The following is a 115,343-nucleotide window of genomic DNA, read 5'->3' as shown; positions in this document are numbered from 1 at the left end:
CAAATCGCTGCTGAAAGTGTTAGGCAATTGCTCGGTCGCCAGCCCCGGTTTGGTATCCAGCCACCAGCTGATCATGGTTTGCAGCAAGCGGGCATTGGTGTGCCAGTGCGTCAGGGTATCTTCCAGCAGCGTGAGTCCGCCATCTGGCAACTGCTGCAATAATTCGAACTGTTCCTGCGGACCTTCCAGCTCGATGATTTTCGTCCCCTGCTTTTTGGCGGTCTGCAACAGCTGATAATCAATGCCGTAATTTCCGCGCAACCCGAGGCGCTGCGCCTGCGTGGCCTGCAACATCAGTGCCACCTGCCACGAGGGCAGCGGATTGAGCGTCCACATGGATACGCCCAGTTCTTCGCATAAACGTTCGACGTGCAGATACTGGGATTCGGGCAGACGTTCGGCCAGTGGCGGAAATTCGCCGGTCATGCTGAAGGGAGATTCCGTGCCGCTGATATCGGCTTCGACAATCAGTGCATCGGTTTTTTGCAGGCGGCGCAACAGGGGGGCGGGCAGGGGGTGCATGTCCTGCGTGCCCATATGAATGCTGCCGACCAGATGCAGGGAGCGGTTGCCGGGAAGCTGAATATCAATGGCGGGATAAGAATACTCGACGGGAAACAACTTGCGGAACCCGCTTAATACCCGGTTGAAAAAATGCGCCATAGTGCATGGTCTCCCGAAAAATGAGAGACCATGCTAACGCGTCATCGTTTTAGCGAACAGGGGAAACGTCTTGTTTTTTCGGCTTAAAGTGCAACAGGCGATTTGCGTTAGCGACGACGGTAATGGATGACAGTGCCATCGCTGCACCTGCCACGACCGGGCTGAGCAAGGTACCGGTCAGCGGATAAAGCACACCAGCCGCAACGGGAATGCCAATCACGTTATAGATAAAAGCGCCCAGCAGGTTCTGCTTCATGTTACGCAGCGTCGCCTGAGACATCGCCAGCGCATCGGCGACACCGTGCAGACTCGGACGCATCAGGGTAATGGCCGCTGTTTCGATCGCCACATCGCTGCCTCCGCCCATCGCAATCCCGACATCGGCCTGCGCCAGTGCCGGGGCATCATTAATGCCGTCGCCGATCATGGCGACCTGCTGGCCTTTGTCCTGCAACGCTTTAATGGCATCGGCTTTGCCTTCGGGACGCACACCGGCAATCACTTTATCGATTCCTGCTTGTGCGGCAATTGCCTGAGCGGTACGCGGATTGTCGCCGGTCAGCATCACCAGCTGATACCCAAGCTGATGCAGACGTTGTAAGGCGCTGACGCTGTCTTCACGTAATGGGTCACGCAGTGCGAACAGCGCCGCCAGTTGTCCGTTTGCCGCCAGCAATACCGGCGTCGCGCCTTCGCCTGCCATGCTTTCCAGCAGAGTGTTGGCATCCACGGTATCCACGCCATTTTCCTGCATCAGCGCCTGATTACCCAGTAATAACGCCGTACCGTCAACATCGCCGCGTAAACCCAGACCGCCAAGGGTACGGAAATTCAGCACGTCAGGAATGTCCAGCCCGCCAGCTTTTTCAACAATCGCCTGCGCCAGCGGGTGGTGCGAGCCTTTTTCCAGCGCGGCGGCAAAGCGCAGCGCCTGCTGTTCACGGATACCGCCAAAGGTGTATGTATCCGTCACTTTCGGCTGGCCTTCCGTCAGCGTCCCGGTTTTATCAAATACCAGCGTGGTGAGGGTACTGGCTTTTTGCAGCGCATCGGCATCACGCACCAGTACGCCGAATTCCGCCGCACGGCCGACGCCCGCGGTAACCGACATCGGCGTCGCTAATCCCAGCGCACAAGGACAGGCGATAATCAGCACGGTAGTGACGATCACCAGCGTATACATCAGTTGTGGCTGCGGACCAAAGAAGTACCAGATTGCGCCACTGAACAAAGCAATCAGCACTACGGCGGGCACGAAGACAGAAGATATTTTATCTGCCAGCTTACCGATTTCAGGCTTGCTGCTCTGGGCTTCGCGCACCAGTTTGATGATCCGCGAAAGGGTCGTCTGGCTGCCGATAGCGTCAGCGCGGAACAGCACGCTGCCGTCTTTGACCAGCGTCCCCGCATGCACTTTTTCACCCTGGGATTTCTGCTGTGGGATGGGTTCGCCGGTCAGCATAGCTTCATCCATCCAGGCTTCGCCGCTTTGAATTTCACCGTCAACCGGCACACGATCACCGGTGGTGAGCCGCAGCGTCATGCCTTGCTGTATTTCAGCCAGCGGCAGGGTTTTTTCGCCTTCTGCGGTGACAACGCGTGCGGTCGGTGGGGTCAGGTCCAGCAAGCGTTCGAGTGCTTTTGATGAACGCTGACGTCCGCGTTGTTCCAGCGCGTGACCCAGATTAATCAGGCCAATAATCATCACGCTGGCTTCATAGTAAAGATGGCGCGCCTGCATCGGGAACGCGTCCGGCCACAGGCTGACAGCGAAGGAGAAAATCCACGCTGCGCCGGTACCGAGTGACACCAGCGTGTCCATATTCGCGCTGCCGTGCATCAGGTTTTTCCATGCACTGCGGTAAAAATGCCCGCCAGCGACAATCATAATCAGCAATGTCAGCAGGCCGATAATCAGCCAGCCGGTCTGATTACCGGCGGTGACCATCATTTCGCCGCCGAGCAATCCCCATAACATCATCGGGATACCGGCAGCCAGGCCGAGCGCTGCCTGCCAGCTAAAGCGGATCATGCTTTTGCGTGAGGTTTGTTGCTGGCGCTCACGGCGTTCGGTTTCGTCGATAATAATTTCAGCGCCATAACCGGCACGTTCAACGGCGGCAATCAGTGCGTTTTGATCAGCTTTGCCGCTGACCAGCGCACTGCGTTCCGCCAGATTGACCCGTGCCTGCTCGACACCATTCACGCCTTCCAGCGCCCGTTGCACTTTACTGACACAACTGGCGCAGCTCATGCCGCTGAGCAATAATTGCACGCTGTCATCAGCGGCTTGCGGGGCGTGAGTCTCAGCCGGAACAGGTGACGCAGCCGCTGACAGGGGTTCCGGCAAAACACTCGCCTTATCGGTCAGCGGCTCAGATTTTGGGGATGTATCTCCTGCAACCTGCGCGTCGTAGCCGGCGTTCACTACGGCGTCGATCAGGCTCTGGCTGCTGGCATCGCCTTTGACGATGGCTTTATCCAGAGAGACTTCTACAGAGGTGGTGCCTTCAACCGCTTCCAGCGCTTTCCGCGTTGAAGCGACACAGTGCCCGCAGGACAAGCCTTGCAGGGATAATACGGTAGTCGTCATGATGAATTTCCTTTTTGCCTTGACCTGATTGTCAAATTTCACTAGTTATAGAGCATAAACCTTCCAGCAAGGGTAAGGTCAAGGAGGCAAAATGAACATCAGTGATGTGGCGAAAAAAACCGGGCTGACCAGCAAAGCGATTCGTTTTTATGAAGAGAAAGGGCTGGTCACCGCACCGGCTCGCAGTGAAAACGGCTACCGCAGCTATGCACAAAAACATATCGAAGAACTGACGTTGTTGCGCCAGGCGCGGCAGGTTGGTTTTACGCTGGAAGAGTGTCAGGAGCTGGTGGCATTATTCCACAATCCTGACAGGCACAGTGCTGACGTAAAAGCGCGGACATTAGAAAAGGCCGCCGAAATTGCGCGGCACATTGAAGAACTGAAAGTGATGCGTGAGCGCTTACTGACGCTGGCGGAATCCTGCCCCGGCGACGAGGGTGCGGATTGCCCGATCATCGATAATCTCAGCGGCTGCTGTCATAACAAACATTAACGCGCATCGGGTTCTACGCGCAGCGTCGCCCCTTCCACGCCGGTGATAACGACTTTGTCCCCGACGTTCAGAGGGGAGCTGCAGATCGCGCGCCAGCTGCTGTCACCGATTTGTACCCGTGTGAACTGGTTAGTTACCGGTTCCAGCACCGTAGCGTAAGTGCCCACTAATTGCTGGCCTCGCTGATTGAGTGCGGCATTGCCGGAAGATTTATCCACCCGCTGGTTCAGCCACTTCCACCACAACCACGCCGCCAGAATGGTCAGCAGCGCGAACGCCGTGCCCTGCCATTCCCACGGCAACGGCAGGATCCAGGTGACAGCACCCACCAGGGCCGCTGCCACGCCGCTCCACAGCAAGTAACCACTCGCACCGACCAGCTCAGCCGCCAGCAACAGGCCACCCAGAGACAGCCAGAATACGTGCGGATTTGCCATGAAATCATGCAGCATTATTTGCCGCCTTTGGTTTCTTTCAGCAACTCAGCAATCCCGCCAATGGAGCCCATCAGGCTGGTGGCATCCAGCGGCATCATGATGATTTTGCTGTTATTGGCAGAACCGATTTTCGTCAGGGCATCGGTATATTTTTGTGCCACGAAGTAGTTAATCGCCCGCACATCACCGGCCGCAATCGCCTCGGACACCATTTTGGTTGCCTGCGCTTCCGCTTCCGCCGCACGTTCACGCGCTTCTGCCTGCAGGAATGCTGACTGACGCTCACCTTCGGCTTTCAGGATTTGTGACTGTTTTTCACCTTCAGCACGCAAAATTGCGGACTGACGCACGCCTTCAGCTTCCAGAATATCGGCACGCTTTGTACGTTCGGCTTTCATCTGCGCGTTCATGGCGGAAATCAGTTCAGCCGGTGGGCGCACATCGCGGATCTCGATACGGGTGATTTTCACGCCCCACGGATTGGTGGCTTCATCGACGATATGCAGCAAACGTGCGTTGATGTTGTCGCGTTGTGACAACATTTCGTCCAGTTCCATCGAGCCGAGAACGGTACGGAAGTTGGTCATCGTCAGGTTAACGATCGCCTGCTCCAGATTGCTGACTTCATAGGCGGCGCGCGCCGGATCAATCACCTGAATAAAACACACGGCATCGATGGCAACATTGGCGTTATCGCGGGAAATCACTTCCTGAGAAGGAATGTCCAGCACCTGTTCCATCATATTGATTTTGCGGCCGATGCGGTCAACAAACGGCACCACCAGGTTCAGCCCCGGCATCAGGGTTTTGGTATAGCGGCCAAAACGTTCGACGGTCCACTGGTAGCCCTGGGGCACGATCTTGATCCCGGCGTACACCATCAGCAGCGCCAGTACGATCAGAATAAGGATAGGGATGGGAATAAGGTCAAACATAGTATGAAACTCCTGTAAAACTGTGTTCTGACTATCCACGGGGGAATAATCGAATAAAAACATGTCCCTGGCGCACTCACCGACCGGTCAGGCGCGTGTTCAATTGTCGCACAAATCGTTAAGTCATCGTATTAATAAAAGGATAGTTCAGAGGATAAAAGACGGGGGAAATGCTAAAAAAAACGCACGTCCGGAGAAGTGACGTGCGCAGGGCGTTTACGGTGAAACCGGATGAATCAATAGAGCAGGGAATATAACTGGCGGCGGTATTTGGCGGCCAGCGCATCGCCGGTGCCGAGTGCTGCCATAATATCCATCAGCGTTTTACGTGCCGCACCGTTCGCCGCCCCTAAGTCTTTCTTCAGCGGTGCCATCAGCAGTTCCAGCGCTTCTTCGTTACGCCCGACCTGATGCAGTTGCAGGCTGAGTTTCACCACCAGCTCGGCGTTTTCAGGATCCTGCTGGAGTTCCTGTTGCAGCAGCTGAATTTCCGGCGTGTCAGCGGCCTGTTTCAGCAACTCGATCTGCGCGATCAATCCCTGATAACGGGAGTCTTTATCCTGTAACGGGATGGTCGCCAGTACGGCTTCAGCGTCGTCGGAGCGGTTCAGATGAATTTGCGTTTCCGCCAGCAGCAGGCCGATATCACTGCGGTAATTGCTCAGCTGCCAGGCATCTTTCAGCAACGGCAGGGCTTCCGCCACGTTGCCCGCCTGCAACAGTTCCTGCGCCTGAGCCAGTTTCAGCTCTTCTTCTTTCGGCAACACTTTTTGCAGCAGTTCACGGATGACTTCTTCCGGCTGCGGCCCCTGGAAACCATCGACAGGCTGACCGTCTTTAAACAGGTACACCGCCGGGATTGAACGCAGACCAAACTGCTGAGCAATCATCTGCTCGGTGTCGCAGTCCACTTTCGCCAGGATCAGCTGACCGGCGTATTCCGCAGCCAGTTTGTCGAGGATCGGCCCCAGTTGCAGACAATGCTGGCTGCGTTCAGACCAGAAATAGAACATCACCGGCACAGACATGGATTGTTCCAGCGTCTGGTGCAGGTTGGTTTCGTTGATATCGATTACTGTAGGTTGTGCAAGCATGAATTCTGTCTCTCCGCTACCCGTCATACTTCGAGCTGCTGATGCGTTGGCTGCGCTCATTCAGCCCGGTCACTTAGTTATCTAAGCTCCCGGGTCTTCGTGAGCTTGCCGCCTTCCCGCAACTCGAATTATTTAGGGTATAGAAAATTAAAGTATTTAAGAACAAATGGGGGCGACTCTTGCCGCTTCAACCCCGTATCGCTTTTACTTAGCTGTTTCCGCGTAATATTTTGTCCAGCACGCGCGCGGGCAACAGGCGTTTCAGCACCGTCAGTGCATGGGCGACCAGTGTGACCGGATAACGCAGGCGCGCGCGCGGATGTTCTAAAGCATGGTGCAGTTTGGGCAAAACCGCCTCCGGCTTGAGTGTAAAACGACGGGCAATACCCGGATTTTCGACCGGCTGGTCGGTCTGCGACTGACTCACATTGGCGGTGAAATTACTGCTCAGCGGGCCGGGTTCAATCAGGCTGACCTGAATACCGGTGCCGTGCAGCTCCATGCGCAGTGTGTCGGACCAGGCCTCCAGTGCAAATTTACTGGCAGCATACACGCCCCGGCGCGGCGTAGTGATCAGCCCCATCACCGAGCTGGTCTGGATAATACGGCCTTCGCCGTGTGGCAACATGGCGGGTAACAGAAGCTGCGTCAGCTGATGTGTACCAAATAAATTGGTGGAAAATTGTTGTTCGAACTGCTCACGGCTGATGCTGCTGAGCGGGCCATAAACGCCGTAACCCGCATTATTAAACAAGCCATACAGACGGTTGCCTGTCAGCGCAATGACCTCGGCGGCCGCAAGTTCGACGCTCTGTTTATCATCAAGATCGCACTGAATAGTTTCAAACCCCATCTGCTGCAGCGTGTCGATATCCTGCGTTTTCCGACATGCCGCCAGTACCCGATAACCGCGTGCGCGCAAATCCTGTGCGGCAACCAGCCCGATACCGCTGGAACAACCGGTGATTAATACTGCTTTTTGCATAACTTTACCTGTGAGGTGTCCCTATTTTTTATGACTGTGATTTACTAGGGAGTCGGGTGAAAAAGGTAACGTCTTGGTTTTACTCACGTCCCGGTATTATTTTTATTCGTCGTATTTTAACCCTAATGCGTCAGCAGCGGCGTGAGTTTTTCTGACATCCATCCGGCAATAAAGGATTGTGCTGCCAGCGCAGGATGTAAACCGTCGTCCTGCATCCATTCAGGTTTCACGGCGACCTGCTCCATAAAGAACGGCACCAGCGGGATGTTTTCCTGCTTTGCCAGCGCCGGATAAATGGCATAGAACGCGTCGCCGTAGCGGCGGCCATAATTGGGTGGCAGACGGATTTGCATCAGCAACGGTTGGGCATTGCTCTGTTTTACCTGTTCAATCACCTGTTGCAGCGTCCGGGAAAGGGTTTGTGGCGGGAAACCCCGCAATCCGTCGTTGGCGCCCAGTTCAATCAGCACCCAGCGGGGGTGATGTTGTTGCAGCAAGGATGGCAGGCGTGCCAGCCCTTGTTCAGCGGTATCGCCGCTGATACTGGCGTTAATTATGGTGGGCTTGCCACCTTCTTTTTGCCATGTGTTATTCAGTAATGTCGGCCAGGATTCGGCTACCGGAAGGCGATAGACTGCACTCAAACTGTCGCCAATAATCAGCAAGTTATCAGCAGCAACGGCGCGAAAACTCAATAATCCTAACAACATAAGGAAGGGGAGATGCCAGCGGAAAATGTTCTTGAAGTTCATCATCTAAGTAAGCACGTCGGTCAGGGTGAAGGTCAGCTCACCATCCTGTCCGGTGTGGAGCTGGTTGTCAAACCTGCCCAGACAATTGCCCTGATTGGCGAATCCGGTTCCGGTAAATCCACCTTGCTGGGCATTCTTGCCGGGCTGGATGATGGCACCCGGGGTGATGTGAAATTACTGGGCAAATCCCTCAGCGAACTCAATGAGGAAGGGCGCGCGGCGCTGCGGGCAAAAAATGTCGGTTTCGTGTTCCAGTCTTTCATGCTGGTGCCGACACTCAACGCACTGGAAAACGTCCAGCTTCCTGCGTTGTTGCGCGGTGAAAGCGACAGCAGCAGTCGTCAGCAGGCCGTGCAGTTACTGGAAAGTCTCGGGCTGGGCGGGCGTCTGCATCATCTTCCGGCGCAGCTTTCCGGCGGCGAACAACAGCGTGTGGCGCTGGCGCGGGCATTCATCGGCAAGCCGAAATTATTGTTTGCCGATGAGCCGACCGGCAATCTGGATCGCGTGACCGGCGAGCGTATTGTCGATTTGCTGTTTTCACTGAACCGCGATGCGGCAACGACGCTGATTCTGGTCACGCATGACGAACAGCTGGCGGCGCGCTGTCAGCGGCGGTTGCGTCTGCGCGACGGGAAATTATGGGAGGAAGCATGATCTGGCGCTGGTTCTGGCGGGAATGGCGTTCGCCTTCGCTGCTGATCGTCTGGCTGGCGCTGACCCTGGCAGTGGCCTGTGTGCTGGCGCTTGGCAGTATCAGCGACCGCATGGACAAAGGGCTGAGTCAGCAAAGCCGTGAGTTTATCGCCGGGGATCGCGTCCTGCGTTCCGCGCATCCGATTACGGAAGCCTGGTTGCAGGATGCACAGTCGCAGGGGCTGAAAGTCAGCCGTCAGCTCTCTTTTATGACCATGACGTTTGCCGGCGAAACGCCGCAACTGGCGGCGGTGAAAGCCACCGATCTGGCATATCCGCTGTATGGCGCGTTACAAACCGAACCGGCAGGACTGAAACCTGAACCGGGAACGGTGCTGGTCGCGCCGCGCCTGCTGGCACTGCTGAACGTAAAAGTCGGCGACAATCTGGATGTCGGAGATACCACGCTGAAAATTGCCGGTGTGATTGTTCAGGAGCCGGATTCGGGCTTTAACCCGTTCCAGACTGCGCCCCGGGTGATCATGAATCTGGAAGACGTGCCGAAAACCGGGGCTGTTCAGCCGGGCAGTCGTCTGACCTATCGCTATATGTTTGCCGGTTCGCCGCAAGCGATTCAAAGTTACGGCGAAGCGATAAAAGGTCTGCTTAAGCCTGATCAGCGCTGGAGCGGGATGGAGGATTCCGACGGGGCGCTGGGCAAATCATTACAGCGCTCTCAGCAATTCCTCACGCTGTCGGCACTGCTGACCCTGATGCTGTCAATCGCCGCGATTGCCGTGTCGATGGGGCATTACTGCCGCAGCCGTTATGATCTGGTTGCGGTACTGAAAACGCTGGGTGCCGGGAAAAAGGCGCTGCAAAAACTGATTATCGGTCAGTGGCTGGCGGTGCTGGCGCTGGCGGGGTTGTGCGGCAGTGTGGTTGGTCTGGCATTTGAAGCCATCCTGATGAAAGTGCTGGCGCCGGTTTTGCCGGCAGAATTACCGCCTGCCGGTGGCTGGCCGTGGGTGTGGTCGATGGGCGCGATGGTGGTGATCTCGCTGTTGATCGGCATTCGTCCGTATCGCCAGTTGCTTGCGACCCAGCCACTGCGGGTGCTGCGCCATGATGTGGTGGCAAATGTATGGCCGCTGCGTTATTTCCTGCCGGTGATGGTTGTGGTAGTGGTGGGTTTGCTGGCGGCGCTGATGGGCGGCAGTTCGCTGCTCTGGTCATTGCTGGCGGGCGTACTGGTACTTTCGCTGCTGCTTGGTCTGATTGGCTGGGGGGCGCTGCTGCTGTTACGCAAGCTGACATTCCGTCAGTTACCGCTGCGTCTGGCGGTCAACCGTCTGCTGCGTCAGCCGTGGGTGACGCTCAGCCAACTGGCGGCATTCTCGATGTCATTTATGTTGCTGGCGTTGCTGCTGGTGATGCGCGGGGATTTACTGGATCGCTGGGAGCAACAACTGCCGCCGGACAGCCCGAATTACTTCCTGCTTAATATCACCAAAGACCAAATCCCGCAGGTGACGGATTTCCTGCATCAGCATAACGCGCAACCGGAAACCTTCTACCCGATTGTGCGGGTACGTCTGACGAAGATTAACGACAAAGTTGCCACTGATATCATCAAACCGGATGACGCAGGGGGAGAGGCGGTCAACCGTGAACTGAATCTGACCTGGATGCAGGGACTGCCGGATCACAATCCGCTGGTTGCAGGCAACGGACCGCCGAAAGCCGGTGAAGTGTCGGTAGATGAAGGGCTGGCGGGGCGTCTGGGACTGAAGCTGGGCGATACCGTCACGTTCAGCGGTGATACGCAGGAATTCAGCGCCAAAATCACCAGCCTGCGTAAAGTGGACTGGGACAGCCTGAAGCCGAATTTCTACTTCATCTTCCCGCCGGGTGCGCTGGATGCACAACCGCAAAGCTGGCTGACCAGCTTCCGTTATCACGGTGATGTCAGCACCATCACGCAGCTTAACCGTCAGTTCCCGACGCTGAGTTTGCTGGATATCGGCTCGATCCTGCGTCAGGTCGGCCAGGTATTACAGCAGGTGAGTCGGGCGCTGGAAGTGATGGTGATCCTGGTGATGCTGTGCGGCGGATTGCTGCTGCTGGCGCAGATTCAGGTCGGCATGCGTCAGCGCCGTCAGGAGCTGATTGTTTACCGCACGCTGGGTGCCAGCAAAAAAATGCTGCACCGGACATTGTGGTGTGAATTTGCCGTGCTCGGGCTGGTGGCGGGGATCGCCGCCGCCATCGGCGCGGAAGCTGCATTGTGGCTACTGCAACGCCAGGTTTTCGATTTCCCATGGGAACCGAATTATCTGATGTGGATTGCGGTACCGGTGGTCAGCGCGGTGCTGCTGTCGGTTTGCGGCGGTTGGCTGGGTGTGCGGTTGCTGCGGGGGCGGGCGTTGTTCCGGCAATACGACTCGTAGTTTCTAAACTCCTCCCCCTGCGAAGGGGGAGGCAGGGAGGGGGTTTTAATGGCTAACTGTTTGTCAAAGCACACTTTAACTATGAGATTTTGACCTTAATACCCCACCCCAACCCTCCCCTTCGCAGGGGAGGGAGCCGATCAAATCAAAGCTTTTCAACTGCCCATTCAATCCCGCTGGCGTATTCTTCCGGCAGCATCGGGACCAGTGCGTTGAGATTGTCTTTCAGCAGGCGGACGCTGGCGTCGTTGAGATTCAGGTGTCCGACTTTACGACCCGGACGCACGTCTTTCTCGTACCAGTGCAGATTGACCAGCGGCAGGCTCAGCCATTTTTCTGACACATCCGTGCCAATCAGATTCACCATCACTGACGGTGTGCTCACCACCGGTTTCGGCAGCGGCAGACCAAGGATGGCGCGCAGATGCATTTCAAACTGACTGTAAGAGGCGCCGTTCTGTGTCCAGTGCCCGCTGTTATGCACACGCGGTGCCAGCTCATTGATCAGCAAACCTTCGCTGACCACGAAACACTCCATTGCCATCACGCCGACATAATTCAGTTCGTTCATGATCGCCGACAGCATGTTTTCTGCCTGCTGTTGCAGGGCGGCATCCGGCTGCGGCAGCACAACACTGGTGCGCAGAATGCCGTCCTGATGCAGGTTATGGGTCAGCGGATAAAACACGGTTTTACCATCGTGACCGCGCGCGCCCACCAGCGAAACTTCACCGGAGAAGTTGATACCCTGCTCAACGATGCATTCGCCATAGCAATCCTGCGGCAGCGTATTTTCTTCACCAGAACGCAGACGCCACTGACCCCGGCCGTCGTACCCGCCGACGCGACGTTTCACAATCGCCAGTTGGCCAAGCCGGGAGAATACCTGCGGCCATTCGGCGGCATCGGCCAGCAATTGCCACGGCGCAGTCGCCAGACCGAGCTGGTCGAGCAACTGTTTTTGCGTCAGGCGATCGGCCAGACGCGGGAAAATGTCGCGGTTAACGAACGCATTGTGCGTCGCCAGTTCGCGGGTCAGTGCCGTTTCCGGCCAGCGTTCGATTTCAGCGGTGATCACGCTTTGCTGATACGGCACGGCTTCCGGTTCAGCATCAAGGCCGACAGGATAGACGGCGATGCCCAGCGGTTCACCGGCCTGACGCAGCATTCGGCCTAACTGGCCGTTTCCGAGTACGCAAACCGGTTTCATGCTTCCTCCCGCGGGTCGGGATTATTCAGCACTTCGTCAGTTTGTGCGGTGCGCCACGCGGCCAGGTTTTTGGCAATCTCAGCATCGTGCAACGCCAGAATCTGTGCCGCCAGCAATGCGGCGTTTGCGGCACCGGCTTTACCGATCGCCAGCGTACCGACCGGAATACCACGCGGCATTTGCACGATGGAATAGAGACTGTCGATGCCACTGAGTGCAGCACTTTGTACCGGCACGCCCAGCACCGGCACCAGCGTTTTCGCCGCCAGCATGCCCGGTAAATGCGCTGCGCCACCGGCACCCGCGATGATCACATCAAAACCGTTAGCGGAAGCCTGCTCAGCGAAAGTAAACAATTTGTCCGGCGTACGGTGAGCGGAGACGATATCGACATGGAAAGGAATATTCAGCGTTGTGAGGACGTCGGCGGCGAACTGCATGGTCGCCCAGTCACTTTTAGACCCCATAACGATGGCGATTTTTGCCGGGGTAACGTTGGATGACATGTCTGTAAAGCTCCTGTGATTCGGAAATAGAAACTGCGAGGGCGCAAATGATAGCACGCTCCGTGAGGGAGGAAAACGGTTGCGTCGCCGGAAAACGGCGCATTTTTGATGAGAAGTTGACGGCAGATTTGTATAATCCAAACCAATATATTAATGATAAACTTCATTGGAAACTGATTTATGACGCAGGCTTTACTGGCACCGATTTATGATTTTCTTCACTGTGAAACACCCGCTCTGTGGGTGGATGTGGCGCTGGAAAATCAGACGGTGATGCTGATCGACCACGCTAACTGTGAAAAGAAGGCGGCGGCCACGGCGATGAGCCTGATGACCAAATATCTGGATCGCACCGAGCTGCTGTTTTGTGCGGCGCGTCTGGCGCGTGAAGAGCTTCATCACTTCGAACAAGTGGTGGAAATCATGCAAAAGCGCAATATTACTTATACCCAGCTTTCCCCCTCGCGCTACGCCAGCGGTATGATCAAACATACCCGTCATCACGATGATCTGAATATTCTGGTCGACCGGCTGATTATCGGGGCGTACATAGAAGCGCGATCCTGTGAGCGTTTTGCCAAAATTGCGCCGCATCTCGACGAAACCTTGTCGCGTTTTTACAACTCATTGCTGCGTTCAGAATCACGGCATTTTGCCGATTATCTGGCGCTGGCGGAGCAATATGCCGGAACGGATATCAGTGAGCGGGTAGAGGAGTTTGGCAGAATTGAAGCGGAACTGATCCTCACGCCGGACGAACAATTCCGCTTCCATTCAGGCGTACCCGTTACCCTTCATACTTCGGGCTGCTGATGCGTTGACTGCACTCATTCACCCCGGTCACTTAGTCAGCTAAGCTCCCAGGGATTCATGAGCTTGTCGCCTTCCAGCAACTCAAATTATTTTGGGTAACTTTGAGGTGACTCAAAACGGGAAGCTGATCAGCTCGACGTTATCGGCGGTGACTTTCACCATCGAGCCTTCTTCGTGCCATGCGCCGAGTACCACGCGGTGGCCGGTTTTATTTTCCAGCGGCACATCGTGAATTGCCGGACGATGGGTGTGACCGTGAATCATCCACTCCACGCCTGCCATCTGCATTTCGCTGACCACCGCCTGCGGGTTCACATCCATAATTTCCAGTGATTTGCCCTGATTCGACGCCTTGCTGTTGGCGCGCATTCTGGCAGCAATGCCCAGTCGCCATTTCAGCGGCAGCATCAGGAACAGTTTCTGGATCAGCGGATTGTGGACTTTTTTGCGGAAGTTCTGATACGCGACATCGTCGGTGCACAGCGTGTCACCGTGCAGGATCAGGACGCGGCGGCCATACAGTTCCAGCACTTTTTTCTCCGGCAGCAACGTCATCAGGCTGTCGCGGGCGAAACGTCTGCCGAGCAGAAAATCGCGGTTGCCGTGAATGAAGAAGCAGGGCACACCTTGCTGGTGTAACTGATTTAGGGCCGCCGAGATTTCAGCGTGAAGCGGCTGCGGATCATCATCGCCAATCCAGGCTTCGAACAGGTCACCGAGAATGTACAGGGCGTCGGCCTGCGGCGCATCTTCACGTAGAAAACGCAGAAAACCGGCAGTGATTGCCGGTTCCTGTGCGCAAAGATGGATATCTGCGATAAAAAACGTGGTCATCCCGACGTTGATTATTCGCTGACTGTGACGCTTTTGATCACAACATCTTCTTTTGGAACGTCCTGGTGCATACCGCTGCGGCCGGTTTTGACGGCTTTGATCGCGTCAACCACGTCCTGACCTTCAACCACTTCTGCGAATACGCAGTAGCCCCAACCCTGTGCGTTTTTGCCACTGTGGTTCAGGAAGTCGTTGTCAGTTACGTTGATGAAGAACTGTGCCGTGGCGGAATGCGGATCGTTGGTACGCGCCATCGCCAGCGTGCCTTTGGTGTTTTTCAGGCCGTTGTCTGCTTCGTTATTGATAGGCGCATCGGTGTTTTTCTGGTTCATGCCTGGCTCAAAACCGCCGCCCTGGATCATGAAACCGTTAATCACACGGTGGAAAATTGTGTTGTCGTAGAAGCCTTTACGGCAATAGTTCAGGAAGTTTTCAACCGTGGCTGGCGCTTTGTCAGCGAAAGTTTTAATGACGATGTCGCCGTGGTTGGTGTGGAAAGTGACCATAATTATCATCCTGCTAATGTTGATGTGTGCTCTTAGTAAGAGCGGCTACTATAGCCTTTTCTTATACCATAACTCAAAAGTTGCCGTCAGCAGCGGCTTTGTGACGACTAAAGCCCGTCCGGCGGCCTTATGCCGTTTCGGTGAAATCATTTTCGTTATATTATACGCGTTAGTGTCGCTTAAACGCGCCAACGTCATTTTCTACGCCCAACACACGGAATAGCCTGATGCTGAAGATTTTTAATACCCTGAGTCGCCAAAAAGAGGAATTCAAGCCAATTCATGCCGGTAAAGTCGGGATGTACGTGTGTGGGATCACTGTTTACGACCTGTGTCATATCGGCCACGGTCGCACCTTTGTGTCTTTCGACGTGGTGTCGCGTTACCTGCGTTACCTCGGTTATGACCTGAAATACGTGCGCAATATCACCGATATCGACGATAAAATCATTAAACGTGCCGCTGAAAATGGCGAAACGTTTATGGCGCTGACCGACCGTATGATCGCCGAGATGCATGCTGATTTTGCTTCACTGAACATTCTGCCGCCGGACTCCGAACCGCGCGCCACGCAGCACATTCACGAAATTATCGATATCGTGCAGAAGCTGATTGACCGTGACCACGCCTATGTCGCGTCGAACGGTGATGTGATGTTCTGGGTGGAAAGTGATCCGGATTACGGACTGTTGTCCCGTCAGGATCTGGATCAGTTACAGGCGGGTGCGCGCGTCGAAGTCGAAGCCAACGTGAAACGCAATCCGATGGATTTCGTACTGTGGAAAATGTCCAAGCCGGGCGAACCGAGCTGGACATCTCCGTGGGGCGAAGGTCGCCCGGGCTGGCATATCGAATGTTCCGCGATGAACTGCAAACAGCTCGGTGCGCATTTCGATATTCACGGCGGCGGTTCTGACCTGATGTTCCCGCACCACGAGAACGAAATTGCGCAGTCAAGCTGTGCCCATGACGGCCCGTATGTGAATACCTGGATGCACTCCGGCATGGTGATGATCGACCGCGAAAAGATGTCCAAATCACTGGATAACTTCTTCACCGTGCGCGATGTGCTGAAATATTATGACGCTGAAAGCGTGCGTTACTTCCTGATGTCGGGTCACTATCGCAGCCAGCTAAACTACAGCGAAGAGAACCTGAAACTGGCGCGTACCTCGATGGAGCGTTTGTACACCGCACTGCGCGGCACTGATGCCGCTGCAACGCCAGCCGGTGGTGAGGCTTTCGTTACGCGCTTCCGTGCGGCTATGGACGATGATTTCAACACACCGGAAGCTTATTCCGTGTTGTTCGATATGGCACGTGACATCAACCGTCTGAAAACGGAAGATCTGTCTGCGGCCAACGGTCTGGCAGCGGAACTGCGGCAACTTGCAGGCGTACTTGGCCTGCTGGAGCAGGATCCGGAGCAGTTCCTGAAATCCGGTGCTCAGGCGGATAACGATGACGAAGTGGCTGAAATCGAAGCGTTGATTAAACAGCGTAACGATGCCCGCGCCAGCAAAGACTGGGGCATGGCGGATAAAGCGCGCGATCGTCTCAATGAAATGGGTATCGTGTTAGAAGACGGCGCGGCAGGGACCACCTGGCGTAGAAAATAGTCTATTCTTTTGTTCTTAATACTGAATTATGGCTCCCAACCGGGGGCCATTTTTATAAGGATCATGCTGTGACAACCCTGTTTCTGACCTATCAGCCTCCGTATGACTGGCAATGGATGACGGCATTTCTCGGCGCGCGTGCATTGCAGGGTGTTGAACAGCAGGATGGCGAATATTACCAGCGTACGCTGGCGGTGATGCACCACGGCGAACGGCTGACCGGCTGGTTGCGGTTGCGTCCGTTGCCTGAGCGAAATGGCGTTGAGCTGGAAGTGTCGGCGTCGCTTTCGCCGGTCACGGAGAACATAGTTGCCCGGGTGCGGCGGTTGCTGGATCTGGACGCGCAACCCACGCTTATCGCCGAGGGGCTGGGGGGACTGGCTGACAATGCGCCGGGATTACGCCTGCCGGGCTGCGTCAACCGTTTTGAACTGATGGTGCGCGCGATCCTCGGGCAACTGGTGAGCGTGAAAATGGCGGCGACACTGGCGACGCGGCTGACTGAAAAATGGGGCGAACCGGTGCGTACGCCGTTTGCCGCGCTGACGCATTTGTTTCCGTCTGCAGCGGCCATCGGGCAGTTAACGGTAGACGATTTACGGGGTATTGGTGTGCAGGCCAAACGTGCAGCGTGTCTGATTAATATTGCGCAGGCAGTGGATGAGGGGCGCTTGCCGCTGGATGACATCACCGATGTGCAGGACGGAATAAAACAGCTGCAGGCGATGCCGGGGATTGGCAACTGGACTGCCAGTTATGTGGCAATGCGCGCCTGGTCTGCGCCTGATATTTTTCTCGGCGGTGACTATCTGATTAAACAGCGTTTTCCGGGCATGACGCCCGCGAAGATAGCCCGCTATGCCGAAGTCTGGAAACCTTGGCGCACCTACGCCACGCTGCATTTGTGGTTCAATAATGAGTGGCAGCCGGGCACGCCGTAGGCGGGGATTAACGTGACACTTCTGTGCCAGACTGATGGTCTTCAGGGGGGATGGCACCGCTGGTATGTGCAGTGGCCGTTTTTTGCGCCGGTTCATATTTATAAACCCGCCCGCGTCCGTTGTGTTTGGCGATGTAGCAGGCCATATCCGCTTGCGCCATGTATTCGCTGCCGGTGATGTTCGCATCGTTTATTTGCGTCATTCCTGCGCTGGCTCCGATCCGGTAGGCATTTCCTTCCCAGATAAATTTGAAATCGTTGATTTTGTCCACCAGATGCTGCAGCGTTGCCAGCCCTTCTTCCTGAGGACAATCAAATAAGATCAGCGCAAATTCATCGCCGCCCAGCCTTGCCAGCCGGTCGCTGTTGCGGATGTTCTCCTGCATCAGTGCGCTGATCTGGCGCAGCAGTTCATCCCCTGCAGCATGTCCTGCGGTGTCGTTAATCGCTTTAAAATGATCCAGATCGATAAACGCCAGACCGTGAGGCTGACGTTGCGTTGCAGTCAGATTCAGCGCTTTTTTCAGGCTCGATTCGAAACTGCCACGATTCGACAACCCGGTGAGTAAATCGTGAGAGGCGCTGTAACTGAGTTTTCGCATCAGTTCGCGGGATTTACTGACGTCCTGTAGCACCAGCACAATGCCAATCGGTTCGTCTTTCAGGGTGCGCAGCGGTGACACTGCCAGCTGAACATCAAACAAAGCCGTGTGATGGCCGTGCAGAACCAGCGAACGCTCAACGGAAGAGTGCAGATTTTCATTGATATCAAACTGCAAAAGATCGTCGATAAGCGGCCCTCCCGCTCCTTTGCTGATGCGCACGATGCGGCCTACCGGTTGCCCCTGCGCCTGCTGTTCTTTCCAGCCAGTCATTTTCTCTGCGACCGGATTCATGAAAGTGATATTCATATTCCGGTCGGTGGAGATCACCGCTTCATTGATCGAATTCAGCGTGATATGCAGCAGCTCTTTTTCTTCATGCAGCGCTTCCGAAAGGCGCTTGTTAGTCATTTCGGTGTGTTTAAGCTCGTTGATATCTTCAATCTGAGAAATGAAATACATCGGATTATGGTGTTCATCACGTACCAGAGATACGGCGAGGAATGCCCAGATAACTTCTCCGCTGCGGCGCAGATAACGTTTCTCCAGGGTGTAACTCTGGATGTCATCGTTCAGCAATTGCTGCAACAGCGCCAGGTCTTTGCCCAGATCTTCATGATAGGTAATTTCCTGGAACGTCAGGGTGGTCAGATATTCCGCCTCATAACCCAGCAGATGACACAGGGCTTTGTTCACCTGCAGCAGCTTGCCTTCCGGTGATACCAGCGTCATGCCAATTGCGGAATATTCCATGGCGTTTCGGAAGCGATTTTCACTTTGCGTGATGTGAGATTTTTCAGTACGCAACGCATGCATTGCCATCGCCATGGCATTCGCAGGCATCAGAATCAATAGCAGCGGCAGGAAAATCAATCCCTGAGGGAGCTGATCCGCCAGGTGCGGCTGAACGGAAATAATGCCGCTGGTATGCAGTAACGCAATCATCAGTGTCATCGAGAGGAAAATGATGAACGATTCCATACGGGGTAAACGGATGGCGGCCGATAACAGCGGAATGGTGATAAAGGCGAAAGTGTAAGGCAGCCATTTCAGGGCCAGAAAACCGGCCGCCAGCGTCAGGATCAACGTCAGAAGCAGTCCGAAAAGACGCGGCGAGGTGATCAGTTTAACCAGGTAGCCGCGATGGTAGATAAGCCCCAGCGGCGTGAGCGCGAGGATCGCCACGGCTTCTGACATAAACCAGGTGGTAAAGCGACTTTGTAATTCTGCCGGAGAATGAACATGCAGAATAAACAACAGCATGATTAACGCGCTGACCAGCGGGCAGAAGATCACCGCGACGAAAAGGAATTTCATCCAGGAACTCAGCCCCGAAAGCGGATCCTGCGCCGGCAATATTCTGCGCAATAAATCCGCACACAGAGAAGCCTCAATAAGGTTGTTGAGCAGATAAGGCAGATAGCGAAAGAAGGGCGTACCGAGGATCGTATGTGATGCCGCGATGCCCAGTGCGGCGGCGCACAGCAGCGGGATCCAGTCGCGATAGCGATGGTGGAATAAAACAGGGATCAGCAATGCTGTCGGTAGCCACAATCCGGCGAGGCTGGACGACTTCTGAATGATACTCAAACAGGCAAAGGCCAGCAGGCAGGTTGAGATGCCTAAAAGTAAGCAGGATGTCCAGTTTGCCCGATTAGCCCCAGTTGAGGGCGGCTTGCTATTTTCCACGGTGAAAACCTTTTTCTGGCTGACGGAGCGTTGCAGGCAGTCGCAGTGATACTTATTGATTAATGTTATCAATGCACTACCGCAGGGCGAACTGCGGCAGGGGTTAATGAGTACCGGAAAATCAGCGCTAATGATTAATATAAATTCTACATTACGCTGTAATAGATAACGAATTTTCCGGCCAGAAAGCCGGAATTCATTTTGTTAAAGCAGGAAAATGGTGGCAAGGCCGAGGAAAATGAAGAATCCGCCAGTGTCTGTCAGCGCGGTAATCATCACACTGGATCCGACCGCAGGGTCGCGGCCCAGGCGTACCATGGTGAGGGGGATGACGACACCCATCAGCGCGGCCAGCAGTAAATTTAGCACCATCGCCAGCGTCATCACCGCGCCCATCTCCCAGTTGCCATAGAGCAGCCAGGTGACAATCCCCATTAATCCGCCCCAGACGAGGCCGTTGATCAGCGCCACGCCCAGCTCCCTGAACATCAGGAATTTCAGATTGCCGAGCTGAACATGGTGCAGCGCCAGCCCGCGGACAATCATGGTGATGGTCTGATTGCCGGTATTTCCGCCGATACCGGCGACAATGGGCATCAGCGCGGCCAGCGCAACGAGCTGCGAAATCGTGTGTTCAAACAGGCCGATCACACGGGAAGCCACAAACGCCGTACACAGATTGATGGCCAGCCACGCCCAGCGGTTACGCACGGCTTTGGTTACCGGCGAGAAAACATCTTCTTCAGGGCTTAAGCCACCCATGCGGCGTAAGTTACTGTCGGTGTCGTTATTGACGAAATCGACGATTTCTTCCACCGTCAGGCGGCCCATCAGTTTACCTTTTTTATCCACGACGGCTGCGGTGATCAGGTCATAACGTTCGAACGCGCTGGCGGCGTCTTCGGCTTTGTCCTCCGGTTCAAAACTGGTGAGATCGGTGATCATCACGTCGGAAACCAGCGTATGCGGCGCGTTCAATAAAATCGTGGTCAGCGGCAATTCGCCAAGCAGCGTATTTTTCCGGTCAGTAATAAAGACTTTATCGGTTGCCTGCGGAATTGACTTACGTGAGCGGAGAAAGCGCTGAACGGTGCCCAGTGAGACATCCGGGCGAACGGTCAGCAACTCGAAATCCATGATACGGCCAACGCATTCTTTGCTGAATTTCATCACTTCGCGGACTTTCTCTCGCTGGCGGGGATCCAGTGAGGTCAGTACGCGGCCAATCAGGTCGCGGGGCAGATACTCCGCCAGATAAACCTGATCGTCCACATCCAGCAGTGACATGGTTTTGAGCAAATCCTTATCGCTCATTTCTTCGATCAGACTGTCCCAGACGGTTTCTGAGACTTCCACCAGCGCTTTACCGCGTGCAGCGGGTTCGACCAGCCGCCATAACGCCAGACGCTCACGGATCGGCAGTGCTTCCAGTACGTCCGCAACGTCCGCCGCGTGAAGACTTTGTACCCGCGAGGTCAGCTCGGCGGTGTTGTCCATCAGTTGTGCGCGGGTGACGTCATCAACATCAGGTTCCTCGCCCAGAATACTGTCGGCGAGGTCATCGGTGTTCAGAAGGAGATCGAGGATCCTGCTGCGGCTTTCAGCCAGTTTCTGGCCGTAATTCTTTGGTTTTCCACCAGACATTTGTGATCCTTAGTCCTTTGAGTAACGACAGGTTTTCAGCGTGCCGGTACAGGTTTTTGCCGGAGTCTGTTCCTGTAACTCCACAGTTTGCGTATCGGTCCGGGTTTGTTTTTGATTCTGATGATGTGAATACGCACCGATAGCGGAGTAGACCAGACGCCCGAACAAAATAATGAAGCTTATCGCTAAAACGATTTTCGTCATTCTGATGTTGGTTTTTCGAGACATAATTTAATCGCTTAAGTAAATCGTTGCTCCGGTGAAGGAATGAAGGTGTGCAAATGATAACGTTTACAATATATAACACATCTAAACAGGCAGCCAGATAATCGGATTAAGGGCAAACGCGCGGTTTAAAGGGGTATAAATCCATCAAACCTAAGACTTTTCGTTCTCCTTAAGAAGGATCGCATGAAATTGCCAAAAAAATTTTATTTCATGCATCACGCGATGAATTTGTCTGAGATGAATTTTTGTCAAATCACAAAGATTGTGTTTATTGATATGCATCAAGGGATTTAAGATAAGTCACATTAGAATCCAGCCATATTTTAAAATTTATATCCCGGCCTCCGCTGTATTCTTTTTTCTTCTGCGTTTTTTCTGTGAGATGACGTTTTTACAACGATAATTGAGGACGGAACCTGTGGCCATCGTCATCGGACTGTCTGTCTGATGTCTATTACACCCTGAACCCTTCACTGCAGCATGAAGTTCATGCGCAAAACTTAGATGGACTTGATGCGTAAAAAATTTTCCTGGCAAGACATGCGCCATAAATGGTGGGGCCTTCCTGCGATTTTTGCTCTGGTGCTGATCCCGGTGACCTCGTGGCTTTCTCCGATGATTTCCCTGCCGGATGGCCGTACTTATCTCATTTATATGCCGATGGCGACCTGCGTCGCGTTGCTGATGGTATTTGACTGGGCCGCATTGCCGGGCATCGTCCTGACGCTTTTCCTGCGCTATTACCTGCGGATTGGCTTCGAGATGGGGATGCTGATGACGGTGATTTATTTCGCCGCGCTGTCTCTGGCCTGGCTGGGCTATCGCTGGCAGGCGGGAAGTCGCTGGTCCGCACCGCTCGGTCTGATGAATCTGGCGAAAGCCCGGGTAGGCTGGTTGCTGATTTTCCTGACATTATTCTTAGTCATCGTGCTGCAAATTGTGATTGAAAGCGGATTGCTGCCCGATTATCTCGGCATGGCGACGCGGGACTTTTTCACGCTCAGGACCCTGGTCAATTTACAGGGGATGGTCCTTGGTATTCTGCTTAACTCGCATGTGATTTATCTGGTGATACGCATTATCCGCAAGCCGCATTATTTACGTGTGGTCTGCACGAGGTTGCGTCAGGAAATGGCACCAGGCGTGAAGTTTGCTGAGATTATGCTGTGGTTTGCGGTTCTGGGGGTCATGGTCACGTTGTTGTGCCTGCCGGGGCTGAGTGAACCGTTCATGAAGATTTTACTCAGCGATTACACGCTGACGCTACTGTTTCCGGTATTGCTGTTTGGAGCCTGGCGCTACGGTTATTACTTTATCAGTATCGTCTGGACCGTCACCCTGACTGTGTTATTTGAATTTTATCAGGGGTTTATCTCCGAACACGGCTTTGTTCATAATCTGGTGTTCGTGTCCGCCCTGATGTTGGTCTATACGATGACGTTGTTGCTGATGGCGGCCATCGCCTCACGTCAGCGTCTGCTGATGAAAAAATCCAGCGCCGCCGCATTGCAGGATCCGGTGTTTGGTCTGCCAAACCTGCGTGCCTTCAACCGCGATCTGGCGAGCTATCCGCGTTCCATGCTGTGTTTTATCCGTGTTTCCGACATGGACGTGCTGAGCCGTAACTACGGCATGCAGTTGCGTATCCAGTTTAAACAACAACTGGCCCACGGGCTGAAGCCTTATCTGCAACCGGGTGAGCGGGTTTATCATTTACCGGGTTATGATCTGGTCTTGCGGCTTAACTGCGAATATTCGGATAAAAAATTGCAGAATTTGCATGACTATCTGGAAGATTTCCGCCTGATCTGGAACGGCTTGCCGCTGCATCCCAATATAGGCTTATCGTACTGTACCGTGTATTCGCCAGTGGAACATCTGCCGATTTTGCTGGGCGAACTGAGCGGTATTGCTGAAGTTTCCCTGACCACCGGGCAGCCGGAATCCAATAAAAACGACCACAGTCAGGTACAACTGGAGATCAGAGAAAAAGTCGACATGCTGCATAAAATTCAGCGGGCACTGGATGACGATCGCTTTGTGCTGATGGCGCAACCGATCTTCGGGGTGCGTGGCGACAGTTATCATGAAATCCTGCTGCGTCTGTCTGACAGCGCAGAAGGAACGCTGATCACACCGGATAAATTCCTGCCGGTGGTGCATGAGTTCGGTTTGTCGTATCAGCTGGATATGTGGGTGCTGAAACATACACTGATGTTTATTAATCAGAACCGTGTTCGTTTGCCGAGTCTGCGCTTTGCGGTGAATTTCACGCCCTCGACGCTGTGCCGCCCGACCTTTAGCCGCGATTTTAAAACGCTGATGCTGGAATATGAGGTAGAACCGTTCCAGATCGTGCTGGAAGTGACCGAATCCCATCTGCTGCAGAACATGAAATATGCCGACCTGGCGATGCGGGAATTGCGTTCCTACGGTTGCCGCATTGCGATTGATGACTTCGGTACGGGCTACGCCAGTTACGGTCGTCTGAAGGCTATTCAGGCCGATATCCTGAAAATTGACGGCAGCTTCGTGCGCAATATGCTCACTGATTCGCTGGACGCCTACATTGTGCAGTCAATCTGTCAGGTGGCGCGCATGAAGCATCTGTCGATTGTGGCGGAGTATGTGGAAACTGAAGAACAGAAAATCGCGTTGCACGAGCTGGGTGTGGATTACATGCAGGGTTATCTGGTGGGTAAACCGCAACCGTTAAACAAACTACTGGAATTCCCGAACGTCTGACATTGAGCGATGTCCGGAAAGAAAAAGCCCTCTGCGCATCAGATGCCAGAGGGCTCTTTTATTGCAGCGAAACGGTTAGTTTTTCACAATACCGTCTTCTTCCTCAAGCATCAGTTTCCAGCCTGTCACGTCATCCCAGTAACTCTGTTCTCTTTCGAAATCCAGCTGAACCAGGTTGTTCTGAGCCAGATATCCGGCCGGGAAACGCAGCGTCCAGTGATTATCATCGGTAGATAACCGCAGGGATTCAGGCGTTGTCGTTGACTGACGCTGATTGTTGAGCAACGCCCCTAGACGCAGAAGCTGGATCAGCGGAATGTAGTGTTTCTTCTTGAACAGATTCAGGCGCGGCAGTTCTTCCAGCTTGATGGCTTTTCGGTGGAAGCGGACCAGTGTGGCCAGCAGCGTTTGCTGTTCCTGGTTGAAACCCGGCAAGTTGGTATTTTGCAGGATATACGAGGAATGGCGGTGCATGCCGGTGTGGTTAATGCTCAGACCGACTTCATGCAACATGGCGCTGAATTTCAACAGTGATTCCAGCTGTGGCTGCACCAGTTTGGTATTTTGCGCCAGCCACTGGGCATACAATTGCTCTGTGGTATCCAGCACACGGCGCGCCTGTTCACGGTCAATGTTGTAATGCTCAGCCAGACTTTTGGCAGTACGGGTACGGATATCCTGATGACGGAAACGGCCTTCCATTTCATACAGCACACCTTCACGCAGTGCGCCGTCAGAAAGACGCAGCTCTTTGATCGCCAGCGCATCGAACACACCGCGCAGAATGGCAAGCCCCGGCACGAACACCGATTGCCTGTCTTCCGATAAGCCTGGTAAATCCAGGGCACTGAAATGTTTAAAGTTCAGTACCGCTTCGGACAGCATTTCCAGCCGTTCAGGGGTAATTAAGCCGTCTTTTTCGCCCATCGCGACCAGCACTTCGTGTGCCGCTTTAATACTGCCGGAGGCACCCAAAGCATACTGCCAGCCCTGCAGGCGGTACTGCCACGCCAGGGTTTCCAGCTTTTGCGCAGCAGCGAGCTGGGCACGTTTGAAGTTACTGCGGCTGATTTCGCCATTGGGGAAAAACATCTGCGCAAAACTGACACAGCCCATACGGCGGCTTTCGGCCAGCAACGGCTCGAAGTCCTCTCCGATGACCAGTTCTGTTGAACCGCCACCGATATCGACCACCAGCTTGCGGCCTTTTTCAGGCTGCGTATGTTCAACACCCATAAAAATAAGTCGTGCTTCTTCCTGCCCGGAAATAATTTCAATCGGGTAGGGGATGACTTCTTTGGCACGCTTGAGAAATTCCTCGGCGTTCACTGCCTGACGCAGCGTATGTGTACCGACGATAGTGACGTTATTTTCCGGAAAACCCTGCAGGCGTTCGGCGAATAAAGCCAGGCAATCCAGCCCGCGTTGAATGGCTTCTTCACTGAGCACATTTTTACTGTCGAGACCATCGGCCAGATGGACGCGCTGTTTCAGGCGTCCCAGGACCTGCAGCGCGCCGTTAACGACGCGTGCAATGACCATATGGAAACTGTTCGACCCGAGATCAATCGCCGCAATTTCCTGTGGCTTGGCATTCAGTGGGCTGCTTTTAAGGGGCATAGTTGTGTAACGCTCCAGGGGTTCAGGCTTGCTGACTTTGTTGTTCCAGCTCTTTCAGATATTCATAAATCGCCAGTTGCGCACGGACTTTGCGGCGATTTCCGCGTGGAACATACCGGTTGCTCAGTTCTTTATCAATCACTCTGGCTTTTACTGTGTCACTAAACAGCAGTTCAAGGATATCCAGAACGCGCTGTTTCAAACGCGGATCGAGCAGGGCGACGGCCACTTCAATACGATAATCAATATTACGCGTCATCCAGTCGGCTGAAGACAGGAAGACTTTGGAATCGCCGCCATTTTCAAAGACATACACGCGATCGTGTTCCAGATAGCGGTCAATGATGCTGGTAACCTGAATGTTTTCGCTAAAGCCGGGTAAATTCGGCACCAGAGAACACATCCCGCGGATCAGCAGACGGATTTTCACCCCGACGTTAGACGCGACGTAGAGGCGGTCTATCAGCCCTTTATCCACCAGATTATTGATTTTTAGCGTAATTCCGCCTGTTCCGCCCGCCTGAACGTTGGCAATTTCACGGTCGATCAAACGGTAAAGCATGTCGCGCGAGTTTTGCGGTGACACCATCAGATGCTCGAACGACACCGGGCGGTAAGGGTTTTCAATAAAGTTGAAGACGCGGCGGACCTCGTTGGTGATCCTCGCATCGGCGGTGAGCAGTGAATAGTCGGTATAAAGGCGCGCCGTTTTCTCGTTAAAGTTACCGGTCCCGATATGAGCATAGCGGACAATCTCGTCGCCTTCGCGTCGGGAAATAAGAAAGAGTTTTGCGTGTATTTTCAGGCCCGGCGCAGAGAAAATAACGTGCACACCGGCTTCAGTCAGACGTTTCGCCCAGTGAATATTGGCTTCTTCATCGAAGCGCGCCTGCAGTTCGACGACAACAGTGACTTTCTTACCGTTGTGCGCGGCGTGGATCATCGATTCGATAATGCGGGAATCTTTCGCCACGCGGTAAATATTGATTTTTATCGACAGCACGTTCGGATCGAACGATGCCTGACGCAACAGTTCCAGTACGTGCTCAAACGTGTGGTACGGATAATACAGCAGCACGTCTTGCTCGCGGATCGCCGCAAAGCCGTTGCGGAATTTATCGAACCACAAATGGCGCAGACGTGGCAGCGGACGGTTGACCAGATTGGCTTTGCCGACGTTCGGGAAGCCGATGAAATCTTTAAAATTGTGATAACGGCCACCGGCAATCACCGAATCATAATTGGAGATGCCAAGTTTACCGCGCAGCAGTTCGACCATTTCATCCGGCATATCACGCTGATAAACGAAACGTACCGGTTCGGCGGTCAGACGCTGTTTCAGGCTTGATGACATCAGCTCAAGCAGGCTCGATTCCATTTCCGTGACCAGATCATATTCGGCGTCACGGGTCATTTTCATGGAGTACGCGTTCAGTGCATCGTAATCGAAGAAGCCTTTGAAAATATCATCCAGACAATAACGCAGGATGTTATCCAGCAGGATCATCGGCTTACGACGGCGTGGTGCTTCCGGCGGCAGGTTAACGAAACGCGGCACTTTATCGGACGGGATTTCCAGCAGCGCGTAATGGATCTCTTCGCCACGGATAATTTCCACTGCCAGATAGGTGTAATCGTCTTTGAGGAATTGCACCAGATTGGTATCGTGGTTAATCAGAATCGGTGTGATGTACTGGCGCAGCTGATGTTTGAAGTACTGACGCAGCCAGGCTTGCTGGTTTTCAGAAACCTGGCGTTCGTTAATCAGGAAGATCTGATTACGCGCCATTTCCAGAAGCAAATCGTTGTAAAGACTGTCGAATTCCTGATCAATGCGCAGCACCTTCGCCTGAATTTTTTTCAGCAAATGACGGGACGCGCCCAGAAAACCTTGTTCTTCACTGATGAGGATCCGTCGTTTTAAATCGGCAAAACGGACTTTATAAAACTCATCCAGGTTATTGGAGTAGATCCCTAAAAAACGCATCCGTTCGATCAGGGGATTGCTTTTGTCAGCCGCTTCCTGCAACACGCGCTCATTGAAGGACAGCCAGCTTAGTTCTTTCTCGATATAAAGCTTTTCCTGACCCATTTTCACTCCGTTCATTTAGCTTGCAACCTGGCCCATACAGGCAAATTTGCCTGAAAACACCGCAATGTAGCTCAACATATTCTTCGTGTTGCCCGCCTTTTAAGCAGCCAGCGCAGCAGGAAGTCATCTGTGAGAGGGGCCTAGTGTCTACTATCAATATTGCGAAAGATTGACAGGAAAGTCCAACATAACAAGGGATGATTTCAGGAGAGTCTTTAACGGGGAGTCAAAAGAGAGAAAAGTGTTACCGATGAAGGACATTTGTATCCTTCACCGGTCATTCTTTTACCGATTTATGTCGCGGTGGAATTAAACCGCGCTGGCGCCAATCAGGGATTCCGGTTTGACCTGAACAGGCTTGGTTTTGTATTTCGCCAGAAACTGCGGCTGGAAAATACACATGCGGATGGCGCTGCGATATTCGCCGTTCACAAAGAATTCCTGTTTCAGTTCACCTTCAAGCTCGAAGCCTAATTTGCTGTAAATGTGGATCGCCTTTTTATTTTCTTTATCCACGATTAAATACAGTTTGTAGAGGTTAAGAACGGAGAAGGCATAATCCATCGCCAGACGGACAGCGTCACCGGCAAAGCCTTTGCCCTGATGCTGCGGATCGATGATGATCTGAAATTCCGCGCGGCGGTGAATATGATTAATTTCCACCAGCTCGACCAGGCCGACCGGTCCGCTTTCGTATTCAATAATAAAGCGGCGTTCGCTTTGGTCGTGAATATGCTTGTGATACAAGTCGGTCAGTTCGACGAAAGCCTCGTAAGGTTCTTCAAACCAGTAACGCATGATGCTGGCGTTATTATCAAGACGATGAACAAACGACAGGTCGTCCTTTTCCAGTGGACGTAATCTGACGCTGTTATGGCTAAACATGGGGTGTTCCTCAACTATAAAAGCCGTTTTATGAGGGTAACCTTCGTAAATATGAAATCGGAAACAACCGTGTTTCCGATGAAGGTCGGCGCACAAACGACGTTTAAACGTGCGCCGGGATGTGCATTATATCGGACGAAATGTAAACAAATGTCAAATGACGGAAAATAAAAAACCGGCGCATGGCCGGTTTATAGTGAAATCATGATGCAGTGGTAGATTAATCTTCTGCATATCCGCGTTCAGAAAGCGGATTGTTATCCAGCAGCGCCTGACCCTTTTGCAGCGACAAACGTCCGTCAACGAACCAGCTGACGACCAGCGGATAAATGCTGTGTTCCTGCGTTTGTATGCGGGCAATCAGCTCTTCTTCTGTATCGTCAGCAAACACCGGGACTTTGGCCTGTAAAATCACCGGACCGCCATCGAGTTCTTCAGTCACAAAATGCACGGACGTACCGTGTTCCGCATCCTGATTTTCAATGGCCTGACGGTGGGTGTGCAGACCCGGATATTTTGGCAGCAGGGAAGGGTGGATGTTGATCATGCGTCCGGCAAAGCGCTGGACGAATTCAGCGGTCAGAATACGCATATAACCGGCAAGTACCACCAGATCAGGCTGGAAAGTGTCAATGGCATCCGCCAGTGCAACGTCAAATTCCGCCCGGTCCCGGTAAGCCTTAACATCCAGTGCATGCGCGGGAATACCGGCTAAACGGGCTCTTTCAAGCCCGTATGCAGCTGCTTTATTGCTGAAGACCGCACTGAGTGTTGCGTTAATTCGTCCCTGCTGGCAGGCATCAATCAGGGCCTGTAAATTGCTCCCCTCGCCCGATACCAGAACCACAATCCTTTTCATTTTGCTACCCGTCTTCAGTCAGTTGATTTACTGGTTTTATTCAATAACCACGCGTTCAGCGGAGTCAGAGGCTTTAATGTAGCCAATTTTCCACGCTTTTTCGCCATTATCGTTCAGTAATGCAATCGCCTGATCGGCCAGTTCTGCCGGAAGTGCCACCAGCATGCCCACACCACAGTTAAAGGTGCGGTACATTTCGTGACGGCTGACATTACCGGCGGTTTGCAGCCAGGTGAAGACATCCGGCCAATGCCAGCTTGATTCGTCGATAATCACCTGCGTGTTGTCCGGCAATACACGTGGGATATTTTCCCAGAAGCCGCCACCGGTCAGATGGACGATGCCGTGAACATCCACGTTTTCGATCAGGTTCAGAATCGATTTCACGTAAATTTTGGTTGGTGCGAGCAGGTGATCGGCCAGCGGTTTGCCTGCCAGATCGGTGGTTTCCGGGTCAGTCTTACTGACTTCCAGAATTTTGCGCACCAGAGAATAACCGTTGGAATGCGGGCCACTGGCGGCCAGGCCGATCAGCACATCCCCGTCAGCCACTTTGCTGCCGTCGATGATTTCTGATTTTTCCACCACACCCACGCAGAAGCCTGCCACGTCGTAATCTTCGCCGTGATACATGCCCGGCATTTCAGCGGTTTCACCACCGACTAACGCACAGCCAGACTGTTTACAGCCTTCTGCGATACCGGTGATCACGCTGGCGGCAGTATCGACGTCCAGTTTGCCGGTGGCGTAATAGTCGAGGAAGAACAGCGGTTCAGCGCCCTGAACGATTAAATCGTTGACGCACATCGCGACCAGATCGATACCGATAGTATCATGGCGTTTCAAATCCATCGCCAGACGCAGCTTGGTGCCAACGCCGTCGGTACCCGAAACCAGTACGGGTTCACGATATTTTTGCGGCAGCGCGCAGAGGGCACCAAAACCGCCCAGTCCACCCATCACTTCAGGGCGGCGAGTCTGTTTTACTACACCTTTAATGCGGTCTACCAATGCGTTACCGGCATCGATATCTACGCCTGCGTCTTTATAGCTGAGAGAGGTTTTGTCGGTCACTGCGAAGTCCCCACGGCGGTTTGGGTTGGTGGTTGAAGAATAAAGCGGGGCAATTCTAACAGTGGAAGCAAACGTTTGCGAGCGCCTTATTCGATGATGAGTTTTAGGCTGTCTATACTCTAACCGGGTTACTGATGATCCAGATCAGGCTATTTGGTATGGCGTTCAAAAAAAATGGCGTTATAATCTCGCGATTTTTTTTTGCAGCTCAACCACCTTAGGAGAATAAATAATGAAGATCGTCGAGGTGAAACACCCGCTGGTGAAACACAAGCTGGGCCTGATGCGTGAAAACGACATCAGCACGAAACGTTTTCGCGAACTGGCTTCTGAGGTGGGAAGTCTGCTGACGTATGAAGCGACTGCTGATTTAGAAACTGAAAAAGTGACGATCGAAGGCTGGAATGGCCCGGTTGAAATCGATCAGATTAAAGGCAAGAAAATTACCGTAGTGCCTATCCTGCGTGCCGGTCTGGGCATGATGGAAGGCGTACTGGAACACGTTCCGAGTGCGCGTATCAGTGTGGTCGGCGTGTACCGTGATGAAGAAACCCTCAAGCCTGTGCCGTATTTTCAGAAACTGGTTTCTAACATTGAAGAACGTCTGGCACTGGTGGTTGATCCGATGCTGGCGACGGGGGGGTCTATGATTGCCACCATCGACCTGCTGAAAAAAGCCGGCTGCCAGAGCATTAAAGTGCTGGTGCTGGTTGCCGCGCCTGAAGGGATCGCCGCTCTCGAAGCCGCACACCCGGACGTTGAGTTGTACACCGCCTCGGTGGATCAGGGACTCAACGATAAAGGCTACATCATCCCGGGGCTCGGCGATGCGGGCGACAAGATATTTGGTACGAAGTAAATAAGCGTTTAGCCGACTAATCAGTCGGCTTTTTTTTGCTCGTCATACTTCAGGCTGCAGATGCGTTGGCTGCGCCCGTTCACCCCGGTCACATAGTTATCTATGCTCCCGGGGACTCACGGGCTTGYCGCCTTCCCGCAACCCGAATTATTTAGAGCAAAGTATTGAGTTAACCAGGAAGTTTTACACAACATCACACCATTGAGAGGATCACATTCATGACCCGTCGTGTCATCGGGGTAAGCGAACGTCCGCCATTGCTGCAGACGATTCCCCTGAGTTTCCAGCATCTGTTTGCCATGTTTGGTGCCACCGTTCTGGTGCCCATTCTGTTTAAGATCAACCCGGCAACGGTGCTGCTGTTCAATGGCATAGGGACTTTGCTGTATTTATTTGTCTGTAAAGGGAAAATACCGGCTTACCTTGGCTCGAGCTTCGCGTTTATTTCCCCGGTGCTGTTGCTGTTACCGATGGGGTATGAGGTGGCGCTCGGTGGTTTTATTGCCTGCGGGCTGTTGTTCTGCCTGGTGGCGCTGATTGTTAAGAAAGCCGGAATTGGCTGGATTAACGTGATATTCCCGCCTGCGGCGATGGGCGCAATCGTTGCCGTCATCGGACTGGAACTCGCGGGCGTGGCGGCGAATATGGCGGGTCTGTTACCTGCCGAGGGCGCGGCGGTGGATTCCACCACCATTACCATTTCGCTGGTGACACTGTCTGTGACCATTCTGGGGTCCGTGCTGTTCCGTGGTTTCCTGGCGATTATCCCGATCCTGATCGGCGTGCTGGTGGGTTATGCACTGTCGTTCTTTATGGGGGTGGTGGATGTCTCAACGATCGAGAATGCGCACTGGTTCGCRCTGCCAACCTTCTATACGCCACGTTTTGAATGGGTCGCCATCCTCACGATCCTGCCTGCGGCGCTGGTGGTTATTGCCGAACACGTCGGGCATCTGGTTGTGACGGCAAACATTGTGAAGAAAGATTTACTGCGTGATCCGGGCCTGCACCGTTCGATGCTGGCAAACGGTTTGTCGACCGTGTTGTCCGGTTTCTTCGGCTCAACGCCAAATACCACGTACGGTGAAAACATCGGCGTCATGGCCATCACCAAGGTATACAGCACCTGGGTTATTGGCGGCGCGGCCATTCTGGCTATTCTGCTTTCCTGTATCGGCAAACTGGCGGCAGCCATCCAGGCCGTGCCGGTGCCGGTGATGGGCGGCGTTTCATTGCTGCTTTATGGTGTGATTGGTGCATCCGGTATCCGCGTGCTGATTGAATCGAAAGTGGATTACAATAAAGCACAAAACCTGATCCTGACCGCAGTGATCCTGATCATCGGTGTCAGCGGCGCGAAAATCCACATTGGTGCCGCAGAGCTGAAAGGCATGGCGCTGGCAACGATCGTGGGTATTTTCCTGAGTCTGCTGTTCAAAGTTATCGAGATTTTCCGTGGCGAAGAACAGATCATTGATGTTGAAGATGAGCGGGAAAATCCGCCGGTCTGATCTGCACGTTTTTAAGTGAATCCCTGACCGGCGGGTGTATTGCCAGCCGGTCAGGTGCTCGGATCGCAAGCGGTTGCACCGGGCACAGTTCATTTCACAACGGATCCTTGCTAGAATTCGGCAGTTCCTTTTATTGACGTGACAACATCTGCGGTCATTATACCGCTTTGGTTGAGGTGCTTCTGAATACGCCGGCACAGCTTTCTTTGCCACTTTATCTTCCCGATGATGAAACCTTTGCCAGTTTTTATCCGGGGGAAAACCCCTCTCTGCTTTCTGCCATTCAGAGCGCATTGCATCAGGAACACGGCACTTATATTTATTTCTGGTCACGCGAGGGCGGCGGCCGCAGCCATTTGCTGCATGCAGCCTGCGCCGAATTATCACAGCGCGGTGAAGCCGTCGGTTATGTGCCATTAGATAAACGCGCGTATTTCGTGCCTGAAGTGCTGGACGGTATGGAGCACCTGGCGCTGGTGTGCATCGATAATATCGAAGGCATTGCCGGTGATGATGAATGGGAAGCGGCTGTTTTCCATCTCTATAACCGCATTCTTGAAACCGGCCGTACGCGCCTGTTTATTACCGGCGATCGACCTCCGCGTCAGCTCAATCTCAGCCTGCCGGATCTGGCTTCCCGTCTCGACTGGGGGCAAATCTACAAACTTCAGCCGCTTTCCGATGAAGAAAAACTTCAGGCATTGCAGCTACGCGCTAAACTGCGCGGGTTTGAACTGCCGGAAGACGTGGGCCGTTTCCTGCTCAAACGTCTGGATCGGGAAATGCGTACGTTGTTTATGACCCTGGATCAGCTCGATCGCGCTTCGATTACGGCGCAGCGGAAACTGACGATCCCGTTCGTGAAAGAAATTCTCGGGTTGTGACAGGAAGGGATGTCCGGGTTCGTTAGCACTGAACCCGAACTGAAAGCGCGGGGTTATAAAATCTCTTTGACCTGTTCCGGCGGACGCCCTAAACGCGCTTTGCCGTTGGCCACCACAATCGGACGTTCAATCAGCCGCGGATGATCGGCCATCGCCTGTAACAGCGCGTCCTCGCTCAGACTGGTATCCTTCAGATTCATGTCTTTATAAATCTGCTCACCCTTACGCATCAGTTCACGTGCAGAGCTGAAACCCAGCAGGCCGATCAATTCTTTCAGCTTATCCACTGACGGCTGCGTTTCCAGATACAAAATCACTTGCGGTTCAATGCCTTCTGCTTCCAGCAATTTCAGGGTTTCACGGCTCTTCGAGCATGCCGGGTTATGATAGATTGCGACATCGTGTTGCATAAAAGTTTCTCCATTCTGGCACTGAAATCAGCCTTTCTGATACTGACGGAATCGTTGCTGCAACTGACGAAGCTGGTCGATTCGTGCGTCATAACGGGCCTGTTCCAGACTGCCTAATTTTTGTAATGCGCTGGCATTGCTCAGCATTTCAATCGCCTGATCCAGACGTCCGACTAATGCCACGCTTTCCGCACGGGCAGCCAGTTCCTGCGCACGTAAACCCTGTGCCGCGGCGGCCTGAGACAACAAATCCCAACCATTCGGATCACCCGGATAATTGAAAGTATAGCGGTTGAGGATTTTCATGGCATTGGCCGGTTTCGCGCCTTCGAGATAAGCATTGGCCAGATTGAGTTGCAGCACGGCGTTGGCACTGCTGGCCGCACCGGCCTGCTCCAGACGCGCTATCGCCTGCGGCGCACGTTTGCTGTCGATATCATTATCGGTGGCTAAATCGAGTAACCATTCGTTGCCCGGATTCTGAGCCAGCAGCGGTTCAAGGATCGTCCGCGCCTGATCGTATTTTTTGGCTTTATAAAATTGCAGTGCATGGCCGTATTTTGCCGCCAGTTGCTCGCGGATATTGCCATTGCTCAGTTTCAGCAGATAGTCGTCACTCAGCGGGAAGCTCTCTGAACCGTACATCCCCAATATGCGTACTTTCGCCAGGGTATAATCTTGTGAAGATTGCACAATCGGGTGCGGCATCTGGTTGGCGCGGTTACGGATATCGGCCAGACGGCTGTCGGGCAACGGGTGCGTCAGCAACATTTCCGGCGGACGGGTTGAGTAGCTCGCCTGATCTGCCAGTTTTTGCAGGAAGGCGGGCATCGCCTGCGGATCAAACCCCGAACGCTGTAAGACCTGAATGCCGATACGGTCAGCTTCCTGCTCATTGCCCTGCGTGAAGCTGATCATGCCTTGCTGCGTGCCTGCTAGTGTACCGGTCAGCGCCGCCATGCCCATTTGCGGACTGGCCATCGCCAGTAGAATTGACCCCAGCGCCCCCACCCAGGTGAGCGGCGCGTTACGTTGCTGGTCTTCCATCGCACGCGCCAGATGGCGCTGGGTCACGTGGGAAATTTCGTGCGCCATGACCGACGCCAGCTGGCTTTCGTTATCGGTATAACGGAACAGTGATGAGTGAAGCACCACATTGCCGCCAAAGAAGGCAAAGGCGTTCAGCTCATCGTTATTGACGATGAAAAAATGGAATGGCGTGCGGACGGAATAGGCATGCGCCACCAGCCGTTGCCCCAGTTCGTTGATGTACTGATTGAGCAGCGGATCGTTAATCAGCGGCGTGCTGGCGCGCATCTGACGGACATAAAAATCGCCCATCTGTAATTCCTGATTAATACTGAGTGTACCGCCTGCAGTCGTGCCGATGTCCGGTAATTGGTCGCTCACCGGCGGGGCTAACGGCGAGTTAGGGCTTTTTACGGGGCTCACGGGGGTTGACCAGAATGAACTGTCATCCGCACCGGCGGGCGGTATGGAACCCGCCAGCAGGCTGCCCAGACACAGGGCAATCACCCTTTTTTTCAACCGCATGACCATAAACATTTGCTTCCCAATAAGTTAACCGCGATACCGATGAGCTTTGCGAGCCTTTCTTCTGCGGACAGTCAGTCAGACCATTATTTTCTTGCGCTTTTCTCTGCGCTGGTCTCTATAGTAGCTATCCGCGTGAGAGTTTAAAACACTCCGAAGCTACAGTCGTGTGACAACGAATTTTTTAAATAGTTACTTGTGTCTGAGCGCGCAGGGAACGAACAGCGCGTAGATGCCAGACCCGAAATTACAGGAGCGTTTTATTAATGTTGGATATGTTATTACAGTGGTATCGCCGTCGCTTTACCGACCCGCAGGCTATCGCGCTGCTGGCGATTCTGGTCGCAGGATTCTGCATCCTCTATTTTCTCAATGGTATCCTTGCGCCGCTTCTGGTGGCGATCGTACTCGCCTATTTGCTGGAATGGCCGACGGTGCGTCTGCAACATGTCGGGCTTTCCCGCACGCTGTCGGTCAGCGTGGTGCTGATTATTTTTGCCGGTATTTTGCTGCTCGGTATGTTTGTCATTGCCCCGGTGACCTGGCAGCAGGGGGTGAACCTGATGACCGATTTACCGAGCATGCTGAACCGCTTTTATGATTTCGCCGCAACATTGCCGAAGCGTTATCCGGCGCTGGTGGATGCGGGCATCATCGATATGATGGCGGAAAACATGCGCAGCAAATTATCCGGGCTGGGTGAGTCAGTAGTGAAATATTCACTGGCCTCGCTGGTCGGTTTACTGACGCTGGCAATTTACCTGATTCTGGTGCCGATGATGGTGTTCTTTCTGCTCAAAGATAAAGAGCAGATGCTGAGTGCCGTGCGTCGCGTTCTGCCCCGCGATCGCGGGCTGGCCGGACAGGTTTGGGTGGAGATGAATCAGCAGGTCACCAACTATATTCGCGGCAAAGTGCTCGAAATGATTATCGTCGGAGTGGCCACGTATCTGGTGTTCTGGGTGATGGATTTGCATTATTCGCTGCTGCTGGCGGTGCTGGTCGGCGTATCCGTTCTGATCCCGTATATCGGCGCGATGCTGGTGACCATTCCGGTGGTGATTGTCGCGATGTTCCAGTGGGGGCTGGGCGCGGATTTCTGGACGCTTTTCGTCGCCTATCTGGTGGTGCAGGGGCTGGACGGTAATGTGATCGTGCCGCTGTTGTTCTCTGAAGCCGTTAACCTGCATCCGCTGGTGATTATTCTTTCTGTCGTGGTGTTTGGCGGTCTGTGGGGATTCTGGGGGGTGTTCTTTGCCATACCGCTGGCGACGCTGGTCAAAGCCGTGGTTCACGTCTGGCCGGATGAATCACTCAACGAAACGGTCTGATTTTTCTGCTTACCGCACCCAATAAAAAAAGCGCGTCTGCGCTTTTTTTGTCTCCACAATCTGACCGTGTCGGCTATTTACCGTTGAGGTAGGCCATGACGATGTCATGGTGATTGGTGGTTTTGAAATCGTCGAACACTTTCTCGACTTTGCCATTGCCGTCGAGCAGGAAGCTGATGCGATGGATGCCGTCGTAGGTTTTCCCCATAAAGGATTTTTCACCCCAGACGCCAAACTGCTCACAGACCTGATGATCTTCATCGGACAACAAGGTGAAGTTCAGCAACTCTTTCTCAGCAAAACGCGACAGTTTTTCCGGTTTATCGGTGCTGATCCCCAGCACTTCCACTCCGGCATTTTTTAACTGATCCATGTTATCGCGCAGTCCGCAGGCTTGTACGGTACAGCCCGGCGTCATGGCTTTAGGATAGAAATAGACCAGGACTTTCTGTCCCTGGAAGTCGGCCAGATTAATTTGTTCACCGTCTTGGTCGGGCAAACTAAATTGCGGCGCAGGGTCACCGGCTTTCAGTGGGCTCATTGTCTTTCTCCATATCTCTTAGCGATTACTGCAGTTTATCTTCATTCTCAGAATAACTAACCACGTTAATACTGCCTTGCGCTTTCAGTTCTGTACATAGCTGATGAAACGCCTGCTCAATAATTGCCGCATCGGTATTGGCTGCGCTGTGCGCCGTTATTTGAATCGATAACTGCGCCGGCGTGGCGGCATCTGCCGGGCGCGTTTTTGAGGCAAGTTCGGCGATATTCATCTGATGCGTATCGAATAAATCGGTAAAACGTTCGATCAGATGCGGAGAGTCTTTCACCTCCACTTTCACCCAGACCGTAGCAGGCATTGGCTGGCGTTCATGTGCACTGGTTCGCTTCATCACGATCAATAATTCCAGCTCTGCGCCTTTTTGCGGCAGGGTGGATTCGATCAGTGTAATCGCGTTCCAGCTTCCGGAAAGCAGCATGATAAACGTAAACTCATCACCGAGCATCGCCAGACGGCTGTCTTCAATATTACAGCCGCAGCTGCTGACCTGACGGGTAATGGTGTTGACGATACCCGGACGATCAGCGCCTAAGGCGGTGATCACGAGATAATGTTGTTGTGGCTGCGGCAAAATAGGTCTTCCTGTCGTGCTTGGGAGTATTCCCAAGGTAAACATAAAAAAAACCGCCGGACAAGCGGTTACCGCTCGTTGATTGCTTGCTTTTGCAGTGGTGTCAAAAGTACCATGAGTGACCTGTTTGTGGAGGGGAAGGTCAATGTTTACGGGAAGTATTGTTGCACTGGTTACGCCGATGGACACCAAAGGTGCTGTCGATCGCGCGAGTCTGAAAAAACTGATTGATTATCATGTGTCCAGTGGTACTGCGGCGATCGTTTCCGTTGGCACGACCGGCGAGTCGGCCACGTTGAGCCATGAAGAGCACGGTGACGTGGTCTTACAGACGCTGGAACTGGCTGATGGACGCATCCCTGTTATCGCAGGCACGGGCGCAAACGCGACTGCTGAAGCGATTTCTCTTACGCAACGTTTTGAAAAAAGTGGCGTTGTTGGTTGCCTGACAGTCACCCCTTATTACAACCGTCCGACGCAGGAAGGTCTGTATCAGCACTTCAAAGCCATCGCTGAAAATACCTCTTTGCCGCAAATTCTCTACAACGTGCCTTCACGTACCGGCTGCGATATGTTGCCGCAGACTATCGCGCGTTTAGCAAAATTGAAGAATATTGTTGCTGTTAAAGAAGCAACAGGGAACTTAAGTCGGGTTAGTCAGATCCAAGTGCTGGTTGATGATGAAGATTTCATTTTGCTGAGCGGCGATGACGCCAGCGGTCTGGACTTTATGCAACTCGGTGGTAAGGGCGTTATTTCCGTCACGGCTAACGTAGCTGCCCGTGAAATGGCCCAACTTTGTGAGCTGGCAGCGCTTGGCAACTTTGCCGAAGCGCGTCGCCTGAATCAGCGCCTGATGCCTTTGCATCAGAATTTGTTTGTAGAAGCAAACCCAATCCCGGTGAAATGGGCCTGTAAGGCACTGGGGTTGATGGCAACCGATACGATGCGTCTGCCTATGACGCCGTTAACAGATGCTGCCCGTCCGGTCGTGGAAGAAGCATTAAAAAGCGCCGGTTTGCTGTAACTCTTAGGAAGATTTGATGGCCTCTTTATTTGACAAGAACAGTTTCCAGATGACCCGATTGCAGAAAACGGCCGTAGCAAAAGTGGTCGGGGTTTCCCTGATCATGCTGCTGGCCGCCTGTTCAAGCGATCAACGTTACAAACGCCAGGTAAGTGGCGATGAAGCCTACCTGGATGCGTCAGGTCTGCATGAGCTGAAAGCGCCGGTCGGGATGATTCTTCCCGTGCAGAACGGAACGTATGAAGTTCAGGCAGGATCAATGCAGGGCGCCGTGGGCAAACAGCTCGACATCCGTCCACCATCCCAGCCACTGGCGCTGCTGAGCGGTTCCCAGACGCAATTCTCTGGCAACAGCAGCACCGTGTTGCTGGAAAATACCGCGCAGAACCGTGATCTGTGGAATAACGTCGTGAAAGCGGTTGAGCAAAATAATTTCAAAATTGCCAACCGTGATGATGCTAACCAGACACTGACCACCGATTTCGTTGACTGGAATCGTGCGGATGAAGACTTCCAGTATCAGGGGCGTTATCAGATCAGCGTGAAACAGCAGAGTTACCAGTTAGCGCTGACGGTGAAAACGCTTGAGCTGAAACAACAGGATAAACCTGTGACCTCTTCTGCTGAAATCCAGCGTTACAACAGCCAGATGATGAACGCCATCACGGCGAGCCTGGATAAAGTGCAGCAGGATACTCAGGCACGCCTCGACAACCGTCGTGTTGGTGAGATTGATGTTCAGAGCGGTGCAGATGATACCGGCCTGCCGGTGCTGATTGTTCGTGAGAGCTACGGTGTTGTGTGGGATCGCCTGCCAAATGCCCTGACAAAAGTCGGCATGAAAGTGACCGACAGCAGCCGTCCGCAAGGCACATTGTCTGTGACCTACAAACCGCTGAATGACGATGCGTGGCAGACACTGGGTGCGAAAGATCCGGGGCTGACTTCCGGTGATTACAAACTTCAGGTTGGCGACCTCGACAACCGTAGTAGTTTGCAGTTCCTTGATCCGAAAGGACATGCTCTCAGCCAGTCGCAGAACGATGCGATGGTGGCGGTCATGCAGGCCGCGTTTAGCCAGAGTAGCGCAAAATAATACCAAGGGGCTCCGGCCCCTTTTTACATCTGTTTTTTCCACTGGAGTAAGTAAAGATGCAAAAGTTAGCTGAGTTGTATCGCGGCAAGGCGAAAACCGTCTACACCACCGAAAACCCGGACCTTCTGGTACTGGAGTTCCGTAACGATACGTCAGCACTGGATGGTCAGCGTATTGAGCAGTTCGACCGTAAAGGCATGGTTAACAACAAATTTAACCATTTCATCATGGCTAAGCTGGAAGAAGCCGGTATTCCTACTCAAATGGAACGCCTGCTGTCTGACACCGAAGTGCTGGTGAAAAAACTGGATATGGTCCCGGTTGAATGCGTGATCCGTAACCGTGCTGCTGGTTCGCTGGTAAAACGTCTGGGCATTGAAGAAGGTCTGGAACTGAACCCACCGTTGTTCGATTTGTTCCTCAAAAATGACGCCATGCACGACCCGATGATCAACGAATCGTATTGCAAGACGTTTGGCTGGGTGAACGAAGAAAACCTCGCGCGCATGAAAGAGCTGAGCTACAAAGCCAACGACGTGCTGAGCAAATTGTTTGATGATGCCGGTCTGATCCTGGTCGACTTCAAACTGGAATTCGGTCTGTTCAACGGGGAAGTGGTGCTCGGTGATGAGTTCTCTCCTGACGGCAGCCGCCTGTGGGATAAAGAAACCCTGAACAAAATGGACAAAGACCGTTACCGCCAGAGCCTGGGTGGCCTGATCGAAGCTTACGAAGAAGTCGCTCACCGTATCGGTGTGAAACTGGACTAAGCTGCACGTTATTTTTTTAGCCAGACTACGCAATCGTTTACGCGGTATGCACTAAACGGGTGATGGCCTCCGTCACCCGTTCTCTTTCCTGCATTTAATTTTCCTGTTTTAACACTGATTCCTTTCATTTAATTCCTCCGCCACTAAACTTACGTCCTTTCGCAGATGGTATTAACTGCGTGTGCTGGCTAGTCTTAAAAAAACAGGTTGGAGGTATCTATGCGTTGGCAAGGGCGTCGCGAAAGCGACAATGTAGAAGACAGACGCGGACAGGGATCTAACGGCGGCGGTCTAGGCGGCGGAGGAATGCGCCTGCCGATCCGTGGCAAAAGCGGCATTGTGATTATCATCGTGGTGCTGGTTGCTGGTTATTACGGTATCGACCTCACTCCGCTGATTGACGGCGGTCAGTCCGGCGGCATGCAGCAGCAAACACAGTCACAATCCATCAGCCCGAAAGATGACGAGCAGGCAAAATTCACCTCGGTGATCCTCGCTTCGACGGAAGACACCTGGAAAGAGATTTTCCAGCGGCAGGGCATGACTTATCGTGAACCCAAACTGGTGATGTATCGCGGCGCGACCCGCACCGGTTGTGGCACCGGCCAGTCAGTGATGGGGCCGTTCTATTGTCCGGCGGACAGCACGGTGTATATCGATCTGTCGTTCTATCAGGAATTGCAGAACAAACTCGGCGCGGGCGGTGATTTTGCGCAGGGCTATGTGGTGGCGCACGAAGTCGGCCACCATGTGCAGAATTTGCTGGGCACCGAACGCAAGGTTCGCGAGATGCAGCAGGGCGCGTCGCAGACTGTGATAAATCAGTTGTCGGTGAAAATGGAATTACAGGCTGACTGTTACGCCGGTGTCTGGGGACACGCGATGCAGCAGCAAAATGTTCTCGAAGAGGGCGATCTGAAAGAAGCGCTGGATGCCGCGCAGGCCATCGGCGATGACCGGTTGCAACAGCAAAGTCAGGGGCGCGTGGTGCCGGACAGCTTCACTCACGGTACTTCCCAGCAGCGTTATACCTGGTTCAAACGCGGCTTCGATACCGGTAATCCGGACCAGTGTAATACCTTTGCCAGCCGCTGATTAAGTGGCAGGAAGCGCTGGTCTGCTGCTAAAAACTGTTCAATAATCAATGACCGATCCAGAGAGGCTCCCCGGGCCTCTCTTTCATTTTCATGTTGAACCGCTGGGAATGCCATGGCTTTTCTCGATCCAACCCTATTGATCTTACTTGTTTTCGCTGGTCTGGGCATTATCAGCCACAACAGCGCCGTCACCATCGCAATGTTCTTCCTCCTCACGGTGCGTATTACGCCACTGAACAGTTTTTTTCCGTGGATAGAAAAATACGGCCTGACTATCGGCATTATTATTCTGACCATTGGCGTGATGGCGCCGATTGCCAGCGGAAAAATCAGCGCCAGCACCATGGTGCATTCTTTCCTCCATTGGAAATCTATTGTCGCCATTCTGGTGGGTGTGCTGGTGTCGTGGCTTGGCGGACGTGGCCTGACGCTGATGGGCACGCAGCCGCATCTGGTGGCTGGCCTGTTAGTCGGCACCGTGCTGGGCGTGGCGTTGTTTAAAGGCGTACCGGTCGGGCCGCTGATTGCTGCCGGTCTGTTATCGATGATTGTCGGGAAAACCTGACATGTCTGCGACGTTGCTACAGCAGCAGATGCAGCGGCTGGGTGTCCGGCGTTTGCTGGTGTTCAGTGGCGGGACGCAGTGGTGTGAACAACAGGCTGTTCTGTTCGCTGCCCAAAGTGCCGGTGACTGGCTGTGGCTGAGTGATTCACCGCCTGATGGCGTCACATCCTGCCCGCCTTCAGCGGCGCAGACGCTGCTCGGACAGGACATTTTTCACGGTGTGTTTGATGCGCGTTATGGCCTCAATACCGAGGCGCTGGCGGTATTTTCCGGCACATTGAAAGCCGGAAGCTGGCTGATTCTGCTAATACCGGAATGGAACGCCTGGCCTGACACGCCGGACGCGGACAGCCTGCGCTGGAGCGAACAACCGCAGGCGATCCCGACGCCGCGTTTCATCCGCCGTTTCCGGTCTTTACTCGAACAAGATCGCAACATTACGGTTTGCCAGCAGGATCAGCCTTTTGATATCCCCCCGCTGCCAGCAGCACCCGACTGGCTGCCACCCGACGGTCAGCCCACCGCTGAACAATCGCAGATTTTACAACAACTGATGCAGGCTCAGTCCGGCGTATGGGTGCTGACGGCTGCCCGTGGCCGTGGCAAATCGACGCTGGCGGGAATGCTTGCCAGACAGTGGCCGGGCACCTGTTGGGTAACCGCACCGGCGAAAGCCTCAGCCAGCCAGATTCTCAATCATCAAACAGAGTCTGCCCGCTTTATCGCGCCGGATGCGTTGCTTTCATTATGCCGCGAAGGCGCGGTAACGGACATTGACTGGCTGATTATCGACGAAGCGGCAGCAATTCCGACGCCGATGCTTTCGGAAATTATCGCGGCTTTTCCGCGTGTGTTACTGACCACTACGGTTCAGGGATACGAAGGCACCGGACGCGGGTTCTTACTTAAATTCTGTGCGTCCCTGCCGCGGTGGCATGACCTGCGTCTGAATTCCCCGATCCGCTGGTCATCATCCGACACGCTTGAGCCGTTTATCAGTCAGTTATTGTTGTTTGACGAGCATTTGCCTGTAGCAGAACAGACGGGCGGCACATCAGAAATTTTCTCCATTGATGCCGACGACTGGCTGAGTGAACCGGCGCTGTTAGAGGAATTCTACGGCCTGCTGACCAGCGCGCACTACCGCACGTCGCCGCTGGATCTGCGGCGTTTGCTGGATGCGCCGGGCATGACATTCAGCGCGTCACGACAGAAAAACACCCTGACCGGCGCGTTATGGCTGGTGGATGAAGGCGGGCTGAGTGCTGAACTGGCGCAGGAAGTCTGGGCGGGCAGGCGACGTCCGCGCGGCAATCTGGTGGCGCAGTCTCTCGCCGCGCACGCGGGTTTCCCCGAGGCTGCCGTTATGCGTTCACGGCGTGTCAGCCGGATTGCGGTACATCCCGCGTTTCGCCGTCAGGGTATTGCCCGTGATTTGTTAGCAGCGCAGAAACAGCAGGCGCAGCAGGCGGGGCTGGATTTTCTGTCCGTCAGTTTTGGTTACACCACGGCGCTGGCGGCATTGTGGCAACAGGCCGGATTCCGGCTGGTGCGCGTCAGTATGCAGAAAGAAGCCAGCAGCGGCTGTTATGCCGCAATGGCGATATTACCGCTGAGCGTGGCGGGGCAGGCACTGGCGGACAGAGCCGTGCATCAGCTTGACCGTGACTGGCGCTGGCTGGCGCCTCAGATGGATTTAACCCTGCCGCTCGGCACCACTGCGGATACGCAACCCGATGATGCCGACTGGCGCGAGCTGAACGGATTTGCGTTCGCCCATCGTCCGCTGGAAAGCAGTTTACCGGCGCTCAGTCGCGTGCTGTTGCACAGCACTTTGCCACTGACGGCGTTGCGTGCGCATCTGCAACAGGGGCAAAGTGTCGCGCAAGTCGTCATGTCGCTGAAGCTTTCCGGCCGTAAAGCGCTGGTTTCGCGCTGGCGTGAGGAGACACGACAGGCGCTGAAAGCCGCGGGAATGGCTGAATAAATCAGCGGTTTCATTGCAAAAAATGGAAAGACTCGTTCAATAAAACCCGATTTCACTGACCGGCGGGCGGCGTATAGTGAACTCATTAAATGACAACGGGAGAGAGCAATGAGCTCAGAACAAATTATCGTCCAGCAGCCGGAAGAAATCGCTAACCAGCTGATTTTATTATTTCATGGCGTGGGTGATAACCCGATTTCTATGGGCGAAATCGGTAAGTTTTTCGCTGTTTCATTCCCGCAGGCGCAGGTGATAAGCGTCGGCAGCCCGGATATTTGTGATTTTGGCCGGGGCTTCCAGTGGTTTTCCGTGCAGGGCGTGACCGAACAAAACCGTCAGCCGCGAGTGGATGCCGCAATGCCAGCTTTTGTGCAGATTGTCCGTGACTGGCAGCAAAAAACCGGCGTTACGCCGGAACACACCACATTAGTCGGCTTTTCGCAGGGCACCATCATGGCGCTGGAATCGACGAAAGTGGAAGAGCATCTGGCGTCGCGCATTATTGCGTTCAGCGGGCGTTTTTCAACGCTTCCGGAAAAACCGATTGCCGCCAGTACGGTGGTGCATTTCATTCATGGCGAACAGGATCCGGTGATTAATCCGTTCCAGTCGAAAAGTGCGGCAGAACGTCTGAAATCATTGGGCTGTGAATGTACGCTCAATCTTCAGCCAGGTATGGGACACGGGCTGGATTCGCACATGATTAATACGGCGATAGCGCATTTGCAAAATTACGAACCGAAGTCGCATCAGCACTGATTTCATTGCCACTTTTATTGAAAAACGCCCCCGGCTGCATCACAACCGGGGGCGTTTTTTTAATGTCTGACTGAGGCGATTATTTGCGGTTTTTACGCATAAAATCATCCATGAAGTTCGTCAGCTTTTCTGCCGCTGGCAGTGACAGGGCGTTGTAGATAGAGGCACGGATGCCGCCAATCGCACGGTGCCCTGCCAGACCTGAGAAGCCAGCTTCCTGGCTTTCGGCCAGGAATTTCTTCTCCAGATCCGCATCCGGCAACTTAAACGCAACGTTCATGTGTGAACGGTCGGCTTTGCTGCTCCAGCCATTGTAGAAACCGTCGCTGTTGTCGAGCATTGCATACAGCAGTTCTGCTTTATGGCGGTTGGTTTGTTCCATATTTTCCAGACCGCCGACGTCGTTAAGCAGCCAGCGGGTGACCAGCAGCACCACATAAATCGCAAATACCGGCGGCGTATTGAGGTTGGAATGAGATTCCACCTGGCGGCGGTAATTCAGGAATGATGGCAATTCGTCAGATGACGCTTTCACCACGGTATCGTGCACCAGCACGATGGTGACGCCCGCCGGGCCGATGTTTTTCTGCGCATGAGCGTAGATGACTGAAAACTTATTGGCATCGCACGGTTTGGACAGGAAATCGGAAGACATATCGCAGACGCGGGGTACGTCGTCGCGGCCCAAAACGCGCTGAAACTGTAACCCTTCCACTGTTTCGTTCGAGACATAATGCAGATAGGGCGCATCAGGCGAGAATGCCAGTTCTTCGTCAGAGGGCAGACGGTTGAATCCGCACGATTCGCCGCTCCACAACACTTTTACCGGCCCTTCGCGACGCGCTTCGGTCACGACTTTACTGCTCCAGTAACCGGTATCCAGATATTCTGCCGCATGCTTCTGACCGCGCAACAGCGTCATCGGCACCATCGAAAACTGCTGCGTTGCGCCACCCTGCAGGAACAGGATATGGAAATCTTTCGACAAGCCGAGCAGGGTGCGGATGTTGTTTTCGGTTTCCTGCACAATGGCGGCAAACCAGTCTGAACGGTGGCTGATACCGAGGATCGACAGGCCGACTTCCGGCACTTCTTTTATCGCGGCTTCAACCTGAGTGAGAACGGTTTCCGGCAATGCGCCAGGGCCACCGGAGAAGTTCAGGGCGTTACGTGAAATCATGTTTATTCTTGTCCTTTAAACGCATCAGCAGAGGTGTCGGTGTGCGCAAAGGCACGGGATAACAGCAACTCGCGGCATGCTGTTTTAACTTTATTCATGTGGATTTTTTTGTGCGGGAACATCACTTCCAGATCCATTGCGTGCACCACCATCGCCGGATCAATTTCAAACACCAGCAATTCGCCGTCCGGTGTTTCGCTGCAATCGATGCCGAGATAGTCGAGCTGCGTGGTGTCATAAATCGCTTTCAGCGCCTGCTGGTGACGGGTGGCAAATTCGTGGAAGTTGTTCAGGAATGCGGCTTCTTCTTCACGCTTTTGGATATCTTCATACATGAAGGCGTTAACGTAATGCACCATCCAGTGGGATGAAATCGCCATATGACAGGCATACGGCACGCCGTCGATCAACGAAATGCGGTACTTACGGAACTGACCGTCTTCATTGCTGTAATCAATAAACTGCGACAGGAAATAATCTTCAACCTGCACGCGGGTCAGATAATCAGCCAGTTCTTCCTGACCGGTGATTTTTTCCAGACCGTGACCACCGTGCGAACCCGCAGGGCGCAGGATCACCGGATAACTGCTGTCAGGCAGCGCAGCGTGCAGCGTGGTTTCTCCGGCAGCGACGGCAGATAACGCCGCAAACGTCATCGCATGCGCCTGGGCAATGGCTAAACCCGGTTGGTTTTGCAACAGGCGGCTGGCGGTTTGGCGTTCAGAGCTCGGGATATGCTGTGGCGCATTGATCACCGGCACCGGCCAATGTTCCGTGACATCTTCCAGTTGCTGCAACAGGAACAGATTTTCGGTAGTGGCGCTGATGCCGACCATCAGTAAATCATGTTCAGGGATCGGGGCTTCAAAAGGGGCTTCGGGCGTGATGTAGTAATAAATCAGCTCGATGTCGCTGTTTTCCAGCAGGCAATCCAGCGGCACATTCGCGGAAAGCGTGCCGGGCACCATGAGTATCAGTAAGCGTAACTTCGCCGGTTGTAGCGCGGGGCAAAGGGTATAGACCTGCTGCATCGCCAGTGCCTGATTCTGAATCGTCAAACCCAGTTCAGTGCGTTGCAGGCACAGCATGACAGTGGAAAGGTTCATCCATAATACGGCGTCATCCGGGGTCTGTTGCGCACGGGTGATCAGTATCTGCGCGATGTCAGACCATTCCTCGCCCGCGATGCTCATACGTAGAAACGGAGCCAGACCCAGAAATTTCGACGCGTCAAAGCGTTCAGGCACTGCCTGATCCGCCCGGGTAATAGGTAATGTTTGCAAAGACTTGTTCTCTCCGTGCATCAGTTTCATGTTGAATGATAACGGCAGGAGGTAAAGTCAATCGGCGGAGAATCGCTAGATTATCCGCCGACTAATATTGATTAAAAGTGAGATGCTACCGGGGTGGGATTACTTTTTCTTTGGCCAGTCGTCATCTTTATCCCACTCGGCATTGTTGTCGCGATGCGGCGGGATCTCAGGTTTATCTTTCAGGAACTTTTTCACATCAACGCGGTTCAGCTCTTTGATGCCGCTGATAAACATGCCGACCAGAATGATCAGAACGATCCACCAGTAATCTTTAATCCACTCCATGGTGTACTCCTTAAAAGGGTGAGAGGGCGATAAATCGCGGGAAAAGAGTGTCCATTTGCCCGGCTAACCAGTCTGCAGCAGCGACGTCTTTTCCGGTCCAGGAACTGATCAACACCTGCGGCGTAAGCTGTTTTTCACATTCTGCCGCCAGCGGGCGGTAACTCAGATGCCAGGGTTCGACAGCCACACCGCCGCGATCTTCCGCATATGGCCGGTAAAAACCATATTCTGTCATATGCGCTGACATCCATTGGTTCAGCGGATAAAAATACCCGCCTTCTTCATATTCCCACGGCTCCAGTTGCAGCGTCTTACCCGCCGGTAACAATGAAGGATCGTACACATCCAGGTCACTGCCCCAGTGGTGACGGCTTGCACCCGGCAGCGCAGACCAGCGCAAAATCAGCTCGCAACGTTCTGCTGTCGTCAGCGCGCTGACATCCACCGGCTGACTGTTCTTATCTAATACTGGTCGCTCGCCGCGAAATTTGCCATTCCAGATAGCCAGTTGCCGATCGAAATCACGAAAGGTGCTGGCCGGTTGCAAGTCAAAACCGGCTTCACGGGCTGCCAGACGCATTTTTTCGAATGCCTGCGCCGCTTCCTTCTGCAAACGATGCGGCCCGTCGTCGATAATCACCAGATGCGCAGCGGAGCGTCCGGTCAGCATCTCGTGAGTGATCATGCGACTAATTGTTCCATGATGCGCTGATACATGCGGCTGAGCACCTGCAGATCGGCGGCATGTACGCATTCATTGATTTTGTGGATAGTCGCGTTGACCGGCCCGAGTTCAACCACCTGCGCCCCCATCAGCGCGATAAAACGCCCGTCAGAGGTACCACCGGTAGTTTGCAGTTCCGGCGTGATTTCACTGTAATGGCGCACCGCATTGACTACGGCATCCACCAGCTCACCGCGTGATGTCAGGAATGGCTGGCCGGAAACCACCCAGTTCAGGGTGTATTGCAGGTTATGGCGATCCAGTAATTCGGCGACGCGCTGTTTGATGATGGCATCAGTCAGCTCGGTGCTGAAACGGAAGTTGAACTGCACATAAAGTTCGCCCGGAATGACGTTGTTGCTGCCGGTGCCCGCGTTGATATTGGCAATTTGCATGCTGGTTGGCGGGAAGAATTCGTTACCATTATCCCACACGGTGGCGACCAGCTCATTCAGCGCGGGCATGGCGCGGTGTACCGGATTATCCGCCAGATGCGGATACGCCACATGCCCCTGAACGCCATGCACATGCAGGTTGGCGGTCATGGAACCGCGACGGCCATTTTTCACAATATCGCCGACGCGCGTGGTGCTGGAAGGCTCGCCGACCAGACAGTAATCAAGGCGCTCATTGCGTGCCATCAGCGCGTTGACCACTTTGACGGTGCCGTTGACGGCGCTGGCTTCTTCATCAGAAGTGATGAGAAAAGCCAGACGACCCTGATGATGGGGATTGGCGGCGACAAACCGCTCTGCTGCCACTACCATCGCCGCCAGTGAGCCTTTCATGTCTGCCGCGCCGCGACCATACAACATGCCGTCGCGCAGCGTTGGCTCAAACGGGCCGGTAACCCACAGCTTGTGATCGCCGGTAGGGACCACATCGGTATGCCCGGCAAAGGCCAGGGTTTTGCCTTCACCACGTGTCGCCCAGAAATTCAGGGTATCGCCAAAATGCATCGGCTCAATGTGAAAACCAATGGCCTCAAGGCGGGCAATCATAATCTCCTGGCAACCCGCATCGTCCGGGCTGAGGGAAGGGCGGCGGATTAACTGTTGCGCTAAATCGAGAACCGGACAACTCATGTTACTTCACCTGTGCAAGGAATTGCTGATAGCTTTCTGGTTTGAATCCCAGCAGAGACTGGCCTTCTGGCGCCAGTAAAAACGGACGTTTGATGACAGCCGGATGTTCGAGCATCAGCGCTTTGGCGCTGGCTTCGTTATCACAGGCTGCGCGCGTGGCCTCATCGAGCTTGCGCCAGGTGCTGCCACGGGTATTGAGCATCGCTTCCCAGCCTTGTTTATCTAACAAATCCTGCAGCAACGCGGCATCCAGCCCTTCGACCCGATAATCATGAAACTGGCATTCAACACCGTTTTCTTCCAGCCAGCGGCGGGCTTTCTTAACGGTGTCGCAATTTTTTATGCCGTAGAGAATAAATGAGTTTTGAGCTGAAGTTGTTGCCATAGAAAAACGTAACCTGTCAGTAAAATAAGCGCTTTTTAGCTGCGCTGATAAGTGGCGTCAGAGAAGGACACATAATGAGGCAAAACGCCGGCAGGATCCAGACGGGGCGGGATTGTGATCGCGCTTAAAAATTAGTCACGGAGTTTTTGCATGGTCAAAAAATAAACGTATACTGCCAGCGTCCAATCAAGGGGAGTAAAATGTTAGAGCAAGAATTAGGTCACTGGAAAGACTTTATCGACCGTATGTTGAAAGCGTAATTGCCCACATCGTTACCGACAAAGCAAAGAAAAGATTTATTCTCAGTGCAGCACGTCATTATAAAAAACGTTTGTTCAGGAAGACCATTACGTTGCATTTAGCGACGATTCTCACAGCCAGTAAATCATGAATAAAAAAGGCGTTAATGTGAATTAACGCCTTTTTTGTTGCCTGCGATCCGGCGTTTTTACCGGTGTTCGGCGGGGGCCGTTTCCACGATATCAGCAATTACCGGTGCAGTGTGTTTGCCCGGGAAACGACGGCGAATCAATACAAAGAACAGCGGTACGAAGAAAATCGCCAGCACCGTGGCGGAAATCATCCCGCCGATCACACCGGTACCGACGGCGTGCTGGCTGCCTGAACCGGCCCCCATGCTGGTCGCCATCGGCAAAACGCCGAAAACAAATGCCAGCGAGGTCATCAGAATCGGACGCAGACGCATTCTGGCGGCTTCGAGCGTGGCCTCCAGCAGTTCCTTCCCGCGAACATTCAGGTCATTGGCAAATTCGACAATCAGAATGGCGTTCTTCGCTGACAAACCGATGATGGTCAGCATACCGACCTGGAAATACACATCGTTTTCCAGCCCGCGCAGCCAGGTGGCAATCACCGCGCCGAGCACGCCGAGCGGCACCACCAGCATGACGGAGAACGGAATGGACCAGCTCTCGTACAACGCCGCCAGACACAGGAACACCACCAGCAGGGAAATCGCATACAGCGCCGGTGCCTGAGAACCTGACAGTCTTTCCTGATACGACAGACCGGTCCATTCCAGACCAATACCCACCGGCAACTTCGCGACCAGTTTTTCCATGTCATCCATCGCAGTACCGCTGCTGATGCCCGTTGCCGGTTCACCGACAATTTCCAGCGCGGAATAGCCGTTGTAACGCTCAAGACGCGGCGAACCTGTCAGCCATTTCGACGTGGCGAAAGCGGAGAAGGGCACCATGGTTCCGGCGGAGTTTCGCACATACCAGCGGTCAATATCGTCCGGCAGCATGCGGTATTGTGCCGCGGCCTGCACGTAGACTTTCTTCACACGGCCACGGTCAACGAAGTCATTGACGTAGGTTGAGCCCCACGCGGTACTCAGCGTGCTGTTGATATCAGAGATAGCCACGCCCAGCGCCTGCGCTTTCACCTGATCGATATCGATCTGCAACTGCGGGCTGTCATCCAGACCGTTGTGACGCACGCGGGTCAGGTTGCTGTCTTTGGATGTCATGGCCAGCAACTGATCGCGCGCCGCCATCAGCGCATCATGACCAAGCCCGGCGTGGTCCTGTAATTCCATATCAAAGCCGGTGGCGCTGCCCAGACCGTTGATGGCAGGCGGGCTGCTGGCGATCACGCGGGCTTCGGTTATCTTGTTAAACGCTTTGGTCGCCCGCTCAATCAGTGCAAAGGAAGAATCGTCGGTGCCGGTGCGTTCATCCCAGGGCGTCAGGCGCACGAACATACGCGCAACGTTTTGCCCGTTACCGCCGGGGCCAGCACCGATGGTTGAGAACACCGAAAGCACGTCTTTCTTATCTTCAGTCAGGAAATACTTTTCGACCTTTTCCACCACTTTTTGTGTCTGCTGCAGCGTTGAACCCGGCGGCAACTGAACCTGAACAGTGAACACGCCACGGTCTTCCATCGGCAGGAAGGAGGTGGGCAGTTTGATAAACATCACTGCCAGCAAGGCGACCAGTGCGGCATATCCCAGCATATAACGCAGGCTGTTACGCAGAACCCTCGCCACGCCGTTTTCGTAGCGACGTGCGTTGCGGTCAAACATGCGGTTAAACCAGCCGAAGAAACCGCGTTTACCGTGATGATGTCCCTGCGCGACAGGTTTGAGAATGGTCGAGCACAGCGCTGGTGTCAGCGTCAGCGCGACGAACACTGACAGCACCATCGCCGAGACAATGGTGATGGAGAACTGGCGGTAAATCGCGCCGGTGGTACCGCCGAAGAATGCCATCGGCACGAACACCGCCGACAGCACCATGGTGATACCGACCAGCGCACTCTGAATTTGTCCCATCGATTTTCGCGTGGCCTCTCTGGGGCTGAGGCCTTCTTCACTCATCACGCGCTCGACGTTTTCCACCACCACGATGGCATCATCCACCAGCAGGCCGATGGCGAGCACCATCGCGAACATCGTCAGAGTATTGATGCTGTAACCGAACTGATGCAGCACGGCGAACGTCCCCAGCAAGACCACCGGCACGGCAATTGTCGGGATCAGCGTAGCGCGGAAGTTTTGCAGGAACAGATACATCACCAGGAACACCAGCACGATCGCTTCAAACAGCGTTTTCACCACGTCGGTGATCGCCGCTTTAACAAACGGCGTGGTCTCGTAAGCGATTTCGGCTTTCAGACCGTGCGGATAATAGTGAGAAAGCTCATCAAGGCGCGCACGGACGGCTTTGTCGGTTTGCAGTTCGTTGGCACCGGACGCCAGTTTAACGCCCATCCCTGATGCAGCCTGTCCGTTATACCGGCTGAGCAGGGCGTAGTTTTCCGCGCCGAGACCGATGGTGGAGACATCGCCAAGTTTGACCTGCGAACCGTCCTGATTCACTTTCAGGGTGATCTGGCGGAACTGTTCCGGCGTCTGTAACTGTGCCTGGGCATTAATGGTGGCATTCAGGGCCTGAAAATCCACAGAAGGTGCGCCGCCGAGCTGACCGACAGCGACCTGACTGTTTTGCGCTTTGATGGCGGTGACCACATCGGCGGTGGTCAGCTGGTAATTATTGAGCTTGTCCGGATCCAGCCAGATGCGCATCGCGTACTGTGAACCGTAAGCATCAATGCTGCCGACGCCAGGCACGCGGCTCAGCGGATCCTGAATGTTGGACGCCACATAGTCGGCGATATCCTGCTTATCCATGCTGCCGTCGGTGGAGACAAACGCCACCATCATCAGGTTAGTGTCACCGGTTTTTGACACCGTCACACCCTGCGTCTGCACGTCCTGCGGCAGGCGTTTCAGCGCCTGCTGCAACTGGTTTTGCACCTGTTGCAGCGCTTCGTTGGGATCGGTACCGGCGGTAAAGCTCAGGGTTATCTGCGACTTACCGTCGTTACTGCTTTGCGATGACATGTACATCAGATTATCGAGGCCGGTCATGTTCTGTTCGATAATCTGGGTAACGGTATTTTCTAATGTTTGTGCTGATGCGCCGGGATAGGTTGCAGAAATCCTGACGTTTGGCGGAGCCAGATCGGGATACTGTTCAACCGGCAGAAAATAGATCGCGAGTGCGCCGGACAAGGAAATGATGATCGCTAAAACCCAGGCAAAGATTGGGCGATCGATAAAAAAGTTAGCCATGCTTCAGGAACCTCGTTGTCACTCTGGCGTGAGTAACTAACATCAGCAAACAAACAGAACGTCAGTAATCTGACAAAAAAATCCCCTGAGCGCTATTTTCTCATAGGCAGTCTCAGAGGCGGAACCGTCCCGACGGGACTGAGCAAGTGTTAGAGTGGAGTTCTACGTCAATGCACTTTACCTTCTCATGTCGCATAAAACGTGGAGAAATAAAGGAGATAATGTAAAAAAACCTCCCTGTACACAGGGTTATGCCGCAGACAGATTCGCTGATACCGTCTACGCTTTGACAGCCTGCTTTTTTATGACACGCATTCGTATGTCCACACTGGAGCCGTTCAGATGAGTTTGATGTTAAATTCGGTTTTCGCCCGTCGTCTCTACCTTTGCTGGTTGCTGGACTCTGAACAAAAACCGAACGTACCAAAACTGATGGAAATCACCGGCTGGCCGCGCCGCACCTTGCAGGACGTACTGAAAGCGCTACCGGGTATGGGTGTCGAACTGGAATTTGTGCAGCAGGGTGTGCGCAATAATGACGGTTATTATCAGCTTTCAGGCTGGGGGCCGCTGGATGCGAAGTGGGTTGAACGCCATCGGGAACAACTGCTTAATGCAATTGAGCACGGCTGAATCTGGCGTGCGCGATGTAATGCCGCTATGATGTCTGGCTTCTCTCACCCTCTGAGCGGAGGCACGCTTTATGTCATCTGATGACAAGTCATCCCGGATCGAAAACGTTCAAAACCAGTTACTCTCTGATAACTGGTATGTTCTTCGCAAATACACCTACGATTTAATCAAACGTAATGGCGAACGCCAGCCGCAATCCCGTGAAGTGTATGACCGGGGAAATGGCGCGACTATTCTGCTTTATAACCGTCCTAAAAAAACCGTTCTGCTGATCAGACAGTTCCGTATGCCGACCTACGTCAATGGCAACCCGACCGGTATGTTGCTGGAAACCTGCGCCGGTTTGCTCGACAACGATTCGCCGGAAGATTGCATCCGTAAAGAAGCCATTGAAGAAACCGGTTTTGCAGTGGGCAAGGTAGATAAACTGTTTGAAGCCTATATGTCGCCGGGCAGCGTGACCGAAATCGTGCATTTTTTCGCGGCAGAATACGATGAGTCGCAGCGTCAGAACGCCGGTGGCGGCGTGGAAGACGAGGACATTGATGTGCTGGAGGTGCCGTTTACCGAGGCGCTGGCGATGATCAAAGATGGCCGCATCAGAGATGGCAAAACCATTATGTTGCTGCAATATGCGCAGATTCAGGGCTGGCTGGCGTAAAGATGACCGGCGAAAATGCATCTGAGGCAAAGGCACCCGCGGGTGCCTTTGTTATTTCAGTGTTCCAGGTTTATTGCGGTGCTGCCCGCGTGGCCTTTCATGGCAGACCATGGCAGAACGGACCATTCCGGGCCTTCGCATGAACGCATGACACGGGCAAACGTCGGATCAAAATACAGCCCTTTTTGCGTGAAATACCAGGCCGGGAATTGCCAGACCGACGGGTCTGAATAATCACAATCGTCTTCGCTTTCTTCCGTCGGCTTTTTCATCTGTTGCGGATAAGCCGCGGTCAGTTGTTTCACCAGCCACGGCGCCCATTTCTTATCGCGGTACTGCGCGAAGGTATCGAAATCCACATCGTTTTTACCCGTAAGGGCGCGATCTTCAGCATTCAGATAGTGGAACGGTGCGCCATCGCCCACCCAAATCACATCTTCCAGCGTCAGCGTTTCTGCGGTTTTGGCGTTCAGGTTGATCGGCGCTTCGCCGAAATCAGGATGCGCACCGCCGCAGTCATAAGAGGTAAATACGCTGATGCTGACCACATCGGGACTCATGAACTTCGGCGTCACCGTTTGCTGATATTCTCCCTGACCAAAACGGCTTGCCCCGAGCATACAGGCATGCCAGCCGCTGACTTCCTGCCATAGACGGGCGCGCAGCTTCTGGTTAATGGCCGGTAAACTGGCTTCCGGATAACCGGAGACAATCTCAAAGAAACTGATTTTTGATTGCGGTTCCGTCCACCATTGCAGCTGATAGCCCATGAAGTTTTCGTTTTTGCCCGCTTTCAGTTGCAGCGCGGATAAACGCAAATACTCGTACGGATCGGTGTGGATCAGCGAACTGAGATAGCCGTCGTCCGTGGCGGCTGCCGGTAACTGCGCGGGTTGCAGCTTAACCGGCAGTGTTTTGCCCTGCGGGTTGGTCCAGTTGCCTTGCCAGTCACCGTTTTCATCTTTGGTCAGCGTCAGTTCAGGGCGCGGTGTATCGTCGAAATCATCCAGACCTTCCTGTAATTTCAGTTCCTGACCATCCAGCGCTCCGTTGAGCGGCAGATCCAGACGGTATTTTTGATAGAAATACCGTCCGGTCACTTCGTCAGGTTTATTTAAATCGAGTTCGACGACAATGCTGGTTTTACCCAGTGTGCCGGCGTACACCACCGGAGGCTCTTCAGCCAGCGCCGGCAGTGATAACAGCGTTATCATCAAAATCAATAACTTCATCCGTATCTCCCAGAGAAATGATCTTCATCCTTTTCGCCATTATTGTTTGTTTTTGGCTCAGCCAGTGTACTGAAAGTTTCCCTGCGTCACCATTGCGGCTTCTCGTATGTCATGAAAAATTATTGTCTGCCGCAAACCCTGCGGGTGGAGTATCTCTTTATAATTTCGGGTAAAAAATGCTGCATTGAAGGCAGTCTCCTGGCGAGGGTTACGCTATTATCAGAAAGATAATTTCGAACAGAGCTGAAACTTATAATGTGCAGATGGATAACCGCCCCTTTATGCCTGCTGGCCACCATGCTGGCTTTTAGCGCCCAGGCTGAGCCGTTGCAGGCTATTTATAACGACTGGCAGGTCAGCTGTGACAACCTGAATCACTGCGTCGCGCGTAATTCGCAGGACGGGCAGGAACTGGTGATGAAAATCACCCGCGAAGCCGGGCCGGAAGGGAAATCCTCCGTCAGCATTGATTACCAGCGTAACAGTGATGAGCAGACGACGGATGCGCCGGTTGCCAGCCGCTTGCAGATGAACGGTAAGACACTGAGTTTTAATCACCGTGAATGGGATGTCAGTAAAAAACATCTTTCCACCACTAACCGTCTGGTGGTGAATGATTTTATTGCCGCGATCCGCGAAGGCAGCAGTATTCAGCTGGCAGTGAAAGCTGACCCGGCTCAGCCCGTTAAACCGGAAGTTTCACTGAAAGGGATCAAAGCCGCGTTGCTGGCCATTGATGCGCAGCAGGGGCGCGTTGGCACCAAAACGGCCTGGATTAATCGTGGTGCGAAACCGGCGAATACCGTGCCGCCCATTCCTGCCACGCCGGTTCTGCCGCGTTTCAGTGAACCGCATGCATTATCCGAAACTGAGATTTCGGCCATCACGCAGAACGCCGCCGCCACCATTGAGAATAATGATTGCAGCCTCGACCCTTCCGAACGGGAAGTGCATATTTTCGCGCTGAGCAACGATAAAGCCCTGATGACTGTCAACTGCGACATGGGCGCGTATAACCTGTATGCGCTGGGCTTCCTGGTTTCGCGTCAGGCGCCTTATAAAATGGACAATCTGGCGCTGAATATGCCGTTCAAACTGGGCGAAGATGATGATTCGCCGGAACTGATCAACGCTGATTTCGACCCGAAAACCGGTATGCTCTCGACTTACGATAAAGGGCGCGGCATCGGTGATTGTGGCGTGTCTTCACGCTGGGTGTTTGATGGTAAACAGTTCCGGCTGGCGGCATTTGCCTCTGAACCCAGTTGTGACGGTTACAGCAGCGGTGGCGAATGGCCGGTGTTGTGGGTGACGCAGCAGTAATTTGCCTTCGGCCTGTCACTCTGCCGATAAATAAAAAAATGCCCTGTGAGCTTTCGCTTGCAGGGCATTTTCTTTTGTCGTGCAACGCTACCGGAAAGATTATTCGGACGCTTTCACCACGACTTTGTTGCTGGCGAACTCGACGTTCATATCAGCAACGATTTTGCAGCGCTTACGGGTTTCGACTTTACCGTTGACCTTAACCTGACCTTCGGCAATCACTGCTTTCGCCGTACCGCCGCTGTCACACCAGCCCATAAATTTGAGCAGATCGCACAGTTCAACGTGCGGGTGTTTTTCGAGAAAGAAAGTTTCCATGTATTCCTGACTTTTTGTGTAGTGCAAAGGGTTTAAGACTTACTGGCGCTGACGTCATGATATTCCTCGCACGCCTGCAAGGTATTCTGAATCAGCGTCGCGACCGTCATCGGGCCAACACCGCCCGGCACCGGTGTGATAAAGGAAGCACGCTCGGCGGCGGCATCATATTCCACATCGCCGACAACTTTACCACTTTCCAGACGGTTAATACCGACATCAATGACAATCGCGCCCGGTTTAATCCATTCGCCGGGAATAAAGCCCGGTTTACCCACAGCGACAACCACCAGATCGGCATTCTCAACATGATGGCGCAGATTTTTGGTGAAACGGTGGGTGACGGTGGTGGTGCAACCGGCCAGCAGTAATTCCATGCTCATCGGACGGCCCACAATGTTGGATGCGCCAATCACCACGGCGTTCAGGCCGAAGGTTTCAATACCGTAACGTTCTAACAGCGTCACAATGCCACGCGGCGTACAAGGGCGCAGCGTCGGCGCGCGCTGGCACAGACGGCCGACGTTATAAGGATGGAAGCCATCGACGTCTTTATCCGGATGAATACGTTCCAGCACTTTGATGTTATCGATACCGGCAGGCAGCGGAAGCTGAACCAGGATGCCGTCGATTTCGCTGTCGTTATTCAGTTTTTCGATCAGGTCCAGCAACTCACCTTCAGTGGTGGTGGCTGGCAGGTCGTAAGAGCGGGAGATGAACCCGACTTCTTCACAAGAACGGCGTTTGCTGGCGACATAAATCTGTGACGCCGGATTTTCACCGACCAGCACCACGGCCAGACCGGGCGCACGCTTTCCTTCAGCCAGTCGTTGTTGAACACGCGCTGCAACTTCGCTTCTGACTTGCTGCGCAATCGTTTTACCGTCAATAATCTTTGCTGCCATCAGGGAATAAATCCATTAATTAATAAATGCAGGGGGATGCGCCTATTTTGTCAGAAGCCGCGGGCGCTGTCAGGCGTTGAATGCGAATAACTTGTTATCTGCGGATGAGAATTTAACCTGCGACAGTGGCGAAAAAAGTGTCTATTTTAGGTATGACTCTTTTTAAATCATAAGGAAAGAAACAAATGACACGCAAAGTGGGGATCATCGGTGCCGGTCATGTGGGCGCTGACGTTGCATTCTCTCTGGTCACGCTGGGGCTGTGTGACGTGATTGTCTTGCTGGATGAAAACGAACCTAAAGCGGCCAGTCAGGCGCTGGAGTTGCGGGATATGGCGTCGCTGACGACCTCACGCGTGCAGGTTATCGCCAACGACTACAGCGAACTGCATGATGCCGATGTGCTGGTCATCGCCGTCGGCCCGAAAACCTTGCTGCGTGAAGATCGTCTGGAAGAACTTGCTGAGACCCGTGCCGCCGTGCGTGAAGTGATCCCGCGCGTGATTGCCAGCGGCTTTGGCGGCGTGATCGTCAATATCACCAATCCGTGCGATGTCATTACTCAGATTATTCAGCAGACCAGCGGATTCCCTGACGCACAGGTGTTCGGCACCGGCACCTCGCTCGATACCGCGCGCATGAAACGCGTGGTCGGTGAGTTCTTCGGTTTCGATCCGAAAAGCGTCACTGGCTACGTGATGGGCGAACACGGCGAATCACAGTTTGTGGCCTGGAGCACCGTGACACTTGGCGGCTGTCCGGTGGCAGAACTGGCAGGCGACCGTGACGTCGACTGGGCAACAATGAACGACGCTGTGCGCGGCGGTGGCTGGGAAATCCTGCAAGGCAAGGGCTGGACCAGTTTTGGCATCGCTACTGCAACAGCGCGGCTGGTGGATGCCATTTTGTCCGACGCCCGCAGTGTCTGGCCGGTGTCTGCCCTCGATGAACAACTGGGCGTTTATATCGGCCAGCCAGCGGTGATTGGTAAAAAAGGTATCGTACAAACATTACGACCGGAACTGACGGCTTACGAAGGTGTAGCCTATCACGCGTCTGCCCGCGTGATTGCTGCCGCGCTGAAATCCGAAAAATAGCCGATACTTATCACATAACGTTGCAAGACAGTCCGGGAATATCGGCAAATTGTTCAGGCATTAAGCAGTGAGTTCGAAAGCCATTGACTCATCCCGGTCTGCCCGTATAATCCGAACCCGCAACGCTCCCGAAAGGGACAAGCAATGCGCCCTTAGCTCAGTTGGATAGAGCAACGGCCTTCTAAGCCGTAGGTCACAGGTTCGAGCCCTGTAGGGCGTACCATTTCAAGTCAACACACCTCTGCTGAATTCGATTTTTATCCTTTATACTCCCTGAAATTACTGAATTTTTCTGTCACGAGTTCTATCGAAGTCAACTCAGTTATACCCAAATCAAGTGGTATTGTAAGTATCTCTGCTTTAGTTCCACGCGCTTTTTGAGATTTCCGGTTTCTCAGCCATAAGCTGATATTCTTCCCGCGTCCAGGGTTGTTTGCCTGTGATTTGCGTAGCGATATGTTCGAGAAGCTGCTGTGTGGGTGCTTTCTTGCCAAAGCTCATCAGTGACAGAGGGAGAATAAGCAGAATAGCTAATGGAGTGAATGTGAAATAGCGCATGTTGCGGTCGTGTTGTGTATATAAAAAGGTTACGCTGCAAAGACTGCCGAGAATTAATCCTGAGATCACTTCGCTGACGGAATGAGCATGCAGTGCGAGCCGGCTGATACCCACCATAATGGCAATGAAATACCCAGCAGTAATCATCAGCCTGCGTCCGTCAGGTTGAAAACGTTGGCCTATCAGCCAGAACATGACCGGCCATAAAGTGGCTGACATCGTGGTATGCCCGCTGAAGCCTGTAAAATTAAATGTACTGCTGCCAATGCCCCAGGCGAGAAACAACAGCTTTGAGATGCTCACCGCGAGGCCAGAAATACCCAGTATAATCAGCCAGATCAATGCTGTGACTGGGTTGTCAGCCTTCCATAACATAAATAAAGCGAGGGTTATTCCGGTTGGCAAAATGAGCATGCTGTCGCCAAAGTAGGTCAGGATATTCCAAAGCAAAACGTAGCCCTCGACGATAAATAGTAAATTTTTAAAAAGAATCAATCGGTAAGTGTATCAGCAGGGTTTTTTTACCAAAAGGGATTAGCTTCTCTCATTTCATTTTCAGACTGCAACCCGATTTATTTCTGTAGGGTGAACTCACCCTTGGAGTATCAGCCGCATATTCTGGCGCTGCGATAAAAGCATTAAAGAAACGTAATGAAGACCAGGCAGAATTTATCGCTACTTTGTCTGAACGTTTGAAAGCGATCGAAACAACGCTTGTCATCTTTTTGCATGTTGGGACGTGTGAGCGGGGGCTATATGCGGTAAGTTAATGATTTATTGCACGGTTCTTAGAGATTCTAAGCCGCAGGTCACAGGCTCGGGCCCTGTAGGGTTCAGGTCAATAGACGTCAACTGACGTCTATTTTTATGCATTAAATTCAGTGAGTTATCAGGTTTTAGTGCTTCATGGTTCAAGCTGATTTTACCTATATCAACCGACATCAAGTACTATCTGTTGGTACATGTGTTGGCATCGTAAACATCCCCTCAAAACGTACGACTAGCCTGTGCCCACACCCGGGGCGTGCGATCCGTGTCGCTTTGTGCATCGGCATTACCCAGTTTCCATGCCGCGACCGCCATCAGATGCCAGTTGCCGGCAGACAATGTCGAGCCCACACCCGTAGCAGAAAGGCTGCGGTGATTTTCGCCGTCAGCCCAGGTGTCTTTGTTCAGCCGTACTTCGCCATGATCGACGAAGGTGAACAACTGCACCATCTCGGTCAGTGCGTATCGCAGTTCGGCGCTGGTCACATACCCCTGGTCACCCTGTGCTTCGCCTTCCGGATAAGCCCGTACGCCATACGCGCCGCCGAGGCTGATTTTTTCAGAGGAATCAAGGTTGCCGTCAGTCCATTGGCCCTGGAACTGACCATAAAGACTGATCCGATCCGTCAGGCGCTGCAGGCGCACGATGCCAGGATTGATCTTCTGAAAGGTGCCGCGAGTCCTGGCTGTGAGATCATCCAGCACTTTGTCTTGCGGGTTATCCAGCGTCAGGTTGCCCTGGCTCCAGGCCAGCGAGAATGCATTCGAACCGCCACCCAAAAAATTGTCGCGGGAGTTGCCGTTGAGACTGGCAGTCACGACATGCGACTGTTTGTGACTTTTATAGTCGTAAAGATCGATGTCATCTCTTAAGCGTTTGTCATCGAATTGCAGTTGCGCAGTCAGGCTGAAATCCCGGAGGCGAATCAGTGGCTGCTGCACAAACACGCTGGCAATCTTCGCGTTACCCGAAGCATCAAGATTGTCAAAGTTCCTGGCTAACTGATAATTCATGTACGAGTAAGCGACACCGGCTTGCGTCGCCCACGGACCGATCGGCAACTGATACGCTGCCCGGAAGTAATGCTGATCTTCATCAGAACCCATGATCCGCATGCTGGCCTGATCACCCATGCCTGACGGGCTGGCGAGGTTCAGCGTACTGCCCAGACGGTATTCACCGGTGAAGCGGTTGCCATAGTTGTCCAGATCCACCTGACCCGAAACCATCGGCGCCGAGCGGGCATCGACCACCAGGTCGCTGGCACCCACGGCGGTGCCGGGTTTCAGCGTGGACCGGACTTCAACGCCGGGGATTTCCTGAAGCAACAGCAGACTGCGTTCCAGAGGGCCGGCGCGCACCGCTTCACCGTTTTTCAGCGCGCGGAGCGGCGCAGCCAACGTGCCGTCGCTGATGCGCGAAGCGTTATTAAGCTTCACTTCGCCAAAATGACCTTCGAGGACGGCAATGGTGACGACGCCATTCTCCACGTCCTGAGCCGGCAAATAAGCCCGTGCCAGCGGGTAATTTTTCTGTCGATAAAACAGGGTGATACGCCCGGCCGCAGCCTGCAACTCACCAAAGCTGACCGTGCGATTTTGCAGGTCAGCCAGCAATGGCAGCAGATCGGCGCTGCTGATCGCCTGATTGCCTGTCAACCTGAATTGCGCGACCTGCATCGTTGGCCCGCGGGCAGTCGGATGAGTGTCCGGCGTGTCGGGAAGGTTCAGTTCCAGCGTCTGGCGCGGCGGTAAAACCGGCGGTTTAGTTTGGATCTCACGGATTGACTGACCCGCGTCCGGCACAATTTCAGCCCGGGCCGTACTGGCAGTTAACGTCAGGAGAGCCAGGGCAATGGGAGTAAGACGGATACGCATAAATCAAAGTCCTTCCGGAAGGCGCAAGCCTTGCTCAATTACGCTATAGAGGCTGTCGGACGGCAACTGCACCGCCAGAGACGTGGTGGGGGTCGGTAATTTACGCAGAGGTTGGGTGGTCACCACCGCTACGTTTTCGGGGGCACTGAGCAAGCTGAGCAATTGGTTTAGCGGCGTTACACCGATGTTGAACGTACCGTCAGTGAAAGCGATGGCGTAATTGCTGTTGTTTAGCGAGCCTTGTTCAATCCTGTACTGACCGGCTGTTTCGCCAGCACTGCGCGTCAGATTGCCGTTGAGGTGGTCACCGTTAACCAGATTTCCATTGGTGAACCAGGTCAGTGCCGGGTCGCTGGTGTTGACGATTTTGCCAAGGTTGTTAGCAATAACGGCCAGGGCGCGGGGAGCGACGATCCATTGGCCATCGGATGTTTGAGTCACGCGGTAATTGCCATTGGTCAGTACGCCCTCCACGCGCACCACATGGGTGCCGACGTTGGTGGTGCCGCTAATGCCTGTGCTGCTCAAACCGCTCAGTACCGACACATCCTGGCCGTTGACCAGGCCGATGGCGCTCAGGGCTGGCTGAACAGGGGTCGCGCCGTACGTTGAGCTGCCACTGCTGGCCGCCACGGTGATGTTTCTGGCATTGACAGTTAAGTTTCCGTGGCTTGCAAGTGCGACCAGGTAACCCTGCAAACCGCTTAAAGTCCCCTGGCTTGCCAGGATGGCGTAACTGCCTGCACCCGCAGTAGCCGCTGTTCCCGTCGAAGCTATCGCTAAAGTGCCCGCTACCACGTTAGCCAGGGTATCGGCTGCAAATGCTCCTGTAACCCCGGCATTTACTCCAGAGGTTGTATACGCAGAGCTGACATCTGCCGTATCACCATAGGTCTTGCTGACATTTGCCGGGGTGTAGGTGACCGTCGGTTGATAGCGGAACACGTACCGGTTACCGGTTACGGAGCTCGCCGGAAGGGTATTAATGCTGGCATTCCAGATAGCAGTATTGTTGCTGTTCAGTCCGGCAAAGGTACCGGTGGCGGGGGTATTGGAATAAATCACCCAGTGGTGTCCGCCGACAGTTGAGGCGGTAACGGCATGACTGCCCGCGTTGTTAATAAAGGCACCCGTAGTGGATAACACCACATCAGACCCGCTGACATGCTCGCCCAATGCGATGGTCAAATCCCCTGCGACGCTCACGATGCTGCTGCCGACAGCGCTCAGGGATTGGTCAAAAATGAAACTCCCGGCCCGGGTGAATTGCACATTACCGGTGGCGTTCAGACCACTGGCATCGAGGGTAAACAGCTTGTGGGCGCTGTCTGCGTTGCCGCTGGCCGCGTTCAAATCTGTCAGCAGCGAGGACAGAGAGTTTTCATTGCCCGTCAGTACCAGCGTGTCAGCCGTCAGATTGATGTTACTGGTCGTCCCCGTCACACCCTGCGTGAAGGTACTAGCCAGATTGCCGCCGCTTTGCGCGTAGGTGAACACATCAGTGTTCGCCAGGGTGCCGGGCGCGAGCAGGCTGTAGTAGTAACCCCCGGCGCCGATGGAGGAGGTACCGACCACCAGGCCGTTAATCACGGTGGAGACCTGGCCAGCCGCATCGCTGTTTTGAGCGAAGCCGGAAATGGCTTGCGGTGTGCCGTTCGGATATTGGGATTTCAAATAGGGGTAAAGACCGCTGGCTGTGCCCCAAACGGTATTATCGAAATAAGAAGGTAATACGCCCTGTAACTGTGCGAGGGTTAAACCGGTGACCCCGGAAGTGACGCCGCCGCCAATCCCGACAGTGTTGCCACTGGTGACGCTATTCCAGTAAACGTTTGTCACCGTGCTATTGGCTTGATTGTAGCCAATAGCACCGCCAGCGTTACTGCCCGTCGCTCCCCGCACCTGACCGGTGGAATAACTGGAGAAAATAGCGCTGTCGTTATAGCCTGCGACCCCGCCCACATTATAGTCAGCCTGGACATTGCCGAAATTGTAGCTATTGGCGAGGGAGCTGGCAGTATCGTTAAGGCCAACAATACCGCCAACAAAACTGTTGCCCGATATGTTGCCCGTATTGTAGCTGTCAGAAATCGACCCCCGGTAGCTGTTGCCTGCTACCCCGCCAACACGTGTATTGCCCGACACGTTGCCGGTGCTATAGCTGTCAGTGATAGTGGCGCTTTCGTTAGCGCCCACGACCCCGCCAACGTAGTCACCATTACCGCCATTTACGTTGCTGGAGCTGTGGCTGTTTGTCACCAGGGCACTGCCGTTATAGCCCGTTATTCCCCCTGTCCAGCGGGTGCCCGTTACCGTGCCCATGCTATAGCTGTTTGCAATCGTCGAGTTATTTCCATTAAAGCCGGCGATCCCCCCGACCATTATGCCGGAGGATGACGTTGACACCGTGCCGCTGAAATAGCTGTTTAATACAGAGGAGGAACTCTGGTTCATAGAGACGATACCGCCGACGTAAGATCCGCCGCTGATAGCGCCATTAACTACACCCAGATCCCGAACCGTTGCCCCCTGATTGTCGCCAAACAGCCCCGTGTTGTTTGCGTCCGGAGCCGTGATGGTCAGATTCGATAGGGTATGACCCAGGCCTTCAAAGGTGCCGGAGAAGGGCGAATCATAATCATAATTGCTCCCCACGAGTGCGTTCGTATATATGACGCCACTGGCATCCTGATTACGGGCCAGGGCGTAATGCCCTGCCAGTCCGCCTGCCGCTGTCTGGTCTGTAATTGCGCCAGACGAAGCCGGATCCCCGTCGATTCCGTCGATGTCGGCCATGCTGTAAACCAGCGTGTAAGCCGAACCGTTGATGTTCAAACGCTGCCCGCTGCCTTCCGGTGCCGTGAAACTGGCCGAGACGCCTTTGGCAAACGTGAGATCACCGCTGCCACTGCTGGTACCGTTGCTGTTGTTATTCGTCACCAGCACCAGACCACCTGCACCGGTGACGGAGACATTGGCATTGATCGCAATAGAGTGGAACGAGTCCAGCGTCAGGGTGTTTGGTGAACTCCAGCTCAGGGCTGAATTAACGGAAATATCACCGAGGCCTGTTGCCGTGGAGGTGAGGGTGCCGGTAGTTTGCAGGGTGACGTCGGTGTTCAGGAGAGCGGCGTTGATCGTGGCCGCTGAAGCGTCATCAACGTTCAGGTCTTCAGGATCCACCCGCCAGTTACCCGTTTTGCCTTGGGTTGCCGAGGTGTTCACCTGGATGCCAGTGAAGTCAACGTGATGGCCGGAGGTTTCTACGGATCCTCCGCCACCGCTTTGCGTGCCGCCCCTGGCTGAGAAATTGCCCTTGGCCACGGTCGTTCCGTTGGACCAGACGACTATGTTGCCGCCTTTTCCCGTGGTTCCGGCGTCAGCCTTGAGGCTGCTGCCCGCATCCACGCTGACACCTTGTGCGTTAGCCAGGGGGCCTTTGCCTTGAGCGTCGCCGCCGATCTTGATGCTGCCGCCACCGCTGGCACCTGAGACATTCAGAGTGGCGGATGTGAGCGCAATGTTCTGGCCGGTGATTTGAATCGCGCCGCCCGTGCCGTGGGGTGAAGAGGCATCCAGGGTACCGGCGACGCGCACCAGACCGCTGTCACTGCCACCGAGGGAGATCTTACCGTTCTTGTTCTGCAAGCCTCGCGCTTCAATCACACCGGTGTTGTTGACCACCGTCCTGAGCAGCGCATTGCTGGCCGCTGCGGTCATAATGACCTGGCCACCGTCGGCCTGAATCAACTGGCGGTTTTCCACCAAGGCATTTCTGGTCGCTTCATCGACCTGGACGTTAAGCAAGCCATCACCTGCGAAGTCCAGCGTCACCGCATTGCCGGCGGCCAATGCGACGGTACCCTGTTTCGCAACAATCACGCCCTGGTTGCTGACGGTGCCGCCGAGTAACACCACGGCTCCCCCGTCGGCAGCGTTAATCGTGCCCTGGTTGATGACGCTGGCGTTGCTGCCATCCCCCCTGAACCTGTACTTGCCGTTAGCAAAATCCTGGTTCGAGATATTGAGTGTCGAAGCCACCAACCCGCCGACACTGACGGAGGCGTCCTGACCAAACAGCACGCCATTGGGGTTGATTAAGAACACCCGGCCATTGGCGTTGAGTTGGCCCATGATCTTCGAGCCGTCAGCACCGATCACCCGGTTCAGGGCAACCGAATCAGCGCCGGGCTGAACAAAGGTCACTTTGTTGTCTTTGCCAATATTAAAACTCTGCCAGTCAATTGCCATTTTTTGGCCGGACTGGTTGATCGTCAGTTGATGATCGGCCGCCGCGCCAATCTGGCCGCTGCCGAGAACGACATTACCGCCAGTGGGCAAATCTGCGGCCATGCTGATAACAGGCATGAATGAAACAATGAATGAGATAAGGGCAATGGCAAACGGTGGCGGCGTGATCGCGCCGTTGAATGGGGTTGAATGATCATCGACCTGAATCGCACGGACGTCACTGCGTTTTCCACGGCGAGTGGTCAGCTCACTGACGACCACAAAAGCATTACGGCTGTGGTTCCAGATCACGCTGAAGATGCAATTCATATGTACGCCTTTCATAAGGGGGGAGGAAAGCATGTTGACTAAACTGTATTAGCGGCAGGGGGCGTGCTATCGCTGGCGCACATTGGAATGAGAGGCGGTGTTGCCGCCTGTATCAGAAATATCGGCAGGGATGAGGAGAATCTTTATCAATAGAAATGTTTAATATGATATTTGCGTGTTGCGTCAAAGGGAGAGACATCAGGCGGCTAAACCCCTTGCAAACTTACCCCAATGGGGATTCATGGCGATAATGTGATCACTATTTTTCATTTCCCAGCTATTAATGACTTGGTTAAAGTAGAAGCGACTATTTTCCCCCTGAATAATTCATGAGAATTAATGATGCAAGAACTCGATACGATCGTAAATTTCGCGGCGAATCCGATATTGGATACGAATTTTCTTTCTCAGTGTAAACAGACGCTGAATGAAAAGGGCGCCCTGGTCTTGCATGACTTTCTTAATCCTGCTGCGCTGAAAGCGATTAAGCGTGAGGGGGATGAAAATCGCCATCTGGCCTATTACACCAGCAATAATCATAATGTTTATCTATTGAAACCTGATGCCGGGCTGCCAGATTCGCATCCAAGAAATCGGCAGATTGTTTCCTCAAAGGGCTGTATTACCGATGAAGAGATCCCGCAGGATTCGGCACTGCGCGCACTGTATAACGCGCCAGTGTTTCGTGCGTTTCTTTGCGCGGTGCTGGGTGAGGCGCAACTGTATCCTTACGCTGATAAACTCTCTTCAATCAACCTGCATTACGCCAGCGAAGGCCAGGAGCTGGGCTGGCATTTCGATAACTCCTCTTTTGCCATCACCCTGCTGATTCAAAAACCTCAGGCTGGCGGTGTGTTTGAATACGTTGAGAACTTACGCGACGCTGATGCTGGCGACATGAATTTTGATGGCGTGGAAAAATTACTGGATAAGCAAACTGAGCCGAAAAAACTCGGCATTGAGGCAGGCGATTTGGTGCTGTTCCGCGGCCGGAATGCGATTCATCGTGTGACTCCAACGGAGGGGGAGACCACGCGCATGCTGGTGGTTTTGGCTTACAATTCTCAGCCTGATATTTCGTTGTCTGAGTCTGCCAGAATGACCTTCTACGGGCGGATTTAACGGCCTGCGATTCTGATTCAACGCAAAGCGAATCAGCACTGCGTTTATCATCGGCTAGTGTTCGCGGCTGAACGTTGCCGCGTGCGAAGCTGAACAAGTTGCAGCTATCGATTGAACTCACCCTGTCAGGGGGATTTTCGTCAGTGCAAAATAATGCCTGGGGCTGGCAGACGATCTGTTGTCAGCTAAAACCGTTTTGATGCGCATTCAGAGATGATTGTTAATTTTTCTAATGGAAAAATTTTTTCTGAAATCTTCAGCTACTCTACGGGGGTTTTTTTAGTCCGTTTGGAGGTTTTATGGAGATTTTGAATCCCGTTTTTGAAGAAGCGTGCAGGATGGTAGGTGAATGTTGCTTTATGCTTGCTCAGAATGGGGAAGAGATAAGTCGCTCTAGAATTGCCAGTCGTTTAGAGCGTGTTCAACAATCAGCTGTGACAATAACAGGTAAGCCTAATGATGCATTGTGTCAGGCGATAGAAGGTCTTAGAGAGTAGTGGGTTACACGCACCAAAGCCCGGTCCGCTAGCCGGGTTGAAATGAGCAGAACATCACAGCCCTGAGCGCAACAGTACACATGCTGTCAGGGGAAAGGGATTTAGCAAACCGGCCAGCGCATTCAACCACGAGGCCTCTGGCCGGTTGCTGTCATGACAGTGAAAATATAATTTTGGCTGTTTCAGGTGTCAAGAATGCTTCGCACTTCACCGGGCAGGGTAAACCTGTCGTCTCATCAGCTTCAGAAGTCCAGCTCAAGTGCAAAACACAGATAGGACATCAACGGCGCGCAATGTCTGAACTGCTCTGCGCAAAAATCAATAACATCTGGCTTGCACAGATCTTCAAAGGCGATGTTTTTAATCGCGATAAAATCTTTGCGTTTTAATTCAGCTAACAGCGGGTGGTTTTTGTCGTAGCCTCTTGGCGGACGACTCAGACTGTCGCCGTCCATCACAAACCCGTTATCGTGCAATGTCTTGAGCGCTTTCTGATAGGCATTCGGGTTCTCATCAATACAGGCGCGAATCGCGTTTAACGCTTTTGATTCCGGGTGCCAGATCCCTGCCGCAATAAAACAACCGTCTTCGGCGATGTGCAGATAGAGGCCGGGTGCGTGCACATCTTTGCCCTGGAAATGACGAAACTGAATGCCGACATTGGTTTTATACGGCGTTTTATCTTTGCTGAACCGGCTGTCGCGCTGCGGGCGCATCAGGCTGCCCCCCACTTTTTTCGCGACAGCAGTCAGTCTCGGGGAAATGGCAATAATCTCTGGCTGCATTTGCTCGATAAAGCGCAGCGCGGGCGTTCTCAGCGTATTCTCGTATTCGTCCTGATTAGCCTTAAACCAGTCCCGGGTGTTGTTTTGCGCGAGTTTATTCAGAAATTGCAGACCGGCTGCGCTAAAAATTGTCCCTGCCGCAACCGGCGTTTTAGGTGTCTGAGTCGTCATTATCGATAAGCCTTTATCACTGCCAATGGGGAATCAGGGTAAATCCTGACGCCAGACACGACTCAGTGCAAACTGAAAAGTAAAAAATTTTCCGGATTAAAGGATGTGGGGAGAGTGGGTGCTTTAAAGCCCGCCAGAACAGTGCGGCGGGCCTTTTCATGTCTGATACCTGTCAGTTAATCGCGGCAGGACTCACTTTTCCCGCTTTCCCTAAGCTGTCATTCGCCCGTTCACTCAGCTCAAACAATACGGGTAATAAATGCGCGGTCGCCTTGAGATAGGCGCTGACCTGCGGGATACCTTCCGGCGGTAATATCTCACCATTCTCCAGCCCTTCGCTCAGGCACAGCAGGCCGTGGCACAATCCTTCGGCAGAGTCCGACGCCAGCGCGCTGAGATCGTAAAGCTGAGCATCTTTGAAGCGGCTGAAATCCAGCTCGGCGATCAGTGAGCGGAAGACGGTGATTGAGTTTTCAGAGAAAGCAGTTTCGGTGTTCGTCATTTTAAAACCTCCTAGATGATTAAATGACTGCAACACAAGACGCTAAACTTGGGTGGCAGCTCAGACGGGGTTAGCGTACCGGACACACTAGGAAAACCGGTGCTTCTTTCGAAGCCCCCACCTGAGCCACCATTATTTAGGGTGAATCAAAGTGCGCGGCATTATTACACAATGTCGCCTAGTTATGTCTTTCGGAACGCTAATTCCGGCTGCGGATTTTGCCGCAGCAAGGAGACTTTATTCCTGCTGCCGAAGCAAAGAAACCGGCTGGATGCATTTACAGGGAGTTGTAATCAGATTTGGAAGATATCTCGCAAGGATCGGTTCTGCCTGACTTTTATTCCCCTGCACCATATCGCCGCCATCTTCTCCCCAGTGATCCCGATCACAGAAAGTCCGGTGCAGCACGATTGTGTATATATGTGCCTTTCCTGCTCTCACCCCACAGGGCACTTGTGCTTATCGTAATGGCTGAATGATTTTTTTCTGATGTCCGTTGCTGTATTCCCCCTTTCCGGAGAAAAAAATGTCGTCATCTGATGTGGTTAAACTGACTGAAAGTTCGCTCAAAAACACCAAAGTGATGAACCTGTTTGTGTCTTTTGCGGCGGCGATGGCGGGGCTGTTATTCGGTCTCGATATTGGTGTGATTTCTGGTGCGCTTCCCTTTATTACTGAGCATTTTGTGCTGAGCAGCCGCCAGCAGGAATGGGTTGTCAGCATCATGATGCTCGGCGCAGCGTTCGGTGCGCTGGCCAATGGCTGGCTCTCTTTCCGGCTGGGACGCAAATACAGCCTGATGGCGGCAGCGCTGTTGTTTATTCTCGGTTCTCTCGGCTCCGCCTTCGCTTCCAGCATTGAAATCCTGATGGTGTCGCGCCTGATCCTCGGTTTTGCTGTCGGCATTGCGTCCTACACCGCACCGCTGTATCTGTCTGAAATGGCGTCAGAAACCATTCGCGGCAAGATGATTGCCATGTATCAGCTGATGGTGACGATCGGCATTTTGCTGGCTTTCCTTTCTGATACCGCATTCAGCAGCAGCGGTGACTGGCGCGCAATGCTGGGCGTGCTGGCGATTCCGGCGTTTGTGCTGATGATTGCGGTGTGTTTTTTACCAAACAGCCCGCGCTGGCTGGCCGCCAAAGGGCAGCATATTGAGGCCGAGCGTGTGCTGAGAATGCTGCGTGATACCTCGGAAAAGGCCCGCCAGGAACTGAATGAAATCCGTGAAAGCCTGAAACTGAAACAGGGCGGATGGGAATTATTTAAAGCCAACAGTAATGTGCGCCGGGCCGTCGGCTTAGGCATGTTGTTGCAGGCGATGCAGCAGTTTACCGGCATGAATATCATCATGTATTACGCGCCGAAGATTTTTAATCTGGCGGGATTTACCAGTACACGCCAGCAGATGATCGCCACGATTATTGTCGGTCTGACGTTTGTGCTCGCGACGTTTATTGCCATCGGCATGGTTGATAAAGCGGGACGCAAACCGGCACTGAAAATTGGCTTTAGCGTGATTGCGCTCGGCACGCTGGTGCTGGGATATTGTCTTCAGCAATTCAATCAGGGCACGGCCGGTGCCGCGCTTTCCTGGCTGTCGGTCGGTATGACCATGATGTGTATTGCCGGTTACGCCATGAGTGCGGCGCCGGTGGTATGGATCCTGTGTTCTGAAATTCAGCCGCTGAAAAGCCGTGATTTTGGTATCACCTGTTCGACCACCACCAACTGGATTTCGAACATGATTATCGGCGCTACTTTCCTGACGCTGATGGACAATATCGGTGCAGCAGGGACATTCTGGCTGTACACCGCGCTGAACGTGGTGTTCGTGGTGATCACTTTCATCCTGATACCGGAAACGAAAAACGTCACGCTGGAGCAAATAGAAAGAAACCTTATGTCCGGAAAAAAACTGCGCGATATCGGGCAGTAAACACGCCGGTGATTCATTGTGGATGTGAACAATATCAGGGAACAGTTGATGCGCGACTTACTCAAAATGACCAGCGGGCTGGATTACTATATTAATGATAACGAATTACGTGAAATTCGTTATCAGACCCGCGATAAAGTGGATGGATTTAATGCGCTGAGCGCCCGTCAGACGGCGGAGAAAGATGCCCTGATCAGGGAAATATTTGGGGAAGTGGGCAGCAATGTCCATTTTGAAAAAGGCATGCGCATTGATTACGGCATAAATACCCGAATCGGCAATAATGTTTTCATCAATTTTAATTTTGTGTTACTTGATTGCGCGCCGGTCACAATAGGGAATAACGTTTTTATCGGCCCTGATGTGCAAATTTATACCGCACAGCATCCGCTGGATATTGATTTACGTCGTGAACATATTGGCAGCGCCCGGCCAGTCACTATTGGCAACGATGTCTGGATTGGCGGCGGATGCGTGATTTTGCCCGGCGTGACCCTTGGCGATGGTTGCACGATTGGCGCCGGAAGTGTGGTCACGCGACCGGTGCCAGCGGGCGTGGTTGCCTGTGGAAACCCCTGCAAGGTGGTGCGGAAACTGACGTAATGTTTACCTGACCGTCTCTCCGACATAAAAAAGCCCGCTCTGAGGCGGGCTGCAAATGCAAAAAATACAATATTTCTTAAAGTGCGAACAGAATGAGACAAAATTTAAATAAAATCAATTAATTATCTTCCTGAAATAAGTGTCCGTTTTTTAGAGATGATTGTGATCAAATCGTGATCTTTATTGTTATTTTTATATCGCTGTCCTGCCGCGCGTGCTGACTTATGAATTTATCTCATAGCTCCTTTCATATTTTGCCCTCTGGTCGTCATAAACGAACGGCGCTATTGTTTATGACATGACGAACTTTCCAGCAGCAGTCCCCCAGGCGGAGAATGAAATGACTGATAAAATGAAAATTACCAAAAGTGGTTCTGTCCCTTCACAAAACGGCCCGGAAAATTACTTCACCGGCAAGGTGCGTATCGACTCGCCGTTCAGCGGCACTGCCTCTGCCCGTGTCGGTGGCGCAATCGTGACCTTTGAACCGGGTGCGCGTACCGCCTGGCACACGCATCCGCTGGGTCAGACGTTGATCATCACACAAGGCCGTGGCTGGTTGCAGGAGGAGGGCGGCGAAATTCGCGAAATGAATGTGGGCGATATCGTGTGGATCCCGGAAGGGGTGAAACACTGGCACGGCGCGACCCCGGAGAATGCCATGACGCACATCGCGATTGCCGAGTCCCTGAACGGCAGTCCGGTTGAGTGGATGGAAAAGGTGACGGACGCGCAGTACAGTAAGTAATCACCTGTCCTGGTGGAATTTATATAACCTTTGCTCAAAAGGGCGGCGTAAAAGCCGCCTTTTTTGTGGCAATATATTGTGACTGCATAAAATCGATACAGTTATTTCTGTATTTCCGAATTTTTATCCTAAATTCTCTGGTTAACCATTAACCTGTCTTATTTAACGCTAAAAACCCCCGTTGTTCGGCGCATTAAAATTATCGCTTTCAGTAGCTCTGAGATAAGTAACTCGACTAATATAAATAGAAATCAACTCAAGAGCCGTTTCCCGTATGCCATATTATTCTCCAGGTGAAAGTCTCGTCCGTGAGCGCTCAGAGCGCTTCTTACGGCGAATGTACTTAATGCGGATACTTGGCACTTTTCTCTGCTTTTTTCCTGTGTTTTCTGTCCTTCTTGAACGCAATGCTTCCTGGATCGCCATCAGCCTGCTGGCGCTGAATGCCTTTGTCTGGCCGCATGTCGCTATGCTGATTTCACAACGCTCAAATCACCCTAATCAGGCGGAATTCCGAAATCTGGCATTTGATGCCATCGCGGGGGGAGCCTGGGTTGCGCTGATGGGCGTTTGTCCGCTGCCGTCGGCCATTATTACGGCTATTCTCATCGCTGACCGTTTTTCTGCCGGTGGCTGGCAGTTGCTGCGCCGCGCTGCGCTGTTTTATTGCGCCGGTTTTATTGTCTGCTGGCTGTTGTCGGGAATGACGTTTTATTTCACCGTCACTGACCGGACGTTGTGGCTGACGTTGCCGCTTTCCACGATTTATATTATTGCTTTCAGTGCAGCGAATTATTCCATTTCCAGAAAGCTGCGGGATAAACAACACGAGCTGGAAAAGGCCGCCCTGATGGATCCTTTTCTCGGTTTGCCTAACAGGCGGTTACTCGACCGGCGTCTGATGCTGGAGTTTGAACGCGCAAAACATGATTTATCCTGCCTGATGGTGCTGGGCGTTGATGACCTGAAAATGGTAAATGATTTGTTCGGGCGCGAAGCGGGGGATTATGTGTTGCGCTCGGTGTCAGCGATTTTACGGCAGGAAACCGGGCAAAATGATTTCCCGGCTATTCTGGGGGGCGATGAATTTGTGGTGATCCTGCCGGGGGTTTCTGAAGAAGAAGCGTATGCCGTGGGTTACCGGTTATTACTGAAAACCTCAGAAATCCGCTTATCGCAGGATTCCGGTTTCCAGTGTTCGCTGAGTATCGGCGTGGCGACATCCCGCAATCATGAAGATTATAACCAGTGGCTGGCGGCTGCCGAACGGGCATTGGTGAATGTGAAACAAAATGGCAAAAACAGTATTGGCAGCGTGAGCAGGACAGATACTTCTGCTCAGCTACACTGAATAACGTTAACGTTTTCCGGGATGAGTAATGAAAAATATCACCATAATGTGGGTCGCTGCGGCCGTCGCCGCAGGTTTGCTGGCAGGCTGTTCATCTATCGATAAACCGGTTGGTGATGCTACCTATCGCCCGGCCAATTTTGACCCGTCGTTTACGCAGGGCGAAGCAAGTTATACGACATCCGTGTTTTCAATCCTTGAGCGGCAGCGTCGCGCGGATACCTACAAAAAGATCTTCGATTTTTGTAGCGGCAAATTCCAGACGCTGGGTGAAAGCAACGACGGCGAGAAGGTACACATAAGATTTGCCTGTCTGCCTAAAAATATTGCGCAGACGCAAAGTCCGTACTCGATGCAGCAGAAGTCGCCTTCGCTGTACTAAAATTGACTATTGGCAATGTTATCCGGAGATTTTATGAGCAAGGAAAGACCTGATTTTATCCGACACTGGACCGAGCTTGAAGGTCCAGACGACGGCAATTATCCCGGCGATGATGAACTGATGTCGATTGGCGCACCGCTCGGCAGAGCGCTTGGCCTGACGAAAATTGGTATTCATCACGAACGTTTATTACCGGGGCGTCGTACCTGTTACGCCCATGCGGAAAGTGCGGAAGATGAATTTGTGTACGTGCTGGAAGGGTATCCTGACGCGTGGATTAACGGCCATCTGCATCCGCTGAAACCGGGCGATGCCGTGGCCTTTCCGCACGGCACCGGTATCTGTCACACCTTCATTAATAACAGCGATGAGGAAGTGCGACTGCTGGTGGTGGGGGAGGCAAATAAGCCGGAAAACCGGATTTATTACCCTCTGAATCAGGAATATGAAGCGACGCGCAAAGACCGCTGGGTGGATGTACCTGAGCAACAATTTGGTGATCACGACGGCATTTCGGATCAGCGACGTGAACAAAAGAAAAAGCCGGTCAGTTGAATGCCGGCTTTTCTATGGCTGACGTGCGTGTAAACCCATTTATTGAATGGAAAGCGACTGCCAGCGTTGCTGACAATACGGCATCATTCGGTGAATTTTCAGGCTCTGTGCCTGATGACGGTTCAGTGAATAGCCCTCCGGCGTAATCTCTAAGGTATCGCCGGTTTGCAGCTTAAAATCATTGTCTACGGACAAAATCAGCTTCAGGTTTTTAAAAGCCTGGATACAGATATATTTCAGTCCGGTCTGCGGGATATTCAGGATGTCGATGATCTTCCATTCCATACATTCACTCCTTTTCTGTGGCTGCCTGATTTTCGTTTCCCTTTTCTACCTCAAATCCCTGTCATTTTTTGTCATGACAAAGTAATGATTTCTTTATAGGCGTTCCTGTTATTTCATTGCTTGAAGTGACTCACAAAAAAGGATTGCCGAAACCATGCAGATCGCAGAATGGATTATTTAAGGACAATCCTGCATTTTTCAGAAGGTTATTCAGAACGTAAAAGGAAACTAAAAGACTTGAAATCACCGCCATAAAACGGGTATTTCTGGATGCTTTCTACTTTTCTTTTATTTTTCAGGGGCAGGATGAGATGAATTATTGGGTAAAGGGTTTTCTGGGCACCTTATTCGCGTTGAGCACATTTTCTGTGCTGGCAGAAAACTGTATCGAAACCCGCGGGGCAATTGACATGGGATCCGGCACCACCAAAATTCAGGTGGCGCAGGTTGATATTTGCCGACATCTGCCGGGAAAAGTGCTGTATGAAGACCAAAAGCCGCTGGGCTTTAATGAGGATTTGGGCAAATCCGGCAACAACCAGATCAGCGAGGCCATGCAACAACAGGGCGTGACGGCGCTGAAACAGATGGTCGATAAAGCCCGCAGCTTTCATCCGCAGCGCATTACCGGCGTTGCCACCGCAGTGTTTCGTTCAGCGGCTAACGGTCAGCAGGTCATTGACCGTTTCAACCAGCAGACACAAATCCAGCTTCGTGTGATTTCTCAGGAGCAGGAGGCGGAGCTGGGTTTCCTGTCGGCGAAGGCGGCGCTGCATGACAACACCATCAAAAATCAGGATCTGCTGGTCTGGGATATCGGCGGCGGCTCAATGCAAATGACCGCCATCCGCGAACAAAACGGTCAGCCCGTGACGGATATATATCAGGGCAAACTGGCATCGGTAACCCTGAAAGAATTCATTATCAGCGTGCTTAAAAATCAGGAACTGGATAAAGCCGCCTCGCCGAACCCGATTGGATCGCTGCGCAATACGGTGCTGCGTTACGTGAATTTCTACGCGAGGACGCACGTCAGTCCTCAAATCAAACAGGATGCGCAAACCCGCCGGGTGATTGGTATCGGCGGCGTTCATGGTTTTTCGCTGAAAGACCAGATCCATCCGGCGAACAATACTTACAGTCTGGCTGATGTAGAACGCGTGTCGAAAAATCAGGTATGGAAAGGGGACAGTGAACTTACCGGCGAATACCGCGCGACCGATGTCAGCAATTTACTGCTGGTGGAGGGCTTTATGCAGGCGCTGAATATCTCACAGGTGACGATTGTCAAAGCCAGCCTGATCCAGGGCATCCTGGTGCAATAAATTCCTGAAGCGATAAGCGACACTTTTTATCTTGAGAGTAAAAGTTATCGCTGAGAGTAAAAGCGTTGATGTAAAAGCATTCAAAATGGCTGTATTGACTGAAGGAGCAGAATGACATGACAACTGACTCAGGCACTCCCCCGCAGGATGATTTCATCTGGCTCGAAGGTTTACGCAACGAAAAAGCCCTTGAATGGGCGCGTGAGCAAAATGCCATCACGCTGGCAGCGTTTACGCAGGGTCACGATTTTGAGCCGCTGCGGGAGAAAGTGCTGGAAGGCCTGAATTCGCCGGATCAAATCCCCGGCGTGTGGAAATGTGGCAACGACTGGTACAACTTCTGGCAGGACGCGAAGAACCCGAAAGGCATTTTACGCAAGACCACGCTTGATGAATTCCGTAAAGCCGAACCTCAATGGCACACCGTACTGGATATCGATGCGCTGGGTAAAGCCGAAGGGAAGGAGTGGGTGTTTCACGGTTTCTGGAATTTAAAACCGGATTTCGGGCGTGCGTTGTTAGTGCTGTCGCCGGATGGCGGTGATGCCTCTGAAGTGCGCGAGTTTGATTTAATCACTCAGGATTTTGTGCCGGACGGTTTTTATTTGCCGGTCGCGAAAAGCCGCATCAGCTGGATTGACCGCGACCATTTGTTTGTCGCCACTGATTTTGGTGAAGGCTCAATGACCGGTTCCGGTTATCCGCGCATCGTCAAAATCTGGCAGCGTGGTACACCGCTGTGCGAAGCGGTCACGGTGTTCAGCGCAGAAAAGACAGACATGATGGCGGCGGGTTATAGCGATGCCACCAAAGGGTTTGAGCGCAATTATGTGGTGCGTGTCACCGACTTCTATCACCGTGAAGTGTTCCTGCTTGATGACGACAAAAACTTAATCAAAATCGATCTGCCGGCGGATGCCAAATTCAGTAGCTGGCGCGAGTGGATCCTGATCCAGCCTTCAAGTGAATGGCAGGTGAACGGCGAAAGCTGGCCGTCCGGTTCGTTGCTGACCATGAATTTTGACGCTTTTATGGCAGGCGATCGCACGCTGAAACCTCTGTTTATGCCGGGTGCGCATTCTTCTCTCAGCGGCGTGACGGCAACCCGTGACCAGCTCAACGGCTATTCCTACACCCGTGATCATATCATCCTCAGTATCACGCGTGATGTCGTCAACCGGCTTGAAGTGCTGACGCCAAAAGACGGCGACTGGCAGCGTGAGCCGTTCGGTAAAGTGCCGGAGCTGAGCAAAATCAATGCGTGGGGCGTGGATGATGAGACCAATGAATATTTCATGAGTGTCAGCGGTTTCCTGCAACCGGCCAGTTTGTCGCTCGGAAATCTGGATAGTGGCGCGGACGTGGAAGCCGAACTGCTGAAACAAGATCCGTCGCATTTTGATGCCACCCGTTATCAGGTCAGCCAGCATTTCGCGGTGTCCGACGACGGTACCCGCGTGCCGTATTTTGTCATCTCGCGCAAAGATGTGGCGTATGACGGCAGGAACCCGACGCTGCTTTATGGCTACGGTGGTTTCGAAGTCTCCCTTGAGCCGTATTATCTCGGGGTCAGCGGTGTGTCGTGGCTGGATCGCGGCGGCGTGTTTGTGGTGGCAAATATCCGTGGCGGTGGCGAATACGGGCCGGAATGGCATAAAGCGGCGCTGAAAGAAAAACGTCTGCGCGCTTACGAAGATTTCGCGTCCGTGGCGAAGGCGCTGATTGCCAGCAAGATCACCTCACCGGCCCATCTGGCGGCGCAAGGCGGCAGCAACGGCGGTTTACTGGTCGGCAATATGCTGACACGCTACCCGGAATTATTCGGGGCCATCGTGTGTGAAGTGGCGCTGCTGGATATGTACCGGTACACGCAAATCTCGGCTGGTGCTTCGTGGATTGCTGAATACGGCGACCCGCAGAAACCGGAAGAATGGGCGTTTATCCGTGAATTTTCGCCGTATCACAATATCGATCCGGCAAAAAAATATCCGCCGGTATTGTTCTCAACGGCGACCAGCGATGACCGCGTCGGGCCTGACCATGCACGTAAAATGGCCGCGAAAATGCAGGCGCTGGGTATCCCGCAGGTCTATTTTTACGAGAATACTGACGGCGGTCACAGCGCCGCGGCTGACAAAAAACAGTCCGCGTTTAAACGGGTGATGGTGAGCGAATTTCTGCTGCACTTTATTGGCCGTGACAAAGCCAGCGGCTGATATTGCCCGCGAGAGTCTGATGAAAAACGGGATGCCTCTGTGGTATCCCGTTAATATTTCGACATGTTTTAACTCCCTCTGTCCGCTTTAAAAACGTTGCCCCCTTCACCTTTCCTTGTTTATTATTTTGACTTCTGTTGATAACAATTATCAAAATCATTTTTCATTCATTCTCATTTTCGGGTAATCGCATGTTAAAGAATACTGCTCGCGTGCTGTCTGTTGCCGGTCTGATGGCGGCCTCCTTTGCCAGTTTTGCTACCACGTATCCGCTGACGGTCACGGACATAGCCGGTCAGAAAGTCACCATCGATAAAGCGCCGCAACGGGTCATTTTGCAGGACGGGCGCGACCTTCTGGCGCTGGCGGTGCTGGATAAAGCCAATCCTTTTCAGCATGTGGTGGCCTGGAATAACCTGCTGAAGAAAACTGACAGCGGCACCTGGGAGATGCTGAAAAGCAAATGGCCTGAATCGGCGAAAATCCTCGATATGGGATTCAGCGACAAAGGGCAGGTGGATCTGGAAACGGTGATCGCTAAAAAACCAGATCTGATGATTGCGCAGATGCGGGCGAAAGATTCACTGGCGCAGGCCGGGGTGCTGGATAAACTCGCCGCGTTGCACATCCCTGTACTGTTTGTCGATTACGAACTGGATCCGGCAAAAAACACCGCGCCAAGTATTGATCTGCTCGGCAAAGTGATGAATAAGGAGGATAACGCCCGCGCCTACACCACGTTCTATAACCAGCATTTCCAGGCTATTCAGAAAGCCGCAGAGGCGATTAAAACCAGGCCGAATGTGTTTATCGAGCCAATTGCCGGTCGCGACGACTCCTGCTGTTTCACACACGGTAATGCGGGATGGGGAAAACTGATCCAGGCGGTAGATGCCAATAACATCGGTTCCAGCCTCCTGCCGGGCGCATCAGGCACCGTTTCTCTGGAACAGGTGATCAGCATGAAGCCGGACGTTTACATCATGACCGGTTCGGCACGTCCGAAAAGTGGCTCTGTGACGCATATTCTGCCGTTTGGCTACGGTGCAGATGAAGCGGATGTGGATAAAGAAGCCAAAGTGTTGCTTTCACGCACCGGCGTGGCGCAAATCCCTGCGGTGAATGCGGGCCACGTTTACGGTATTTATCACCAGTTCTACAACCATCCGTATAACATTGTCGGGATGGAATATCTGGCGAAGTTTATTTATCCGCAACAGTTTAAAGATCTGGACCCGGCGAAGACTTACCACGACATCGTACGTAACTATACCAACCTGCCGGATCAGGATTTCATCCTTGGCTGGACACCGAAAAAGTAAGTGCTGATAATTCCCCCGCCTGTGGCCCCGCAGGCGGTTTTTCAATCCCTCTGCGCGCTTTCTGCACTAACTTTACCTCCGTCACATTTGTTGACACTCCGTTAATTTATACAAAAAACTAACTGTATTACTGTATCTGAATAACGCCGACCGGCGTCGCTCCTGACGCAGTACGACATATCAACAAGGTGAATTTATGCAATCTGAAGAACAGCGTTTAATTGACGGGCTTTTTAGTCGCTTACAACAGGCTGAGTCCAACACGGCACCGCGTGATGCGGAAGCTGAACGTGTGATTCAGGCCCATATTCGTCAGCAGCCATCTGCCCCGTATTACATGGCGCAGGCAATGATTATTCAGGAAGCGGCGCTGACCAAACTGAATGCGCAGGTACAAGAATTGCAACAGCAGGTTCAGCAGTTGCAACAACAGGCGCAGACGGCCAAACCGCAAAGCACCGGTTTTCTGGCTGGCTTGTTTGGCGGTGGCACGTCTCAGCCTGAACCGCAACGCCAGGCGTCGCAGGGCAGCCAGCCCATTCCCGGTACACAAGGCTGGGGAAGTCAGCCTCAGCAACAGCAATATGCCCAACAGCCGCAACAGCAGGCACCGGCACAAGCTGCACCCCAGCAGCCGGGTTTTCTGGGCAGTGCATTGCGCACGGCGGCGGGCGTCGCGGGTGGGGTGGTGCTGGCGGATATGCTGACCGGCATGTTCCATCACAGCCAGCCGCAGGAAATCGTCAATATCATCGAAGAACCGCCAGTGCAGGATCTCAATCCTGCCGACAGCAGCTTCCTCGATAACAGTCAGGGTTTCGACAGCAATCAGCCGTCATGGGAAGATGCGTCGCTGCGTAATGACAATTCGGATTTGGGGTTTGGAAATGATGACTTCAACACTGATGATTTCAACAATGATGATGACTCATTCTTCTAACCGGTTGATGTCATAAGGCTATTAAGGGGCTTTTTGGCAGCAGAAAAAAGCAGCAGAAGGTGAAGAGTGAGAGGTTTATCGCTTATTGCCATCAGAATTCTGGACAAAAGCCAAATCTGTTGCTGTACTGTGTTTGACACACATTTTGTGTCCAACATTCACGTAAAGGTAAGTTTGATGTCTAAGATTAAAGGTAGCGTTAAGTGGTTCAATGAATCTAAAGGTTTTGGTTTCATTACCCCTGAAGATGGCAGCAAAGATGTTTTCGTTCATTTCTCTGCTATTTCCAGCAACGGTTTCAAAACCCTTGCTGAAGGCCAACGCGTAGAGTTCGAAATCACCAATGGTGCCAAAGGCCCGTCGGCTGCTAACGTTATCGCTATCTGACTTTAGCCGATTTATTGAAAAACCCGCCGAAGCGGGTTTTTTTTTGCCTGCCGTTCGCCAGAACCTTATGCCGGTTTACGCACCAGCGTCACGAACATCAGGATGGCAATCGCGTAGCAGCCGAGAATGGTCAGCCCCATCGACAACGCCGGATGGCTGCCGAAACCCGTTACCGGTACGGCAACCGCCCCGAGCGCAAACATACACACGCCCAGCAGGGCAGACGCGCTGCCTGCATTTTTCCCCTGACTTTGCATCGCCAGCGAGCCTGCATTCGGGCTGATAATCCCGATCACCATCACCGAGAAGAACAGCGGCACCAGTAACATCACGAGTGGCGCATTCAGGCTGGCGGCAATCACCAGCGCCACTGAGGCCACTGCGGCGATGCACAAACCGGCCTTGACCAGCGCCATTTCGCCGAAGCGGCGGCTCAGACGGGTAGACACCTGTGCGGAAATCACCAGGCCGATGCCGTTAATCGCAAAGCACAGGCTGAACATCTGCGGGCTGAGATGGTAAATCTGTTGCAGCACAAAAGGTGACGCGCCGATATACGCGAACATCCCGGCCATAATAAAGCCCTGTGTCAGGCACAGCCCCATAAACGGACGATGTTTCAGCAGGCTGAATACCGAGCCCAGCATGCTGAAAATACCGCCCCCTGAACGGCGTTCGGGCGTTAAGGTTTCATGCAGTTTTAGCGAGGAGAAGCTGAACAGTAAGATGGCAATAAACGCCAGTACGCCGAATATTCCCCGCCAGTTAACCCAGTGCAGCATTGCGCCGCCCAGTACCGGGGCGATGATCGGTGCCAGCCCGTTCACCAGCATCAGCAACGCAAAAAACCGTGTCAGTTCGTGCCCGTTATACAAATCCCTTGCCACCGCGCGTGACAATACCGCGCCACCGGCACCGGCGATCCCTTGCAACAGACGAGCGACAATCAGCTGACTGATGTCCTGTGCCACCGCACACCAGACCGAGGCAGCCAGCAATAACGCCAGTGACCATAACAGCGGGCGCATACGGCCATAGCGGTCGCTTAGCGGGCCGAACAGTAACTGGCCGAAACCGAGGCCGAGTAAACCGGCGGTCAGGCTTAACTGCGCGCTGGCGGTGGACGTATTCAGGTCGCCAGCCATCTCCGGCAATGCCGGTAAATATAAATCCGTACATAACGGCCCGAGTGCGGCAAGCGAGCCGAGAACAAGGGCGTAACCGAGGCGTTTTTCGTGCAGGTGAGCGCTCATGGTAAAAGTTTATTCCAGTTTGCTGGTGGTTAAATCCGTTTCGAAGAGGCTCCGGAAGTAGCGATGGTATAAGGCTTCCAGAATCTCAGCGTCGGCGTGAACAGTCGTCAGGCGACGAAAAGCCGTGCCTTCGCAAATGACCGCTAATGATTCGACTTTTGCGGTCATTTCAGCATCGGAAAATTGCGGGAAGGTGGCACTGAGGAGCGTTTTTGCTTCGTTAAAAAGCTGTTTTTCGGAGTCACGCCAGATTTTTTCCACGATCGGATTGCGGGTCGCTTCTGCGGCGACTTCCAGCATCAGCGCGTGGTCAATTTCGGCCTGCTCTTTTTGTTCGATGCACTGATCTTCTTTATACGGCGCGCTTAAATTGCCAATCCGACGGTGCGCCAGGTTATGAGCCACCTGCTGCAAATTATGCGCGTTGCCGGTCATCAGCCTGATTTTTTTCATCACTATTCGCCGCACGATATCTTCGATGATCGCATCTTTATTGGCGAAGTAGCGGTATATCTGCCCCACACTGAGCTGTGAAGTTTTAGCGATTTCAGCCATACCGGCACCGTGGAAACCATGCTTGCGAAAACACAGGCGGGCGGCGGCAATAATCTGGTCGCGTCGGGCGCTGATGCGCGCATCTTTAGTGCATTGTTGTGGGTGAAGCATGAGATACCCGATAATGTGACTGATGTAGGTTGCGAACGATCATTCTCAAGTATAGGCAATAAGGAGGAACAGGTAAATATTTGTATTATGAATGAAATAAAAAGTGGCGTTTCGTTTCAGCGCAATTAAGCGTGACGCACAAAGGCAAACGGCGCAATCCAAAGGAATGCGCCGTTTACGGGAAAGGGGGGCTGCGGGTCAGGCGGGGCTGTTAAGCAAAGTATGCCTGTAAAAAAGCCACAACTGTCAGAACACAGAGGGCAACAACCAGGAACTCAGAAGACGTTTTTGGAACAGAAAACATGTCATACCTCAAAGATAAACCAGAGTGAACTGACGCTATTATCTGCAGATAAGATGAAGGAAACATTAAGATACGGCGGGAGGAGGTGAACCCGCGTCACAGATTTATCACAGCGATGCCTTTTGTCATTAAAAAGGCATCGCCGGAGGATAGGATCAGTGTGCGCTGAACCAGCTGACCAGCATAAACGCCAGTAATGTCATGGCCAGTGAGCCGGCCAGATTCAGCGCCATGTTCAGCAGGGCGGCACCAAAGCGACCATCCTGTAGCATGTAAACCACCTCCAGAGAGAAGGTGGAGAAGGTTGTCAGGCCACCGCAGAAGCCGGTGGTGATCAGCAGCTTCCATACCGGGTCGATATGGGTCAGGCGGGTGAAAATCGCGATGCCCAGGCCAATGATAAAGGCGCCGACCAGATTCACGGTCAGGGTGCCGGCGGGCAGTAGCGGACTCATTCCGTTCATTTTGAGACTGACATACCAGCGCACAACGCTGCCAATACCACCGCCAATAAAGACTGCAAGTAAGGTGCTAAACATAGTGATACCTTAAAAAATAGATGAAATTCAGAAAGGCCCGGGCATGACGCTACGAACCTCTCGCGAGATTGCGCAGACATCATCAGCCGGTAAAGGCGGTTTGGGAGGAATGTCATCTCCACAGTGCAAAGTAATGCAGGCGCTCAGTTTACATTGTGTGATGGCGCTTGTGTAGACGCGTTTCGGAAACAGTTTGTGAAAAGGAAAAGGCGATGTTAATCAGAGAAGGTACCGTGCAGGATGCGCCAGTTCTGGCGCAATTGCTGGGGGATTTGGATTATCCCAACAGGTCTGAAGCGATAGCAGAACGTGTGGCAAAAATGGCCGTGAACCCGGACAGCCGCCTGTTAGTGGCCGAAACAGAAGGTCAGGCTGTCGGGTTTATTTCGTTGCATTTCATTCCGCAAATTGCGCTGGCTGGCGAATTTTGCCGTATCAGTTATTTGTGCGTCAGCGATCACGCGCGTGGCAGCGGTATTGGCCAGAAATTGCTGGATGAGGCCGAACGTCTGGCAGCGGACCGGGGGTGTGACCGGATGGAAGTTCACAGCCATACCCGCCGTGTACGCGCCCACACTTTTTATGCGCGTGCGCAGTACGAGGAATCGCCAAAGTATCTGCTGAAAAAACTCTGAATGATCAGACATCCAGCGCCAGCACGATAGCGTCGGCGATCAGATCAACCTGCTCCGGTTTCATCTGACTGGTGCTGATACGGATAAATTGCCCCGGCCCGATGCGGCTGCGCTCGCCGGGCAGAACCGCGATACCGCGCGCGGCCATCGTTACCAGCGCAAACTGTTCCGATGGCACCGGGATCCACATCGCCAGTCCGTCGCGGTCGGGGATATTCACGCCGCGAATGCGCAACGCATCGGACATGGCTTTGCGTCGCTCCGCATACACTTTTTTAGCCTGCGTAATCCCTTCCTGCGTTTTCGGATCGTTAATCAGCCACGCCAGCGCTTCCTGCAAAATACGGCTCGACCAGCCGGCACCAAAGTTACGGAATGATTTGATTTGTTTGATTAAATCCACCGATCCCGAAATCACCGCTAGCCGCAAATCCGGGCCGTACGCTTTGGAATAAGAACGGACATGCACCGTGCGGTCCGGCAGTTTGCTGCCCATACTCAGCGGCGCGTAACGTGACAACTGTCCGATTCCGTCATCTTCAATAATCAGTGTGTTACTTTGGCTGAGAATGTTGGCCAGCGCAGCATAACGTTCTGCGTTAATCGCATGGCCACAATGCGAATGGGTACGTGGCTGAAAAATAAAGGCTGAAGGATTTTTCAGCAGTGCCTGACTGAGTGATTCCGGCGTGGGGCCGAATTCGTCGCACTTCACCGGAATGACCTGCGCACCGAGATTGTCCAGCATATCCAGCAGGCGTGTGGCAGTCGGGTCTTCAATTGCCACCACCGAACCCTGCATCAGCAGGGTTTGCAGCGTCAGGTTCATGCCGTCAAATCCGCCATCCGCCGCCATAAAAGCGGGGGCGTCATAAGGCCAGTCCTGGCGTGCGGCCTCAAGCAGCGACGGCGCGATAGCCTCACGCTGATAACTGTTCAGATTGTCTGCGCCAACACCGCGCTGCATGGCTTCGTGCAAGTCAGGCAACAGTGCCGGATCCGGCGATGACAGCGCCAGATCCGCAATAATATGCTCACCAAAATTGCCGATTTTCTCGAAGCGTGCCGGTCGTGGAGACAGCATGTCGCCGCACACCCAGACGCCGTTTCGCCCCCGCCCGGCGATCACTTTCTGACGTCGCAACTGACCCCAGGCGGCTGAAACCGTGGCCGGACTGACGCCCAGCGCCTGCGCGAGTTCACGCACGGCGGGAAGATGCGTACCAATCTCGATCACACCGGATCGGATCATCGCTGCGGTTTCAATCGCAATGCCCCGCATGGAACGATCCTGTAATTGCGTCGCTAACCATTCTGCATCCAGCGTTTTTTCGAGAGAGTTTTCTGTCATTTTTTTGCCTTTTGTTCAGTAACAAAGATTCTATTGTACATATTAATTTATGCCATTAGTATCAAACTTAGCCAACACAGGCGATAAAATAATCATCTTGCCGTGAAGATGATGGCCTTAGTAAAAGAATTTGGTGTGTTTTCGGGCAGGTTTGTAAACGCACAGTTGTTTTTCTGCATATCAACCATGCTGACACTTAAGGGGAAAGATGTGACGATTACCATCAGGCTGGCGGTTCGTGACTGGGATTATTTTACGCCGCTGGCATTAGGCGATCTTAAACCGGAAGGGTTTAATCTCGAGATAGACCGCGTGGGCACTTTGGTTGATAACCTGGGGACCAGCGATAAATACGATGCGGGTGAAGTGTCTTTCAGCCGTTATGCACAAGGGCGTGCGCGGGGCGAATCTGATTTACTGGCGATACCGCATTTTCTGATGCGCGGCTTCCGTCAGCGCTGCATCATCACCCGTGAAGACAGCCCGCTGACCGAACTTTATCAACTGGCCGGTAAACGTATTGGCCTGACCGGCTGGCAGGATTCCGGCAATACCTGGACCCGCACGTTGCTGGCACTTGAAGGTGTGGGCATTGAAGATGCGAACTGGTATGTCGGCCGCCTGACCGAAGCGCACCCGATTGTTGACCGTCTGGCCGGTTTTGGCCGCGAAGGGCGCATCGAAGCCGTGCCGGAAGAACGTCCTATGATGGAGTTGTTACAGGAAGGCTGGCTGGATGCGGTATTTACACCGTTTATGCCTGAGGGATTCTTCAAGCCTGATTCCGGTTTCCGTCAGTTCCAGCCGGATTTTCGTGCCGCCGAACTGGCCTATTTCAACCGCGTCGGGTACATCCCGGGCATCCACCTGCTGGCAATCAAACCTGCGCTGGCCGAAGAGCATCCGTGGTTACCGCAGGCGCTGAGCGAAATCATCGATCGCTCTTATGAAGTCTGGATGGATAAGCGCGCGAAATATGCCGATACCACGCCATGGTTGCTGGATGATTTACGTCGCACTGTGGTCGATTTACCTGCGGACTGGAATGCAAACGGTTACGCCGCCAATGAAAAGATGATCGACGATTTTGCGCAGGAATTACATGCCCAGGGGCTGACTGCCAGGCGCCTGACGCCGGGAGATTTGTTCCCGAACTTTGCTCAGTAACACTTAACCGATCGCTTTCACAAGTAAGCGACGGGGGGAGTCAAAAATGAAAGTTGCATTAGGTCAGTTTGCGGTTTCCCGTGAATGGGAAGCCAACGTCGAAACCTGTCTTTCGCTGATGGCGAAATCTGTCGAAGCGGGCGTGGATTTGCTGGTGCTGCCGGAAGGCATTCTGGCGCGTGACATTACCGATCCGGATTTGGTTTTAAAAGCAGCACAACCTCTGGATGGCCCGTTTGTCAGTCAGTTGCTGGCGGCCAGTCGTGGCAATCAGATGACCACCATGATGAGCGTGCATACGCCTGCACCGGATGGCCGTGCATATAACGTGCTGATTTCAATCCGTAATGGCGAGATTATTTCTGAATATCAAAAGTTGCATCTTTATGATGCGTTCTCCTCTCAGGAATCAAAAAATGTCACGGCGGGTGACGAAATACCGCCGCTGGTGAATGTCGCCGGGTTTAACGTCGGCCTGATGACCTGTTATGACGTGCGTTTCCCGGAACTGGCGCGGCGTCTGGTGCTCGACGGTGCCGATGTACTGGTGCTGCCTGCCGCGTGGGTGAAAGGTCCGCTGAAAGAAATGCATTGGGAAGTGCTGGTCACGGCACGCGCACTGGAAAACACCACCTATATGGTGGCCGTGGGTGAATGTGGCGAGCGCAATATCGGCAACAGTATGGTGGTCGATCCGTTGGGTGTGGCTATCGCCCGCGCAGCCGAGGCCCCGGCACTGGTGTTTGCCGAGCTGGATAAAGATCGTCTGGCGCATGCCAGAAAAGTGTTACCGGTGCTGGCAAACCGTCGTTTTGGTTTACCGCAACTGCGTAACGACTGAGTCTGTGCGCGGCCGGTCCTCAACGGCTGCCTCAGCGCTCATGCAGTACCGCGCCCTCACCAGGGGATGCGTTTGTTTTTTCTATAGATAAACAGCCATAAAAAGAAAAACCCGGAAAGTTGCCACGGAAGGTAATCACTATAAAACCACAACATTCATAAACTCACAGACCGACTTTTTACACAGAGGAAACAAGAGAATGATGGCAAAACAACTTCGTCAGATTGCTGTACTGACCGCTGCATTACTTTCCGTATCTTCCATAAATGCCTTTGCTGCTGAAAACGTGACAATCCCGACTCAGACGATGGATCCGGCGATCCACGCAAAATTACCTGCGGATATTCAGAAGTCAGGTGTGATGACCTCTGTGAATAACGGCTCTTTCCCTCCGTATGAAATCGTGACCAGCGCCAACGGTCTGGATGGCGCGAGTGCGGATCTGGCGCATGCGCTGGCACAAGTCATGGGGGTAAAAATAGAGCATGCTTCCGTGAGCGGCTTATCCGGCATCCTCAGCGGCATGGCCGCAGGACGCTACCAGATGGGCATCGGCCCGATCGGCGATTATCCTGATCGTCAGGCGAAAAATGATTTCATCGATTTCGTCAAAGAATATGTCGTCTTCGGGGTGCGCAAAGGTAACCCGGAAAACATCAATTCCCTTGATGATACCTGCGGTAAACGCATTGCCGTGATGGCGGGGGGATCGGCTGAACAGGTTATCCGTAAGCAGTCTGATGTGTGTGTCAAAGACGGCAAACCGGCCGTGACTGTACAGTCATTTGCCGATCAGCCTACGTCGATTCTGGCGGTTCGTTCTAACCGTTCCGACGCGTTCTTCTCTTCTCAGGCACCGCTGACCTATTTTGTGGAAAAAGCCAACGGTCAGCTTGAACTGACCGGCACCGGCAAATCCAACGGCTTTGGCGATATCTTCCAGGGGACGGTCGTCGCCAAAGACTCACCGGTTCGTGACGCGATCCTCGCCGGTTATCAGAAACTGTTCGACAACGGCACGTACGCCATCATCATGAAAAAATGGGGTCTGGAAGGCAATATGATTTCAGCACCGGGCATTAACCTGGCAAAGGCGCAGTCTAAATGACGGATAAATCGTATAGTTCAACGCCGGCAGTCAAGGACGACTATACGCAGGATCCGCGACGTAACGTTGAGTTTTCCCACGCACCGCGTAACTACGGCCGCTGGATTGCCTGGATAGTGGTGTTGCTGATTGCCGCTGATGTGGTTTGGGCCGTTTCGCACAACCCGAACTTCGAATGGCATGTGGTGGCGCAGTGGTTCACGGAAGGGTCGGTGATCAAAGGTCTGGGCGTCACGCTCGGCCTTACCGTGGTGTCGATGCTGCTCGGTGTGTTCATCGGGCTGATGCTGGCGATTGCCCGTTTGTCTGACAGCCTGTTGCTGAGAAGATTAGCAGGGCTGTATATCTGGTTCTTCCGCGGTACGCCGCTGCTGGTACAGTTATTGTTCTGGTACAACATGTCGACGCTGTTCCCGCGCGTGGTACTCGGCGTCCCGTTTGGCCCGGAGTACATGAGCTGGAATACCAATGATCTGATCACGCCGCTGACTGCTGCCATTGCCGGTCTGGCGCTGAATGAAGCGGCATATATGGCAGAAATCATTCGGGCAGGCTTGCTGTCAGTCGATAACGGTCAGGCGGAAACCGCGCAGGCATTTGGCATGAGTCGTGGCCGTGCGCTGCGCCGGATCATCATTCCGCAGGCCATGCGTTCGATTATTCCGCCGACCGGTAACCAGCTGATCAGCATGATTAAAGCGACGTCGCTGGTCAGCGTTATCGCGATGGGCGATTTGCTGTATTCCGTGCAAACGGTCTACAACCGGACCTTTGAAGTGGTGCCTATGCTGATGGTGGCGGTGATCTGGTATCTGTTTATCACGTCATTGCTCAATCTCGGACAGTCTGCGATTGAACGCTATTATTCCCGCGGTACACGCCGGACGTTGCCAAATGCCAAACGGCGTCAGAGCAATGCGGAAGAAAAAACCGCGCCGATCATCAATTCACCGGGCATGGCCCAAAAGGAGGACTTATGAGTCAATTGCCCGCTGACGTACAGTCATCCGGACAAGCATCACTGGTGGTCGCCCGTAATGTGCATAAAAGTTATGGTGATAACGAAGTGCTGAAGGGGATTGATCTGGATGTGAAACCCAGCGAAGTGGTGGTGATCCTCGGGCCGTCGGGTTCAGGTAAATCGACATTCTTGCGCTGTATAAATCATCTGGAAGATATTGATCGCGGTTCCATTATGGTCGGTGGCGAGCAAATCGGTTATGAACTGCGCGGAGACCGTCTGCATAAACTGCCCGAACGGGCGATTGCGCGGCAACGCCGGGATATCGGCATGGTATTCCAGCAATTCAATCTTTATCCGCACATGACCGTATTGCAAAACATCATTGAAGCGCCGGTTGGTGTGCATAAAGAAAGCCGTCATGAAGCGGAGAAATATGCGCGTGAATTGCTGCAAAAAGTCGGCCTGAGTGATAAAGCGAATGCCTACCCGCGTCATCTTTCCGGTGGTCAGCAACAGCGCGTTGCTATCGCCCGTGCGCTGGCGGTGAAACCTAAACTGATGTTGTTCGATGAGCCAACGTCCGCACTCGACCCTGAACTGGTGGGCGAAGTGCTGGCTACCATGCGGGATCTGGCAAAGCAGGGGCTGACGATGATTGTGGTGACGCATGAAATCGGTTTTGCAAAAGAGGCTGCAGATCGCGTGGTGTTTATGGATCGCGGCGTTGTCGTTGAGCAGGGGGCAGCGGATGATGTTCTGGTCAATCCGAAACATCAGCGGACACAGGCTTTCCTGAGCCGCTTTATCTGATCCGAAATCAAGTTTGCAGGTGGTTTGCTGTAAATAAAGACAGAAGTCCTTTATGGGCGTGCTGTTCACGCTCATAATAACTCACTCTGGTCACAATGCGCACAGTTGCGGATCCGTTCTGTTACATTTTCGGGTTGTATTAACGTCGCGAATGGCCGTTAATAACGGCAAATTGTCACTGCTGTTTTCCAGCACTCAGTGTAAAGAAGGTATGTATGGAAGGTTTAAGTATTACTAAATTGTTGGTGGTCGGCGTGCTGATCGTTCTGTTGTTCGGTACCAGCAAACTGCGTTCTCTGGGCGGTGACCTGGGCGCGGCACTGCGTGGCTTTAAGAAAGCCATGAACGATGATCCGGCTCCCGCTTCTGCTGAAAAAACCGCAGAAGAAAAGCCAGCTCAACGTGTTGAGCACAAAGACTGAGTTTTCAGAACGCCAGTCTCCGGCCTCTTAGCAAACGAAAAAGGTTGTTCTTGCGAACAACCTTTTTGTCTTTCTGAAGCGAAAAAGTAACGAGATATTACTTAACTTCTAACCCTTTGGCTTGCAGGTCGGCGTGATAAGAAGAACGCACGAACGGACCGCAGGCTGCATGGGTGAAGCCCATTTCCATCGCTGCTTCTTTCATCTGATCAAACTCTTCAGGGCTCACATAACGCTGCACCGGAAGATGGTGACGGCTTGGCTGTAAGTACTGGCCGAGTGTCAGCATCGTTACGCCATGACGACGCAGATCGCGCATCACTTCGATAATTTCTTCGTTTGTTTCGCCCAGACCCACCATCAGACCTGATTTGGTTGGAATTTCCGGGTGCGCTTCTTTAAAACGTTGCAGCAGCGTCAGGGACCACTCGTAGTTAGCACCCGGACGAACCTGGCGGTAAACACGCGGCACGTTTTCCAGATTGTGGTTAAACACGTCCGGCGGGCTGGCGTTAAGAATTTCCAGCGCACGATCCATACGTCCACGGAAATCTGGTACCAGCGTTTCGATTTTGATGGTCGGGTTTTTTGCACGGATAGCCGTAATACAATCCGCAAAATGCTGAGCACCGCCGTCGCGCAAGTCATCCCGGTCAACCGAGGTGATCACGACATAACGCAGACCCATATCAGAAATAGTCTGTGCCAGTTTTTCCGGCTCGTTGATATCAGGTGCGGTTGGACGACCATGTGCCACATCGCAGAACGGGCAGCGACGGGTACAAATGGCACCGAGGATCATGAACGTTGCGGTACCGTGGTTGAAGCACTCGGAAAGGTTAGGGCAGGCCGCCTCTTCACAAACGGAATGCAGGCCATTCTTGCGCAGTGCTGATTTAATGCCCTGAATTTTTGTTGAGTCGGCAGGCAGTTTGATTTTCATCCATGCCGGCTTACGTAACATTTCCTGCCGGTCACTGACCACGGTTTTCACCGGAATTAACGCCATCTTATCTGCATCGCGGTATTTGACGCCGCGTTCCATCTGAATCGGTTTACTCATAATCTTGCAGCTTCCAGGTTTGTCACTCGTTATCCGAGTTTTTTCAGGACATTCAATGAACTGGCTGATTCATCAAAAAAAGTAGAAATAATGCGGAAATTATATCATTGAAGCATCCCTTCGTTCAGCCCTTCGTCATGACCGGAAGTGCTAAATGCTGCAATTTTTTAACCTTAAACAGGAAGGGTTATCAAAAAAGGAGTCATTAATTGAATGTAATATTTTGAAAATACTGATTATTTTAGCGGTTCGCTGAGGGGGCTGATGGGGTGTTAATGGTGTGTAAATATTTTCTCGCGCTCCCGATAAATGACAAAAACACGAGGTACGCGAGAAAAGATCAATACAGCCGTATCAGCTCTGCCCAAAAATCACGGCGGAGAAGGGGCGTAATGTTCTATCTGCCAGGGCAGATAATCAACCTGCTGATAATCAAGGCGATGGTTGAAGGATTTCACCAGAACCGGCATCACCTGATCGACCGTCAGCCCCGGTTTTTCGAGGCTAACCTGCGTCATTTCAAGGCCAGCATAACCACAGGGGTTGATGCGGTGGAAAGGCTCCAGATCCATATCAATATTTAATGCCAGGCCGTGTAACGAACAGCCTTTGCGGATGCGTAACCCTAGCGAACAAATCTTTTTGCCATCGACATACACGCCCGGCGCGTCCGCACGCGGATAAGCGTCGATAGAGAAGTGTGCCAGCGTATCCACCACCGTTTGCTCAATTGCCGTCACCAGTTGACGGACACCGAGTTTTTTTCGTTTTAAATCCACCATCACGTACATTACCTGCTGACCGGGACCGTGATACGTCACCTGACCGCCGCGATCGCTCTGGATAACCGGAATATCACCGGGCATCAGAACATGTTCAGCTTTGCCTGCCTGACCCTGCGTAAAGACACGGTGATGCTGAACCAGCCAGATTTCATCAAGCGAGTCGGCATTTCGGTGCTCAGTAAAATGGTGCATGGCCAGAGAAACCGGTTCATAGGGCTGAAGACCAAGCTGGCGCAGTACGATACGTTCTTGCGGATTTTGTGATTGCACGGCAGTTATCGTCATTGAAGAGGGGGAAAACGCGCGACAGTGTGACTCCCGCGCGGATCGGTCAGAAAGGGCTTACAGCACCATGCGGACAATTTCGATATTGCCCAGTTCATCGTACAGGGTTTCGACCTGGTCGATGTGAGTCGCAGTGATCGTAATCGAAACGGAGTGGTAATTCCCTTTACTGCTCGGTTTTACCTGAGGATTGTAATCGCCAGGCGCATGGCGTTGCACGACTTCCACAACCTGGTCTACCAGCTCGGGTTGTGCCAGGCCCATTACTTTGTAGGTAAAGGGACAAGGGAATTCGAGCAGTTCGTTCAGTTTGGTTTTCATGTGCACTCCAGCGTGTTGTACAGCGTATTAAGTGTTGTCTCTGAAAGTATAACTCCCGCCGTAGCGGGAGCTATAATCTATACCGGTTATATGGGGATTGTTGCAAACTTTTTCAAGCGGGCAACTTAGCCAAACCAGTGGTGGAACATCAGTTTGATGTAATCCACGATGCGACCGAAGAAGCCGCCTTCTTTCACTTCGTTCATGACCACCAGAGGGCGCTCATCAATGGTTTTGCCATCAAGCTGGAAATTGATCGACCCAACCACCTGATTTTTCTGCAAGGGCGCATGCAGTTCCGGTGTGTTCAGCACGTAGCTGGCTTTCAGATCTTTCATACGACCACGTGGGATCGTCAGGTAAGCATCTTTCTCAACGCCCAGTGCGACGCGGTCGGTATCACCGAACCAGACAGGTTCTGACGCGAACTCTTTACCGGCTTTCAGCGGAGAAACGGTTTCGAAGAAACGGAAGCCCCAGGTCAGCAATTTTTTACTTTCAACTTCACGGCCTTTATACGTATGACCGCCCATCACTGCGGAGATCAGACGCATCTGGCCTTCTGTCGCAGAAGCTACCAGGTTATAGCCCGCTGAATCAGTATGACCGGTTTTAATGCCGTCAACATTCAAGCTGTTATCCCACAACAAACCGTTACGGTTCATCTGGCGGATATTGTTGAAGGTGAATTCTTTCTCTTTGTAGGTGGCATATTCTTCCGGTACATCACGGATCAGCGCCTGACCAATCAGCGCCATATCGCGGGCTGAGCTGTACTGGCCAGCGGCATCAAGACCATGAACGGTGCCGAAATGGGTATTTTTCAGACCCAGAGAGTTCACGTAATTGTTCATGATGGCAACGAAAGCATCCTGACTTCCGGCCACATGGTCAGCCATTGCCACACAGGCGTCGTTACCGGATTGCAGAATGATCCCGCGGTTGAGCTCAGAAACCGGTACACGGTCGCCGGGTTTGAGGAACATCAGGGAAGAGCCCTTGAACACCGGATTGCCGGTTGCCCAGGCGTCCGGACCCACGGTAACGATGTCGGTCGGAGAGATTTTGCCGGCTTTGATGGACTGACCGATAACATAACTGGTCATCATTTTAGTCAGGCTGGCTGGGTCGCGGCGCGCATCGGCATTCATTTCTGCCAGAACTTTGCCGGAGTTGTAGTCGATCAGGATATAGGCTTCAGCATCAATCTGCGGAACGCCAGGGATCATTGTTTTTAAATTAACATCGTCGGCATAGGCGGACGCTGCACTCAGAGTGATTACGGTGCCAAATGCGAGGCTTTTGACTAAACGTGAAGTATTTACAAGTTTCATGATCGGGACAACAACATCCGTGGGAGTAAGTGATAAACGTGCGCCACTATAGCAGAAGAGTCATAAGTCAGACATCTTCGATTACCGGCGCTTACTGACTTTTACTTATAAGACAGGGGACTTATAAGAACGGGGCCGATGCCCCGTATTTTGAGATTACATGCCAGCAGTGACGAAAGACTGCTGCTGAGCTTCGCTGGCCAGTCGCTGTTTCAGCTGTTCGGCCTGCTGGCGGGTGGTGAACGGACCAAGCTGCACGCGATAGGTGCTGCCATTGGCCTGTACTTTACCGGGTACAGAGAAGCGCTGGCTGAGGCTTTTTTGCCACAGTTGCGCGTTCTGAGGATTACTCAGTGCGCCAACCTGTACCATAAATCCCGAGGAAGGAATGGCAGTGGTATGCGCAGGCGCTGCGGAGGCCGCAGCTGCTGCTACCGGTGCGGCACTGGCGACAGCAACCGGTGCTGTTACCGGTTCGCTGCCTTCTAACACACCCTGACGCAGAGGTGTTGGCGCGCTCAGAAACCCGCCGCCGCTGCTGTTACCGGACATCGTGGTCGCTGCTGGCGCAGAGGCTACGGCGCCGTTGTTATCTTCGTCATTCGTTAATGGCGCAGCATTAGGATTACTCAGGGTGCTGTTACTGATCGGGCGTACATCTGACGTATTCGGCGGCTCTGCTGTCAGCGTAGGCGTCCCCATATTGCTGGCGCCTAAACTTGGACGAGACGGTAATGCATAAGATTGTTTGGCGACGGTCGTACCAATAGTCCCCGGGCCGGAAAGCGTGCCGTCAGGCGCAACGTTGATAAAATCAATGCGTACTTTGGTGCTGTTGGTCAGGTTCAGACGGTCTGCCGCAGCCTGAGACAAATCGATAATTTTGCCCGGCACATAAGGGCCACGATCGTTAACACGCACGACCAGCATGCGTCCTGTCGCCATGTTGGTGACGCGGACATAGCTTGGGATCGGCAATGTCGGATGCGCAGCGGTCATGGCTGTCGGGTCGAATTCTTCACCGAGCGCGGTAGTGTTGCCTCCATTCTCCTGACTGTACCAGGCCGCTTGCCCCACCTGCGAAAAGTTGGACGGGTCTTTGATGATCTTATAGGTTTTACCGTTAACGGTATAATTCTGCATCGTGCCCTGATTATAAGGTTCGTAACGCGGATCAGCCCCGCCGATTTCTACCACAGGGCCATTGTAGGCTTGCTGCGGTGCCGGTTGTTGTTGCTGTGTATCTTCAGTGGCACAACCACTTAACAGCAAACCGATAATGACAGCTCCAAGCCACTCCTTACGCATTGCTCACCTCTATAAGTTTTTCGACAACATTTTTCGATGAGTATGTATCGACATAACGATACCAAACCCTGCCATTAGCACGATGAGTGCTGACCCGCCATAGCTGACCAGAGGCAAAGGTACCCCAACTACCGGGACAATACCACTGACCATGCCGATGTTAACAAACACATAAACGAACAGAATCAGCATCAGTCCGCCAGACATCACGCGGCCAAAAGTAGTCTGTGCATGGGCGGCGATCACCAGACCGCGCATGATCAGGCATAAGTACAGCCCAAGCAGCACCAGAACACCAATCAACCCCAATTCTTCGGCGAGTACAGCGAAAATAAAGTCGGTATGTCGCTCGGGCAGGAATTCCAGCTGAGACTGCGTGCCATGCAACCAGCCTTTGCCGGAAAAACCGCCAGAGCCGATGGCAATTTTAGACTGAATAATATGATAGCCCGCACCCAGCGGATCGCTTTCAGGATCAAGCAACATCATGACGCGGTCGCGCTGATAGTCGTGCATCAGGAAGAACCACAGGATCGGGATAAATGCGGCAACCAGCAGGGCGGCGACGGCAATCAGTTTCCAGCTCATGCCCGAAAGGAACAGCACAAATAAACCGGATGCGGCAATCAGAATCGAGGTGCCCAGATCGGGCTGTGCCGCGACCAGCAGGGTAGGGATGAAGATTAATGCCAGGGCAATCGCGGTATTTTTAAGTGAAGGCGGGCAAACGTCGCGATTGATAAAGCGCGCGACCATCAGAGGCACGGCGATTTTCGCCAGTTCTGACGGCTGGAATTTAATGATCCCCAGATCCAGCCAGCGCTGTGCACCTTTACTGATACTGCCGAAGGCATCCACCAGCACCAGCAGGAAAACGCAGAAGATGTAGAGATAAGGTGCCCAGCTTTCGTAAACGCGCGGCGGGATTTGTGCCATGACCAGCATAATCACCAGACCCATCAGGATCTGGCCGATTTTACGTTCCATCATGCCCATGTCCTGACCACTGGCGCTCCACATCACGAACGCACTGTAGGTCAGCAGCGCGAGCACGATCAGCAACATCGTCAGGTCGATATGCATTTTCGACCACAATGATCTTTTTTGTTGGTTCTCAGTCATTGACGGTTAATCACCTTCGGTTCCCGGTGGCGCTGGCGCGTCAGCCGGTAATTGTGTCGTGTTGTCGCCCAGTAAAATGTGGTCGAGTATCTGGCGTGAAATTGTCCCCACTGCCGGACCCGCACCGCCATTCTCCAGAACTACGGCAACGGCCACGGTCGGTTTGTCATAGGGTGCAAAAGAGGTCATCAGCTTGTGGTCACGCAGATGCTCAGCGATTTTATGCGCATTATAGATTTCATTGGCTTTCAAACCGTAAACTTGTGCTGTCCCGGATTTTGCGGCGGCTTTATAAGGCGCGTCAGCAAAGTACTTGCGGGCCGTACCGTTCGGACGGTTTGCTACGCCATACATACCGTCTTTGGCAATTTCCCAATAGCCGGAATGAATATCGCCAATCTGGGTCGTTTCCTGTTGTTTGTACGGCACCTGCTGGCCATCAACTTTGGTGCTCAGCAACAAATGTGGCGTTTTGACATTGCCGTCATTAATCAGCGTGGTCATGGCTTTCATGATTTGGATTGGAGTTGCGGTCCAGTAGCCCTGACCGATACCCACCGGAATGGTGTCGCCCTGATACCAGGGTTTTTTGAAGCGTTTAAATTTCCAGTCGCGGTTTGGCATATTCCCGCTACGTTCTTCTGATAAATCGATACCGCTGTACTGGCCGTAACCAAATTTGCCCATCCACTCGGAAAGACGGTCAATCCCCATATCATAAGCAACCTGATAGAAGAAGGTATCAGCCGATTCCTCAAGGGCTTTCGTCACATTCAGGCGACCATGCCCCCAGTGTTTCCAGTCGCGGTAACGCTTGTCTGAACCCGGTAACTGCCACCAGCCTGGATCAAACAGGGAGGTGTTTTTATTGATAACACCCGTTGTCAGCGCAGAAACTGAAATATACGGTTTCACAGTAGACGCTGGCGGATAAACCCCCTGCGTTGTCCGGTTGATCAGCGGCTTATTGGGGTCGTTAAGCAGCGTGTTGTAATCTTTACTTGAGATGCCATCCACAAACAGGTTCGGGTCATAACTCGGGTTAGACACCAGTGCACGGATGGCGCCATCGCGGGGATCGGTAACCACCACAGCGGCGCGGCTGCCGGTCAGCAAGACTTCAATATATTGCTGTAATGGCAAGTCGATCGTCAGGTAAATATCTTTGCCCGCCTGCGGCGGTTCTTCGTGTAGCTGGCGGATAACGCGGCCACGGTTGTTCACTTCAACTTCTTCATAGCCGGTTTTACCGTGAAGCGTGTCTTCGTAATAGCGCTCAATGCCGAGCTTACCAATGTCGTGCGTGGCGGCATAGTTGGCCAGAATGCCATCTTTATCGAGGCGTTCAACGTCACGGTCATTGATTTTCGATACATAGCCGATAACGTGCGTCAGCGCTGAACCATACGGATAGTAGCGACGCTGATAGCCTTTGACTTCAACGCCGGGGAAGTGGAACTGGTTGACGGAGAAACGCGCAACCTGAACTTCAGTCAGGGCCGTTTTGACGGCAATAGACGTAAAGCGTCGCGAACGCTGGCGCTCTTTTTTGAAGTTATCGATATCTTCCTGCGTGAGGTCAACTATCGGTTTGAGGCCTTCAAGCGTGGCCTGCAAATCGTCCACTTTTTCCGGCACCAGTTCAAGCTGATAGATCGTGCGGTTCAGCGCCAGCGGCGTACCGTTGCGGTCATAGATAATGCCGCGGCTGGGCGCGATCGGCACCAGCTTGATACGGTTATCGTTAGAACGGGTTTGGTAATCCTGAAAACGGACAATTTGCAGATTATAAAGATTAAAAGCTAAAACGCCGCTAAGTAGCAGAATGCCGATAAACGCCACCAGTGCACGGCGCACAAAGAGGGCTGATTCAGCCGTATAGTCGCGAAAAGGGTTACGATCTATTTTCATCCCACTACTTAATTCATGTTGCTGACATTCACCACCCGTTATTCGCGGTGATATGGATGATTAGTGGTAATACTCCAGGCGCGATAAAGACTTTCCGCCACCAGAACCCGCACCAGCGGGTGAGGAAGCGTCAACGGAGAGAGCGACCAGCTCTGTTCCGCTGCGGCTTTACAGGCCGGTGCCAGCCCTTCCGGACCGCCGATCAACAGGCTGACATTGCGTCCGTCCTGCTTCCAGCGTTCCAGTTGTTGTGCCAGTTGCGGGGTTTCCCATGGTGTCCCTGGAATATCCAGCGTTACGATGCGATTCCCTTTACCGACAGCGGCCAGCATCTGCTCGCCTTCTTTTTCAAGAATGCGCTTGATGTCTGCGTTCTTCCCACGTTTCCCGGCCGGAACCTCTGTCAGTTCAAACGGCATATCTTTAGGGAAACGGTGCAGATAATCGTTAAAACCGGTTTGCACCCAGTCAGGCATTTTGGTGCCGACGGCGACAAGTTGCAGCTTCACGCATCAGCCCCAGAGTTTCTCAAGCTCATACAACTGACGGCTTTCTTCCTGCATAACGTGCACGATCACTTCGCCCAGATCGACAACCACCCAGTCAGCTTCATTAATGCCTTTCACACCCATGGCATCAAGGCCAACGGCTTTAATTTCTTCAACCAGATGCCCGGCGATGGACATGACATGGCGGCTTGACGTGCCGGTACAGATAATCATGCAGTCAGTAATACTGGATTTACCTTTAACATCAATGGCGATGATGTCTTGTGCTTTCAGGTCATCGACTTTATCGACAACAAAATCTTGGAGCGCTTTACCTTGCAAAGGTTCCCCCTGGGGATGTTTGAAACAATTGACCTCACGAGATGTCCGCCGGTGTGGCACCGAAGCAATGATCAATCTCATGAAGGATAAACATAGCGGTTGTCTGGAAAACAGCTTAAAACGTTTAACAATCAATACATTGTATTGGTTGATTACGCAGCGTTATCGAGAGCCGAAATTAAGCGGCGCAGTATAGCACGCGTTAGCTACTCGCGGTACAAGCCCTGTGATTCTATATAACGCTCAACGGCGGAAGGCAGTAAATCTGAGCAATCAAGACCCGCATGACGGCGTTCACGGATTTCAGTCGCTGAAATATCCAGCAATGGGGTATTGGCCTGATAAATGAATCCAGCCGGTTTTTGCTTAAGCGCATTGGCATCATTCACCCGATGGGCGTCATACCATTTCTGCAGTTCTGGTGTATCAAGTTGTTCCTGATAACCCGGACGCGCCATCACCACGATATGACAGAAATCCAGTAACGATTCCCAGCGGTGCCACTTATGCAGCGTCAGTAACGAATCCTGGCCAATGATAAACGCCAGCGGGCATTTGTCGCCATGTTCTTTACGTAACGTTGCAAGTGTCTCAATCGTGTAGGAGGGCGTATCAACAGCCAGCTCGCGGGGGTCGACTGAAAACAGCGCGTTATCCGCCACAGCCAGCTTCGCCATATGCAGACGTTGCTGCGGCGTGGCTTCGGGTTGTGGCCGGTGGGGAGGAACGTTGTTGGGCAGCAGGATCACCTGATCAAACCCGGCCAGCGCTGCCAGCGCTGCAACGGGTTTCAGATGACCATAATGGATCGGGTCAAACGTACCGCCAAAAAAAGCCAGCAGCTTTTCAGCGGTTGCAGAAGAATGTGCGGCGCGGCGCGGCATAACGGTGTCCTGCTTCAATACGAACCCAACTCCGTCAATCCGGTGGGTAAGGATTTCCCACAGAGTAGCATAGACAGGCTTTCAAGCTCGGCCCAGACTGACTGACCGTAATCCTGTTTTAGTGTGATTTCCATCTGGGTCAGTAAGCGAACGGCCTGAGACAGCTGGGCAAGAGACAGGCGTTGCAGTGCCTGAGTCACCAGCGCCCGGCGGTTTTGCCAGACTTTTTGCTGATCAAACAGGGTCCTGATCGGCGTCGTGTCCATTTTCCGTTTCAGATTGAGCAGCATCAGCAGCTCACGCTGTACGGTTCGCAGTAAAATAACCGGCTCGCTGTCTTCCTGTTGCAACTGACGCAAAATATGCCAGGCTCGCTTACTTTTCCCGGCCAGTAACGCATCCAGCCAGTGATAAGGTGTGAAATGTGCCGCATCGTTGACGGCCTCTTCGACGCGCGGTAGCGTGAGTTTGCCATCCGGATAGAGCAGGGAAAGACGCTCCAGCGACTGCGCCAGCGCCAGCAAATTTCCTTCATAGCAGTAGCACAAAAGCTGATTAGCCGGTTCATCGAGTTCAAGTGAAAGTTCTTTGGCGCGACGGGTCACCCAGCGGGGAAGTTGTGCCTGTTCGGGCGTCTGACAACTGACGAAAACACCTTTGTCACTTAACGCTTTAAACCAGGCGCTGTTTTCCTGCGCTTTAGTCAGTTTTGTACCGCGCAACAGCAGCAGAATATCGTCGTGGAGCAGGGTGGTCAGTTTGAGTAATTGTTCTGCCATCGGCGCCGTCGGGCCATTTTCGGGCAGAATAAGCATCAGGGTCTGCCGGCTGGCAAACAGGCTCAGGGCCTGACAGATGCTGAAGATGGACTCCCATTCGGTATGGGCGTCAAGAATGTAGGTGTAGTGCTCCTGGAAGTCAGCCTGCTGGGCAGCGTGACGTATGCTGTCCTGGCTTTCCTGCAAAAGCAAAGGGTCGTTTCCACATAACACATAACAAGCGCGCAGCCCCTCACGGAGCTGCGCGGCAAGTTGTTCCGGATAAACTCGGATCATTGTGCGGAAGGGGTGGCCGGTGCCGTGGAAGATGCCGCAGAGGCATCAGACGACGTCGTGGCTGATGAACCGGTAGAAATGACTTCTACCTGACGCCCGCCGACATCCTCTGCTTTCTGCAATTCTGAAGCATGGACGGTCAGCAACTTACGGATCAGTTGCTGCGCAGCCTGCTGGCGCATTTCCTCGATAATGATGTCCTGTTCGTTATCTTTGGCCAGCGCCGTTAACGGGTTGTCAAAGAAGGAACGGAACACTTTTACATGGATAGGATACAAATCCTTGCCAGGCATCAGAACCGTCGCATTAATGTTCATTTCCATCTGATATTCCGCAGTCTTACCGTCCTGGAAGATTGATGCGGTAGTCTGACCCACTGACTCAGCCCCAATGCGCAGCGACGGGATATCCTTACGCTGTTCTTTGGTCGGATCATCAACAATGGTCACATTACTTAGACGCAACTGGGTCCTGATATTACGAGTCAACGGACCATATGGATCCCCACTGTCCAAAACGATTGTTTTCAGTTCGTCAGGAACATTGGTTTTCCCACGTAAATGGAATCCACAACCTGCTGTAACCAGCACTGCTGCGGTGAGCAGCAATGTCATTATGGGATGTCGCACAGATCCTCCTTGACTCAACCTACAACCAGGTTAAGCAGTTTGCCCGGGACGTAGATTACTTTGCGAACCGTAACCCCATCCAGATATTTTGCGACCAAATGTTCTTCTGCCGCACGATCGCGCACTTGTTGCTCGGTAGCATCAGCGGCTACGGTGATTTTAGCACGCACTTTACCGTTCACCTGTACAACGACCAGCTTGGAATCTTCAACCATTGCCTGCTCATCAGCTTGTGGCCATGGCGCGGTATCCACGTCGCCTTCTCCTTGCAGCGACTGCCAGAGGCTGAAGCAGACGTGCGGAGTGAATGGATAAAGCATACGGACAACCGCCAGCAAGGATTCCTGCAGCAGCGCACGGTCCTGTTCGCTATCCTGAGGTGCACGACCCAGCTTGTTCATCAGTTCCATGATTGCCGCGATAGCGGTGTTGAAGGTCTGACGACGACCGATATCATCGGTCACTTTGGCGATGGTTTTATGCAAGTCACGACGCAGATCTTTCTGTGCTTCATTGAGAGAAGCCACATCCAGAGCGGCAACAGGACCTTTTTCTGTGTGCTCGAAGGCCAGTTTCCAGACACGTTTCAGGAAGCGGTTTGCCCCTTCAACGCCGGACTCTTGCCATTCCAGCGTCATTTCTGCCGGAGAAGCGAACATCATAAACAGACGCACGGTATCTGCACCGTATTTATCGACCATCACCTGCGGGTCGATGCCGTTGTTTTTAGACTTGGACATCTTGCTCATGCCCGCGTAAACCAGTTCGTGGCCTTGCGGGTCAGTGGCTTTGGTGATGCGACCTTTTTCATCACGTTCAACAATGGCATCCGCCGGGGAAACCCAGATACGTTCGCCGCTGTTACCGGTGTAGTAGAACGCGTCAGCCAGAACCATACCCTGACACAACAGGCGCTTGGCCGGTTCGTCAGAATCCACCAAACCTGCATCACGCATCAGTTTGTGGAAGAAGCGGAAATACATCAGGTGCATGATGGCGTGTTCAATACCACCGACATACTGATCGACTGGCAACCAGTAGTTGGCGGCCGCAGGATCCAGCATACCTTCGTCGTATTGCGGGCAGGTATAACGCGCGTAATACCAGGAAGATTCCATGAAGGTGTCAAAGGTGTCGGTTTCACGCAGACCCGGCATACCGTTGACGGTAGTTTTCGCCCACTCAGGATCCGCTTTAATCGGGCTGGTGATACCGTCCATGACCACATCTTCCGGCAAAACAACCGGCAGTTGATCTTCAGGCGCAGGAATAACGGTGCCGTCTTCCAGCGTGATCATCGGAATTGGTGCGCCCCAGTAACGTTGACGGGAAACCCCCCAGTCGCGCAGACGGTAGTTTACTTTGCGCTGACCGACACCCTGAGCAACCAGTTTATCGGCAATAGCATTAAAGCCGTCTTCGTGACTGAGACCATCAAATTCGCCAGAATTGAACAGTGTACCTTTCTCAGTCATGGCTTCTGCGCTGACGTCAGGATGGCTGCCGTCCAGATTCAGGATAACCGGCTTGATCTGCAGATCGTATTTGGTGGCGAATTCCCAGTCGCGCTGATCGTGACCAGGCACGGCCATCACTGCGCCGGTACCGTATTCCATCAGCACGAAGTTAGCGACCCAGATTGGCAGCTTTTCACCAGACAGCGGGTGAATGGCAAACAGACCGGTTGCCATGCCTTTCTTTTCCATCGTCGCCATTTCTGCTTCGGCAACTTTGGTGTTACGGCATTCGTCGATGAAATCGTTCAGCGCAGGATTATTCTGTGCGCCCAACTGTGCCAGAGGATGACCGGCAGCCACAGCGACGTAGGTCGCGCCCATAAACGTATCAGGACGGGTGGTGTACACCGTGACTTTTTCATCGCTGTCAGCCACATCAAAGGTGATTTCCACGCCTTCGGAACGGCCAATCCAGTTGCGCTGCATGGTTTTCACCTGCTCTGGCCAGCTTTCCAGCGTGTCCAGATCGTTAAGCAGCTGATCGGCGTAATCGGTGATTTTGATAAACCACTGAGGAATTTCTTTACGTTCTACTTTGGTATCGCAACGCCAGCAGCAGCCGTCGATAACCTGTTCATTCGCCAGAACGGTCAGGTCATGCGGACACCAGTTCACTGCGGAGGTCTTCTTATAAACCAGACCTTTTTCGTACAGCTTGGTGAAGAACCATTGTTCCCAGCGATAATAATCAGGCTTACAGGTCGCGATTTCACGATCCCAGTCATAGCCGAAGCCCAGCAATTTAAGCTGGTTCTTCATGTATTCGATGTTTTCGTAAGTCCACGGCGCAGGTGCGGTGTTGTTTTTAACCGCTGCTCCTTCCGCTGGCAGGCCAAACGCATCCCAGCCAATCGGCTGCAGAACGTTTTTACCGAGCATGCGCTGGTAACGGGAAATCACGTCACCGATGGTGTAGTTGCGCACGTGTCCCATGTGGAGACGGCCTGATGGATAAGGCAACATGGAGAGGCAGTAATATTTCTCCTTGCCAGGCTGTTCGGTAACTTTGAAGGTTTGCTTCTCTTGCCAGTGAAGCTGAACGTGTGACTCGATGTCTTCTGGACGGTATTGCTCTTGCATGGCGGCCGGTGGTCCTGTGAGTGAAAACAGCTACGCCTGTAGCTCAAAAAGTTTTAATCAAAAGATCCGCATAGCATAGCTGATAAGCGGTTGGAGCAACAACACCCAGCGAAGGCTAAAGGGAATTTCTGTCCGCTTCTGGCGCAATATTCATAATCTGCGAGTCAGCGCGAGATAATCTGCGCAACGGATCAGGGATTTACGACTAAAATAAAGGCAGTGCGTTCCCGCCGTGAAAATGGTTATGACAGTTCAAGGAGAGGAAATATGAGCAATATTACGCAATCTTACCGTCAGTTGGTGACATCACTGACCGAGCGGTTAAAACACGGTGAACGTGATATCAGCGCGCTGGTACAGGATGCCCGCGTCAGACTGCAGGAAGAGGGCAAGCTGACGGAAATCCAGATTGAACAGTTAACGTCGGCGGTACGCCGCGATTTGCACGAATTTGCCCGCAACTATGAAGAAAACCAGCAAGCCGTGGCAGAAGAAGATGACGGCACGGACAGTGTGTTCATGCGGGTCATTAAAGAAAGCTTGTGGAAAGAGCTGGCCGATATGACCGATAAAACCCAGCTGGAATGGAAAGAGGTTTTTAAAGATGTCAGCCATCACGGGATTTATCACAGCGGAGAAGTCGTCGGTCTGGGCAATCTGGTGTGTGAAAACTGTCATTTTCACTTAGCGGTGTATACGCCGGAAATTCTGAGTAAATGCCCGAAATGTGGTAACACTGAGTTTACGCGTCGTCCGTTTGAACCTTAAGCGTCAGACACCTGCCCCGGAGAGTCGGGGCAGGTGTGCTTTCTTTTTTTCAGTGCCGGTCAGTGCAGGATCTTCGCCAGGAAATCCCGGGCGCGATCGGATTCCGGATTATTGAAGAAATCGTCTTTATTGCGATCTTCTACAATCTTGCCTTCATCCATGAAAATCACGCGGTTGGCCACTTTACGGGCGAAGCCCATTTCGTGTGTCACCACCATCATTGTCATACCTTCGTTTGCCAGCTCAACCATAACGTCGAGCACTTCGTTGATCATTTCCGGATCAAGAGCGGACGTCGGTTCGTCAAACAACATCGCGATCGGATCCATACACAATGCACGGGCAATCGCCACACGCTGTTGCTGACCACCGGAAAGCTGGCCGGGGAATTTATTGGCGTGCGCGGACAAACCGACACGATCCAGTAATTTCAGGCCCTTGTCTTTCGCTGCCGCTTTATCACGTTTTAAAACTTTGACTTGTGCCAGTGTCAGGTTATCGATGATGGAAAGGTGCGGGAACAGTTCGAAATGCTGGAAAACCATGCCCACTTTTGCACGCAGTTGCGCCAGATTGGTCTTCTTGTCATTGACCGGCGTCCCGTTGACCAGGATCTCACCTTTCTGAACTGGTTCGAGTCCGTTAACGGTTTTGATCAGCGTCGATTTCCCTGAGCCTGAAGGCCCGCAAACCACCACAACTTCACCTTTTTTAACTTCGGTGCTGCAATCGGTAAGCACCTGAAAGTGCCCGTACCATTTAGAAACATTCTTCAGTGAAATCATGAAACGGTCCTTTTCTTCAAATAACGCACCAGCAAGGAAGCACAAAGGCTGATAACAAAGTAAATAAGTCCTGCAAACAGCACCATCTCAACCAGTGTACCGTCACGGTCACCAATATTAGATGCGCTGCGGAAGAAGTCTGCGAGGCCCAGAACATACACCAGCGAAGTATCCTGGAACAAAACGATAGCCTGCGTCAGCAGTAACGGCACCATCGCGCGGAAAGCCTGCGGCAGGATAACCAGCTTCATCGACTGCCACTGTGTCATACCCAGCGCCAGCGCTGCAGAAGACTGACCGCGTGCGATGCTGATAATCCCTGCGCGGATAATCTCCGAGTAATACGCCGCTTCAAATAACGCAAACGCGACCATCGCAGAAATCAGGCGGATATCGGTTTTAGGTGACAGTCCGAGCACTTTTTGCAGAAAGCCCGGCACAATCAGATAGAACCACAACAGCACCATGACCAGCGGAACCGCGCGGAAAAGGTTGACGTAAGCCGAGGCAAACCAGCTGATCGGCTTGAACGTTGACAGGCGCATGACCGCCAGCAGGGTGCCCCACAAAATACCGACTACAATCGCCAGCGACGTTATCTTCAGCGTAATGACCATGCCTTGCCACAGATAGGGCAGGCCGGGACCAATAGAACTCCAGTCGAATTCATGCATGCTTATTTCCCTCCCATGTTGCCCGGCAGGCGGACTTTACGTTCTACGAAATGCATCAGCAGCATGATGACGGCATTGATAAGGACATAAGCAACGGTGATTGCAGTGAATGATTCATACGCATGCGCGGAGTAATCCAGCAGCTTACCGGCTTGTGCGGCCATATCAACCAGACCAATGGTCGAGGCAATGGCGGAGTTTTTCACCAGATTAACCATCTCAGAGGTCATTGGCGGCACGATCACGCGGTAAGCATTGGGCAACAGCACATAGCGGTAAGTTTGCGGCAGCGTAAGGCCCATCGCCAGTCCGGCATTGCGTTGTCCGCTTGGCAGGGACTGGATGGCTGCACGCACCTGTTCGCATACACGGGCGGCGGTGAACAACCCGAGGCAAATTACCGAGGAAGTGAAGAACTGTACGTCAGGCGCCAGTTCGGATTTAAACCACATGCCGATATTTTCAGGCAGCAGTTCAGGGACCACCAGATACCAAATGAAGAATTGCACGATTAATGGCACGTTACGGAATAATTCGACGTAACAGGTACCAATACCCGAAAGGATGCGGTTGGGGACGGTACGCAAAATACCGAACAGAGAACCGATGAGGAAGGCGATTATCCATGCGCAAATTGACAGTGCGACAGTGACCTGAAATCCATTCCAAATCCAGCCCAGATAAGTGGTGTTACCGAAGGGGGCTTGTTGCAGAAAAATGCCCCAGTTCCAATCTATTGACATAAAAACTCCGTAAAGCGGGTAAAGGCTTACCCATCTGAGTGATGACGCAATCCGCCTAAAGTGAATGGGAAAGAATGCGGGGTGGGGAACGACCACCCCGCATCTGTATCATCACAGGTTGGTGGTCCAACCTTGTATTTTAGTCACTTTTCACTCTTCTCTTGGTTATACCCGTCCATTTGGTATGACTTACAGCGCCTTATCGTTTGGCGCTTTGAACAGAGCTTTCATGTCATCGGACAGCTCAAAGTTCATATTCAGGTTTTTCGGAGGAATCGGTTTTTTGAACCAGGTTTCAAACCATTTGCCTGCTTCACCGGAGGTTTGTGCCTGCACGATGGTGTCATCAACCAGTTTTTTAAACTCAGCATCGTCTTTACGCATCATGCAGCCATAAGCTTCTTTGGATTGCGGCGTACCGACAATTTCCCAGTTGTCTGGTTTCTTGGCTTTCGCACGTTCACCGGCCAGCAAGGCGTCATCCATCATGAAGGCCACTGCGCGGCCAGTTTCCAGCGTACGGAAGGAGTCACCGTGGTCTTTGGCACTGATGATGCGCAGATCCAGTTTTTTCTCTTCGTTCAGCTTGTTCAGCAGAACTTCGGAAGTCGTACCGGAGGTTACAACAACAGTTTTGCCTTTAAGGTCAGTGAAATCTTTAATCTCTGAACCTTTTTTCACCAGCAGACGTGTGCCGATCACAAAGATGGTGTCAGAGAAGGCTGCTTGTTGCTGACGTTCCAGGTTGTTGGTGGTTGAACCACATTCGAAATCGTAGGTGCCGTTTTGCAGCAGCGGGATACGGTTCTGCGAAGTGATTGGCATCATTTTGACCTGCAGGTCAGGCAGGTTCAGTTTTTTCTTCACTGCGTCAACGATAGCGTCAGAATAGTCCTGTGAATAACCCACAACTTTTTGTTCGTTGTTGTAGTAAGAGAATGGCACTGAGGATTCACGGTGACCCACCACGATAACGCCATTGTCTTTAATTTTTTTCAGGGTGCCGGTCAGTTCTTCTGCGTGAGCAAAGCTGCTCACGGTAACGCTTGCCAACAGTACTGATAACGCCAATTTGCGCAATTGCATGTCCAACTCCTTGCTGTCATTAGGGATCCAAACTCAGGGATCAGAAAGTACTAATGCCTCGTCATATGAAGCTAGAAAATAGCTGAATGTGAATATTATGAAACCACATTGTTTCTTTTTTGAGACGAGACACGCACCAAATCAAAGCAATCAAACGGCTATGCACCCGGAAAGTGCATGAGGAGCAGCCTGTTTGTACCAAAATGATGCATCCCGTCATAAAAAGTAACTAATCAGATATCTTTCAATCAGATGTAGCAAGAGTCGTGCCAAATGGCCTGATTTAACTTCATAAGCGGGCAAATCGGCAGCGCTTAATGCCGCAGTCGAAACAATCGGCAGCAGGTAAAAGGGGAGGGGTATTGAGATTAAAAAGGGGTGCTACAAAAAAGAACAGACACCCGGAGGTGCCTGTTTTAGAAACAAAACGCTTGTACTCAGGATTTACGGCGACCCAACCACAGCGCAACTGCCGCCATGACTGCCGTAGCAAACCACACCGGCCACCAGCCAGCCCGGGCATAAGGTGTCATACCCGTTGTCGGTGTGACCTTCACGTTCAGCACCTGACGGGTAAACTGCGGAATTTCGTGGGTCACATCGCCCTGAGCATCAACGACGGCGGTAATGCCATTATTGGTGCTGCGCAGCAACGGACGGCCCAGTTCCAGCGAACGCATTCGCGCCATCTGGAAGTGTTGCCATGGGCCAATCGAATGACCAAACCAGGCATCGTTTGAAATCGTCAGCAGGAAATTAGTATCCGGTTGCAGATTGTCGCGCACCTGTTCGCCGAAGACGACTTCGTAACAAATCGCCGTGGTCAGATTCAGGCCACTGACAAACAACGGTTTCTGCACGTAATCACCACTGGTCAGCCCGGACATCGGCAAATCGAAGAAAGGTGCCAGCGGGCGAAGAATGGCTTCCAGCGGTACGAACTCTCCAAAAGGCACCAGATGATGTTTGTTGAAGCGGTTTTCGTCAGGATAGTGATAGGGCTTTTCACCGCCGAGCACGATGGCGCTGTTATACACTTTCATGCCTTCTTCATTGCGACGGGCATCGATAATGCCGGTGATTAACTGGGTGCCGTGTGAGCGGTAGATATTATCCACCATGCTCAGGAAGCCCTGCTGATCGGATTCAATGTCTGAAATTGCTGATTCCGGCCAGATGATCATGCTGGATTTACCCACGTACGGGCGGCTGAGATCCAGATAGGTCTGCAGCGCACTTTCCAGTGCTTTCGGATCCCATTTCATGGACTGTGGAATGTTGCCCTGAACCAGTGCCACATCGACCGTTTTATCTGGCTGTTCCTGATACCAGTGGATATAACGCAGCGGCCACGGCAGTAACAGCATGGCAACAGCGATAATTCCCGGTGTGACGCGACGCTGATGTACTGCGTACACAATCAGTCCGCTCAGCGAGGTGAGTAAAATCGTGATGCCGTCGACGCCGGTAATCGGCGCGAGGCCTTTCAGCGGACCGTCGATCTGGCTGTAGCCGAACTGTAACCACGGGAAACCGGTCAGCACCCAGCCGCGCAGGAATTCAGTAACTTGCCACAAGGCGGGCGCGCCAAGTGCCAGTTTCCACCAGGTGGTTTTCGGCCACAGTTTGCTGAACAAGCCGGCAAACAACATCGTGTACAGCGATAAATACGCTGCCAGCAAGACCACCAGGAAAAGGTTGATCGCTTCCGGCATGCCGCCAAACGTGGCGATGCTGACATAAACCCAGTTTACGCCGCTGCCAAAAAGACCCATTCCCCAGAAAAAGCCGATGAGCGCGGCCTGAGCCGGACGACGATCGAGCGTTAATGCCAGCAGACCGCACAGCGAAATGATCGCCGCAGGCCAGAAGTCATAAGGGGAAAATGACAGCGTGCCACAGGCACCGAAAAAGAGCGCCAGCAGGGCGCGAACCCGCTGGCGTTGATATAAAGAGGCAATTGCCATGAAGTAATTATTCTTCCAGTATCGGTTGCGGCGCGTCGTCCGGTATTTTTACATGAACCTGAATGATACGACGGCTGTCAGCCATCGCAACCTTGAACAGGTAACCGTCAATTTCAATGCTTTCACCACGCGCCGGTAAATGGCCGAATGACTGCATGACCAGACCACCAATCGTATCGACTTCGTCGTCACTGTAATGGGTCCGGAACACTTCATTAAAATCTTCGATCGGTGCCAGTGCGCGGACGGTGTAGGTATGGCGGCTGAGCTGACGGATATCCAGATCTTCTGCTTCATCGTACTCATCATCGATTTCGCCGACGATCAGTTCGAGAATATCTTCTATGGTTACCAGACCTGAAACGCCGCCGAATTCATCAACGACAATCGCCATGTGGTAACGCTGTGAGCGGAATTCCTTCAGCATGCGGTCTACGCGTTTGCTTTCAGGGACAACGACCGCGGTTCTCAGCACTTTATCTATGCTGAATGGCTCAGACTCTGTGCGCATAAACGGCAGCAGGTCTTTGGCCATCAGGATGCCTTCAATGTGATCCTTATCTTCGCTGATCACCGGGAAGCGTGAGTGTGCAGATTCAATAATGACATCGAGGCACTCTTCCAGCGGCTGGTTGCGTTTTAGCGTGATCATTTGTGAACGTGGGATCATGATGTCCCGGACGCGCTGCTCGGCGATATCCATCACGCCTTCCAGCATGTCACGGGTATCGGGGTCGATCAGATCGTTTTGTTCTGAATCACGGATCAGCTCAACCAAATCGCCACGGTTTTTTGGTTCACCGTGAAAAAGCTGGCTAAGGATAAGGGAAAAGAAGCCCTTCTTGGGACTGGGGCTGTCACTATTTTGTGAATGGTCATCGCTCATGGCGTTTGGTTTTTTTTACTCGTAGTTAGTGAAAATTATGCGAAACGCCTGCGGATAAACACGTTATCAGGCAGGCATTACGCGAGTTTACTGTGAAGCTTAGTTATCTTCTTTCTCTGAAATATACGGATCCGGATACCCCAGACCCTGCATGATTTCAGTTTCAATCGATTCCATTTCTTCGGCTTCTTCGTCAACGATATGGTCATAGCCCAGCAAATGCAAACTGCCGTGAATGACCATATGCGCCCAGTGAGCCAGAAGTTCTTTGTCCTGCTCTTTTGCTTCTTTCTCCACAACCTGGCGACAAATAATCAGGTCGCCAAGAAGCGGCATCTCCATACCAGGAGGTGCTTCGAACGGAAAGGATAACACGTTGGTCGGTTTATCCATCCCACGATAAGTCATATTAAGTTCATGACTTTCAGGGATATCGACCAGACGGATTGTGACTTCTGATTCTTCCTGAAACTGAGGAAGAACCGCTTCAAGCCAGGTCTGGAAATCATTTTCTGACGGTAAACCTGCTGCATCTTCGCAGGCAATTTGTAAATCGAGGATTACCGTGTTCATTGACTGGCCTGTTGTGTTGAGCTGTTCTGATGTTCATGTTTACGCTCTGCGGCAATCGCATCGCGGCGTTTTTGATCTTCTTCTTCCCAGGCTTCGTACGCGACAACAATGCGCGCAACGACCGGATGACGTACCACGTCTTCAC

105 protein-coding genes, 1 tRNA gene, 1 pseudogene and 1 riboswitch (1 of these 108 running past the window's edge) are annotated in these 115,343 nt (G+C 52.9%); of the genes and pseudogenes, 43 read left to right on the top strand and 64 right to left on the bottom strand.

The genetic code is table 11. The features are described 5' to 3' along the window. A protein-coding gene (locus AC1DUO_RS03865) for a TraB/GumN family protein (protein ID WP_119261879.1) crosses the window boundary here: on the bottom strand, positions 1–663 show its 5' portion. Its footprint begins 144 nt before the window's first position; only the first 663 of its 807 coding nucleotides appear in the window; the start codon lies at positions 661–663; its stop codon lies beyond the left edge, outside the window. A 49-nt stretch (positions 664–712) separates the two neighbouring features. Beyond that, positions 713–3,256: a copper-exporting P-type ATPase CopA gene (gene copA, locus AC1DUO_RS03860; protein ID WP_013576589.1), complete on the bottom strand. Its 2,544-nt coding sequence runs from the start codon at positions 3,254–3,256 to the stop codon at positions 713–715. Positions 3,257–3,347: 91 nt separating this feature from the next. Here copA and cueR point away from each other — a divergent pair, with 91 nt between their 5' ends. Then, positions 3,348–3,752, top strand: coding sequence for a Cu(I)-responsive transcriptional regulator (gene cueR / locus AC1DUO_RS03855; RefSeq protein WP_013576588.1), 405 nt, complete (start codon positions 3,348–3,350; stop codon positions 3,750–3,752). Here the strand turns inward: cueR and AC1DUO_RS03850 are convergent. The 5 genes from AC1DUO_RS03850 to tesA form a co-directional block, all read right to left on the bottom strand. Then, positions 3,749–4,204: an NfeD family protein gene (locus AC1DUO_RS03850; RefSeq protein ID WP_119261878.1), complete on the bottom strand. Its 456-nt coding sequence runs from the start codon at positions 4,202–4,204 to the stop codon at positions 3,749–3,751. The genes cueR and AC1DUO_RS03850 overlap by 4 nt on opposite strands. Next, the gene (locus AC1DUO_RS03845; protein ID WP_037036893.1) at positions 4,204–5,124 is read right to left on the bottom strand and encodes an SPFH domain-containing protein; all 921 of its coding nucleotides are present in this window, start codon (positions 5,122–5,124) and stop codon (positions 4,204–4,206) included. The genes AC1DUO_RS03850 and AC1DUO_RS03845 overlap by 1 nt, the downstream gene beginning before the upstream one ends. A gap of 236 nt (positions 5,125–5,360) precedes the next feature. Next, positions 5,361–6,218 carry a co-chaperone YbbN gene (locus AC1DUO_RS03840; RefSeq protein ID WP_095925005.1) on the bottom strand — a complete coding sequence of 286 codons (858 nt, stop codon included), beginning with the start codon at positions 6,216–6,218 and terminating at the stop codon, positions 5,361–5,363. Positions 6,219–6,426: 208 nt separating this feature from the next. Further along, positions 6,427–7,203 (bottom strand): SDR family oxidoreductase, encoded by a 777-nt coding sequence (locus tag AC1DUO_RS03835; RefSeq protein ID WP_112197391.1) that lies wholly within the window; start codon positions 7,201–7,203, stop codon positions 6,427–6,429. A 122-nt stretch (positions 7,204–7,325) separates the two neighbouring features. Further along, on the bottom strand, positions 7,326–7,955 hold the full coding sequence (tesA, locus tag AC1DUO_RS03830; protein ID WP_015690300.1) for a multifunctional acyl-CoA thioesterase I/protease I/lysophospholipase L1: 630 nt from the start codon (positions 7,953–7,955) through the stop codon (positions 7,326–7,328). Here tesA and ybbA point away from each other — a divergent pair. Beyond that, the gene (gene ybbA / locus AC1DUO_RS03825) at positions 7,926–8,612 is read left to right on the top strand and encodes a putative ABC transporter ATP-binding protein YbbA (RefSeq protein ID WP_015690299.1); all 687 of its coding nucleotides are present in this window, start codon (positions 7,926–7,928) and stop codon (positions 8,610–8,612) included. The genes tesA and ybbA overlap by 30 nt on opposite strands. Then, a complete protein-coding gene (ybbP, locus tag AC1DUO_RS03820) occupies positions 8,609–11,041 on the top strand; it encodes a putative ABC transporter permease subunit YbbP (RefSeq protein ID WP_119261877.1) in 2,433 nt (810 codons plus the stop codon). The genes ybbA and ybbP overlap by 4 nt, the downstream gene beginning before the upstream one ends. 145 nt (positions 11,042–11,186) lie before the next feature. Here ybbP and purK read toward each other — a convergent pair whose 3' ends face one another. Both purK and purE read right to left on the bottom strand, forming a co-directional pair. Beyond that, the gene (gene purK / locus AC1DUO_RS03815; protein ID WP_119261876.1) at positions 11,187–12,251 is read right to left on the bottom strand and encodes a 5-(carboxyamino)imidazole ribonucleotide synthase; all 1,065 of its coding nucleotides are present in this window, start codon (positions 12,249–12,251) and stop codon (positions 11,187–11,189) included. Then, on the bottom strand, positions 12,248–12,757 hold the full coding sequence (gene purE, locus AC1DUO_RS03810) for a 5-(carboxyamino)imidazole ribonucleotide mutase (RefSeq protein ID WP_013576579.1): 510 nt from the start codon (positions 12,755–12,757) through the stop codon (positions 12,248–12,250). The genes purK and purE overlap by 4 nt, the downstream gene beginning before the upstream one ends. A 180-nt stretch (positions 12,758–12,937) precedes the next feature. On the opposite strand from purE, the gene AC1DUO_RS03805 reads away from it, so the two are divergent. Next, positions 12,938–13,570, top strand: a complete 633-nt coding sequence (locus AC1DUO_RS03805; protein WP_119261875.1) for a MiaE family protein — start codon at positions 12,938–12,940, stop codon at positions 13,568–13,570. A 111-nt stretch (positions 13,571–13,681) separates the two neighbouring features. Here the strand turns inward: AC1DUO_RS03805 and lpxH are convergent, their stop codons facing one another. Together lpxH and ppiB are read right to left on the bottom strand one after the other, a co-directional pair. Further along, complete coding sequence (lpxH, locus tag AC1DUO_RS03800; RefSeq protein WP_119261874.1) at positions 13,682–14,404, bottom strand: UDP-2,3-diacylglucosamine diphosphatase; 723 nt, start codon at positions 14,402–14,404, stop codon at positions 13,682–13,684. Positions 14,405–14,415: 11 nt separating this feature from the next. After that, positions 14,416–14,910: a peptidylprolyl isomerase B gene (ppiB, locus tag AC1DUO_RS03795; protein WP_013576575.1), complete on the bottom strand. Its 495-nt coding sequence runs from the start codon at positions 14,908–14,910 to the stop codon at positions 14,416–14,418. Positions 14,911–15,137: 227 nt separating this feature from the next. Between ppiB and cysS the strand changes: the two genes are divergently transcribed. Both cysS and alkA read left to right on the top strand, forming a co-directional pair. After that, positions 15,138–16,529 carry a cysteine--tRNA ligase gene (gene cysS / locus AC1DUO_RS03790; RefSeq protein WP_013576574.1) on the top strand — a complete coding sequence of 464 codons (1,392 nt, stop codon included), beginning with the start codon at positions 15,138–15,140 and terminating at the stop codon, positions 16,527–16,529. 68 nt (positions 16,530–16,597) lie between these two features. Then, positions 16,598–17,470 (top strand): DNA-3-methyladenine glycosylase 2, encoded by an 873-nt coding sequence (gene alkA, locus AC1DUO_RS03785; protein ID WP_119261873.1) that lies wholly within the window; start codon positions 16,598–16,600, stop codon positions 17,468–17,470. A gap of 7 nt (positions 17,471–17,477) precedes the next feature. Here alkA and AC1DUO_RS03780 read toward each other — a convergent pair whose 3' ends face one another. The 3 genes from AC1DUO_RS03780 to AC1DUO_RS03770 all read right to left on the bottom strand — a co-directional run bounded on the left by AC1DUO_RS03780 (position 17,478) and on the right by AC1DUO_RS03770 (position 21,632). Next, the gene (locus AC1DUO_RS03780) at positions 17,478–19,760 is read right to left on the bottom strand and encodes a diguanylate cyclase domain-containing protein (RefSeq protein WP_119261872.1); all 2,283 of its coding nucleotides are present in this window, start codon (positions 19,758–19,760) and stop codon (positions 17,478–17,480) included. A 204-nt stretch (positions 19,761–19,964) separates the two neighbouring features. Then, positions 19,965–21,404: a magnesium transporter gene (gene mgtE, locus AC1DUO_RS03775; RefSeq protein WP_015690293.1), complete on the bottom strand. Its 1,440-nt coding sequence runs from the start codon at positions 21,402–21,404 to the stop codon at positions 19,965–19,967. Between the two features lie 9 nt (positions 21,405–21,413). After that, entirely contained in the window at positions 21,414–21,632 is a 219-nt protein-coding gene (locus AC1DUO_RS03770; protein ID WP_013576570.1) for a YfgG family protein, read from the bottom strand. Positions 21,633–22,145: 513 nt separating this feature from the next. Between AC1DUO_RS03770 and AC1DUO_RS03765 the strand changes: the two genes are divergently transcribed. Then, on the top strand, positions 22,146–24,377 hold the full coding sequence (locus AC1DUO_RS03765; RefSeq protein ID WP_240433003.1) for a sensor domain-containing phosphodiesterase: 2,232 nt from the start codon (positions 22,146–22,148) through the stop codon (positions 24,375–24,377). A 75-nt stretch (positions 24,378–24,452) separates the two neighbouring features. Here AC1DUO_RS03765 and ppx read toward each other — a convergent pair whose 3' ends face one another. From ppx to purM, 5 genes are all read right to left on the bottom strand, one after another. Further along, a complete protein-coding gene (gene ppx / locus AC1DUO_RS03760; protein WP_013576567.1) occupies positions 24,453–25,997 on the bottom strand; it encodes an exopolyphosphatase in 1,545 nt (514 codons plus the stop codon). A gap of 22 nt (positions 25,998–26,019) precedes the next feature. Further along, positions 26,020–28,089 carry a polyphosphate kinase 1 gene (gene ppk1 / locus AC1DUO_RS03755; protein WP_013576566.1) on the bottom strand — a complete coding sequence of 690 codons (2,070 nt, stop codon included), beginning with the start codon at positions 28,087–28,089 and terminating at the stop codon, positions 26,020–26,022. A 309-nt stretch (positions 28,090–28,398) separates the two neighbouring features. Then, complete coding sequence (gene speG, locus AC1DUO_RS03750) at positions 28,399–28,974, bottom strand: spermidine N1-acetyltransferase (RefSeq protein ID WP_013576564.1); 576 nt, start codon at positions 28,972–28,974, stop codon at positions 28,399–28,401. A gap of 220 nt (positions 28,975–29,194) precedes the next feature. Further along, complete coding sequence (gene purN, locus AC1DUO_RS03745) at positions 29,195–29,833, bottom strand: phosphoribosylglycinamide formyltransferase (protein WP_013576563.1); 639 nt, start codon at positions 29,831–29,833, stop codon at positions 29,195–29,197. Between the two features lie 36 nt (positions 29,834–29,869). Beyond that, on the bottom strand, positions 29,870–30,907 hold the full coding sequence (purM, locus tag AC1DUO_RS03740) for a phosphoribosylformylglycinamidine cyclo-ligase (protein ID WP_477986538.1): 1,038 nt from the start codon (positions 30,905–30,907) through the stop codon (positions 29,870–29,872). Between the two features lie 232 nt (positions 30,908–31,139). Between purM and upp the strand changes: the two genes are divergently transcribed. The 3 genes from upp (at position 31,140) to hda (ending at position 34,161) form a co-directional block, all read left to right on the top strand. Next, positions 31,140–31,766 (top strand): uracil phosphoribosyltransferase, encoded by a 627-nt coding sequence (gene upp, locus AC1DUO_RS03735; RefSeq protein WP_013576561.1) that lies wholly within the window; start codon positions 31,140–31,142, stop codon positions 31,764–31,766. A gap of 218 nt (positions 31,767–31,984) precedes the next feature. Then, positions 31,985–33,277 carry a uracil permease gene (gene uraA / locus AC1DUO_RS03730; protein WP_013576560.1) on the top strand — a complete coding sequence of 431 codons (1,293 nt, stop codon included), beginning with the start codon at positions 31,985–31,987 and terminating at the stop codon, positions 33,275–33,277. A 176-nt stretch (positions 33,278–33,453) separates the two neighbouring features. Then, complete coding sequence (gene hda / locus AC1DUO_RS03725; protein WP_013576559.1) at positions 33,454–34,161, top strand: DnaA inactivator Hda; 708 nt, start codon at positions 33,454–33,456, stop codon at positions 34,159–34,161. A gap of 53 nt (positions 34,162–34,214) precedes the next feature. Here the strand turns inward: hda and arsC are convergent, their stop codons facing one another. Together arsC and bepA are read right to left on the bottom strand one after the other, a co-directional pair. Next, positions 34,215–34,571 (bottom strand): arsenate reductase (glutaredoxin), encoded by a 357-nt coding sequence (gene arsC / locus AC1DUO_RS03720; RefSeq protein ID WP_119261870.1) that lies wholly within the window; start codon positions 34,569–34,571, stop codon positions 34,215–34,217. A 27-nt stretch (positions 34,572–34,598) separates the two neighbouring features. Further along, positions 34,599–36,131 (bottom strand): beta-barrel assembly-enhancing protease, encoded by a 1,533-nt coding sequence (bepA, locus tag AC1DUO_RS03715; protein WP_015690291.1) that lies wholly within the window; start codon positions 36,129–36,131, stop codon positions 34,599–34,601. Positions 36,132–36,391: 260 nt separating this feature from the next. Here bepA and AC1DUO_RS03710 point away from each other — a divergent pair, with 260 nt between their 5' ends. Beyond that, positions 36,392–37,456, top strand: coding sequence for an AI-2E family transporter (locus tag AC1DUO_RS03710; RefSeq protein WP_013576556.1), 1,065 nt, complete (start codon positions 36,392–36,394; stop codon positions 37,454–37,456). 73 nt (positions 37,457–37,529) lie between these two features. Here the strand turns inward: AC1DUO_RS03710 and bcp are convergent, their stop codons facing one another. Both bcp and AC1DUO_RS03700 read right to left on the bottom strand, forming a co-directional pair. Beyond that, the gene (gene bcp / locus AC1DUO_RS03705) at positions 37,530–37,997 is read right to left on the bottom strand and encodes a thioredoxin-dependent thiol peroxidase (protein ID WP_013576555.1); all 468 of its coding nucleotides are present in this window, start codon (positions 37,995–37,997) and stop codon (positions 37,530–37,532) included. A gap of 25 nt (positions 37,998–38,022) precedes the next feature. Next, on the bottom strand, positions 38,023–38,589 hold the full coding sequence (locus tag AC1DUO_RS03700) for a glycine cleavage system transcriptional repressor (RefSeq protein ID WP_013576554.1): 567 nt from the start codon (positions 38,587–38,589) through the stop codon (positions 38,023–38,025). Between the two features lie 145 nt (positions 38,590–38,734). Between AC1DUO_RS03700 and dapA the strand changes: the two genes are divergently transcribed. The 7 genes from dapA (at position 38,735) to ypfH (ending at position 45,890) form a co-directional block, all read left to right on the top strand. After that, the gene (dapA, locus tag AC1DUO_RS03695; RefSeq protein WP_013576553.1) at positions 38,735–39,616 is read left to right on the top strand and encodes a 4-hydroxy-tetrahydrodipicolinate synthase; all 882 of its coding nucleotides are present in this window, start codon (positions 38,735–38,737) and stop codon (positions 39,614–39,616) included. 16 nt (positions 39,617–39,632) lie between these two features. Beyond that, positions 39,633–40,712 carry an outer membrane protein assembly factor BamC gene (gene bamC / locus AC1DUO_RS03690; protein ID WP_112151697.1) on the top strand — a complete coding sequence of 360 codons (1,080 nt, stop codon included), beginning with the start codon at positions 39,633–39,635 and terminating at the stop codon, positions 40,710–40,712. Positions 40,713–40,768: 56 nt separating this feature from the next. Continuing rightward, entirely contained in the window at positions 40,769–41,482 is a 714-nt protein-coding gene (purC, locus tag AC1DUO_RS03685) for a phosphoribosylaminoimidazolesuccinocarboxamide synthase (RefSeq protein WP_013576551.1), read from the top strand. A 219-nt stretch (positions 41,483–41,701) separates the two neighbouring features. Then, on the top strand, positions 41,702–42,577 hold the full coding sequence (gene ypfJ / locus AC1DUO_RS03680; RefSeq protein ID WP_119261867.1) for a KPN_02809 family neutral zinc metallopeptidase: 876 nt from the start codon (positions 41,702–41,704) through the stop codon (positions 42,575–42,577). A 114-nt stretch (positions 42,578–42,691) separates the two neighbouring features. Then, positions 42,692–43,144 carry a DUF441 domain-containing protein gene (locus tag AC1DUO_RS03675; protein WP_013576549.1) on the top strand — a complete coding sequence of 151 codons (453 nt, stop codon included), beginning with the start codon at positions 42,692–42,694 and terminating at the stop codon, positions 43,142–43,144. 1 nt (position 43,145) lies between these two features. Further along, positions 43,146–45,131 carry a tRNA(Met) cytidine acetyltransferase TmcA gene (locus tag AC1DUO_RS03670; RefSeq protein ID WP_119261866.1) on the top strand — a complete coding sequence of 662 codons (1,986 nt, stop codon included), beginning with the start codon at positions 43,146–43,148 and terminating at the stop codon, positions 45,129–45,131. A gap of 108 nt (positions 45,132–45,239) precedes the next feature. After that, positions 45,240–45,890 carry an esterase gene (gene ypfH, locus AC1DUO_RS03665; protein WP_119261865.1) on the top strand — a complete coding sequence of 217 codons (651 nt, stop codon included), beginning with the start codon at positions 45,240–45,242 and terminating at the stop codon, positions 45,888–45,890. A gap of 79 nt (positions 45,891–45,969) precedes the next feature. On the opposite strand, the gene AC1DUO_RS03660 is transcribed toward ypfH, so the two are convergent. The 7 genes from AC1DUO_RS03660 to acrD form a co-directional block, all read right to left on the bottom strand. Then, complete coding sequence (locus AC1DUO_RS03660) at positions 45,970–47,070, bottom strand: phosphoserine transaminase (RefSeq protein WP_013576546.1); 1,101 nt, start codon at positions 47,068–47,070, stop codon at positions 45,970–45,972. 2 nt (positions 47,071–47,072) lie between these two features. Further along, positions 47,073–48,353, bottom strand: a complete 1,281-nt coding sequence (locus AC1DUO_RS03655) for an ATP-grasp domain-containing protein (RefSeq protein WP_223509232.1) — start codon at positions 48,351–48,353, stop codon at positions 47,073–47,075. Between the two features lie 129 nt (positions 48,354–48,482). Beyond that, the gene (locus AC1DUO_RS03650) at positions 48,483–48,668 is read right to left on the bottom strand and encodes a YpfN family protein (protein ID WP_013576544.1); all 186 of its coding nucleotides are present in this window, start codon (positions 48,666–48,668) and stop codon (positions 48,483–48,485) included. A 10-nt stretch (positions 48,669–48,678) separates the two neighbouring features. Beyond that, positions 48,679–49,353: a M15 family metallopeptidase gene (locus AC1DUO_RS03645; RefSeq protein WP_015690284.1), complete on the bottom strand. Its 675-nt coding sequence runs from the start codon at positions 49,351–49,353 to the stop codon at positions 48,679–48,681. After that, complete coding sequence (gene dapE, locus AC1DUO_RS03640; RefSeq protein WP_013576542.1) at positions 49,350–50,477, bottom strand: succinyl-diaminopimelate desuccinylase; 1,128 nt, start codon at positions 50,475–50,477, stop codon at positions 49,350–49,352. Before dapE ends, AC1DUO_RS03645 begins: the two co-directional genes overlap by 4 nt. Position 50,478: 1 nt before the next feature. Further along, a complete protein-coding gene (locus tag AC1DUO_RS03635; RefSeq protein WP_477986528.1) occupies positions 50,479–50,862 on the bottom strand; it encodes an ArsC family reductase in 384 nt (127 codons plus the stop codon). A 448-nt stretch (positions 50,863–51,310) separates the two neighbouring features. Beyond that, positions 51,311–54,466 carry a multidrug efflux RND transporter permease AcrD gene (gene acrD, locus AC1DUO_RS03630; protein WP_015690282.1) on the bottom strand — a complete coding sequence of 1,052 codons (3,156 nt, stop codon included), beginning with the start codon at positions 54,464–54,466 and terminating at the stop codon, positions 51,311–51,313. A 342-nt stretch (positions 54,467–54,808) separates the two neighbouring features. Here acrD and AC1DUO_RS03625 point away from each other — a divergent pair, with 342 nt between their 5' ends. Next, positions 54,809–55,099, top strand: a complete 291-nt coding sequence (locus tag AC1DUO_RS03625; RefSeq protein ID WP_112197529.1) for a winged helix-turn-helix domain-containing protein — start codon at positions 54,809–54,811, stop codon at positions 55,097–55,099. A 70-nt stretch (positions 55,100–55,169) separates the two neighbouring features. Beyond that, positions 55,170–55,760: a GDP-mannose pyrophosphatase NudK gene (nudK, locus tag AC1DUO_RS03620; RefSeq protein ID WP_013576538.1), complete on the top strand. Its 591-nt coding sequence runs from the start codon at positions 55,170–55,172 to the stop codon at positions 55,758–55,760. A gap of 56 nt (positions 55,761–55,816) precedes the next feature. Here nudK and AC1DUO_RS03615 read toward each other — a convergent pair whose 3' ends face one another. After that, positions 55,817–56,992 (bottom strand): hypothetical protein, encoded by a 1,176-nt coding sequence (locus AC1DUO_RS03615; protein ID WP_013576537.1) that lies wholly within the window; start codon positions 56,990–56,992, stop codon positions 55,817–55,819. Between the two features lie 255 nt (positions 56,993–57,247). On the opposite strand from AC1DUO_RS03615, the gene AC1DUO_RS03610 reads away from it, so the two are divergent. Further along, the gene (locus AC1DUO_RS03610) at positions 57,248–58,315 is read left to right on the top strand and encodes a DUF1176 domain-containing protein (protein ID WP_037036947.1); all 1,068 of its coding nucleotides are present in this window, start codon (positions 57,248–57,250) and stop codon (positions 58,313–58,315) included. Positions 58,316–58,414: 99 nt separating this feature from the next. Here the strand turns inward: AC1DUO_RS03610 and ybcJ are convergent, their stop codons facing one another. Then, positions 58,415–58,633 carry a ribosome-associated protein YbcJ gene (ybcJ, locus tag AC1DUO_RS03605; RefSeq protein WP_013576535.1) on the bottom strand — a complete coding sequence of 73 codons (219 nt, stop codon included), beginning with the start codon at positions 58,631–58,633 and terminating at the stop codon, positions 58,415–58,417. Positions 58,634–58,665: 32 nt separating this feature from the next. Beyond that, a complete protein-coding gene (folD, locus tag AC1DUO_RS03600; protein WP_013576534.1) occupies positions 58,666–59,538 on the bottom strand; it encodes a bifunctional methylenetetrahydrofolate dehydrogenase/methenyltetrahydrofolate cyclohydrolase FolD in 873 nt (290 codons plus the stop codon). Between the two features lie 185 nt (positions 59,539–59,723). On the opposite strand from folD, the gene AC1DUO_RS03595 reads away from it, so the two are divergent. Together AC1DUO_RS03595 and AC1DUO_RS03590 are read left to right on the top strand one after the other, a co-directional pair. Continuing rightward, on the top strand, positions 59,724–60,635 hold the full coding sequence (locus tag AC1DUO_RS03595; protein ID WP_112151693.1) for an L-lactate dehydrogenase: 912 nt from the start codon (positions 59,724–59,726) through the stop codon (positions 60,633–60,635). A gap of 146 nt (positions 60,636–60,781) precedes the next feature. Beyond that, a tRNA-Arg gene (locus AC1DUO_RS03590) sits at positions 60,782–60,858 on the top strand. A gap of 137 nt (positions 60,859–60,995) precedes the next feature. On the opposite strand, the gene AC1DUO_RS03585 is transcribed toward AC1DUO_RS03590, so the two are convergent. The 3 genes from AC1DUO_RS03585 to AC1DUO_RS03575 form a co-directional block, all read right to left on the bottom strand. Further along, complete coding sequence (locus AC1DUO_RS03585) at positions 60,996–61,643, bottom strand: phosphatase PAP2 family protein (protein WP_126124260.1); 648 nt, start codon at positions 61,641–61,643, stop codon at positions 60,996–60,998. A gap of 537 nt (positions 61,644–62,180) precedes the next feature. Continuing rightward, a complete protein-coding gene (locus tag AC1DUO_RS03580) occupies positions 62,181–63,839 on the bottom strand; it encodes a ShlB/FhaC/HecB family hemolysin secretion/activation protein (RefSeq protein ID WP_112151691.1) in 1,659 nt (552 codons plus the stop codon). A gap of 3 nt (positions 63,840–63,842) precedes the next feature. Next, positions 63,843–68,399 (bottom strand): two-partner secretion domain-containing protein, encoded by a 4,557-nt coding sequence (locus AC1DUO_RS03575; RefSeq protein ID WP_119261861.1) that lies wholly within the window; start codon positions 68,397–68,399, stop codon positions 63,843–63,845. Positions 68,400–68,741: 342 nt separating this feature from the next. On the opposite strand from AC1DUO_RS03575, the gene AC1DUO_RS03570 reads away from it, so the two are divergent. Then, a complete protein-coding gene (locus AC1DUO_RS03570; protein WP_015690279.1) occupies positions 68,742–69,521 on the top strand; it encodes a HalD/BesD family halogenase in 780 nt (259 codons plus the stop codon). A gap of 739 nt (positions 69,522–70,260) precedes the next feature. Here the strand turns inward: AC1DUO_RS03570 and AC1DUO_RS03565 are convergent. Together AC1DUO_RS03565 and AC1DUO_RS03560 are read right to left on the bottom strand one after the other, a co-directional pair. Further along, entirely contained in the window at positions 70,261–70,974 is a 714-nt protein-coding gene (locus tag AC1DUO_RS03565) for a DUF2461 domain-containing protein (protein WP_013576527.1), read from the bottom strand. Between the two features lie 172 nt (positions 70,975–71,146). Next, a complete protein-coding gene (locus tag AC1DUO_RS03560) occupies positions 71,147–71,476 on the bottom strand; it encodes a hypothetical protein (protein WP_013576526.1) in 330 nt (109 codons plus the stop codon). Positions 71,477–71,975: 499 nt separating this feature from the next. On the opposite strand from AC1DUO_RS03560, the gene AC1DUO_RS03555 reads away from it, so the two are divergent. From AC1DUO_RS03555 to AC1DUO_RS03530, 6 genes are all read left to right on the top strand, one after another. After that, entirely contained in the window at positions 71,976–73,418 is a 1,443-nt protein-coding gene (locus AC1DUO_RS03555; RefSeq protein ID WP_255425171.1) for a sugar porter family MFS transporter, read from the top strand. Positions 73,419–73,466: 48 nt separating this feature from the next. Then, on the top strand, positions 73,467–74,021 hold the full coding sequence (locus AC1DUO_RS03550) for a sugar O-acetyltransferase (RefSeq protein WP_013576524.1): 555 nt from the start codon (positions 73,467–73,469) through the stop codon (positions 74,019–74,021). Positions 74,022–74,373: 352 nt separating this feature from the next. Next, positions 74,374–74,769: a (R)-mandelonitrile lyase gene (locus AC1DUO_RS03545; protein ID WP_015690278.1), complete on the top strand. Its 396-nt coding sequence runs from the start codon at positions 74,374–74,376 to the stop codon at positions 74,767–74,769. Positions 74,770–75,043: 274 nt separating this feature from the next. Then, a complete protein-coding gene (locus AC1DUO_RS03540; RefSeq protein WP_037037005.1) occupies positions 75,044–76,120 on the top strand; it encodes a diguanylate cyclase in 1,077 nt (358 codons plus the stop codon). Between the two features lie 28 nt (positions 76,121–76,148). Beyond that, positions 76,149–76,502: a hypothetical protein gene (locus tag AC1DUO_RS03535; RefSeq protein ID WP_013576521.1), complete on the top strand. Its 354-nt coding sequence runs from the start codon at positions 76,149–76,151 to the stop codon at positions 76,500–76,502. Between the two features lie 33 nt (positions 76,503–76,535). Further along, positions 76,536–77,057, top strand: a complete 522-nt coding sequence (locus AC1DUO_RS03530) for a cupin domain-containing protein (protein ID WP_013576520.1) — start codon at positions 76,536–76,538, stop codon at positions 77,055–77,057. Between the two features lie 39 nt (positions 77,058–77,096). Here the strand turns inward: AC1DUO_RS03530 and AC1DUO_RS03525 are convergent, their stop codons facing one another. Then, positions 77,097–77,342, bottom strand: a complete 246-nt coding sequence (locus AC1DUO_RS03525; protein WP_013576519.1) for a hypothetical protein — start codon at positions 77,340–77,342, stop codon at positions 77,097–77,099. A gap of 311 nt (positions 77,343–77,653) precedes the next feature. Between AC1DUO_RS03525 and AC1DUO_RS03520 the strand changes: the two genes are divergently transcribed. From AC1DUO_RS03520 to cspE, 5 genes are all read left to right on the top strand, one after another. Beyond that, positions 77,654–78,667, top strand: coding sequence for a Ppx/GppA phosphatase family protein (locus tag AC1DUO_RS03520; RefSeq protein ID WP_119261860.1), 1,014 nt, complete (start codon positions 77,654–77,656; stop codon positions 78,665–78,667). Between the two features lie 116 nt (positions 78,668–78,783). Continuing rightward, positions 78,784–80,883 carry a prolyl oligopeptidase family serine peptidase gene (locus tag AC1DUO_RS03515; protein ID WP_013576517.1) on the top strand — a complete coding sequence of 700 codons (2,100 nt, stop codon included), beginning with the start codon at positions 78,784–78,786 and terminating at the stop codon, positions 80,881–80,883. Positions 80,884–81,074: 191 nt separating this feature from the next. Continuing rightward, the gene (locus tag AC1DUO_RS03510; protein ID WP_112198668.1) at positions 81,075–82,205 is read left to right on the top strand and encodes an ABC transporter substrate-binding protein; all 1,131 of its coding nucleotides are present in this window, start codon (positions 81,075–81,077) and stop codon (positions 82,203–82,205) included. A 196-nt stretch (positions 82,206–82,401) separates the two neighbouring features. After that, positions 82,402–83,145, top strand: a complete 744-nt coding sequence (locus tag AC1DUO_RS03505; protein WP_013576515.1) for a DUF2076 domain-containing protein — start codon at positions 82,402–82,404, stop codon at positions 83,143–83,145. Positions 83,146–83,322: 177 nt separating this feature from the next. Beyond that, entirely contained in the window at positions 83,323–83,532 is a 210-nt protein-coding gene (cspE, locus tag AC1DUO_RS03500) for a transcription antiterminator/RNA stability regulator CspE (RefSeq protein WP_009636912.1), read from the top strand. Between the two features lie 65 nt (positions 83,533–83,597). On the opposite strand, the gene AC1DUO_RS03495 is transcribed toward cspE, so the two are convergent. From AC1DUO_RS03495 to crcB, 3 genes are all read right to left on the bottom strand, one after another. Further along, complete coding sequence (locus AC1DUO_RS03495) at positions 83,598–84,785, bottom strand: multidrug effflux MFS transporter (protein ID WP_013576514.1); 1,188 nt, start codon at positions 84,783–84,785, stop codon at positions 83,598–83,600. Positions 84,786–84,794: 9 nt separating this feature from the next. Next, complete coding sequence (locus tag AC1DUO_RS03490) at positions 84,795–85,451, bottom strand: TetR family transcriptional regulator (RefSeq protein WP_013576513.1); 657 nt, start codon at positions 85,449–85,451, stop codon at positions 84,795–84,797. A 459-nt stretch (positions 85,452–85,910) separates the two neighbouring features. Continuing rightward, positions 85,911–86,294, bottom strand: coding sequence for a fluoride efflux transporter CrcB (crcB, locus tag AC1DUO_RS03485; protein ID WP_037037017.1), 384 nt, complete (start codon positions 86,292–86,294; stop codon positions 85,911–85,913). Between the two features lie 66 nt (positions 86,295–86,360). Beyond that, a riboswitch (Fluoride riboswitch) is annotated at positions 86,361–86,423 on the bottom strand. An 83-nt stretch (positions 86,424–86,506) separates the two neighbouring features. Between crcB and AC1DUO_RS03480 the strand changes: the two genes are divergently transcribed. Then, positions 86,507–86,929, top strand: coding sequence for a GNAT family N-acetyltransferase (locus tag AC1DUO_RS03480; RefSeq protein WP_037037019.1), 423 nt, complete (start codon positions 86,507–86,509; stop codon positions 86,927–86,929). Between the two features lie 4 nt (positions 86,930–86,933). Here AC1DUO_RS03480 and AC1DUO_RS03475 read toward each other — a convergent pair whose 3' ends face one another. Next, positions 86,934–88,280 carry an aminotransferase class I/II-fold pyridoxal phosphate-dependent enzyme gene (locus AC1DUO_RS03475; protein ID WP_013576510.1) on the bottom strand — a complete coding sequence of 449 codons (1,347 nt, stop codon included), beginning with the start codon at positions 88,278–88,280 and terminating at the stop codon, positions 86,934–86,936. Between the two features lie 210 nt (positions 88,281–88,490). Between AC1DUO_RS03475 and AC1DUO_RS03470 the strand changes: the two genes are divergently transcribed. From AC1DUO_RS03470 to tatE, 6 genes are all read left to right on the top strand, one after another. After that, positions 88,491–89,447, top strand: coding sequence for a substrate-binding domain-containing protein (locus AC1DUO_RS03470; RefSeq protein WP_041673235.1), 957 nt, complete (start codon positions 88,491–88,493; stop codon positions 89,445–89,447). A 46-nt stretch (positions 89,448–89,493) separates the two neighbouring features. After that, positions 89,494–90,288: a deaminated glutathione amidase gene (locus AC1DUO_RS03465; RefSeq protein ID WP_013576508.1), complete on the top strand. Its 795-nt coding sequence runs from the start codon at positions 89,494–89,496 to the stop codon at positions 90,286–90,288. Between the two features lie 199 nt (positions 90,289–90,487). Continuing rightward, positions 90,488–91,396: an ABC transporter substrate-binding protein gene (locus tag AC1DUO_RS03460; RefSeq protein WP_013576507.1), complete on the top strand. Its 909-nt coding sequence runs from the start codon at positions 90,488–90,490 to the stop codon at positions 91,394–91,396. Next, positions 91,393–92,376, top strand: coding sequence for an amino acid ABC transporter permease (locus AC1DUO_RS03455; RefSeq protein WP_013576506.1), 984 nt, complete (start codon positions 91,393–91,395; stop codon positions 92,374–92,376). The genes AC1DUO_RS03460 and AC1DUO_RS03455 overlap by 4 nt, the downstream gene beginning before the upstream one ends. Beyond that, the gene (locus AC1DUO_RS03450; protein WP_013576505.1) at positions 92,373–93,170 is read left to right on the top strand and encodes an amino acid ABC transporter ATP-binding protein; all 798 of its coding nucleotides are present in this window, start codon (positions 92,373–92,375) and stop codon (positions 93,168–93,170) included. Before AC1DUO_RS03455 ends, AC1DUO_RS03450 begins: the two co-directional genes overlap by 4 nt. 215 nt (positions 93,171–93,385) lie before the next feature. Further along, complete coding sequence (gene tatE, locus AC1DUO_RS03445) at positions 93,386–93,592, top strand: twin-arginine translocase subunit TatE (protein ID WP_013576504.1); 207 nt, start codon at positions 93,386–93,388, stop codon at positions 93,590–93,592. 97 nt (positions 93,593–93,689) lie between these two features. Here the strand turns inward: tatE and lipA are convergent, their stop codons facing one another. From lipA to leuS, 13 genes are all read right to left on the bottom strand, one after another. After that, positions 93,690–94,655: a lipoyl synthase gene (gene lipA / locus AC1DUO_RS03440; RefSeq protein ID WP_119261859.1), complete on the bottom strand. Its 966-nt coding sequence runs from the start codon at positions 94,653–94,655 to the stop codon at positions 93,690–93,692. Between the two features lie 371 nt (positions 94,656–95,026). After that, positions 95,027–95,725, bottom strand: coding sequence for a lipoyl(octanoyl) transferase LipB (gene lipB, locus AC1DUO_RS03435; RefSeq protein WP_013576501.1), 699 nt, complete (start codon positions 95,723–95,725; stop codon positions 95,027–95,029). A gap of 57 nt (positions 95,726–95,782) precedes the next feature. Continuing rightward, positions 95,783–96,046 carry a DUF493 family protein YbeD gene (gene ybeD / locus AC1DUO_RS03430; protein ID WP_013576500.1) on the bottom strand — a complete coding sequence of 88 codons (264 nt, stop codon included), beginning with the start codon at positions 96,044–96,046 and terminating at the stop codon, positions 95,783–95,785. A 125-nt stretch (positions 96,047–96,171) separates the two neighbouring features. Beyond that, positions 96,172–97,380: a D-alanyl-D-alanine carboxypeptidase DacA gene (gene dacA, locus AC1DUO_RS03425; RefSeq protein ID WP_013576499.1), complete on the bottom strand. Its 1,209-nt coding sequence runs from the start codon at positions 97,378–97,380 to the stop codon at positions 96,172–96,174. Positions 97,381–97,536: 156 nt separating this feature from the next. Then, positions 97,537–98,688 carry an endolytic peptidoglycan transglycosylase RlpA gene (gene rlpA / locus AC1DUO_RS03420; protein ID WP_119261858.1) on the bottom strand — a complete coding sequence of 384 codons (1,152 nt, stop codon included), beginning with the start codon at positions 98,686–98,688 and terminating at the stop codon, positions 97,537–97,539. 9 nt (positions 98,689–98,697) lie between these two features. After that, positions 98,698–99,810: a peptidoglycan glycosyltransferase MrdB gene (mrdB, locus tag AC1DUO_RS03415; RefSeq protein ID WP_013576497.1), complete on the bottom strand. Its 1,113-nt coding sequence runs from the start codon at positions 99,808–99,810 to the stop codon at positions 98,698–98,700. Between the two features lie 6 nt (positions 99,811–99,816). Further along, complete coding sequence (mrdA, locus tag AC1DUO_RS03410) at positions 99,817–101,721, bottom strand: peptidoglycan DD-transpeptidase MrdA (RefSeq protein WP_013576496.1); 1,905 nt, start codon at positions 101,719–101,721, stop codon at positions 99,817–99,819. A gap of 38 nt (positions 101,722–101,759) precedes the next feature. Next, positions 101,760–102,230, bottom strand: a complete 471-nt coding sequence (gene rlmH, locus AC1DUO_RS03405; RefSeq protein ID WP_013576495.1) for a 23S rRNA (pseudouridine(1915)-N(3))-methyltransferase RlmH — start codon at positions 102,228–102,230, stop codon at positions 101,760–101,762. Positions 102,231–102,233: 3 nt separating this feature from the next. Beyond that, a complete protein-coding gene (rsfS, locus tag AC1DUO_RS03400; protein ID WP_015698163.1) occupies positions 102,234–102,551 on the bottom strand; it encodes a ribosome silencing factor in 318 nt (105 codons plus the stop codon). Positions 102,552–102,757: 206 nt separating this feature from the next. Further along, entirely contained in the window at positions 102,758–103,435 is a 678-nt protein-coding gene (gene nadD / locus AC1DUO_RS03395; protein WP_112151686.1) for a nicotinate-nucleotide adenylyltransferase, read from the bottom strand. Between the two features lie 14 nt (positions 103,436–103,449). Continuing rightward, positions 103,450–104,490: a DNA polymerase III subunit delta gene (holA, locus tag AC1DUO_RS03390; RefSeq protein ID WP_013576492.1), complete on the bottom strand. Its 1,041-nt coding sequence runs from the start codon at positions 104,488–104,490 to the stop codon at positions 103,450–103,452. Further along, the gene (gene lptE / locus AC1DUO_RS03385; protein ID WP_037037035.1) at positions 104,487–105,119 is read right to left on the bottom strand and encodes an LPS assembly lipoprotein LptE; all 633 of its coding nucleotides are present in this window, start codon (positions 105,117–105,119) and stop codon (positions 104,487–104,489) included. Before lptE ends, holA begins: the two co-directional genes overlap by 4 nt. 14 nt (positions 105,120–105,133) lie before the next feature. Then, a complete protein-coding gene (gene leuS, locus AC1DUO_RS03380; protein WP_119261857.1) occupies positions 105,134–107,716 on the bottom strand; it encodes a leucine--tRNA ligase in 2,583 nt (860 codons plus the stop codon). 267 nt (positions 107,717–107,983) lie between these two features. On the opposite strand from leuS, the gene AC1DUO_RS03375 reads away from it, so the two are divergent. Then, the gene (locus AC1DUO_RS03375; protein WP_013576489.1) at positions 107,984–108,484 is read left to right on the top strand and encodes a zinc ribbon-containing protein; all 501 of its coding nucleotides are present in this window, start codon (positions 107,984–107,986) and stop codon (positions 108,482–108,484) included. Between the two features lie 59 nt (positions 108,485–108,543). Here AC1DUO_RS03375 and AC1DUO_RS03370 read toward each other — a convergent pair whose 3' ends face one another. From AC1DUO_RS03370 to AC1DUO_RS03335, 8 genes and pseudogenes are all read right to left on the bottom strand, one after another. Continuing rightward, positions 108,544–109,269: an amino acid ABC transporter ATP-binding protein gene (locus tag AC1DUO_RS03370; protein WP_013576488.1), complete on the bottom strand. Its 726-nt coding sequence runs from the start codon at positions 109,267–109,269 to the stop codon at positions 108,544–108,546. Beyond that, positions 109,266–109,943 carry a glutamate/aspartate ABC transporter permease GltK gene (gene gltK / locus AC1DUO_RS03365; protein WP_013576487.1) on the bottom strand — a complete coding sequence of 226 codons (678 nt, stop codon included), beginning with the start codon at positions 109,941–109,943 and terminating at the stop codon, positions 109,266–109,268. Before gltK ends, AC1DUO_RS03370 begins: the two co-directional genes overlap by 4 nt. Positions 109,944–109,945: 2 nt before the next feature. Beyond that, positions 109,946–110,686, bottom strand: a complete 741-nt coding sequence (locus tag AC1DUO_RS03360) for an amino acid ABC transporter permease (RefSeq protein WP_013576486.1) — start codon at positions 110,684–110,686, stop codon at positions 109,946–109,948. Positions 110,687–110,875: 189 nt separating this feature from the next. After that, a complete protein-coding gene (locus AC1DUO_RS03355; RefSeq protein ID WP_013576485.1) occupies positions 110,876–111,772 on the bottom strand; it encodes an amino acid ABC transporter substrate-binding protein in 897 nt (298 codons plus the stop codon). 437 nt (positions 111,773–112,209) lie between these two features. Further along, positions 112,210–113,739 carry an apolipoprotein N-acyltransferase gene (lnt, locus tag AC1DUO_RS03350; RefSeq protein WP_013576484.1) on the bottom strand — a complete coding sequence of 510 codons (1,530 nt, stop codon included), beginning with the start codon at positions 113,737–113,739 and terminating at the stop codon, positions 112,210–112,212. Positions 113,740–113,746: 7 nt separating this feature from the next. Continuing rightward, on the bottom strand, positions 113,747–114,625 hold the full coding sequence (gene corC, locus AC1DUO_RS03345) for a CNNM family magnesium/cobalt transport protein CorC (RefSeq protein WP_013576483.1): 879 nt from the start codon (positions 114,623–114,625) through the stop codon (positions 113,747–113,749). 99 nt (positions 114,626–114,724) lie between these two features. Continuing rightward, positions 114,725–115,198, bottom strand: a complete 474-nt coding sequence (gene ybeY / locus AC1DUO_RS03340; RefSeq protein ID WP_013576482.1) for an rRNA maturation RNase YbeY — start codon at positions 115,196–115,198, stop codon at positions 114,725–114,727. After that, positions 115,195–115,343, bottom strand: a pseudogene (locus AC1DUO_RS03335) (PhoH family protein); the annotation flags it as partial. The pseudogene AC1DUO_RS03335 and the gene ybeY, both read right to left, overlap by 4 nt.

The organism is Rahnella sp. P4_A8 (assembly GCF_056402435.1).
This window is presented reverse-complemented; position numbering and strand designations above follow the sequence as displayed.

Excerpts from the sequence above, each read along its gene's own strand:
- copA (WP_013576589.1), bottom strand. The coding sequence starts at position 3,256 with ATGACGACTACCGTATTATCCCTGCAAGGCTTGTCCTGCGGGCACTGT.
- cueR (WP_013576588.1), top strand. The coding sequence starts at position 3,348 with ATGAACATCAGTGATGTGGCGAAAAAAACCGGGCTGACCAGCAAAGCG.
- AC1DUO_RS03850 (WP_119261878.1), bottom strand. The coding sequence starts at position 4,204 with ATGCTGCATGATTTCATGGCAAATCCGCACGTATTCTGGCTGTCTCTG.
- AC1DUO_RS03845 (WP_037036893.1), bottom strand. The coding sequence starts at position 5,124 with ATGTTTGACCTTATTCCCATCCCTATCCTTATTCTGATCGTACTGGCG.
- AC1DUO_RS03840 (WP_095925005.1), bottom strand. The coding sequence starts at position 6,218 with ATGCTTGCACAACCTACAGTAATCGATATCAACGAAACCAACCTGCAC.
- AC1DUO_RS03835 (WP_112197391.1), bottom strand. The coding sequence starts at position 7,203 with ATGCAAAAAGCAGTATTAATCACCGGTTGTTCCAGCGGTATCGGGCTG.
- ybbA (WP_015690299.1), top strand. The coding sequence starts at position 7,926 with ATGCCAGCGGAAAATGTTCTTGAAGTTCATCATCTAAGTAAGCACGTC.
- tesA (WP_015690300.1), bottom strand. The coding sequence starts at position 7,955 with ATGAACTTCAAGAACATTTTCCGCTGGCATCTCCCCTTCCTTATGTTG.
- ybbP (WP_119261877.1), top strand. The coding sequence starts at position 8,609 with ATGATCTGGCGCTGGTTCTGGCGGGAATGGCGTTCGCCTTCGCTGCTG.
- purK (WP_119261876.1), bottom strand. The coding sequence starts at position 12,251 with ATGAAACCGGTTTGCGTACTCGGAAACGGCCAGTTAGGCCGAATGCTG.
- purE (WP_013576579.1), bottom strand. The coding sequence starts at position 12,757 with ATGTCATCCAACGTTACCCCGGCAAAAATCGCCATCGTTATGGGGTCT.
- AC1DUO_RS03805 (WP_119261875.1), top strand. The coding sequence starts at position 12,938 with ATGACGCAGGCTTTACTGGCACCGATTTATGATTTTCTTCACTGTGAA.
- lpxH (WP_119261874.1), bottom strand. The coding sequence starts at position 14,404 with ATGACCACGTTTTTTATCGCAGATATCCATCTTTGCGCACAGGAACCG.
- ppiB (WP_013576575.1), bottom strand. The coding sequence starts at position 14,910 with ATGGTCACTTTCCACACCAACCACGGCGACATCGTCATTAAAACTTTC.
- cysS (WP_013576574.1), top strand. The coding sequence starts at position 15,138 with ATGCTGAAGATTTTTAATACCCTGAGTCGCCAAAAAGAGGAATTCAAG.
- mgtE (WP_015690293.1), bottom strand. The coding sequence starts at position 21,404 with ATGTCTGGTGGAAAACCAAAGAATTACGGCCAGAAACTGGCTGAAAGC.
- AC1DUO_RS03770 (WP_013576570.1), bottom strand. The coding sequence starts at position 21,632 with ATGTCTCGAAAAACCAACATCAGAATGACGAAAATCGTTTTAGCGATA.
- AC1DUO_RS03765 (WP_240433003.1), top strand. The coding sequence starts at position 22,146 with ATGCGTAAAAAATTTTCCTGGCAAGACATGCGCCATAAATGGTGGGGC.
- ppx (WP_013576567.1), bottom strand. The coding sequence starts at position 25,997 with ATGCCCCTTAAAAGCAGCCCACTGAATGCCAAGCCACAGGAAATTGCG.
- ppk1 (WP_013576566.1), bottom strand. The coding sequence starts at position 28,089 with ATGGGTCAGGAAAAGCTTTATATCGAGAAAGAACTAAGCTGGCTGTCC.
- speG (WP_013576564.1), bottom strand. The coding sequence starts at position 28,974 with ATGTTTAGCCATAACAGCGTCAGATTACGTCCACTGGAAAAGGACGAC.
- purN (WP_013576563.1), bottom strand. The coding sequence starts at position 29,833 with ATGAAAAGGATTGTGGTTCTGGTATCGGGCGAGGGGAGCAATTTACAG.
- upp (WP_013576561.1), top strand. The coding sequence starts at position 31,140 with ATGAAGATCGTCGAGGTGAAACACCCGCTGGTGAAACACAAGCTGGGC.
- arsC (WP_119261870.1), bottom strand. The coding sequence starts at position 34,571 with ATGCAACACGATGTCGCAATCTATCATAACCCGGCATGCTCGAAGAGC.
- bepA (WP_015690291.1), bottom strand. The coding sequence starts at position 36,131 with ATGGTCATGCGGTTGAAAAAAAGGGTGATTGCCCTGTGTCTGGGCAGC.
- AC1DUO_RS03710 (WP_013576556.1), top strand. The coding sequence starts at position 36,392 with ATGTTGGATATGTTATTACAGTGGTATCGCCGTCGCTTTACCGACCCG.
- bcp (WP_013576555.1), bottom strand. The coding sequence starts at position 37,997 with ATGAGCCCACTGAAAGCCGGTGACCCTGCGCCGCAATTTAGTTTGCCC.
- dapA (WP_013576553.1), top strand. The coding sequence starts at position 38,735 with ATGTTTACGGGAAGTATTGTTGCACTGGTTACGCCGATGGACACCAAA.
- bamC (WP_112151697.1), top strand. The coding sequence starts at position 39,633 with ATGGCCTCTTTATTTGACAAGAACAGTTTCCAGATGACCCGATTGCAG.
- purC (WP_013576551.1), top strand. The coding sequence starts at position 40,769 with ATGCAAAAGTTAGCTGAGTTGTATCGCGGCAAGGCGAAAACCGTCTAC.
- ypfJ (WP_119261867.1), top strand. The coding sequence starts at position 41,702 with ATGCGTTGGCAAGGGCGTCGCGAAAGCGACAATGTAGAAGACAGACGC.
- AC1DUO_RS03675 (WP_013576549.1), top strand. The coding sequence starts at position 42,692 with ATGGCTTTTCTCGATCCAACCCTATTGATCTTACTTGTTTTCGCTGGT.
- AC1DUO_RS03670 (WP_119261866.1), top strand. The coding sequence starts at position 43,146 with ATGTCTGCGACGTTGCTACAGCAGCAGATGCAGCGGCTGGGTGTCCGG.
- ypfH (WP_119261865.1), top strand. The coding sequence starts at position 45,240 with ATGAGCTCAGAACAAATTATCGTCCAGCAGCCGGAAGAAATCGCTAAC.
- AC1DUO_RS03660 (WP_013576546.1), bottom strand. The coding sequence starts at position 47,070 with ATGATTTCACGTAACGCCCTGAACTTCTCCGGTGGCCCTGGCGCATTG.
- AC1DUO_RS03650 (WP_013576544.1), bottom strand. The coding sequence starts at position 48,668 with ATGGAGTGGATTAAAGATTACTGGTGGATCGTTCTGATCATTCTGGTC.
- AC1DUO_RS03645 (WP_015690284.1), bottom strand. The coding sequence starts at position 49,353 with ATGATCACTCACGAGATGCTGACCGGACGCTCCGCTGCGCATCTGGTG.
- dapE (WP_013576542.1), bottom strand. The coding sequence starts at position 50,477 with ATGAGTTGTCCGGTTCTCGATTTAGCGCAACAGTTAATCCGCCGCCCT.
- AC1DUO_RS03635 (WP_477986528.1), bottom strand. The coding sequence starts at position 50,862 with ATGGCAACAACTTCAGCTCAAAACTCATTTATTCTCTACGGCATAAAA.
- acrD (WP_015690282.1), bottom strand. The coding sequence starts at position 54,466 with ATGGCTAACTTTTTTATCGATCGCCCAATCTTTGCCTGGGTTTTAGCG.
- AC1DUO_RS03625 (WP_112197529.1), top strand. The coding sequence starts at position 54,809 with ATGAGTTTGATGTTAAATTCGGTTTTCGCCCGTCGTCTCTACCTTTGC.
- nudK (WP_013576538.1), top strand. The coding sequence starts at position 55,170 with ATGTCATCTGATGACAAGTCATCCCGGATCGAAAACGTTCAAAACCAG.
- AC1DUO_RS03615 (WP_013576537.1), bottom strand. The coding sequence starts at position 56,992 with ATGAAGTTATTGATTTTGATGATAACGCTGTTATCACTGCCGGCGCTG.
- AC1DUO_RS03610 (WP_037036947.1), top strand. The coding sequence starts at position 57,248 with ATGTGCAGATGGATAACCGCCCCTTTATGCCTGCTGGCCACCATGCTG.
- ybcJ (WP_013576535.1), bottom strand. The coding sequence starts at position 58,633 with ATGGAAACTTTCTTTCTCGAAAAACACCCGCACGTTGAACTGTGCGAT.
- folD (WP_013576534.1), bottom strand. The coding sequence starts at position 59,538 with ATGGCAGCAAAGATTATTGACGGTAAAACGATTGCGCAGCAAGTCAGA.
- AC1DUO_RS03595 (WP_112151693.1), top strand. The coding sequence starts at position 59,724 with ATGACACGCAAAGTGGGGATCATCGGTGCCGGTCATGTGGGCGCTGAC.
- AC1DUO_RS03580 (WP_112151691.1), bottom strand. The coding sequence starts at position 63,839 with ATGCGTATCCGTCTTACTCCCATTGCCCTGGCTCTCCTGACGTTAACT.
- AC1DUO_RS03575 (WP_119261861.1), bottom strand. The coding sequence starts at position 68,399 with ATGAATTGCATCTTCAGCGTGATCTGGAACCACAGCCGTAATGCTTTT.
- AC1DUO_RS03570 (WP_015690279.1), top strand. The coding sequence starts at position 68,742 with ATGCAAGAACTCGATACGATCGTAAATTTCGCGGCGAATCCGATATTG.
- AC1DUO_RS03565 (WP_013576527.1), bottom strand. The coding sequence starts at position 70,974 with ATGACGACTCAGACACCTAAAACGCCGGTTGCGGCAGGGACAATTTTT.
- AC1DUO_RS03560 (WP_013576526.1), bottom strand. The coding sequence starts at position 71,476 with ATGACGAACACCGAAACTGCTTTCTCTGAAAACTCAATCACCGTCTTC.
- AC1DUO_RS03550 (WP_013576524.1), top strand. The coding sequence starts at position 73,467 with ATGCGCGACTTACTCAAAATGACCAGCGGGCTGGATTACTATATTAAT.
- AC1DUO_RS03545 (WP_015690278.1), top strand. The coding sequence starts at position 74,374 with ATGAAAATTACCAAAAGTGGTTCTGTCCCTTCACAAAACGGCCCGGAA.
- AC1DUO_RS03540 (WP_037037005.1), top strand. The coding sequence starts at position 75,044 with ATGCCATATTATTCTCCAGGTGAAAGTCTCGTCCGTGAGCGCTCAGAG.
- AC1DUO_RS03535 (WP_013576521.1), top strand. The coding sequence starts at position 76,149 with ATGAAAAATATCACCATAATGTGGGTCGCTGCGGCCGTCGCCGCAGGT.
- AC1DUO_RS03530 (WP_013576520.1), top strand. The coding sequence starts at position 76,536 with ATGAGCAAGGAAAGACCTGATTTTATCCGACACTGGACCGAGCTTGAA.
- AC1DUO_RS03525 (WP_013576519.1), bottom strand. The coding sequence starts at position 77,342 with ATGGAATGGAAGATCATCGACATCCTGAATATCCCGCAGACCGGACTG.
- AC1DUO_RS03520 (WP_119261860.1), top strand. The coding sequence starts at position 77,654 with ATGAATTATTGGGTAAAGGGTTTTCTGGGCACCTTATTCGCGTTGAGC.
- AC1DUO_RS03515 (WP_013576517.1), top strand. The coding sequence starts at position 78,784 with ATGACAACTGACTCAGGCACTCCCCCGCAGGATGATTTCATCTGGCTC.
- AC1DUO_RS03510 (WP_112198668.1), top strand. The coding sequence starts at position 81,075 with ATGTTAAAGAATACTGCTCGCGTGCTGTCTGTTGCCGGTCTGATGGCG.
- AC1DUO_RS03505 (WP_013576515.1), top strand. The coding sequence starts at position 82,402 with ATGCAATCTGAAGAACAGCGTTTAATTGACGGGCTTTTTAGTCGCTTA.
- cspE (WP_009636912.1), top strand. The coding sequence starts at position 83,323 with ATGTCTAAGATTAAAGGTAGCGTTAAGTGGTTCAATGAATCTAAAGGT.
- AC1DUO_RS03495 (WP_013576514.1), bottom strand. The coding sequence starts at position 84,785 with ATGAGCGCTCACCTGCACGAAAAACGCCTCGGTTACGCCCTTGTTCTC.
- AC1DUO_RS03490 (WP_013576513.1), bottom strand. The coding sequence starts at position 85,451 with ATGCTTCACCCACAACAATGCACTAAAGATGCGCGCATCAGCGCCCGA.
- crcB (WP_037037017.1), bottom strand. The coding sequence starts at position 86,294 with ATGTTTAGCACCTTACTTGCAGTCTTTATTGGCGGTGGTATTGGCAGC.
- AC1DUO_RS03480 (WP_037037019.1), top strand. The coding sequence starts at position 86,507 with ATGTTAATCAGAGAAGGTACCGTGCAGGATGCGCCAGTTCTGGCGCAA.
- AC1DUO_RS03475 (WP_013576510.1), bottom strand. The coding sequence starts at position 88,280 with ATGACAGAAAACTCTCTCGAAAAAACGCTGGATGCAGAATGGTTAGCG.
- AC1DUO_RS03465 (WP_013576508.1), top strand. The coding sequence starts at position 89,494 with ATGAAAGTTGCATTAGGTCAGTTTGCGGTTTCCCGTGAATGGGAAGCC.
- AC1DUO_RS03460 (WP_013576507.1), top strand. The coding sequence starts at position 90,488 with ATGATGGCAAAACAACTTCGTCAGATTGCTGTACTGACCGCTGCATTA.
- AC1DUO_RS03455 (WP_013576506.1), top strand. The coding sequence starts at position 91,393 with ATGACGGATAAATCGTATAGTTCAACGCCGGCAGTCAAGGACGACTAT.
- AC1DUO_RS03450 (WP_013576505.1), top strand. The coding sequence starts at position 92,373 with ATGAGTCAATTGCCCGCTGACGTACAGTCATCCGGACAAGCATCACTG.
- tatE (WP_013576504.1), top strand. The coding sequence starts at position 93,386 with ATGGAAGGTTTAAGTATTACTAAATTGTTGGTGGTCGGCGTGCTGATC.
- lipA (WP_119261859.1), bottom strand. The coding sequence starts at position 94,655 with ATGAGTAAACCGATTCAGATGGAACGCGGCGTCAAATACCGCGATGCA.
- lipB (WP_013576501.1), bottom strand. The coding sequence starts at position 95,725 with ATGACGATAACTGCCGTGCAATCACAAAATCCGCAAGAACGTATCGTA.
- ybeD (WP_013576500.1), bottom strand. The coding sequence starts at position 96,046 with ATGAAAACCAAACTGAACGAACTGCTCGAATTCCCTTGTCCCTTTACC.
- dacA (WP_013576499.1), bottom strand. The coding sequence starts at position 97,380 with ATGAAACTTGTAAATACTTCACGTTTAGTCAAAAGCCTCGCATTTGGC.
- rlpA (WP_119261858.1), bottom strand. The coding sequence starts at position 98,688 with ATGCGTAAGGAGTGGCTTGGAGCTGTCATTATCGGTTTGCTGTTAAGT.
- mrdB (WP_013576497.1), bottom strand. The coding sequence starts at position 99,810 with ATGACTGAGAACCAACAAAAAAGATCATTGTGGTCGAAAATGCATATC.
- mrdA (WP_013576496.1), bottom strand. The coding sequence starts at position 101,721 with ATGAAAATAGATCGTAACCCTTTTCGCGACTATACGGCTGAATCAGCC.
- nadD (WP_112151686.1), bottom strand. The coding sequence starts at position 103,435 with ATGCCGCGCCGCGCCGCACATTCTTCTGCAACCGCTGAAAAGCTGCTG.
- holA (WP_013576492.1), bottom strand. The coding sequence starts at position 104,490 with ATGATCCGAGTTTATCCGGAACAACTTGCCGCGCAGCTCCGTGAGGGG.
- leuS (WP_119261857.1), bottom strand. The coding sequence starts at position 107,716 with ATGCAAGAGCAATACCGTCCAGAAGACATCGAGTCACACGTTCAGCTT.
- AC1DUO_RS03375 (WP_013576489.1), top strand. The coding sequence starts at position 107,984 with ATGAGCAATATTACGCAATCTTACCGTCAGTTGGTGACATCACTGACC.
- AC1DUO_RS03370 (WP_013576488.1), bottom strand. The coding sequence starts at position 109,269 with ATGATTTCACTGAAGAATGTTTCTAAATGGTACGGGCACTTTCAGGTG.
- gltK (WP_013576487.1), bottom strand. The coding sequence starts at position 109,943 with ATGCATGAATTCGACTGGAGTTCTATTGGTCCCGGCCTGCCCTATCTG.
- AC1DUO_RS03360 (WP_013576486.1), bottom strand. The coding sequence starts at position 110,686 with ATGTCAATAGATTGGAACTGGGGCATTTTTCTGCAACAAGCCCCCTTC.
- AC1DUO_RS03355 (WP_013576485.1), bottom strand. The coding sequence starts at position 111,772 with ATGCAATTGCGCAAATTGGCGTTATCAGTACTGTTGGCAAGCGTTACC.
- lnt (WP_013576484.1), bottom strand. The coding sequence starts at position 113,739 with ATGGCAATTGCCTCTTTATATCAACGCCAGCGGGTTCGCGCCCTGCTG.
- corC (WP_013576483.1), bottom strand. The coding sequence starts at position 114,625 with ATGAGCGATGACCATTCACAAAATAGTGACAGCCCCAGTCCCAAGAAG.
- ybeY (WP_013576482.1), bottom strand. The coding sequence starts at position 115,198 with ATGAACACGGTAATCCTCGATTTACAAATTGCCTGCGAAGATGCAGCA.